Consider the following 109,579-nt stretch of genomic DNA (forward strand, 5'->3'; position numbering starts at 1 on the left):
GGATCGGCTGATCGCCCTCTCGGACGGGCGAATCGCCGTCGACGGCGCGCCCGCTGCCGTGCGCGAGGAGCTGACCGACCTCCCGATCCGCGTGCCCGGACCCCGCTGATGCTCCGGTACGCCCCCGGCGACACGCTCGCACACCGGCTCGACCCCCGCACGAAACTCACGGCCCAGGCGGCGTTCGTTACGGTCGCGTTCGCACACACCACCCCCGTCGGACTGCTCGCCCTGACGGCCGTTGCCCTCGGACTCCTCGCGCTCGCGGGGCTCGGTCCCCGGGTCGCGCTCGGCGAGGTCCGCGGCGTCGTGCCGTTCCTGCTCGTGGGACCCGTCGTCGAGGCCGCGCGCTTCGGCCCGCCCTGGCTCGTCCCCGCCGACGCCGTCGCGCCGGCGCTGGCGAGCTACCGGACCGTCCTCCTGCTGCTGCTCGCGGTCGCCTACGTCCGGACGACGCCGGTGCGGGACTCGGAGGCGGCGGTCGCCCGGCTCGTCCCCGGCCGGCCGGGTCGGCTGGCCGCCATCGGCGTCGGACTCGTCTTCCGGTTCCTGCCGCTGCTGCAGGCGGACGTCGCGAGGGCGCGGACGGCGATGCGCGCGCGCCTCGGGACCGAGCGGCCCGTCGCGGAGCGGGTCCGCCTCGTCGCGACCGCCGGCCTGGGGCACGCCCTCGGCCGAGCGGACGCGCTCGCGCTCGCGCTCCGGGCGCGGTGCGTCTCCTGGAACCCGACGCCGCCGCCCCTCGAGTTCGGCCGCGCCGACGCGGCGGGCCTGGCGTTCTCGGCCGGACTGCTCGCCTGGGGGCTGCTCCCGTGAGCGTGGCCGTTCCCCGCGTCGCCGGCGCAGGTCCCGTTCCCGGGTCGCGGTCCGAGGTCGGAGGGCGCCGAACTGCCGCCGGCATCGGTCGTCCGCGCTCGAACCCGGCCGACCGATGCCGACGTGCTTTTTATGGCCGCCGGGAGAACTCACGGACGACATGAGCGAACGCGGCATGGAGGACTGGCTGGTTCGGTATCTGGTGGTGCTGGTCGTCGGCTCGACGGCGCTGCTGGCGCTCCTGTACGGGCTCGTCTTCATGAACTCGATGGGGACGGCCGCGCTCTCGGTCGTCGTGCTCGCGCTGGTGAGCGTCCTCGTCGTCCGCGACCTCAGGGACTGGCGGACGGCTTAGGCGGCGTCCTCCAGCGTCGCGAGTTCGTCGTCGGACAGGTCGAGTTCGGCGGCGCCCACGTTCTCCTCCAGGTGGTCGACGCTCGAGGTTCCCGGAATCGGGAGCGTCACGTCCCAGCGCTCGAGCAACCACGCGAGCGCGACCTGCTGCTCCGTGGCGTCGTGTACGTCCGCCACCTCCCCGAGCGGGTTCGCCGCGTCCCCGAGGTCGCCCGCCTCGAGCGGGAAGTAGGGGATGAACCCGATGCCCGCGTCCTCGCAGGCCGAGAGCACGTCCTCGTGCTCGCGGTTCGCGACGCTGTAGCTGTTCTGGACGGTCGCCACGTCGACCTGCTCGCGCGCCTCGTCCAGTTGCTCGACCGAGACGTTCGACAGGCCGACGTGACGAACGTGCCCCGCGTCCTTCAGTTCCGCGAACGCTGCGACGCTGTCGGCGAACGGGGTGTCGGGGTCGGGTCGGTGGAACTGGTAGAGGTCGACGGTGTCGACGCCGAGTCTGTCCTTGCTCACGAGAACCTGGTTCCGGACGTAGTCGGGGTCGCCGTGGGGCTTCCACTCGCCGGCGTCGTCACGCAGGAGCCCGGCCTTCGTCGCGACGACCGCCTCCCCCGGGACCTCGGCCTCCCGGAGGAGACGCTCCGAGACGCCCGGGCCGTAGGAGTCCGCGGTGTCGACGAAGTCGACGCCCAGTTCGAGCGCCCGGCGGGCGACCGTTCGGGCCGCCCCTTCGTCGTCGGGCGGGCCGATGACGTCCTCCCCACAGAGCCGCATCGCGCCGAACCCGAGGCGATTCACCGTCGTCTCCCCGCCGATGTCGAACGTGCCGGCCGCGCCGGCGTCGGGCTGGTCGCTCATGCGGGAATCGGTTCGGCTCCCCGCCTGATAATCGATGCGGCGGGACGGTGGTGGGCTCCCCGCGGGCCGCTCCGGTCCGGTCGCGCGATCCGTCGGCCGGGTCCGGATGGCCCGCCAGTACGGACGGTGGAGCCGACGCTGGTCCGTTTCACGTTCCGCCCCGCATCGCCGACGCGAGCCCTCGGCTGGCCGGGATAGCGTTCGAAAGAATCGTTCGTTCGTGTCCGACGTCGCCGCGAGGCGACGGTGGAACCCTATCTACAGGCGCTCGACGTTCGTCGCGCGCGGGCCCTTGGGGGCCTGCTCGATGTCGAACTCGATCTCCTGTCCTTCTTCGAGATCCGGACCGCCGACGTCCTCCATGTGGAAGAACACGTCCTCGTCCGCGTCGTCGCTCTCGATGAAACCGTAGCCGCCAGTGTCGTTGAAGAAGTCAACCTTCCCTTTCGCCATTGCAACCTCCCGTAGCGGGGGCCGAGGGATAACCCTTCCGCGTGTCGCGGTACCACGGACCCCTATGGGTCTCCGGCACGAAACCGCACCGAGACGGGTCGACGACGACCGTCTCGAGCGAATCGCCGGTTCGACCGGTCACGCCGGCCCGAGGTAGCTCCAGGCGTGGAGCCTGTCCCCGTCGCCCTCGATCCAGCGCTCGCCGACGTCGTCGCGGTAGTACATGTTCGGCATCACGACGTCGCCGATGCGGTCGTAACACCGTTCGCGGGCCTCCTGCATCGTCTCGCCCTTCCCGGTCACGACGAGGGGCATGCCGTTGTCGCCCGCGACGCGCCACTGACCGTCGACCCGCTTCACGTCCTCGAGGTGGACCCCCTCGTGGCTGTCGGCGTCGAAGACGACGGCGGCGTTCCGCGAACACTCGTCGTACGTCCGCTCGTCGTCGAACGGGAACGGGGGCAGGACGATCCGCACCCCTACCTGATACCCGTCGTGAACCTCCAACTCGGGGTCGTCGCCGTGGGCGAGGTCGTGGAGGAACTCGCCGGTTCCGGACTCGAACGACTCCTCCTGGAGCGCGATGGTGGGGTACCCGAAGCGGGGCGTGAACTCCAGGGGGTGGATGCCGTCCCCGTTGACGATGCAGTTCAGGTCGATGCTCCCGACGTAGCCCTCCTCCGCCAGCCAGCCCTCCAGTTTGCCGAGTGTTTCCTCGAACAGCTTGTTGTGCCCCGCCCAGAACATCGACGTCCCCATCTCGCCCGTCGAGGGTCCGATGTTCCCCGGGAACAGTTTCTTGTGCTCGAAGTTGAAGTTGACCCGGTCGATGAACCCCTCGCCGTCGAAGAAGCCGCAGACGGCGATCTCGACGCCCTCGACCTTCCGCTGGAGCTGGAACCCCTTCATCCGGTACCCCCACGCCTTCTCGTAGGCGCCAAGCACGTCCACGACGTCGCTCCCGTCGTCCTCGTTCCCGACGTAGAGGAGCCTCTTGACGTTCTGGACCTCGCCGAGGGGCTTGATCACGTACGGGGCGGGGTTCTTACGGACGTGCCGGATGCCCTCGTCGAAGTCGTGGAACACGTGGTGTTCGATCGTGTTCACGCCGTGTTCCTCGAGGATCTGCATGGCGTAGCCGCGATCCTCCTCGAGGCTGTCCGTGTTCGGCGTGCCGCCGACGACTGCTTTGCCACGTTCACGGAGCTCCCGTGCGAGTTCGCCGGTGCCGACGTCCGAGCCGACCCAGACGTCGTCGAAGACGACGACGTCGGCCCATTCGACGTCCGCGCGCCAATCGTCCGTCTTCGGCACGAAGCCGTTCCCGATCTCCCCGTCGCTCTCGGCTTCGATGTAGTACCTCACGTCGTGTCCCTCCTCGTGGACCTGCCACGCGAGGTCGGCGATCAGTGCGGCGTCCAGCGAACAGAAGAGGAAGCGTTTCGGGTCCATGACGGGTGCCCGCAGGCAACGGATAAAATACCCGCCGCCCGCGGTCGGGGCCTCCCGCCGGGGACGCTTCGGGCCGCCCGCGGGCAGGCCTCGCCCCGACGGGGCCGCATCACGCTCGGACGAGGACGACCCGCGATGATTCGAATCGAAACCTTTGACTGACTGGCCAGTCAGTATTCGACAACGCCGGCCACGCGGCCGGACCCCCGTTCCACGATGAGTCAGGAGCACGACACCGAGACGGCGTTCATGGAGGCGACGTACCGGGCCCTCTGCAAGCACGGGTACGCCGACCTCACCATGCAGGACATCGCCGACGAGACGGACAAGAGCAAGGCCGCCCTCCACTACCACTTCGAGGGCAAGGAGGACCTGCTGTTGCGGTTCCTCACGTACCTCCACGAGCAGTTCCGGGAGCGCACCGCCGACCCGGCAGGGGACACCCCGGCCGAACGGCTGGTCGCGCTCGTCCGCACGGTGCTGGAGACGCCCGCCGACGGCGCCGACCAGCAGTTCAACACGGCGTACATGGAGATCAAGGCCCAGGCGCCGTTCCACGAGGGGTACCGCGAGCAGCTCCGCGCCATCGACGAGGGGCTACGCGTGACGGTTCGCGACCTCGTCGCCGACGGCGTCGAGGTCGGCCAGTTCCCCGCGGACGTCGACCCCGACGAGGTCGCTGCGTTCGTGACCACCTACGTCCACGGGACGTGGACCCGCTCGGCGGCCGTCGGCGCGGACGTCTCCGCCATGCGCGAGCGGCTGGTGAACTACGTCGACGACCTCCTCGCCGACGACGTCGCGGTCGCGGTCGACCCCGAGTGCGAGGCGTCCGACCCGGAGCGGGAGACGTCAAGTACGGACCCGGAGGGCTCCGAGTGAGCCTTCGTGACGGCCTCTCCTCCGTGTTCAAGGGCCGCGAGGAGTTCGACCTCACCTCCGGCGACATCGGGAAGCCGCTGTTCTACCTCTCGCTGCCCATCGTCATCACGAACCTCCTCCAGACGGCCTACAACCTCGCGGACACCTACTGGCTCGGCCGGTACAGCACGGAGGCGCTGGCGGCCATCTCCTTCGCGTTCCCGATGGTGTTCCTGCTCATCTCGCTCGGGATGGGCGTCTCGGTCGCCGGCAGCGTCCTCGTCGCCCAGCACACGGGCGCCGACGAGGAGCGGGAGGCGGAGTACGCCGCCTCACAGACCGTCACGTTCGCCGTCCTCGCGTCGATCGTCCTCGGCGGAATCGGCTACTTCCTCGTCGGCGACCTGCTCGCGCTGCTCGGCGCCTCGGACGAGGTGCTCCCGCTGGCGACCGACTACATGGAGGTCATCGCACAGGGGATGGTGTTCATGTTCGGCTTCTTCGTGTTCGTCGCGCTCATGCGGGGCTACGGGGACACCATCACCCCGATGCTGGTGATGTTCGGGACGGTCGTGCTCAACATCGTCATCGACCCGTTCCTCATCTTCGGATTCGAGAACAACCCCCTGTTCGGGATGGTCGGCGCGAGGGGTCTCGAGGCGAACCTGCTTGCGGCCACCGGCTACGCCGGGTCGGGCGTGGCGGGGGCGGCGTACGCCACCATCTTCTCGCGGGCGCTCGCGTTCGTGGTCGGACTCGCCATCATGTTCCGCGGGACGCGGGGGGTCAGGATCCGCCTCCGCGACCTGGCGCCGGACTTCACCTACGCCCGGCGCATCGTCAGGCTCGGCGTGCCCGCCTCGATCGAGGGGACCGGGCGCTCGCTCTCGGTGAACCTGATGCTCGTCATCGTCGCGCTCTTCCCCACCACGGTCGTCGCCGGGTACGGCATCGGCGTCAGGGTGTTCTCGGTCATCTTCCTCCCGGCAATCGCGGTCGCCCGCGGCGTCGAGACGATGACCGGACAGAACATCGGCGCCGGGAAGCCGGACCGGGCGGCGGAGGCCGCCCGCCTCGCCGCGAAGGTGATGTTCCTCGTCCTCACCGGCGTCGGGATCGTCACGTGGGTCGCCGCCGCCCCCATCGCGGCGGTGTTCACCGACGACCCGGCGGTCGTCACGGTCACCGAGGACTTCCTCCGGTGGGTCGCGCCCTCCTTCGGGTTCATCGGCGTGATGCGGGCCTACACGGGGAGTTTCCGCGGCGCGAGCAAGACGCTCACCGCGGCGGCCATCTCGATCCTCATGCTCGGGTTCATCCGGCTCCCGGTCGCCTTCGTCGCCGTCCGGCCGCCCGCGTTCCTCCCGGTCCCGTCGTTCGAGGAGCCCGGCATCTGGATGGCCTTCGCCGTCTCGAACACGCTCGGGGCGCTCATCGCCTACGCCTGGTACCAGCGGGGCACCTGGCGCGGGGGCGATCTCACCGACGAGACGGTCACGGCCGGCGACGACGGCGAGGCGAACGTGACGCCGGTCGACGACTGAGGTCGGTCCGTCGGTGCCGTTTTCGTCCGCGGCCCCGTCCCCCGACGTGTGAACACGGATCCGGACTCCCTGGCGGAGGAACGGCGCGTCTGGCTCGTGGAGCGCACCTACGGCGACGACGAACTGAACCTCGTCATCCTCGTCTACGCGACCCCCGACGGCGAGCGGTACCTCAGGAAGGAGCGGGCGCTGACGAGTTTCGACGACGAGCGGCCGACCCCCGTCTCCATGCTGGTCGCCCCCGAGGAACTGGGCGAGGTGGGCGACGCGGCAGAAAGCGAGCGGTACGCGGCGGAAGCCGACAGGATGCGGTCGAACCACGACCCCGAGGACACGATCTGACGCCGACCGGGTCCGGCGGGCGGCCCGCGGGAACCGGCAATCGCCCCAATGGGGGACACGGTTTTCACGCGGCGGGTGGACCGTCAGGTATGCTTCACGCGACTGGGCCGCTCCTGACCGTCGACGTCACGAAGCGCGCCGTAGAGGAGACCGACGTCTCGGACGTCCTCGAGGAGTTCATCGGCGGACGGGGCGCCGCGACCGCGCTCGCCCACGAGCGCATCCCGTTCGACGCCGACCCGTTCGGTCCCGAGAACCGGGCATATCTCGCCACGGGGCCGCTCCAGCTGAGTCGGATGAGCTTCACCGGCCGGATGAGCATGACCGGCCTCTCGCCGCTCACCGACGGTCTCGCCTCCACCAACGCGGGCGGCTACCTCTCGCGGAACTTCGCCGACACGGGCTACTCGGTCGTCGAGTTCGCCGGCCAGTCCGACGAGTTGCTCGCGATCCACGTCACCGACGGGGGCGTCGAGTTCGAGGAAGTGCCCGAACTCGAGGGTGCCACGGTTCCCGAGACGTCCGACTACGTCGAGGAGCGCCGCGATCTCGGCCCGGAGCACTGCATCGCCATCGGTCCAGCGGGGGAGAACCTCGTCCGGTTCGCCTCCGTGATGACGTTCGACTCGCGCGCGTTCGGCCGCGGCGGTCTGGGGGCCGTCCTCGGCTCGAAGGGGATCAAGTGCGTCTCCTTCGAGGGCGACTCCAGCCCGGACATCGAGGTGTCGAACCCGCCGGCGATGGACGTCCACCGCGAGGCCGCCACCAGCGACGACCGGATGAAACGACAGGGGACGACCGGCGGGACGGAGTTCAGGAACGACAACTTCGCGCTTCCCACGCGCTACTTCGACGAGTACGAGTTCGAGTCAGCGGCGGGGATCGGCGGGGACGCCGTCGAGGAGAAGAAGTACAAGAAGGGCGCCTGCTCGCAGTGCGCGTACGCCTGCAAGCTTCCCACCCGCGACGAGGCCGAAGGGGTGGAGACGGAGGGCCCCGAGTTCGAGACGGTGTACGCGTTCGGCTCCTGTCAGGGCGTCGGCGACATCGTCGACGTGATGAAGGCGAACGAACTGTGCGACACGCTCGGGATGGACACCATCTCCGCGGGCGTCACCGTCGCCGCCTTCCTCAAGAGCGAGGACGCCTTCGGCGACGCCGAACTGGCACAGGAGATCACCGAGAAGATCGCCCATCGGGAGGGGATCGGCGACCTGCTCGCCGAGGGCGTCGACCGCGCCCACGAGGAACTCGGCGTCGACAACTACTCGGTGAAGGGGATGGAGTTCGCCGCCCACGACGGCCGCGTGCTCCACGGCCAGGGGCTCTCGTACGCGGTGGCGAACCGCGGCGCCGACCACATGTACGGGGGAATGCTCAGGCTGGAGTACTCCGGCGAACTCGACCCGCAGGGGACGCTCGGAAAGGCCGAACGGCTGGTCCACGAGGAGAACCGGAACGTGATCCGCGACTCGGGCATCGTCTGTGCGTTCGCCGGCGACTACGTCACCGACGACCGCCTCGCGGCGCTGCTCGAGACCGACTACGAGCACCTGCTCGAGATCGGCGCCCGCGTCGTCGCACGCGAGCGCCACTTCAACAACGAGCGGGGGAGGGACGGCGCCGCCGACGAACTCCCCTACGCGGACGAGGTCCCGGACCTCGGGGCGTCGATCCGGGAGTACTACGGGGCGCGCGGCTGGAACGACGACGGGACGGTGCCCGCGGACGCGCTCGACGCCCCGACCGACACGGCGGTCGGCGCGGCGGTCGCCGACGACTGAGCCCGGTCGTTGGCCGGCTCACCCGCCGTACACGGACGGGACCAGCCGGATGACGTTCCCCTCCTCCAGGGGCGTCTCCAGGCCGTCGAGGTGCCGAACGTCGGTCTTCTCCTTCGTGACGACGGTCGACCCGGCGAGGCCGTCGCCGTCGACGAGGCGTCCGGCCAGCGGGGGGTAGTCGGCCTCCAGTTCCCGGAGCAACGCCCCGACGGTCGCGGCGTCGGTCCCGCGGCGCTCCCGCGTCTCACCGACGTCCTCGCGAAACGGCCCGAAGAAGCGACACTCGACCTGCACGGCCGACGGTACGCGTCGACCCGCTTTGTATCCGATGGTTCGAACGCGGGGACGGGGGGTACCCGTCCTTCGACGGGGCACACCCGACATCCACCCCCCGACGACTCACGTCCCGCGTGCGTCTCATCCCCATCCCGTACCCCGAACCCACGACGACGGTACGCGACGGGGCCCACCTATTGTCGTCGTAACATCATAAACGTTCCTGTCGTTTCGGCCGGCCGGTGCGGCTTTGGCGGGGGAACCGCTACGGGCGGGCATGACGGACGACGCGGACCCGCGCGCCGACGGCGACTCCGGCGCCGATCAGGGACCGGGAGACACGTTCGGCGTCGGCATCCAGGTGACCGCCGAGGAGTTCCGGTTCGTCGTGCACGTCCCCTCCGACATCGACGCCGGGTGGACCGACCCGGAGGCGTTCCAGCGTCGCATCGAGGCGACGACCTGGGAGGTCCTCGACCGCGAGGAGACGCTGCGCGCGGTGGGGGCGACCGCCGAGGAGGGCGAGACCGTGACGCTCGGGACGGTGACGATGCGACCCGACGGGACCGTCGTCTCGCACGGGCTTGCGGCGCCCGGGCGTGATTGAACGGAACTGACGTCACGCCGGGGGAACTACTCGAAGAACGAAACGGAACCGCTCGGGGACCGAAACGGAGGAACTAGTCGTCGAGCGAGTCGATCGCGTCGCCGATGGCGGCGACCCGCTCGGGGTCGTACGCCGTCAGGTCGTAGCGGTTCGCCGCGACGGTGTCGCCCCAGACGTCGAGCGCGCCGAGTTCGACCAGCCCGCCGAGCGCGGCCCCGAGCGTTCGCGGCGTCGTCTCGGGCTCCCGAAGCGCCGCGTGGACCTGTTTGGCCTGGGGATACGTCATCTCGACTGCCTCGAGGCCCGCCCTCGCCTCCTCCCAGTGGCGACGGAGGTAGCCGAAGTTCGTGGGGTCGGCCTCCCGGAGGTAGCTGAGCCCCTCGCTCGCCACGACCCTGGCCGTGGCGTCGTCGACCGGCGTGAAGTGTCGCGCGACCGTCGTCGCGGCCTCGGCGTCGTCGGGGAGCCCGACGTGCAGTTCGGCGCTCGCGTCGGTCGCGACCGTCTGAAGCCGCTCCAGCGCGGTCGCCGCGTCGTCGGCGTCCCGCAGCAGGACCGAGAGGTCGTCCACGACGAGCGATCCGCCCGACGTCCCCTCGAACGCGTCCGCGAGCACCGGCGAGGGGTCGGCGACCGGCCGTTCGAGCACCGAGACGTACATCCCGCCGCCGACGGCCCGTCCCGTCCCGTTCGTCGCCGTCGCCGACCGCACCGCGTCGTCCACGCTGACGAAGTGACAGGTGTCGGGGGCGGCCGGTCCCAGCGACCGGTGCCACTCGTCGACCGTCGAAGCATAGAGGAGCGCTACGTGTGTTCCCCCCGCGGCGACCGCCGCGCTCCGTAGCCCGTCGTCGTCCGCGTGTACGCACCCGGGGCGCGGCACGCGTTCGCTATCGCCCATTCACGTTCAGTTGACGGTTAGGCGGCATAAAATTATGGGTGGGATCGGTTCGACCGGCAGGCTCGTGACCGCCCGGGTGGGCCATCGTAACCACTCCGCGACCCCACCCTCGCAGTCCCGAGAGTGCGGGCGATCGCCGCGCCCCGTCGACCCCGTGAAGGCCGCCGGCAGCCCCGGCCGGACGGCCGGCCGAACTCGACCGGCAGGACGGGGCGGAGACACCCGGCTTTATAAACCAGCGGTTTATAAACCATGACGAGGAACGACGACGCATGACGGACCCGGCAGACTCAATCGAGATACAGAACGTGGTCGCATCGACGGGTATCGGGCAGGAACTCGACCTGGAGGCGCTGGCGGAGGACCTCCCCGGGGCCGACTTCAACCCGGACAACTTCCCGGGGCTCGTGTACCGGACCCAGGAACCGAAAGCCGCCGCACTCATCTTCCGATCGGGGAAGATCGTCTGCACCGGCGCGAAGAGCATCGCCGACGTCCACGACGCGCTCGGCATCATCTTCGAGAAACTGCGTGACCTCTCCATCCCCGTGGAGGACGACCCGAACATCACCGTCCAGAACATCGTCTCGTCGGCCGATCTCGGCCACCAGCTCAACCTCAACGCCCTCGCGATCGGACTGGGGCTCGAGGACGTCGAGTACGAGCCCGAACAGTTCCCCGGACTCGTCTATCGGATGGACGAACCGGACGTGGTCATCCTCCTCTTCGGCTCGGGGAAGATCGTGATCACGGGCGGCAAGCGGACCGACGACGCCGAGGGGGCCGTCGAGGAGATCGTCGAGCGCATCGAGTCGCTGGGCCTGCTCGGCTGAGCCACCCCCACATCGGGGCAAAGCGTTTATACGAAGACGGCTAACTGCGACTCAGTGGCATCCCGACAAGGGGGCTCCGGCACCGGCCGGGTTCCGGACCCCATATCGGACGACGTGTCGCTCCCGACCGCCCCCCACGGTCCCCACGGGTCCGCGCCCGCGACGGGTCCTCGTGACGTCTCCTCGCCGCCGTTGCGCGACCCGTCGGCGTACGCACAGACCGACCACTTCCGCGAGCGACTGCGCCAGCAGGGCCGGTACGTCACCCTCGCGTCCGCGAGCGAGGCCATCAGGCGCGGCCAGCTCCGCTGGAACTCGAGCGACGGCTGGCGGTTCGCGCTCGTCGAGGACGGGATCCGGTACGTCATCGTCGTCGGCGACACGGAGACGCCCTCGCCGGTGCTGGTCACCGGCTGGACCGAGATCGCCGACTGGGAGGCGGTGACCGGTTCGGACCGCTGGAGCGAGGTGGACGCCCACACCATCAGACTCCGCGAGGACCTCTCGGCCCACAGGGACCGCCAGATCCCCGGCCGCATCCGCCCGCGGGTCGTCACCCGCCCGTTCGCCGTCGGCGGCCACCGGGTCCGGACCGCCGCGGGCGAGGGGTACGTGGAGTGTGCCGACTGCGGCGGCCGCTTCCGCTCGAAGCGGGCGCTCTGCGAGCGGCACTGCGAGTAGACCGTCCCCCGAACGTCGTTTTCGCGGATGGGTGAGCCGGCAGGTGGCCGGCCGGACGACCCGGCCGTCCCGGGAGCGCGACCCATTTACCGGGCGAGGGCGTACCACCGGCGATGACAGGGGAGACGGAGGACGCCGGGGACGGGCGAGGCCCGTCGGAGCCGGTCACCGTCGACGAGTTCTACGACGCGGTCGAGACCGAGGAGCGCCCCGTACTCACCGCCTCGCAGGTGGCCCGACGCGCCGGACTGTCGCAGGCGGCGGCTCGCGACGCGCTCGACGGCCTCGCCGGCGAGGGTGACCTGGAGCGGGTCGACGTCGAGACGGACCCGGTGGTGTACTACCCGACCTCGTGGGGCGACCTCGCGGAGCGCGAGCGCGTCGTGCTGTTCCCAGACCGCCGCGAAGTGGTGGTCGACCGGCCGACCCAGTACACGCGGGCCCAGCTCTCGCAGTTCGCCCACCTCGTCGACTCGACGGGCACCGAGCCCGGGACGCGGGGGTACCTCTACGAGATCCGCCAGGAGGACGTGTGGGCCGCGCCGTTCGAGGATCTCCCGGAACTGCTCGCGCGGATGCGCTCGGTGTTCCCCCGTCGCTCGCCGCACCTCGAGGGCTGGGTCGAGGACCAGTGGAAGCGCGCCCGCCAGTTCGTCCTCCGGACCCACGAGGACGGCTACGTCGTGCTGGCGGCCGACCGCGAGGAGCTGATGGGCAACGTCGCCCGACAGAAGCTGGACGAGAATCACCTCCGAGCGGACCTCTCGGACGCCGAGTCCTGGGTCAACGAGCAGGAGATCGGCGCCGTCAAGCGGATCCTCTACGAGGCGGGCTACCCGGTCCGGGACGAGCGCGACCTGGACTCGGGCGACCCGCTCGACGTGTCGCTGTCCGCCGAACCGCGCGCGTACCAGGCCGACTGGCGGGACCGGTTCCTCGAGAAGCGGGCCGGCGTGTTCGTCGGGCCGCCGGGGAGCGGGAAGACCGTCGCGGCCATCTCGGTGCTCGCGGCGGTCGGCGGCGAGACGCTGGTCCTCGTCCCCTCGCGCGAACTCGCGGGGCAGTGGCGGGACGAACTCCTCCGGCACACCGACCTCTCGGAGGAGCAGGTCGGCGAGTACCACGGCGGGACGAAGGACGTCCGACCGGTCACGGTCGCCACGTACCAGACCGCCGGGATGGATCGACACCGATCGCTGTTCGACTCCCGCGAGTGGGGGCTCGTCGTCTACGACGAGGTCCAGCACGTCCCCGCGGACGTGTTCCGGCGGACGGCGGACCTCCAGACGAAGCATCGATTGGGGCTGTCCGCGACACCCGTCCGCGAGGACGACCGTGAGGAGGAGATCTTCACGCTCATCGGCCCGCCCATCGGCACCGACTGGGGCGCGCTGTTCGAGGCCGGCTTCGTGCAGGAGCCGGAGGTCGAGATCCGGTACGTTCCGTGGCGCGACGACGAGGCGAAAAACGGGTGGGCGAGCGCGGAACGCCGGGAGAAACACCGGATCGCGGCGCGCAATCCCGGGAAGATCGAGGAGGTTCGACGCCTCCGCGGGAAGCATCCGGACGCGAAGGCGCTCGTCTTCGCGGACTACCTCGAACAGGGCGGGGCGATCGCGGAGGCGCTCGGCGTCCCGTTCGTCTCGGGGGAGACGCGCCACGCCGAGCGGCGGCGGCTGTTCGAGGAGTTCAGGCAGGGCGAGCGACGGACGCTCGTCGTCTCGCGCATCGCCGACGAGGGGATCGACCTCCCGAACGCCGAACTCGCGGTCGTCGCCTCCGGGCTCGGCGGAAGCCGCCGGCAGGGCGCCCAGCGCGCCGGCCGGACGATGCGCCCGGCCGGGTCGGCGCTCGTGTACGTCCTCGCGACGCGCGGGACGAGCGAGGAGGACTTCGCCCAGCGGCGGATGAACCACCTCGCCGGGAAGGGAATCCGGGTGCGAGAGCGGACGGTCGACTGAGCCGCCGACCGCGTCCCGCCCGGCGGCGGCTCAGCCGTCGAACGTCGGCTCCTCCCACCGCCCGTCCGGGTCGACCGGGGCGAGCGCGTGCTCGAGTTCCTCCTCCGAGAACTCGTCGTCGCGGGCGAGCATGTTCAGCCGCTGCCAGTGCGCGCTCGGGCCTTCCTCGCCCTCCGGACCGACGCGCGCGCCGTGCACCTTGAAGAAGCGCCCGCCGCGCCCCATCCGGCTCCCCTCGCCGGTGTGTTTGTCGAACGCCACGTCGTACTCGCCGCCCGGTTCGAGGTCGCCGACCGGGAACTCCAGCGACGGCTCCTCGCCGCGCTCCCGCGCCTCGGCGCGCTCGGCCGCGGCGTTCCGGAAGTACTCGTCCGCGTTCGACGCCTCCCTGGTCGAGCGGGCGCGGGCGCACGCCAGCGCGGCGTGGACGGCACACAGGCGTCCCCGCCACTCCGCCGGTTCCCAGCGCTCCGTCGCCAGTTCCTCGTACCGCTCGACGAGCAGCGCGACGTCGTCGCCGGCGCGGAGGTCCTCCACGACGTAGAGGGTGAGCCGGTCCCAGAGGTTCCACGCGAACCCCGAGCGGGCCAGCTCCCAGGCGGCCCAGGCGGCGACCTCCTCGTCCGAGCGCCGGACGGCCTTCTGGAGCAGGCTGGAGACCGCGTAGCGGTTGTACCCGCCGTCCGTCTCGTCGGCGTCCTTCGGCTCGCCGAAGTCGTTCGTTCCGTCGGCGTCGGGAGCGCGCTCGGAGAGGTCGCCGTCCGCCCCGAACGTGGCCTGTCTGCTCTCGTCGTCCATGTCGGTCGGGTGTGGACGGGGCGCGATAAACCCCGCGACGGGAGCGCGGTTTCGGGGGTCGCCTTCGGGCCTGCACGGGCCTGCGCAGGCCGCGCCGGCCCGGCGACGCGGATGGGCGTCGACGTGTCGCGAGGACCCCCGTCGCGTCCGCGGGACGTCCCCGTACGAAACGCACCCGAGGGGCCCTCTTGCGGTGCTGGCGTACGCAGGCACGCCGACTATCCAGCGACGTTTGCAACGAACGGTAGTTGGGTCAATGAGGGGACGCGAGGAGGAACCGGACGCCATCGTCTCCGTCGAGGAGGTGCACAAGGTCTACCAGCTCGGCGAGCCGGTGCCGGTGCTCAACGGCGTCTCCGTCGCGCTCCCGAGGGGCTCGTACACCGCCATCATGGGTCCCAGCGGCTCCGGCAAGAGCACCCTGCTGAACCTCATCGGCTGTCTCGATCGGCCGAGCGCGGGGAGCGTCCGCATCGACGGCATCGACGTCTCGACGCTCGACGACGCCGATCGCACGACGATCCGGCGCGACAAGGTCGGCTTCGTCTTCCAGCAGTTCAACCTGATGCCGAAACTCACGGCGACCCAGAACGTGGCGCTGCCGCTCGTCTTCAAGGGCGTCCCGCGAGACCGTCGGCGGTCGCGGGCGAACGAACTCCTGGGCCGGATGGACATGGCCGACCGCGGCGACCACCGTCCGAACGAGCTCTCGGGCGGCCAGCGCCAGCGGGTCGCCATCGCCCGGGCGCTCGCAAACGACCCCGTGCTGCTGCTGGCCGACGAGCCCACGGGGAGCCTCGACTCCGAGACGGGTGCCCGCATCATGGACGTGTTCGAGACGCTCCACGAGGCGGGCAACACAATCGTCCTCGTGACCCACGAGCGGCCCATCGCGGAACACGCCGAGCGGATCGTCCACCTCCTCGACGGCGAACTGGAGCGCATCGAAGAACCCGCCGACGCCCCGCCCGACGAGGACGGACGGGAAACCGAGACGGACTACCGATGGACTTCGTAGAGACGTTCCGCATCAGCTGGCTGAACATCCGGAGCCACAAGCTCCGGTCGGTTCTGACCACCCTGGGCGTCGTCATCGGCGTGGCCGCCGTCATCACGTTCGTGACGCTGGGCGCGGGGCTGCAGGCGGACATCGTCCGGACGATCGCCGGCGACAACGCGGACATCCTCTACGTCTCGGCCGAGTCCGGGTCGGATAGCGGCCTCCCCAACGTCCGCGGCGGGGAGACCGTCTTCACCACCTACGACGTCGACCGAATACGGGGCATCGACGGCGTCGCGGGGGTCGCCCCGCAGGGCGGCATCGTCACGTCCTCGGTCACCCACGGGAACTCCTCGGTCTCCCGCCAGTGGGTCTCGGTCACGACGCCGAACTACTTCGGAATGAAGGGGCACAGGTTCGTGGAGGGCCGAACCTACAGGACCGGCGAGCGGGAGGTCGTCCTCAACCAACAAGCCGCCCTGATGTTCGAGGAGAACGTCTCCGTCGGCGACCGGATCACGTTCGTCAGGGCCGTGAACAACGAGCCCCTGAACGCGACCGTCGTCGGCATCGTCCAGGAGGAGTCGAACGAGGGCGGCGGCGCGGGGTCGTTCATCGGTCGGGAACCCCAGCCGGCCATCTACGCGCCGCCCGACCCGTACTACGCGAACACGAGGGTCAGTCCGACCCAGGACGCCCGCCAGCGGGTCTACAACCAGATCGTCGTCGAGGCGGAGAGCCCGGGTCAGGTGGAGGCAGTCCAGGGACGGATCCACGAATACCTCGGTGACCAGTCCGACGCCCGCGTCCTCAAACCGACCGACGCTCGGTTCGAGGTCACCACGTACGACCAGCTCGTCAACCAGATCCAGGACGTCAGCAGCACGTTCACCGCCTACATCACGGGGATCGCGCTCATCTCCCTCGTCGTCGGCGCCATCGGCATCGCCAACATCATGCTCGTGAGCGTCACCGAGCGGACCCGCGAGATCGGCATCATGAAGGCGCTCGGCGCCCAGAAGCGGGACATCCTGCAGCTGTTCCTCCTGGAGGCCATCCTGCTGGGGCTCATCGGGGCCATCACCGGCGCCGTCGCCGGTGCGCTCGGCGGGTACGTCGGAACTCGCCTCATCGAGCTCCCGCTCGCCTTCCGTCCGGAGTGGTTCGTCTTCTCGGTCGTCGTCGGCGTCGTCGTGGGCATACTCGCCGGTCTCTACCCCGCCTGGAACGCCGCCAGAACCGATCCGATCGACGCGCTCCGGTACGAATGACCCGACACGGCCCCGCCCGATCGACGAGTCGCTCCCGGCACGCCCGGGCTCCCAGTTCGGGGCTCGTCCGTCCCCAGCGTGCTTCCACGATCGAGGGTCGATGGCGACGATAGGGGATCTCCGGGCACCGACCAAGCGCGACGTCACCGTCACCGCCGTCGACGCCGTATACCTCTTCCCGGGGTTGGCCGCGAGTACGCTCGTGTACGCGGCCTACCTCTCGACGCACCCGTTGCCGTCCTACGGCGCCGGTCTCTTCTTCGCCATGGCCGAGGCCGTCAGCGGCAACGGCTACCTGCCGCCCGAGACGGTCCGGGGGTACACTGCCGATGGGGTTCCCTTCGCCTACCCGCCGCTGGCCATCTACGCGCTCGCGGTCGTCCGGGACGCGACGGGGGTCGACGCGCTGACCCAGGCGCGGTTCCTCCCCGGCCTCGTCTCGACGCTCGCGGTCGTCCCGACCTACTTTCTCTCGCGGGCGCTGCTCGACACCCGTCCGCGGGCCGCGCTCGCGACCGTGCTGACCGCCACGTCGCCGCCGGTGCTCCAGTGGCACCTGTCGGCCGGCGGCGTGGTTCGGGCGCCCGCGTACCTGCTCCTGCTGTCCGGCCTCTACGCCGCCGTCCGGCTGTTCGGGGACCGGAACCGGTCGTGGCTGTGGCCCGCCACGGGCCTGTTCGGGCTCACGGTGCTCACCCACCCCCTGTACGCGGCAGCGTTCGCCCTCAGCTGCCTCTGGCTGTACGTCGCCCTCGATGGGACGCGTCGAGGGCTCGGCGACGGGACGATCGTCGCGGGCGGCGGTCTCGTGCTCGCGTCCCCGTGGCTCGCGACCGTCGCGGCCAATCACGGCCTCGGGACGCTCGCCGCGGCGGCGGGGACACACGGCGGGATCGGCGGCAGGCTCGTGGACCTGCTCGCCGGACGCGACGTCGCCTCCATCCTCTTCAGCCCCCCCGGTTCGGGGACGGGGTCGCCGGCCGGCCAGTTGGTCCTCTGGGTCTGGCTGGCGCTCGTGATCGCGGCCTTCGCGTACACGCTCCGGGAACGTGGGCCGCTCCTTCCGGGCTGGTTCCTGGTGATCGGCGCGACGCTGTGGAAGGGACGGTTCGTGTTCCTCCTCGGCGCGATGGTGACCGCGTTCGCGACCGCCGACGGGTTCCCGCGACTGCTCGGCGGGTCGGACGGCGTACGCCGGGAGCGGGTGGCGGTCGCCGCGGCCGTCGTCCTCGCCGTCACCAGCGTCGCGGTCGGCGGCCTCTACGCCGCGGGCGCGGTTCAGACGCACCCGGGGAACCCGAGCCAGCCCCAGTACATCGACGAGGCGGACGTCGAGGCGATGGAGGCCGTCGCGGCGACCACCGACCCGGACGCCACGTTCGTCGTCCTCGGGGACGCCGCCGAGTGGTTCCCCTACCTGACGGACCGGACGATCCTGTCGAGCCACTGGGGCGTCGAGTGGCACGGCGCCGACGAGTTCACCCGCCAGTTCAGCCTCCAGCGACGGATCTCGCGCTGCCCGACCGGCGCGTGCATCACCGAACGGTTGCGGGAGAACCGGGTCGAGCCCGACTTCCTGTACGTTCCCACGGACGCCTACACGGTCAACGGCGTCGTGTACCGCCCGGAACCCGGCCGAGTCGCGGCCCTCGTCGCCGCCGACCGCTACCGCCTCGTGTACCGGAACGAGGGGGTTGCCGTCGTCGCGGTCGATCACGGGGGCGATCCGTCCGCGCCGGCGTCCGCGACGTCGACCCTCCCGTCACGCCCGCTCGAACCGTCCGGGAAGCGTCTCGCCCCGGAGGGGCCTCCGGACGAGCGTGCGACTCGCGGCGTCACGGACGGCGTCGGTTCCCGGACCCAGTCCCGTCCGGAAGGGATGGAGCCCGGCTCCCGTCACCTCCCGGCGCCCGTCGTCTCCGCCCCCGACAGGGCCTCGTCGACCCAGGAGGGACGGCCGACCGAGGAGACGTCGAGTTCCCTGAGGTCGAACGAGAGCGTGTGGGTCCGGTCCACGCCACTGATGGTGTAGTCGACGCTCGCGTCGAACTCGTGGACGCGTCCGTCCTCGTCCACGACGACGGTGGCCTCGAAGTTACGTGGGTCGGACGCGCCGTCGGGGAGCGCGTTCACCAGCCGGGTCGTGTCGCCGGGGCCGGTCGCGGTGAGCGTGTAGCGCCTCTCGCCGCCGACGGGGCCGCCGGAGTACCGTCCGACGCCGGCGTACCCGGCGTCGCTCACAACGTAGGTGGCCGAGCGGAGATACGGTCGCATGAGGGCGGCCGCCGAGAGCCGACCGTCGGTCTTCCCCTTCCGGACGTCGTAGCTCGTCCGGTCGTTCTCGACCGTCCGCCGGCCCTCGACGCTGTCGTTCCCCCAGAACTCCTCCTCCCGGGTCGTCGAGCCGACGGGCGCCTGCGCGACGGTTCGCTGCGACTGGCGGTAGCTGGCGGCGTCGACGCTCACGGTCCTGTCGGCGGTCCGTTCGACGTCGACCGGAACGCCCTGCCGCCGGATCGTCACGTCGACCGCCCCGTTCGCCGAGAAGCCGTCCGCGAGGAGCGCCGAGGTGTGGGCCCGGAGCAGCGACGACGGCGAGTCGAGTTCCCCGTCGACCACGCCCGGCGGTTCCGTGCCGTCTCCCTGTCCCTGGGCGGCGGTCAGCGATCCCGTCGCGGGCGCGACCGCCATCGCGATCGCCAGGGCGAGCACCCAGCGGCGGGACGCGCGTGCCATGGGTCAGTGTTCGCCGGTGAACCGGAAAAACGAGCGTTCCAGTTGCCGACCAGGTCGCGTTCAGCGGTGGCGGTGCCGTTTGCGAGTCCGGTCCCGCGCCACCCCGTCCGCGCCGGAGTCGATCCGCCCGGTCGTCCGTCTCGGTCGGACGTGGAGGGGAGGGGGGCGATAAACCCCGCGACGGGAGCGTGGTTTCGAGTCACGAAGGGGCGCCGAATGAGAATCCTTAAGTCCGACACCGGCCGAGTAGGTGACGGACCGCCCTTAGCTCAGCCTGGTAGAGCAGCCGACTGTAGATCGGCTTGTCCCCCGTTCAATTCGGGGAGGGCGGACTTTCTCCGGCGACGACGCGAACGAGCGGAGCGAGTGAGCCGGCGGCAGCCGTCGTGTAGGACCATCGATACGAGGTCTCCTCGACCGCGGACCCATCCGGGTACCGGAAGCCGTCGAGGACGCGTGAAATCCGCCGTCGACGGGGGCGACGGTCGCTCCCCCCGGATCGGTCGAGGAACCGTGCTCGCACCCCGGAAACCCCCGTATTTGCCGCCATGACTGTTTAGGCGATGGGCCGCCATCCATGGGCATGACACAGAGCGTACGGGCACTCCTTCGCGATCAGGGGCGTGGCGTGGTCGGTGCGCTCGTCGTCAGCGTCGAACTCCTGTTCACGATGGAGATGTGGTGGCACGGGTGGCAGTTGCCGGCGGAGTGGCTGGTCGTGTACGCGGTCGTCGGCCTCGCGATCGTGCTCGCGATCACCCGCTCGGTCGGGTTCCAGAAGCGGGAGAGCCAGCGACGATCGCCCGCGAAGAGGGCCGTGAAGGACTTCACGGAGCTGCTATTGCAGAGCTTCGTGACGGCCTACGCCGTCCTCCTGCTGTTCGGCATCGTCGACGTGGGCGACCCGCCCTTCCTGGTCGCGCGGCTCGGACTCCTCTTCGTCGTTCCGCTGGGCTTCGGCGCGGCGCTGGCGAACGCCCTGCTGAAGGAAACCGACGAGGAGCAGGGGACGGACTACCCGTTCTCCCGACACCTCGGCGTGTTCGCCATCGGCGCGGTGTTCGTCAGCATGACGATGGCTCCGACGGACGAGATGTCGCTGATGGCCGCGTACGCGAGCTGGTCCCGGCTCGGCCTGATCCTCGTCCTAAGCGTTCTGATGGCACACCTCGTCCTCTTCGAACTGGAGTTCCGGGGTCACGAGAGCCGCACCTCCCACAGTACCGCGATCGACCAGTGGGGGCACACGTTCGTCACGTACGCGGTCGGCGTCGTCGTCGCGGTCGGACTGCTGGCCGCGTTCGGTCAGTTCAAACAGGCGCCGGTCGCGGTCTGGGTGCAGATGGTGGTCGTGCTGGGGCTCCCCGCGTCGCTCGGCGCGAGCGGTGCCAGGGTGGTCCTCGGATGAGCGACGGATCGGGCGGAGCGGAGGGTCGGAACGATCGAGCGGGCGACGGCGGGAACGACGAGGGTGGGACCTGGGGCGAGCGCCTCCTGGTGGCGACGAGCGTCGTGTTCACGGTCGTGCTCCTGTCGTTCGTGATCTGGCAGGCGTCGACGACGCCCGCCATGGCCGAGCCGACGGCCTCCGTCACGGGGACGGAAACGCTCCCCGGCGGCGACGTCAAGGTCACCGTGAGATTCCGGAACGCCCAGGACGTCGGCCTCGTGATTGCCACGGTCGAGGTCGACTGTGACGCGCCGCCGCCGGAACTCACGTTCGAGCACGTCCCGGCGGACGACCGTCGGACCGGACACGTGATCTGCCCGCCCGGTTCCGGGGACTCGACCGCGACGGTCTCAACGTGGGTGGAAGCCTAGACGCGTCTCCCTCCCACTAATCAGGAGGCCCTCGCCGGGAGGTCCGGTCCGCCTCGACGGATCCACTGTACGGGAGGCGGATCGAGGTCGAACGTCGGAGCCGGACGTCCGTTCGACGGGCGGGGAGGTCCGACCCGACGGGACGCGCCTCGGGAACTCAGCGCCGTGCCGACTCCTCCATCTCGTCAGTCCCCTTCAGCTCCACCGCGTCGTCGGTGATCCGCGCGACCTGCTGGGCGTCCACAGGGTAGTCCTCGTCGCTGCTGCCCCAGTCGAGCGCGGCCTTGATCCGCTCGGCGATCCCCGGTTCGGGGTTGACGTACATCATCCCCCCGCCGTCGTCCACGTCCGTGATCATCCCGACCTCCTCGCCGGTCGAGTCGACGACCGACTTTCCGATCTCGTCGTCCGTGAGCATGACCGCGCCCGGTTCGGCGACGTCGGCCTCCACCTCGGCGTCGGTCGTCGCGGTCGTGTCCGTCCCGTCCGTCCCCGTCGCGGTCGGTTCGGCCTCCGTGGCACCCGTGGCGGCTCCCTCCTCCCGGGGCATCGTCTCCGCGACGTCCTCGCTGTGGACGGTCTCCATCCCGAGCAGTTCGCCCTCGACGACGTCCGCGCGGAGGCGCCGGCGGTCCACGACCTCGTCCTCGACCACGCGCTGGCGGTCGAAGTACGTGAGGATCGTCTCGCCCTCGTCCATCTCCGTCTCGACGTCGTACTCCGTCATGACCTCCTCGGCCGACATGTCCACGTCGAGGACGTCGCTCTCGACGATGGTCCGATGGAGCCCCTCGACGTCGATGTCCCGGTCCTCGATCGTGTCCGTCTCGGTGACGTCCTCCTCGACGACGCGGCTCTCGACCGTGAGTCGTTCCCCGATCTCGCGCGTGACCGCCCACGCCTCCTCCACGCCCAGTTCCACGTGGTACGGGAGTTCGTCTTCGGGGCCGAGGGCGCCCATCGGCTCGCCGGCGGCGTACTCCGTCGCGCCGACGCTCTCGAAGTACCGGTTCGTGTCGAACAGCTCGTCGGCCTCGACCCCGCGGTCCTCGACGAGTTCGCAGTCCGTGCATTCGCGCCGGAGGAGGTCGACGTCGACCACGTTCTGGTCGACGATCTCGGTGTCGACGAGTTCGCTCTCGACGGTCGCGTGCTCGACGATGACGCGCTCGACGACGGTGGTCTCCGTGATCTCGCTCCGCACCGTCTCGCCCGCGAGGAGTCGATCCTCGACCTCCTCGCGTTCCAGATCCATCCGGGTCAGGGCCTCCCGCCTGCCGGCCACCTCGAACGTCTCGTCGGCGCCTTCGCCGTGGTGGATCACGACGTAATCCCCCTCGTCGAGCTCCGAGAAGAACTCGTTCCAGTCGACGCGTTCGTGGGTCTCACCCGTCTCGGTCTCCCCGACGAAACGGTACTCCCCGGCGCCCTCCTCGTGACGGACCGGAACCGCACCGTGTTTCTCGGCCCACCCGCGGATCGTCTCCCTGTCCGTCGACATGCGTCTCTCTTCCGGTCGGTCAGAGCTGTCGGACATGGCGTGTTGGTCTTCCACGCTCGGGCGGATAAAAACGGACTATCGTTCAACGTCTCGTCGCCCGGTAGGCCGACCCAACGCCGACCGCTTGGATCGCTTGCCGATTCGCCGATTCGAACCCGGAGGACCCCCGGCTGTACGGAAGTGGCTTCCGATCGACCGGAGCCGTACGTCGGGATTTCCCCCACGTACACTACGGCTACTGCAGGCTTGCCGGACCGCTCCGGGGACGTTCCGACGAACGGCGGAATGTGGCAGTCGAGCAGCACCCCCGGCCGGCGGTCGCTCGGAGCCGATTCCGAATCCGGTCAGTAGGCCCGACGAAGCACCGGAAGGCTTCGGTTACGTCCTCCGTCGACGCGTCGGGAGAACCCCCGTATCCGCGTATCCCGACGATCCGGACGGCCGAGTTCGGACGGACGACGAGGGCGACCGAATGGGTGCACGGCCGAACTGGTAACAAAACACTCATTACCGGGTGTGAATCTGGTAGGTCATGTCCCGGGCTACCGTCCCGCTCGCGTCGGGGGTTGCGACGCTGGGGGCCGTTCTCGCGGTCGTTCTGGCGGCGGGGGTCGTGGGACCGCCGGCGGTCGCCGAGGGAACGGGCCTGCCGACGGTCGACCGACTCGCGAATCCGGCGGCGGCGGACAACCCTTGGGGAAAGCGAACGGTGACCGTCCACGTCGTTCACGAGGACACCGAGTCCGACCGCCTCGACCCGCTCGCCGAGCGGGAACTCGACCACTGGGAGGCCAACTCCCCACGGTACGCGGACAGCAACGTCTCGTTCGATGTGATCGGTGACCGCGGCCCGGCGGATCTGGCCATCGTCTTCCAGGCGGACGTCGGGTGTGGGCCGGAGCGAAACGCCGTCGGCTGTTCGAGGACCCGGACCGACGACCGAACCGGTCGGGTCACGAGCGCGACGGTGTGGGTCGAAACCGGGCACGAGGAGTCGTTCACGAGGGAGGTGCTTCGCCACGAACTCGGCCACGTCTTCGGACTGTCCCACGACGACGCGGACGAGTTCCCCTTCATGCACTACGCGATCCGGGGCGAACCCGAGGGGTTCGATTCCGACGAGACGGAGTAACTTCCGGCGAGCGACGTTCGACGGTGACCGTCGACGGTCCGGTTTTATTTTCCCGGCGCCCGAACCTCGAACCATGGCTCACGTAGCAGTGGTCGGCGGCGGCCCCGCCGGCCTCTCGGCGGCGCTGTTCGCCGCGAAGAACGGCCTCGACGTCACCGTCTTCGACACGGACGGGACGTGGATGCACAAGGCGCACCTCTTCAACTACCTCGGCGTCGACTCGATCGACGGCGACGCGTACGTGGAGATCGCGCGCGAACAGGCGACCCGCTTCGGCGCGGACCTCCGCCAGGGGGAGGAGGTCACGGCCGTGGGTGCCGACGGCGACCTCTCGGTCACGACCGACGACGGCGAGTACGACGCCGACTACGTCGTCCTGGCGACCGGCGCGAAGCGCGGCCTCGCGGAGGAACTCGGCTGTGCGTTCACCGAGGAGGGCGCCGTCGACGTGGACGTGACGATGGAGACGAGCGTCGACGGGGTGTACGCCACCGGCGCGATGGTTCGCACCGAGGAGTGGCAGGCCGTCATCTCCGCGGGCGACGGCGCCGCGGCGGCGCTCAACGTCCTCACCCGCGAGAAGGGCGAGCACTTCCACGACTTCGACACGCCCGCGGACGCCGACGCGGCGCTCGGGACGCTCGTCGACGAAGGTTGAAACGGGATGGGGCGACCAGTCGCACCGTGACCTGACCACCCGCCGACGGGGGACGAGCGGTCGTGCGGCGCATCCCCCGTCGAACCGGCCCGCCCGCCTGTCCGCAAACAGAAGCGATAACGCCCCTCCCCGAAAGCCGGAGGTGTGGCCTCACTCGCCGCCCTCGAGGAGCGCGTCCCGCCGCTCGCGGCGCTCGCGGTCGCCGTCGTCGCGGTCTCCACGAGCGCCATCCTCGTCGAGTGGAGCCGCGCGCCGAGCCTGGTGAAGGCGCTCTACCGCGTCGTCTTCACCCTCGCGATCCTCCTCCCCGTCGCGCTCGGTCGGCCGAGCGACCGCGCCGCGTTCCGTCGCCTCCGCCCGCTGGACGCGCTCGTCGCCGCGATCTCGGGGCTCGCGCTCGCGGTCCACTTCGCCTCCTGGTTCGAGAGTCTCCGGTGGACCTCCGTCGCCGCGAGCGTCACGCTCGTCCAGGCCCAGCCGCTGTTCGTCGTGCTCGGCGCCTGGGCGCTCCTCGACGAGCGGGTCACCCGACGGACCGTCGCCGGCATCCTCGTCGCGCTCGCGGGGATGGCCGTGATGAGCGGCGGCGACGTCGTGCTCGGCACGGCCGCGCTCGTCGGCGAGCGTCCGCTGTTCGGCAACGCGCTCGCCGTCGTCGGCGCCGTCACCGCCGCCGGCTACGTCCTCGCCGGCCGGTCGCTTCGCCAGCGGCTGCCGCTGCTCCCCTACGTGCTCGTCGTCTACGCGACCTGCGCGCTCGCGCTCCTCGCCGCGACGCTCGGCCGCGGTCACCCGCTGGCTGGCTACCCCCCCCGCGAGTGGCTCCTCTTCCTGGGGATGGCTGCGGGGCCGGGGCTGTTCGGTCACACGGTCATCAACTGGGCGCTCGCGCACGTGGAGTCGAGCGTCGTCTCCGTGTCGCTGCTGGGCGAACCGGTCGGGAGCACGCTGCTCGCGGTCGTCCTCCTCTCCGAGTTCCCGACCCCGGTCACGGTCGTCGGCGGGGCCGTGGTCCTCGCAGGCGTCTACGTCACGACGACCGCGCGGGCGAGCGTGCCCTGAACTGGCCGTCCGCCGCTCACTCGAGCAGTGCTCTCGTCCGTCGGTGTCGGTACCGGAACATCGGCTCGAACCCGACGACGGCGAACGGCCCGGCCGCCCTTCCGAGCACCCCTCCGGGAAGCCGGTAGTGCACGTCGTCGTGGACGACCGTCCCGTCGCCGTCGGCGCGGAGCCGGTGGGCGTGTCTCCACTCCGGGAAGGGCCCGTCCTCCATGACGTCCACGAAGTAGGCGTCGTGCGCTCCCGCCTCCAGTTCGACGATCCGCGACGTCCAGGACTGCCGGGGACCGACGCCGAACGGCCGCGCGACGAGTTCGATCCGCGAACCGACTTCCAGCGGTCCCGGGTCCTCCTCGCCGTCCGGGCCGACGACACGCTCCACGCGGAGGTTCACGAACCCGGGCGTCACCGCCTCGAGTCCGGATACCCGCCGGTGAAACGCCCACACCTCGTCGAACGGCGCGTTCACCCGTACCGTACGACGGTAACGGCTCATCGGTGAACCCAGGCGCCGGAAGCGGAAAGGAGTGGGTGCCCTTCCGCCCCGTCCCGGAGCCCGGAGCGGACTCGTAGGTCCAGTTCGGTCGGGGAATCGCGCCCGTATCGGTGGCTTTTACGACCGTAGCCGCGAGGGCTAGTCCATGAGCGAGGACGGAGACTACCGCATCGAACGGGACAGCCTCGGCGAGATGGAAGTGCCGGCCGACGCGTACTGGGGCGCCCAGACCCAGCGCGCGGTGGAGAACTTTCCCATCTCCGGGATCGGCTTCGGCCGACGGTTCGTCCGCGCGCTGGGGGTCGTGAAGAAGGCGGCCGCCCTGGCGAACCGCGATCTCGGTCACGTCGACGAGGACGTGGCGGCGGCCATCGCGGAGGCGGCCGGCGAGGTCGTCGCCGGCGAGCACGACGACCAGTTCCCGGTCGACGTGTTCCAGACCGGCTCGGGAACGTCCTCGAACATGAACGCGAACGAGGTGATCGCCAACCGCGCCGCGGAGATCATGGGCGAGGGCATCGGAGACCGCGTCGTCCACCCGAACGACCACGTCAACTTCGGCCAGTCGAGCAACGACGTGATTCCGACCGCGATGCACGTCGCGGCGCTGGAGGCAGTCGAGAAGGACCTGATGCCCGCGCTGGAGGAGCTACACGCGGCGCTCGAGGAGAAGGAGGCCGAGTTCGACGGCGTGGTCAAGACGGGCCGGACTCACCTGCAGGACGCGACGCCGGTCAGGCTCGGCCAGGAGTTCGGGGGGTATCGCGCGCAGGTCCAGAAGGGGATAAAGCGCGTCGCAGACACCCGGTACCACCTCCGCGAACTGGCGCTCGGGGGCACGGCGGTCGGGACCGGGCTGAACACCGACCCCGAGTTCCCCGAACTCGCGGCGGAGTACGTCTCCGAGGAGACGAACACGCAGTTCCGCGAGGCGGACAACCACTTCGAGGCGCAGGCGGCCCACGACGCGATGGCGGAGGCCCACGGCGCGCTCCGCACCGTCGCAGGGAGCCTGAACAAGATCGCGAACGACCTCCGACTGCTCGCCTCCGGCCCCCGTAACGGCCTCGGCGAGATCGAACAGCCGGAGAACCAGCCGGGGAGCAGCATCATGCCGGGGAAGATCAACCCCGTCGTCGCGGAGGCGGTGAACCAGGTCCACAAGCAGGTCGTCGGCAACGACGCCGCGGTCGCAGCCGGCGCCGCGGAGGGCCAGATCGATCTCAACCTCTACAAGCCGGTGCTCGCACACAACTTCCTCCAGTCGGCGAAACTGCTGGCGAACGTCTCGTCGGTCTTCGGCGAGCGGTTCGTCGCGAAGCTGGAGGCCAACGAGGAGCACTGCGCCGAACGCGTCGAGCAGTCGATGGCGCTCGCGACGGCGCTCAACCCCGCGATCGGCTACGACAAGGCGAGCGAGGTCGCCAAGACCGCACTGAAGGAGGGGAAGACCGTCCGCGAGGTCGTCCTGGAGAAGGGCTACCTGAGCGAGGCGGAGGCCGACGAGGTGCTCGACCCGGAGGCGATGACCCACACCGGGATCCTCGGCGAGGACTGAGCGGAATCGGGAGTCCACGACGGTCGGCGAGGGGTGCGTGGGATCGGGAACCGGCGACGGCGGGATCGGCCGGCGTCGTGCGTTCGTCGGGTCGGGCGTCCGATCTCACGCGAGGCGCGCGACACCTATCAGTTTTTGTCGCAGGCGTGTCAACCGTCCACGCATGACAGACGACATCGCACGCGGGCTCGAGGGAGTCACCGTTGCAGAAACGCGACTGAGCAGCATCGACGGCGAGGCCGGCGAACTGACCATCGGCGGGTTCCCGCTCCCGGAACTCGCCGGCAACGCGACGTTCGAGGAGACCGTGTTCCTCCTGCGGGAGGACCGGCTCCCCGACGCGGACGAGTTCGAGTCGATCCGGGCAGACCTCGCCTCGCGCCGCGACGTCGAACCCGAAACGCTGGAGACGCTCCGGGCGGCCGCCGAGGACGGTCTCCCCGCGATGGACGCGCTCCGGATGGGTGTCGCTGCGGCCACGCTCGGAGGCGAGGCGTCGACGGCCGGCGACCCCGCGGATGACGCGCTCACCGCCGTCGCCGTGATGCCGACCCTCGTCGCGGCCTACTGGCGGTACCACGAGGGCGACGAGCCGGTCGCCCCCCGCGAGGACCTCGGCCACGCCGCGAACTACCTCCACATGCTGAACGACGAGGAACCCGACGAAGCCCGGGTTCGCGGACTCGAGACGTACCTGAACTCGGTCGTCGACCACGGGCTGAACGCCTCGACGTTCACCGCGCGGTGTATCGCCTCCACCGAGTCCGACGTCGTTTCGGCGGTCACGGGCGCGGTCGGCGCCCTGAAGGGGCCGCTCCACGGCGGGGCGCCCGGTCCGGTCCTCGACATGCTCCTCGACGTCCACGAGTCCGGCGATCCGGAGGCGGCCGTCCGCGATCGTCTGGAAGCCGGCGAGCGTCTCATGGGGTTCGGCCACCGGGTGTACGAGGTACGCGACCCCCGCGCGGCGGTGCTCTCGGACGCCGCGGAGTCGTTCTACGGGGACGCGGGCGACGCCGACTTCTTCGAGTCCGCGCGCGAGGCCGAGCGGGTCGGCGTCGAGGCGCTGGCCGAGCACAAGCCGGGGCGGCGACTGGAGACGAACGTGGAGTTCTACACCGCGGTGCTCCTGCACGGCATCGGCGTCCCGAGGGAGCTGTTCACGGCGACGTTCGGCGTCGCCCGGGTCGGCGGCTGGACTGCCCACTGTCTGGAACAGCTGGCGGACAACAGGATCATCCGGCCACGTGCCCGCTACGTCGGCGAGACGAACCGGACCTGGGTACCGGTCTCCGAGCGGTGACCGGAGGGACGAACGGGACCCGGACGCTCAGGCCTCCTCCTCGATCCGCTCGTAGCGCTCGCGGAACTGCGACTCGCAGGTCGGACAGCAGAAGTGGTGGAGCGTGCCGCCGACGCGCGCGGTCGACCCCTCGTTCGTCACGGAGTTGCCGCACTCGGCGCACTCGAACGCGAACTCGGCGGCGCCGACGCTCGGCGTCCACTCGGCGTCCACGAGCGGTTCCGCCGCGAAGTCGGCCACGTGCTGGGGGCCGAGCGTCGCCTCGACCCACTCGTAGGTCGGCCGGTCCGGGACGCGGACGTGGGCGAGCACGTCGCCGTCGTCGGTGACGAACACGTGCTCGACCGCGCCGGCGTCCACGAGGGATTCGCGGACCGTCTCCCGGTCGCCGGCCGCCGGCGTCACGCGGACCAGCGTGGGGGCGCCGGCCCGGAGCGTCGAGCGGTCCACGTCGACCGTGAACCGCCGGATGACGCCGGTCTCCCGCAGGCGGGAGACGCGGTCCGAGACGGCCGGAGGGGAGAGGTCGACCGCCTCGGCGATGTCGCTGTAGGACCGGCGGCCGTCCTCTGTGAGCATGCGGAGGATGTCCAGGTCGGTGTCGTCGAGATCGCGCATGGTCGGGCACTGGGAACGCGCGGGGAAAGTTCCTGCCCAAACCGGCCGGTAACGGCGGATGAACTATCGGTACGTTCAACTTGCGTCCCCGCGAGAGTTCGGACATGCAGCGACTCATCTCCCGGAGCACCGGCCGGGACCTGCTCCGGTGTCGGCGGTGCGGTTCCGAGTTCCCGGAGGGGCGTGCGACGACCGACGGCTGGCACTACGCCTGTCCGACCGACGACTGCGACTCCACCGGGATCGGCGACGGCCTGAAGCGACTCGACTGACGCGGTTCGGCGGGACGGTTCGCTCGGACGGTTCGCCCGGCCAGACCCCGCCTACGTGGGCCGGCCCGAACGGACCGGCCCGGCCACGACCGCACGCGACTCACACCCTTTTTGGCGACGGACGCCCCAGTCCCGGCAATGACCGACCGCGACTACGACGACCTGGGCCTCGTCGCCGGGCTGGAGATCCACCAGCAGCTCGACACGGCGACGAAGCTGTTCTGCGGGTCGCCGACGACGCTGCGGGAGCCCGAGGAGTCCGACCGGACCGTCACCCGGTTCCTGCACCCGACGAAGTCCGAACTCGGCGAGATCGACGAGGCGGCCCTCGAGGAGTCACGGGTCGAGCGGGAGTTCGAGTACCTCGCGTACGACACGACCTGCCTCGTCGAGGAGGACGACGAACCGCCCGCCGAGATCGACGCCGAGGCGCTCTCGGTCGCGATGCAGATCGCGAACCTGCTCGACGCGACCGTCGTCGACCAGGCGCACGTCATGCGGAAGATCGTCATCGACGGCTCGAACACCTCCGGCTTCCAGCGCTCGACGCTGCTCGGCCAGGAGGGGGAGATCGAGACCCCGGACGGCGCCGTCGGCATCGAGGACCTGATGCTGGAGGAGGAGTCCGCGAAACGGGTCGCGGAGACGGAAGAGGGGGTCCGCTACTCGCTCGACCGGCTGGGCATCCCGCTCGTCGAGATCGGAACGAAGCCGGACGTCTCGACCCCGAAGCAGGCCCGGGACGCGGCCGAGCGCATCGGGATGCTTCTCCGCTCGACGGGCGCCGTGAAGCGCGGGCTCGGCACCATCCGGCAGGACGTGAACGTCTCCATCGCCGACGGCGCCCGCGTGGAGATCAAGGGCGTCCAGGCGCTCGACCAGATCGACGAGATCGTCGCCCTCGAGGTCGACCGACAGGCCGAACTCGTCGGGATCGCCGCGGAGCTCGACGAGCGCGACGCGAGCGTGGCCGAGCCGACGGACGTGACCGAGGTCTTCGAGGGCACCGACTCTGGCGTCATCGCCGGCGCGTTGGACGACGGCGGCGCGGTCCACGCGGTCCGGCTCGCGGGCTTCGACGGCGTCGTCGGCCGGGAACTCCAGCCCGACCGCCGGCTCGGGACCGAGCTCTCGGACCACGCGAAGCGACACGGCGCGGGCGGGGTGTTCCACACCGACGAACTGCCGGCCTACGGGGTCACGGAGTCGGAGGTCGCGGCGCTCCGCGAGGCCGTCGGTGCGGGGGCCGAGGACGCGGTCGCGCTGGTGGCCGACGACCCGGAGACGGCCGAACTGGCGATCGACGCCGTGGCCGAGCGCGCGGCCGTCGCGATCGAGGGCGTCCCCGAGGAGACCCGCGGCGCGAACGACGACGGGACGACCCGCTACATGCGCCCGCTGCCGGGCGCCGCGCGGCTCTACCCCGAGACGGACGTCCCGCCGGTCGAGCTCGACCCGGCCGACGTGGAGACGCCGGAACTGCTCACCGAGAAGGCCGATCGGTACGCCGCGGAGTACGGCCTCGATCCGGGGCTCGCGGAACAGGTCGCGTACGGCCGCCGGATGCCCCTGTTCGAGGAGGCGGTCGAGGCCGGGGTCGACCCGACGTTCGCCGCCACGACGCTGGAGTCCGTCGTCACGGAACTCCGTCGGGACGACGTCCCCGTCGAGGACCTGACCGACGGGGCGTTTCTCTCGACGTTCGAGCTCGTCGAGGACGGCGACCTCGCGAAGGAGGGCGTGAACGAGGTGCTCGCGACGCTCGCCCGGAACCCCGGCCTGACCGCCGAGGAGGCCGTCGAGGAGGCCGGACTCTCGGGCGTCGACGAGGACGAGGTGCGCGAGGCCGTCGCCGAGGTCGTCGAGCGCAACGCCGAGCAGGTCGAGACGGAGGGGATGGGCGCCTTCTCCGGCCTGATGGGCGAGGCGATGGGGGCGCTCCGCGGGAGGGCCGACGGCGAGGTCGTGAGCGACGCCCTCCGCGAGGAGATCCGGAAGCGAGCGTGAACTGAGATGCCCGTCCAGGAGGAGTTCGCGAACCCGTTCGGCATGGACGAGGAGTGCCGGAACTGCCCGGAACTCGCCGCGTGTCGCGAGCGCGTGGTCCACGGCTACGGCGACGCCGGCGCGGAGGTGCTCGTCATCGGCGAGTCGCCGACGGCCGGGGCCGAGCGGAACGGCGTGCCGTTCACGGGCGACGAGGCCGGCGAACGGCTGCAGCGGGTTCTCGGCGACCTGGGGCTCTCGAACTCGCCCCCAGACGCTGACGAACCCGAACTGCGGAACGCGTACCTCACCTATCTCGCGCGGTGCCGGCACCCCGATCGCCCCGCGACCGACGTGGAGGTCGCCAACTGCGAGCCGTTCCGGAACGCCGAACTGCGGATGATCAACCCCGAACTCATCGTCCCGGTCGGCCAGCGCGCGCTGGAGGAACTGGCCGTCGAGTACACCACGCGCGCGCCGGAGAGCTTCGACGCCGACGCGGAACATGCGACGACGGTCCGCGGCCGGGGGTTCGAACTGCTCCCGATGAAGGACCTCGAGGACCTGACGGACGCGGACGCGGACGCGTTCGTCGACCACGTGCTGGAGAACGTCTTCTCGCGCGACTACCGGCAGACGAAGGGACGGCGGAGCCGGTAGGTCCGGCCACGGCCGTCCGGTCTGATCGTCTCCCCCGCCGACTCACCAGTACCGCGTGCGCCACCGCCGCGGCGCGGTCCGCCAGCCCCAGAGGACGGCCGCGCCAACGGCCACGACCAGCAGCGCGAGCGTCACGCCGACGCCGGCCCGCGAGGGTCCGGCGAGGAGCAACGTGGCGAGCGCACCGGCCGTCAGCAGGGCGATGGCTAGCGTGCCGAGGACGCCGAATCGAGCGAGTCGCATACCTCCGCTGGAACGGGCGAGTGTATAAGGTTGAAGGACGCCCCGCGCGGAGGTCCCCCATGACCGTCGTCGTCGTCCTCGCCGACCCGCCCCGTCCCGGACTCGCGCTCCCCGACCTCGCGGGGACCTCCCCGCTCTCGGCCGAGGACGCCGCGGACCTGTACCGTGCGCTGCTCTCGGACACCGTTCGGGCCGTCGAGCGCTCGGGGGCCGACCTGCTCGTGAACTACCGCCCGGACGATCTGTTGCCCGACGAGTTCGTGACCGACACGTCGAGCGAGGCCGAGTTGCGCTCGCTCGCCGCCGGGGCGCTGGAGGACGTGACCGAGGCGCGCTTCGAGCCACAGGTCGGTTCGACCGTCTCCGCGCGGGTCGGCAACGCCGTGACCCACCTGCTCCGCGAGGAGGGGGCCACGTCGGTCGCCGCCGTCCGCGGGACTGCGCCGCTTCTCACCCGACCGGTCGTCGACTCGTCGGCGATGAAGCTCCGGACGAACGAGACGGTGCTCGGGCCGTCGACCCGCGGCCGGACGTACTTCGCCGGCTACACCGCGCCCGTGGACTTCGCGGACTCGTTCGGCGATGCGGAACTCGAGACGCTGACGAACAGGGCCAGGGACGCCGGCCACGACGTGGAGTTCCTCCCGATGCAGGTCGCGGTCGAGACGGAGGCGGACCTCCGGGACCTCCTCCCCGTGCTCTGGTCGCGCATCGCCGCCGAGCGGATCGTCCCGGACCACACCGCCTCGTTCGTCCACGAGCGCGGGCTCAGGGTGCGCGACGGCGAGGTCGTCCTCGACGGGTAGCGCGGGGGAAGACACTTACCGGCCGCCGCAGGACCCGTAGCCGATGCCCTCCACGCGCCGACGCGTACTCGGAGTCGCCGGCACCGCCCTCGCCGGGATGGCCGGCTGTGCCGCCCCGTCCGGCGGCGACGGAACCGGCTCGGAACCCCTGACCGACGAGCCGATCCGGTCCCCGGCATCGACCGGTTCGCCCGGGGGGTCGTCGTCCCCGGACGGGTCCGTCGCGATCGGCGAGGAACTCGCCGTCGACGGGGCGACGGTGTCGGTGACACGCGTCGCCGTCCGGGAGTCGTTCCAGTACCTCGACTCGCCGGACTCGATGGACGTGACCGCCGAGGACGGCGTCTGGTACGTGTTCGCCGCGGTCGAGGCCTCCCCCGAAGGGTCCGGCGATCTCCCGAGGTGGACGACTTCGGGCTGGTCGCGGACGGTGACGGTCACGAAACGACGACGTTCGTCGTCGACACCTACGGCGTCGACGGCTGGGGGGCGCCGTTCGATCCGGAGGCGGACGGCGAGGGGTGGATCGGGTTCGCCGTCCCCGCGGGCTCGTCGGGCGAGGACCCGCGGATCACGCTCGGGGAGGCGTCGTGGCGGCTCGACGACGAACACGCGACCCGGCTCGCGGGGCCGAAACCGACCTTCGAACTCGTCTCGTTCGACGTTCCCGAGACGGTCGAGGCGAGGGAGTCGTTCGGCGCCACGGTCACGGCCCGAAACGTGGGCGACGTCCCGGGAGCGTTCCGCGGCGTGCTCAACGTCGAGGGCGGCGTGGCGGCCTACGCCCCGTACTCGTTCGAACTCGAACTCGACGCCGACGAGGAGGCGTCCTGGACCAAGGAGTTCGGATCCGACGTGACCCGCCCCGCGGTCCTGATGCGCCACCACCTGAAGACACCGGCGGGGGACCGCGACGCCAAGACCGAGGTGTCGTCGACGCCGACGACCGACGGGGAGTGACGCCGGCCGTCGCCGGAGACGCGACGGGGGAAGCGACCGACGTCGAACGGAACGACTTTTGTCCAGCGTCGACGAGTTCCCGATGCGGTGGGATGGCAGAGCGGCCCATTGCGCCTGCCTTGAAAGCAGGTAGCCTCACGGCTTCCTGGGTTCGAATCCCAGTCCCACCGCTCGACCTTTTACGCTGCGGGCTGCCTTCCGCAGCCCTCGGTAAAAGCTCGACCGAAAGCGCTCCTCGCTCCCGTCGCTCGTGGGACGAAAGGCGCTTCGCGCCTTTCGAACGACTTCGCTCGCTCGGGTCGGTCGTCGGCCCGCTCGTTCGCTCACCGCGTTCGCCCCCTCCCGGAGGTGTGCGTTTGCGACCGCACCGCTGCTGCCGTGGCGCGCGGCGGCCGAACCCCGTGCGTGGCCGAACCGCGCAGGGGGCGAGCATCGCAGCGAGCGCGAGCGAGCGGGAAGCGCGGGCGGTTGGGTGAGTTCCGAGGAGTTCGCTCCGAGGTAGGTGAGGTGCGGTCGTGCGGGGCTGAAAGGGGTCGACCCTATCGAGTCGGGGGCCTCGCTGTGCTCCTCACGCTCACTCCGTTCGCGCTGTGGTGCTTGCTTCGTCCGCCTTCCCCGATAGGGTCGAGGGCTTTCTGAGCATGGGTGTTCCAGAAATGGGTGGAGCAAGTGGCCTACAGACGTATCGGACCCATCCCGCAACGCCCAAACGCCCACCCCAACTACCGAACACAACGAATGGACCCGAAACGCGAGATGACGTCGGTCGACCTGGCCGCGCTCGTCGGGGAACTCGGGCGCTACGAGGGCGCGAAGGTCGACAAGGTCTACCTCTACGGCGACGACCTCGTGCGGTTCAAGCTCCGGGACTTCGACCGCGGCCGGGTCGAACTCCTGGTCGAGACCGGCGACGTGAAGCGGTGTCACGTCGCGGACCCGGCCCGCGTCCCCGACGCGCCCGGGCGCCCCCCCGAGTTCGCGAAGACGCTCCGCGCGCGCATCGGCGGCGGCGAGTTCGCCGGCGTCGAGCAGTACGAGTTCGACCGCATCCTCACCTTCGAGTTCGACCGACCGGACGAGGACACCGTCGTCGTCGCGGAGCTGTTCGGTCAGGGGAACGTCGCCGTGCTCGACGAGACCCGCGAGGTGCTGCGCAGCCTCGAGACCGTCCGGCTGAAGTCGCGCACCATCGCGCCCGGCAGCCGGTACGAGTACCCCGAGTCGCGGATGCACCCGCTGAACGTCGACTACGAACCGTTCGCGGCGCGGATGCGCGAGTCCGACACCGACGTCGTGCGGACGCTCGCGACCCAGCTCAACCTCGGCGGCCTCTACGCCGAGGAGTTCTGCACCCGCGCGGGCGTCGAGAAGACGACCGACGTCGAGGGAGTGACCGACGGCCAGCTCCGGGCCGTCCACGACGCAATCGTCAGGTTCCGGGACCGACTACGCTCGGGTGATCTCGACCCGCGGGTCTACCTCGAGGACGGCGAGGTGGTCGACGTGACGCCGCTCCCGCTGGAGGAGCACGAGGGGCTCGAGAGCGAGGCGTACGACGACTTCAACGCCGCTCTTGACGCCTACTTCCACCGGCTGGACCTCACGGAGGACGAGGCGGTCGACGACTCGCCGGACTTCGAGGCCGAGATCGAGAAGAAGAAACGCATCATCCAGCAGCAGGAGGGCGCGATCGAGGACTTCGACGAGCAGGCCGACGCCGAGCGCGCCCGCGCGGAGCTCGTCTACGCCCACTACGACCTGGTGGACGACGTGCTCTCGACGGTCCAGGCGGCCCGCGAGGAGGGTCGCGCGTGGGAGGACATCGAGGAGACGTTCGCCGAAGGGGCCGAGCGCGGCATCGCCGAGGCCGAGGCCGTCGAGGACGTGAACGGCGCCGAGGGGACCGTTCGGCTCTCCCTCGGCGACACCTCGGTGACGCTGGACGCGCTAACCGGACCGGAGAAGAACGCCGACCGGTTGTACCAGGAAGCGAAGCGAATCGAGGGGAAGAAGGAGGGCGCACAGGAGGCGATCGAGAACACCCGGGAGGAACTGGCGGCCGTCCGGGAGCGCAAGGCGGAGTGGGAGCGAAGCGACTGGGACGCGGGGGAACCAGACTCCGACGGCGAGGACGGGGCGACCGAGGGGAACGAGGAACGCGAGGTCGACTGGCTCTCCCGTCCCTCCATCCCCGTCCGCCAGGGGGACCACTGGTACGAGCGCTTCCGGTGGTTCCACACGAGCGACGGCTTCCTCGTCATCGGCGGGCGCAACGCGGACCAGAACGAGGAACTGGTGAAGAAGTACATGGACGCCGACGACCTGTTCCTGCACGCGCAGGCCCACGGCGGTCCGGTGACGATCGTCAAGGCCACGGACCCCTCCGAGGCGGCGCGCGACGTGACCATCCCAGAGCGGTCCCGGGAGGAGGCCGCCCAGTTCGCCGTCTCCTACTCCTCCGTGTGGAAGGACGGCCGCGGCGCCGGCGACGCCTACCTCGTGGCGCCCGACCAGGTGTCGAAGACCCCCGAGTCGGGCGAGTACGTCGAGAAGGGCGGGTTCGTGATCCGGGGCGACCGGGAGTACTACCGGGACGTCCCCGCCGAGGTCGCCGTCGGCGTCCAGGTCGAACCCGAGACCCGGGTCGTCGGCGGTCCCCCCTCGGCCATCGAAGGGCAGGCCGAGACGGTCATCGGGCTCGAACCGGGCAAGTTCGCGCAGAACGACGCGGCGGTGAAGTGCTACCGCGAGTTCAAGCGCCGGTTCGCGGACGAGGCGTTCGTCCGCAAGGTGGCCTCGGCGGACCGCATCCAGGAGTTCCTCCCGCCGGGCGGCAGCGACCTGCTCGGGGTGTAGATGCTGCGGGAGGCGCTCCGGTTCCCCCTCCGGGGCGACCGGGGTGACGTCCTCGAGACGCTCGCGATCGGCGGGGGCCTCCACCTCCTCGCGGCGTATCTCCCTCTCGTCCCGCTGGTCCCCGTAGTCGGCTACCTCGTCGGCGTCCTTCGGGACGGTTCCGACGGCGACCCGCCGCTGTTCCGGGACCCACGGCGACTCCTCCGGGACGGCGTGCTCGGCTCCGTCGTCTGTGTCGCGTACCTGCTGCCGCCGCTGGCGTTGCTGCTCGTCACCGTCGGCCGGGCCGCGATCGAGGGGGTGCCGGCCGACGTCCCCTCCGGGGTGTTCGTCGTCGCGTCGACGCTCTCGCTGCTCTCGGCCGCGGCGGTCGCGTACCTGCTCCCGGCCGCGCTCGTCGGCCTCTCCCGGGAGGGACTGCGGGCGGCGTTCGCCCCGCGAGAACTGCTCTCCACGGCCGCGAACGGCCGGTACTTCTACGCGTGGGTCGTCGGCGGCGCGACCCTCGGGACGGCGGCCGCGCTCTCGCCGGGGCTGAACCGCGTGGCCCTGGGCTTTTTCGTCCTCTTCTACGCGGAGGTCGTCGCGGCCGCCGCGTGGGCCGCCGCCGTCGGGGGAAACCGTTTTACATCGGCTCCGTGACGCGACGAGCATGCTCGGAGACGCCCTGCGCTACCCCATCGAGAGCGACGACCGCGTCGCGACGCTCGTCATCGGCGGACTGCTCCTCGTCCTCGGCGTGCTCGTGCTGCCGGCGTTCGTCGTGCAGGGCTACCTCGTTCGGGTCCTCGACTCGTCGGCCAGGGGCGAGTCCGAGGCCCCGTCGTTCACCGACTGGGGCGGCCTCTTCGTGGACGGGCTGAAACTCACGGTCGTGGGCCTCGTCGTCGGCATCGTGATCGCAGTGCCGTTCGTCCTGGTCACCGCGCTGCTCACGGGCGGGCTAGTGGCGGTCGGCGACTCGGGCGGGAACGTCGCAGCGCTCGGAGTCGTCGTCGCGCTCGTCTACGTCCTCCTGAGCGTCCTCGCGCTCGTCGTCGCGTACTTCCTCCCGGCGATGTTCACGAACTTCGCGGTCGAGGGCCGACTCGGCGCCGCGTTCGACCTCTCGACGGTGACGTCCGTGGCGCTCACGACCGACTACCTCGTCGCGGTCCTCCTCGCGGTCGTCCTCGGGTCGGTCGTAAACGCCGTCGCCGCGCCGTTCGCGGTCCTCCTCGTCGGCATCCCGCTGCTGTTCTACGGGCAGGTCGTCACCTACTACCTGTTCGGGCGGGCGTACGCCGAGGGACGACGTGCGGCGGGACTGCCCGGCATCCGGGGCGGGGCCGCGGCGTCGTCACGTTCGGACCGCGTCTGAAGACCCGGGCGGGGCCCGGGCGGGGCCTCCGAGGACCTGACGTGTGGCGTCCGAGGGGTTCCCCGGCGCCGTCTGAGAAGGCCTTAGTAGCCGGGTCGCGCAGTTCCGGCCATGCGAATCGAAGGCCGCGGCCGCGGCGCGGAGGGCCGCGAGCGGCTCACGGTCGTCCCGGAGACGACCGACGACCTCTGGCATCTCTCGCACGTCCTCGAGCCCGGCGACCACGTCGAGGCGGACACGACCAGACGGGTCCAGCGCGACGACGACCGCCTCCGCGACACCGGCGGGGAACGCGAGCACATGCGCGTCACCCTAGAGGTGGAGGACGTGGAGTTCGCCCGCTTCGCCAACCGGCTCCGGGTCGGCGGCGTCATCGTCGGCTGCTCGCGCGAGGACGAACTCGGCCACCACCACACCATCAACGTCGAGGAGCGATCCGAACTCACCGTCGAGAAGCGGTTCAAGCCCGACCAGATGGAGCGCATCGAGGAGGCCGAGGAGGCGACCGACGCGCCCGACGTCGCCATCGCCACCGTGGAGGAGGGCGCGGCGTACGTCCACACGGTCCAGCAGTACGGCACCGAGGAGTACGCCAGTTTCACGAAGCCGACCGGGAAGGGCGAGTTCGCCCGGCCCCGCGAGGAACTGTTCGCGGAACTCGGCGACGCGCTCGCCCACCTCGACCCCGAGGCGATCATCCTCGCGGGTCCGGGGTTCACGAAGAACGACGCGCGCGACCACGTCGCCGAGGAGCACCGCGAGTTGGCCGACCGCATCACGGTCGTCGACACCTCGGCTGCCGGCGACCGCGGCGTCCACGAGGTGCTGAAGCGCGGCGCCGTGGCCGACGTCCAGCGCGAGACGCGCATCGCCCGCGAGGCCGAACTCATCGACGAACTCACCGAGCGGATCGCGGAGGGCGCGAAGGCGACCTACGGCGTCGAGGAGACGATGGAGGCCGCGGAGTTCGGCGCCGTCGAGACCCTGCTCGTCCTCGACGAGCGCCTCCGCTCCGAGCGCCAGGGCGAGGGCGACTGGTCGATCGACGCGAACGACCTCATCGAGGAGGTCGAACAGAAGGGCGGCGACGTCGTCGTCTTCTCCGAGGAGTTCGCCCCGGGTCAGCAACTCCGCAACCTCGGCGGCGTGGCGGCGCTGCTTCGCTACCGGTTGCAGTAGCCGGGGACGGCGAGTTCGGAGAGGGACGGGAACTCCGGCGACGAATCCCGCGCCGGCGACGTCGTCGCTCGGGGACCGGCCGACGTCCGACGAACCGGATCGTGTCACGTGATAACGACGAGCAAAAAATAAGCCGGAGGTTCCCCTAACGGGAGGCATGGAGACGATCGAACGGCCGACGTTCGAGTCGGAGGCGAGAAAGCGGATGTACGAGTACGTCGAGCGGCACGGGACGGCGAAACGACACGTCCTGCTCGACGTGCTGTCCGTGTCCTCCGAGGAGTTCCGGGCCGAACTGGACCTGCTGAAGTCGAAGGGCTACCTCGAGGAGGAGGGGGGGACCCTCAGGGTCGCGCTCGACGCGGGCAGCGTCGAGGAGTACGAGGCCGGCGACGTCGAGTTCACGATCAGGCCGGCCAGACAGGACGACTTCGAGGGTCTCGTCGACGCGATCCGGGACGTCACGGCCGAGGAGACGTACGTCGTCGCCGAGAGCATCGCGGAGCAACTGCTGTACGAGGACACCGTCACGCGCCACAACACCGTCGAGTCCCGCCTGTTCTTCGTCGCGACGGTCGACGGGGAGGTCACGGGGTGGACCCACCTCGACCTCCCGCAGGTCCGCCGGATCCGGGAGACGGCCCAGCAGACGGTCGGCGTCGAGTCGGCCCACCGCGGCTACGGGATCGGCGGCAAACTCCTGCAGCGCGGACTCGACTGGGCGGAGGCGAACGGCTACCGGAAGGTGTACAACAGCATCCCCGTGACCAACGAGCACGCCATCTCGTTCCTCTCCGCCCACGGCTGGAACACCGAGGCGATCCGGGAGGAGCACTACACCATCGACGGGGAGTACGTCGACGAGGTGATGATGGCCTACACGTTCTGATCGACCGTCCGCCACCGTCGACCCGCACGACGGTTCGATTCCACGCGGTCCCGCCCGGACGAGCGCCGGACGATGATCGACCCTACCCGACGGACCGTCCCGTCGGTGACGATTACCCACCAACTACTATTACAGACACGCCCGTCCTCTTCCACTGATGTCGAACGCATGGGCGAGGGACAGCGCCCCGGCGGCGGCGCTCCCGGACCCCGTCGAGGCCGAGGACGTCACGTACGACCCGTCGTTCGAACTACTCCGCGAACTCGCGGCCGACGAGGAGGTGACGACCGAGTTCGGCTCGCCCGCCTACGTGAGCGAGCACCGCTCGCGCAACGCGGACCGGACGAGAAACGCCGTCGACGACGAGTTCGACCGCGACGAGTACGCCCTCCTCGAGGAGGCGGCCGACGCCGTCGGCGAACGCGGGATGCTGTGTCTCGACCGCCGGCTGGGACGTCACCCCGACCTCTCGTTCGTCTGCCGGCTCTTCGTCCCCCGCGAGTACGCCCGCATCGCGCTCGCGTGGGCGAAACTGTGCGAGCCGGTCTCCCCCGGCGACGCGACCGGGGGGCCGCCCGAGCCGGACTTCGTGACCGTCCAGCTTCCCGACCGCGATGACGTCGCGATCAGGGTGCTGCCGGACGAGGGGTTCACGGCCGTCCTCGGCAGCGACTACACGGGCGAGGCGAAGAAGTCGTTCCTCAGGCTGTACATGTACCGCGCCAAGCGACGGGGCGGGCTCGGCCTCCACGCCGGCGGCAAGCGCGTGGTGGCGCGCTCGCCCGACGGCGACCTCGACGCGGTGGGACAGCTGTTCCTCGGCCTCTCGGCGACCGGGAAGTCGACGCTGACCGCCCACGGCTTCGGGCTCGAGGCGCCCGAGGAGGCGACAATGCTCCAAGACGACGTCTGCGCGCTGCTCCCCGACGGGACCGTCGCCGGCAGCGAGGGGAACGGCCTCTACGTCAAGACCATCGGACTCGACCCCGGGGAGCAGTCCGCGCTGTACGAGGCGACCACCCACGAGTCCGCCGTCCTCGAGAACGTGGCGGTCGACGGCGACGGCGTCGTCGACTTCGACAGCGACGAGTACACCTCGAACGGCCGGGCGACCGTCCTCAGGGAGCACCTCTCCTCGGCGGCCGCCGACGTCGACCTGGAGCGGGTCGACCAAGTGTTCTTCATCACGCGGAATCCGACGATGCCCCCGGTCGCGCGGCTCGACCACGACGAGGCGGCGGCGGCGTTCATGCTCGGCGAGTCCGTCGAGACGAGCGCGGGCGACCCCGACCGGGCCGGCGAGTCGATACGCGTCGTCGGCACCAACCCGTTCATAATCGGCCCGGAGGGCGAGGAGGGGAACCGCTTCCGCGACCTCGTCGAGCGGCTCGACGTGGACTGTTTCGTCCTCAACACCGGGTCGCTCGGCGACGGGAGCGTGGACGTCGGCGTCGAGGACACCGTGACGATCCTCCGGGAACTCGCCCGGGGGACCGTCGAGTGGCGCGAGGACCCCGAGACCGGCTTCACCGTGCCGAGTCGAGTGCCGGGACTGGACGTCGGGGCGTTCTCGGTCGCCGACGCCGTCGACGACCACGAGCGACGGCTGCGGGACCTCCGTGCCGACCGCCGGTCGTATCTCGACGGGTTCGAGGCGCTCGAGGACCGGATCCGGAACGCCGTCTACTGACCTCGTTCGCGGCGCGCCGCCGGGTCGCGTGATCGCGGGTGCCGTGTGGTCGGTCGGCGTGGGGTTCGCCGGGGACACCAACGCTAAGGGGCCCGTGAGTGACCCGCCCACATGGCAGCGCTCGACCGCCGGCACGTCATGTGGGCGACGCTGGCGTGCGGCTTCCTCTTCGTCAACTTCTTCCGGAACTCGACCGCGGTGCTCGCGGGCGACCTCGCGGCCGTCTACTCGGCGACCGCGGCCGAGCTCGGGCTCCTCCACTCCTCGTTCTTCTACATCTACGCCGCCGCCCAGCTCCCCGGGGGGCTCGTCGCCGACCGGTTCGGCCCGCGGCGGGTCGTCGCCGGCGGGCTGGTCGGGATGGCCGTCGGCGTCGCCGTGTTCGCGGCGAGCGGGTCGCTCGTCGTCGGGTTCCTCGGCCGGGCGCTCGCGGGGCTCGGGGCTAGCGTCATCTACGTCGCGGTCCTGCGGTTCTGTGCGAACTGGTACGCGCCCGAGGAGTTTGCGACGATGACCGGCTTCACCATCGCCGCGGCGGGGCTGGGCGGCATCCTCGCGACGACGCCGCTCGCGCTCGCGGCCGGCGCCGCGGGGTGGCGACCGGTGCTCCTTGGTTCGGCGGTCGCGATGGTCGTCGTCGCGGTGGCTGTCGTCTCTGTGGTTCGGGACCGCCCTGCGGACGCCCCCGTCGAGGCGGCGGCCGACGGCTCCGAGTCGCTCGGGGACGTGCTCGCCGGCGCCCGTCGGGTGCTGGCGGACCTCGACACCTGGCTGATGGGTCTGATGCTGTTTCTCGTCATCGGGCTGAACTTCACGGTCGTGGGCCTCTGGGGCGTGCCGTACATCGTACACCTCTACGACGTGTCGGTCGCCACCGCGGCCACGACGGTGCTGGTGGCGAACGTCGGGTTCGCGCTCGGCCCGCCCGTACTGGGCGCGCTCTCGGACCGACTGGGCCGCCGGACCGAAATCATCCTCGCCTCCTGTCTGGCGTTCACGGCCGCGTACGGGGTCGTGTTCCTCACGGTCACGCCGCCGCTGTTCGTCGTGGGCGCCGTCCTGTTCCTCGCGATGTTCATCACCGGCGGAACCGCGGTGTCGTACACGGTCGCGAAGGAGCGGCACGTCGAGGACAGCGGCGCGGCGACGGGGACCATCAACGGGCTCGGATACGCGGGAGCCGCGATCTTTCCGGCCGTCATGGGGCTCGCGCTCGACGCGTACTGGACGGGGGAGCTGATCGACGGCGCACGGGCGTACACCACGACCGGCTACCGCGTCGCGTTCGGCGTCGTCACGCTCGGCGGGGTCCTCGCGACGGCCTGTGCGCTCGCGCTCCACGTCCGCGACCATCGCCGGCCGGAGGACGAGGCCGTCACGGCCGCCGACTGATCGGGCGCGGTCGGCGTTTCACGCCCGTCCGTCCGCGTCGGCCCGCGCCGGGGGGGCCGCGTCACTCCCCGGTCGATCACTCCCCGGTGAGCGCCCGGCTCGCCGGGGAGAGGTCGATCGTCGTCCCGAGGTCCTCGCCGCTCGCCTTCTCGTAGAGCAGGTGCGCGGCGGCGGCGGTCTCGATGCCCGTCCCGCCCGAGTCGAACACCGTGATCTCGTCCCCGCCGGTCCGGCCCGGTTCGACGCCGGCGACGACCTCGCCGAGCTCCGCGTGGACGTGGTCCTCGTCGACGACGCCCGCCTCCAGCGCGGAGAGGAACGAGCCGGCGTCGCTCGTCGCCCGTGCCCGGAGGTCCGGGACGTAGGTCGCCCGTTCGATCGTCGTGTGGTCAAGCTCCCGCCTGCTCGGGTCGTACTGACCCATCGCGGTGACGTGCGTGCCCGGTTCGAGCAGGTCGCCGTCGAACACGGGCTCGGTCGCGTTCGTCGCCGTCACGACGACGTCGGCGTCCTCGATGGCCGCAGCCGAGGAGGCGACCGCGGCGACGGAGGCGTCTAGCTGCTTGTTCAGCTCCCCGGCGAACGTCTCCCTGCTCTCCTTGGTCGGCGAGTACACCCAGACCGTCTCGAGGTCGCGGACGGTCGCGGTCGCCTTCAGCTGGCCGCGGGCCTGCGCGCCGCTGCCGATCATCGCCAGCGAGGTGGCGTCCTCCCTGGCGAGCGCGTCGACGCCCACCGCACCCGCCGCGCCGGTCTTGAACGGGTTCATGGAGGCGCCGTCGAGCAGCGCGAGCGGTTCGCCGGACTCGGCGTCGAAAAGCGGCGTCACGAACCAGGCGTCACGCTCGCCGAAGCCGGAGCTGTACATGTACCCCCCCATCGCCCCCGTCTCCGGGAGGACGGCGGCGTAGGTGGTGAACATCCCCCGCGGATCGTCGTTCACGAGCTTCGTCCGCGGTTCGGCCGGCGCGCCCTCGCCCACCTGGCGGTAGGCCTCGCGGACGGCCGCGACGTACTCGGCCGGAGTGGCGAGGCCGGCGACCTCGTCGCTGGACAGGAACGGAATCTCGGTCATCGGTCGCGCTTCGAAGCGGGGGGAGAAAAGCTCTGTCGGTCGGCTCAGTCCGCGTTCGGCGCGGGGCCGGTCGCCGCCTCGGACGCGGTCGGGGTCGGTTCGGGGGCGTCGACCGGGCCGCGGACGAACATCGCGTGCGCGATGAGGAGCGCGGAGACACCACCACCGACGGGAACGGCCATCTGGAGGGACAACCCGCCCAGCGCGAGCAGTGCGGTGATTCCGACGAGTGCGGCTGGGATGAGGCCGAGAACGTAGTCATGGTATCCAGTCATAATCTATCACATACTACGATGACCGGTCATATAATTGTTTTGCATACGTACCCCATACCAGCCCAGTCATGATGGAAGATTTGACGCGTAACTTATGAAGACGTTAGCCTTTCAGTCCTGATAACGCGCCCCTCGCGTCCCCGAATTTTGGTATGTTTTAACTCGACATGCTGCTGCTGCTGCGGGTTACGACCCCTCCTGCCGAGTGATATGGAACGTCGCGTTCGTCCTTCGGTCCGATGCCGCCGACACGGCCGCCCGGTCGATCGGCTCGGCCGTTCGTCGATCGGCGCGGCCGCTCCGTCGGCGCGTGCGACGATCCCCGCGAACGCCAGCGCGACCGTCTTTTTGTCGCTGCCGCCCCTGGACGGGCCATGGACCGCGTCCGCGCGGCAGGGCGGCTTCGTCTCGCGGCTGTCGGAGCCGCCGCCTGCCTCGGCGGCGGCCTCGTGTACGTCCCCGAGCGGGTCGCCCCGGTGGCGGGACCACTCGCCCCCGTCGCGTTCCTGATCGCGGGGCTCGGGGTGGCCTGCGTCGCGGCGGCGTTCGCGGTGCTCGTCTCCGGACCGTTCGGGGGCGGAACCGGGCTCGCGTACCGCGCCGTCTCGCGGACCTGGGGGTCCAGGACCGCGGCGGTACTGGCGACCTGGCCCGCCGCGGGGGCGTACGTCGCGCTCGCCGCGCTGCTGGCGAACTGGCTCGGTCACCCGGGCACGCTCCCGCCCGACAGGGCTAGCTGGCTCTCGGCCGGCGGCGACGCCTCGGCCGTCTCCGTCGTCGGGGTCCCGTTCGGCCCGGTCCCCCACCTCCCCGTCGGGCCGCTCGCGGCGCTCGCCTGCGCGGCGGCGTTCGCCGTCCACCTCCTGGGCCCACGGCGTGCCGCGACCGCGATCGCGGTTCCCGTGTGGGCGACCCTCGCCGCGCTCGCCGCGGCGTTCGCGCTCGCGCTGGTCCCCGGCGTGGGCGAGTTCGTGGCGGGCAACTACGACCCCCTGTTCCCGACGGAGGAGTTGCGAGCGGCCCCGGTCTCCCGGTTCGTCGACGGGGCCGTCGTCGCGCTGTTCGCGTTCGTCGGCGTCGAGGCGGCTGCCAGCGCGAGCGCCGGCGAGTCGGACGCGGCGCCGGCCGGCACGGTCCTCGGCGCGCTCGCCGTCGTGGCGGCGACGACGGCCGCGGCGTTCGCCTCGCTCGGGGTCGTCGACTGGATCCGTCTCACCCACGCCGACGTCCCGGCGGCCGACGCGATGGCAGCGTACTTGCCGCTCGACCCGGGCGTGGTGACGGCCGCGGTGAGCCTCCTCTTCGGGTGGACCGCGCTCGTCGCGCTCGGGTTCCCCGCCTCGCGGACGCTGGCGGGATACGCGGAACTCCTGTGGGCCGGCGACGCCGGCGGTCGAGGCGAGGAGACGGGGGCTCGAAACGGGCCGGTCTCGGCCGAGACGGCGGCGCTGGCGCTCTGTTACGGCGCCGCAGCGGTCGTCTGTCTGGCCGGGGTCGTCGCCCCGGCGCTGTATCTCGCGGTCCCGGGCCTCGCCGCATCGTATCTCGCCGTGGTCGCCACCGTCCTCGCGCTCCCGTCCCGTCGCCCCGACCTGTGGGCGGCCTGCACGCTCCGCCCCGGCCCCGTACGCCGCTGGTCGCTCGGCCTCGGGGGCGTGCTCGCGGCCGGGTCGCTGCTCGTCGTCGCGCTCACGAGCGACCCCTCGACCGTCCTCGCGCGGTCGCTCCACCGTGTGGCCGTTCCGGTGCTCGGGTTCGACCTCGTCCGCGACCCGGCGGCGAGCGCGCTGCCGGCCCTGCTCGGCTGGGAACTGCTGGGGCTCGGACTGCTCGTCGTCCTGCGCGAATATCGGGAGTCGCGGGGCGTGCGACTCCCCTCGCTGGGCGGCGTCGAGGACGCAGCGGTGGCCCGGAGGGACGAGGGGGCGACGTCCGACGGGGACGAACCGTAACCCCCTACCGCGCCCGACGCCTCCGTCCCGACGATGGAGACGGGCGCGATCCAGTTACGCGACCTCGCCGGACCGTTCGACCTGCAGGCGACGGTCGAGAGCGGCCAGTCGTACCTGTGGAACCGCGCGGACGGGGGGATGTACGACGCGCTCTCGGTCCACGGCGGCGACTGCTGGTACGAGACGGTCGTCCCACCCGTCGACGGCGTGAGCGACCGGCGCGCGGTCCTCCGGGTACGTCAGGTGGAGGACCGGCTGGAGTGGGAGTCGAACGTGGACGCCGTCCCGCTTCTCACCCACCTGCTGCGGCTCGACGACGACCTCGACGCGGTGCTGGACGCGACCCCGGACCTGCCGCTGCTCTCGCGTGCGTACGACGCCCACGAGGGGATGCGGCTCGTGCGCGACCCGCCGTTCGCCTGCCTCGTCTCGTTCATCTGCTCGGCCCAGATGCGCGTCTCGCGCATCCACGGGATGCAGGTGGCGCTCGCCCGCTCGTACGGCGACGCCGTGGAGTTCGACGGCGAGACGTACCACGCCTTCCCGACCCCCGAACGGTTGGCCGCCCGGACCGAGGCGGAACTCCGGGAGCTCTCGCTGGGCTACCGGGCGCCGTACGTCCGGCGGACCGCCGAGATGGTCGCGGACGGCGAGGCCAGCCCCGAGGACGCGCTCGGATCGCCGTACCCCGAGGCGCGCGAGTCGCTCACCCGGTTCGTCGGCGTCGGCGACAAGGTGGCCGACTGCGTGCTGCTGTTCTCGCTCGGCTTCCTCGAGGCGGTCCCCATCGACACGTGGATCAGGACCGCAATCGCGGACCACTTCCCCGACTGCGACCGCGGGTCCTACGCGGACACCTCGCGGGCGATCCGTGAGCGGTTAGGAAGTGATTACGCGGGGTACGCCCAGACTTACCTGTTCTACTACCTCCGCGCGGGCGGGGAGTAACCCGATCCGCGAGGACCAACTGCCGGGGCTGGGACGTTCATCCGACGATGACCGTGGAGGACACTGATCGCTCGATGGGACGCTCGACGAACCCGGACACCGCGGCTGCCGTCGGTCCGGGCCACGGTCAGCGCGGCCGGACGTTCGAGGGGACCGCGTCGGGCGCGGCTCAGTCGTCGGCCGAGACCGGCGGCCGGCCGCCGAGTTCGACCGGCGAGGCGTCGACGCCGAACTCCTCGAGGGCCAGTTCCGCGGCGCGCTTGCCCGAGACGAGCATCGCGCCGAACGTCGGGCCCATGCGGGTGAGCCCGTGGGTCGTCGCGGTCGCGAGCCCGGTCGCCATGAGGCCGTCGTGGACGAAGCCGGTCTCCTCGACGACGCGGTCCTCGCTGTCGGAGACCCACATCGAGTCGTGGCCGGGCGAGTCGTGTCCGGGCGCGCCGTACTCGCCCTCGCCGCTCGTGTCCATCCCGACGTTGTGCTCGCTCGCGTGCTCGAGGCCGGGCGCGTCGATCACCCCCCGCTCGTGGAGCTTCGAGACGACGACGGCCTCGTGGCCGGTCGCGTCGACGACCAGGTCGGACTCGACGGCGACGGGGTCGACGCAGGTGAGCTCCCGGGGGAGCGAGTGGACCGGGGTCCAGTTCATCACGACGCCCGCGACGCGGTGGTTCTCCCGGACGACGACGTCGGTGAACTCGGTCATGTTCTGCATCCGCGCGCCGGCGGCGCAGGCCGCCTCGATGAGCGCGGACGAGGCGTGCGGGGCGTCAGCGACGTAGAGCCCCTCCGCCTCGTCGCTCTCCTCGTACGGGACGCCGAGTTCGTCCAGGACCCGGTGGGCCGGGTCCCTGACGGTCAGCTTGTTCATCAGGAAGCCGCCGAGCCAGAACCCCCCGCCGAGGTAGTTGTTCTTCTCGACGACGGTCACGTCGACGTCGCGCTCGGCGAGCTCCTTCGCCATCATCAGCCCCGAGGGGCCGCCGCCCACGACGATGACGTCCGCCTCCGTGCTGTCCACGAACTCGCCGTGCCAGCTGTCAGCGATCGCTCGGGTCACGGCCGCCTCCTCCGCGTGGCTGAACTGATCGAACTCCATGGTTAACCTAGTAATATTAGTTAGTAATAAACGTGGCGCCGCGCGCGAGGGGCGCCGAGGGGTTCGAGTACGGATGGCGGCGGTACGTCCGGAACCCGTCGCCGCGGTCCACGCCGGGACCGCCACGCGGGCCCGCGGTGTGCCGAACGGTCCCGCGAGCGACGGCCGAAGCTTCATGGCCGAAGCAGGGGTATGGTACTGTACCATGGACTGTAGGGTCGTCCTCGAGGCCGCAGTGCCCGTGTACGACGTGGAGACGGAGGACGAGGCGATCCGGATCGCCATCTCGAAGACCGGCGAGATGCTGAATCCGGACCTCAACTACGTCGAGATCTCCATGGGCAATCGACGGTCCCCGTCGGGCGAGGAGCTCCCGCCCGCGTTCGTCGCGGCCGACGAGGCGCTCGTCGCGCTCGAACTCGAGATGACCGTCTTCAACGTCGAGCGCGAGGAACACGCGTCCCGCATCGCCCGCAAGGAGATCGGTCAGCGGATGCGGAACATCCCCCTCTCGGTCCTGCGCGTGGACGAAATAGAGGGGGACGAGGGCGCGGCCGACGAGGGGGACGGCGACGAGGGGGACGGTCCCGACGAGGGGACCGACGGATCACGTGGGGCCGCCGACGGCGACGAGGGCTCGGAGGGGGACGAACTCCTCCCGGAGTTCGAGGAGATGGTCGAGGACGACCGCTGAACCGGGCCGTCGGAAACCGAACGGGTCGACGGGACGGATCGACGGGTTCGAGCGGGCGGACGGCTCCGAACGCGACGACCGAACGGGGGTGGGACGGTCCGCAACGGAACGGAACAGTTCCGACCGCTGACTCGATCGGCGTCGGGTCCGTGCGGTCGGCGGGGTTCGAACGGACCCCGAGCGTCGAACGGGACGACCGACGGCGTCGCCACTGGACGGCTCGGGTGGGTGTGAGTAAGGGACCGGCTCAGTCGGCGGTCGGTGCGACCTGCTCGGACTCGGCTTCGACGACGGAGGCGGTGATTCCGCCGGCCAGTTTGAACACCGCTGCTTTGTGGTCTGTCTTCGACTTGTGGATCGATGTGGGCTTCACGCCGAGTTCCTCGTACTCGGAGAGGTCGAGATCCGCGTCTCGTGCTTCACACTCGCTTCGTACCTCGGCGAGAAGGCCGTGCAGGTGAATGAGTTCCTGCTTCTTCATGGACGAACTTGAGTTGCGACCGGAGGGTTAAATGCTTATCTTGAGGCTCGTTAGCATGGTTCCCGTCCGATTAACGCGATACGCACGCGTTACGGGGGCGAAATCGGGAGTCGAACCCGTTCGGGAACGACGGGTTAGGCTCCGGCTTCCGCCCCACGAACGTTTTACCCCGTGGTCCACTACCGGGAAGTATGGAGTACGACGACATGCTGAACCGGGCGGTCGAGGAGGCGCCGGACGTCCACCGGCGCGAGTCACGGTTCGAGGTGCCCGACGTGGACGTCCGCCTGGAGGGGAACGTCACGGTGTTCGAGAACTTTCGGGCCGTGGCGGACACGCTCGGCCGAGAGCCGGCCGACCTGCTCCAGTTCCTCCAGGGCGAACTCGGGACCGCCGCGCACATCGACGAGCGCGGCCGTGCGCGGCTCACGGGCGAGTTCAAGTCGGACCGCGTCGCCGACGCCGTCGACGCGTACACCGAGTCGTACGTCGTCTGTCCGGAGTGTGGGCTCCCGGACACTCGGCGCGTGACCGAGAACGGCACCGAGATGCTGAAGTGTGACGCGTGCGGCGCGCTGTCGGCACCCGGAGCCTGACCGGGTCAGTGGAACTGTTTCAGCGTCTCGAGGTCACGTTCGGTTCGCATGAACTCGGCGAGGCGTCGGGTGGCGTGACAGGAGGGACACGAGAAGTTCTCGCGGTGTTCGGGCAGTTCGGTCGGGTTCTCCTCCCAGCCTTTCGTGCACTCGGGACACACCAGTCGGATGAACGCCTCGACCATACCTGTTAGGCTGGCACGGCCGTTCAATAAAGGTTTTCGGGCGGAAATCGTGGGACGCTAGGACGGCGATAATCGAGGGGCGACGGGTCGGCGATGCTCGAGGGTCGGTGGGACGAGCGACGACGGGACGACCGATCCGGGACGACGGATTCCGCGCGTACCGTGCGTGACGGCCTACGCCGGGAGGCCGTCCGCCGCCTCGAGCAGTTCCTTGTACCGGTTCCTGATGGTCACCTCGCTCACGCCCGCGACCTCGCTGACCTGGCTCTGGGTGATCGACTCGTTGGTGAGAAGCGCCGCGGCGTAGACCGCGGCGGCGGCGAGTCCGACCGGGGACTTCCCGCTGGTCACGCCCGCGCCCTCCGCGTCCTTGAGGAGTTCGCGCGCACGCCACTCGCCCTCGTCCGAGAGGCCGATGCCCGAGGCGAACCGTCCCACGTACTGGGCCGGGTCCGCCGGCGCGACCTCGAGTTTCAGCTCGCGGACGACGTAGCGGTACGTCCGCGTGAGCTCCATCCGGTCGACGCGGGACACCGCCGTCAGTTCGTCGAGCGAGCGGGGCGTGTTCGCCTGCCGCGCGGCCGCGTAGAGGCTCGCCGAGGCCACGCCCTCGATGGAGCGACCGGGCAGCAGGTCCTCCTCGAGCGCGCGGCGGTAGATGACCGAGGCGGTCTCGCGGACGCTCTTCGGGAGGCCGAGCGCGCTGGCCATGCGGTCGATCTCGCCGAGCGCCTGCTTCAGGTTCCGCTCCTTCGAGTCCCGCGTCCGGAACCGCTCGTGCCAGGTCCGGAGCCGCTGCATCTGCTGCCGGCGCTCCGAGGTGAGCGCCTTCCCGTAGGCGTCCTTGTTCTGCCAGCCGATGTTCGTCGAGAGCCCCTTGTCGTGCATCATCTTCGTGACCGGGGCGCCCACGCGTGAGCGGTCCGTCCGCTCGCCGTCGGCGAAGGACCGCCACTCCGGCCCGCGGTCGATGGCGTCCTCCTCGACGACGAGCCCACAGTCGCGACAGACGCTCTCGCCGTGCTCCTCGTCGACGACGACCGTCCCGCCGCACTCGGGGCAGGCCGTTCGCGTCCGTTGCTCGCGCGACTCGACCTTCGATTCGCGCTCGTAGTTGCTGATGGTCGTTCGTGTCTCCGTCATGGTGTACTCCCGGAGCGACCACGACCGGTGGAAGAAAGGGTCCCGACGGCAGTCGTCCTTACTACTGGTAAGTCGGGGAAGTACTTAACTGTATCTGCCGTGTGTTCATCGATGACGGGGGTCCTGAAGCCCGATATCGAACGAACGGGTGGCTTTCCACGGGATCGGGAGTGGACGAGTGAATCATATAAGGACTGCGGCTGCCGTCGTTCGACCCAGGTAAACGTGTCGGTGGCGCGCGGCGCGGTGGCGAGCGATGCGAAGACGCGGTCGCGGAGGCGATCCGCGAGCCCTCGATCGTCGACCGGCCGGCCCGTTCACGCGACGACCACACGACTTATCGGGCACCGTCGGGAAACGGCGCCCCATGCGACGCAGAGTGCTACTCGGGGGGACCGCACTGACGCTCGCGGCCGGGACGGCGGGCTGTCTCGGCTTCCTCACCGGCGAGGAGCCGCTCTCGTTCGAGGCGGAGCCGGCGGCCGCCGCCGACGGGACGGCGAGCGAGACGGGATACGAGACGGACGGACCGCGTGCGGAGACGGTCACGCGGGAGTTCACGGCGGCGGGGCAGACCCGGGAGGTGGAGGTGACGAACCGGATCACGACCTACGAGAAGACCGTCGAGGTGGGAACGTTGGGGGAGGCGAAGCTCGGCGTGTTCGCGGCGATCGCGAGCCCGAAGGTGGAGATCGCGGGGCGGACGCTCAACCCGATCGAGGACCACTCGAACGACGACCTCGTGGAACTGCTGGCGAGCCAGTACGAGGGGATCGAGGACCCGTCGGCGGTGGACGAGCGCACCGTCGAAACGCTCGGGTCCGAAACGACGTTCACCAAGTACGAGGCCGTGGCGACCTTCGACGGTCAGGAGGTCGACGTGTACGTCCACGTCGGCAGGGTCGAGAGCGGCGACGACTTCGTCGTCGCGATGGGGGTGTACCCGCGGGCGATGGAGGACCAGGAGGAGCCTAACGTCGTCTCGCTGGCCGGGAGCCTCGAACACCCGGCCTGAGGCCGGACCGCGGGAGTGGACCGTCGAACCGGGGTCCGAAACGTCCTCGAACGCCACGGGTGCGGGTACCGTGGGTATCCGACCCATAAATATATACGACACACTCCCCTTATCGGGAGCGAGGGTACTGCGAATGGCGAAAGGAACGGTTGCATTCTTCAACGACACGGGTGGTTACGGGTTCATCGAGAGCGACGACGCGGACGAGGACGTCTTCTTCCACATGGAGGACGTCGGCGGTCCGGACCTCGAGGAAGGACAGGAGGTGGAGTTCGACATCGAGCAGGCCGACAAGGGCCCACGCGCGACGAACGTCACGCGCCTGTAGCTCCCGACGCGGACGGCGGGAAACCGGGCGTCACCCGAGATACGATACCCGGACGGCGCTCACACCGTCCGGCGCGTCGAGTTCTACTTCGGTCCGGAGCGACTCCCGGACCGTCGAGCGCCAGCGCTCCGGGCCGCGACCCGGATATCGCGGGACCCCCTCCCGGACGAACACCCGCGGCTGGAGGTGGATCGGCGAGGGGCTCCCGTACTCGCCCTCGCCGCCCTCGACGTGCAGCCGTGCGCGCATCCGGGCGGAGAACGGCGGCGTCACCCGGAGCACGGCCCGCCGGCGCCCGCGGTCGCGTGCCTCGACCGCGGCCACCACGTCGTCGGTCGTCACCGCGAGCGACTCGACGGCGCGGACGTCGTCGCCGGTCACGTCACTCGGCCGTCTCCCCCGCCCGTTCCAGCGCACCGCCACAGTTCGGGCAACTCGCCCGGTATGAGAGCACGCTCACCGTCCGGCGACACGCGCGGCACACGAAGGGGTCGCCCACCATCGAACGCGTGTTGGCCGCTCCGAGTGTTAAATGTTACCACGGAGGAACCACCGCGACTTTTACCGACTCCCCTGGTGGGGCCGGTATGGCATACAGCTACGAACCCCACCACTTCGAGGACTTCGAGGAGGGCCAGACGTTCGAGAGCGTCGGCCGCACGGTCACCGAGTCGGACTTCGTGATGCACTCGGCGTTCACGGGCGACTGGACCGAGCTCCACACGAACGCCGACTACGCCGCGGACTCCCAGTTCGGCGAGCGCGTCGCACACGGGCCGATGACGTTCTCGCTCGCCACCGGGTTCGTCTATCGGTGCGGCTTCCTCGAACGCACGGTGATGGCGTTCCTCGGAATGAACTACATGGACATCCCCGCCCCGGTGTACGACGGCGACACGATCTCGCTCGACATGGAGGTCACGGGGACCAAGCCGTTCTCCTCGCGCGAGGACGCCGGCCTCGTCGTCCTCGACACGGAGATGACCAATCAAGATGACGTAGTTGTGTTCGAAGGCGACATGAAATTCATGATCAAGCGAAGGGACTACTCTCCGTGATCAGGGGACGCGAGTGAACACAGGAAGACGAAGGTGCGCGCGGAGAAAAGGTGCACATAATGGCCCAGCGGCATGCTGCTTTCACATGAAGCCGGTCATTATGGCTGGCCACGGGCGCGATCACGTATCGTGGTCCTCTCCGAGAACCATCAGCTCGTGACGTGGCCGATCCTCGAGATCCATCCCCCCACGTTCCTCTCTTCATCGCACTTTCACCGGGGCAGCTCCTCGTAGTCGGCCTGCTGAGTACGCTCATCGGGTTGAGCGCCATGCAAATCGCTCGTCAGTGGCGCATTGATGAACGAGCAGGATTTGCGGAGGGGACGACTGGGTCGGCCGCCGTTGTCGGCTCGGGTTCCTGTGGGTGCTGTGGCCCCCTTGTCGCGAAGATCGCGGTGCTAGCCGCCGGCCCCTCCGTAGCAGCGCCACTCTACTGGGTGTTCGTCGATTCCGCATCCCCTACCTCGCTCGCTCTTCATCGTTGCGAGTATCGTCCTGTTTACAGGGAGTTTGGTGTACTCGGTCGAATCGGCACGGAATCCCGATCAATCGACCCGATCGTTCCGGCTAATTGAGCAACGGCACCGGAAGAATGAGAATTCCGGTGATGAACGGGACTGAAGCCAGAGATGTTGCCGGGAGTCAGCCACTGAACTCGTCGTACGAGACTGCTTCCTGGTCGACGATCGTCTGACTATCCGGCACCTCGCCGTCGGGGGGCATACTCCCTTCGGCAGGGCCGCCGGGTTCGTCGACCACAATACGGCCGACCATCCCGAGCGACTTGTGGGGGATACAGAAGTAGTCGTACGTGCCCGCCGTCTCGAACGTGTGCTCGAACGTCGCGCCCTCCTCGCTCACCGTCCCGCTGTCCCACGCCTCCGCGCCCTCCGGGATGCGCGTCACCTCGGCCGGCCCGTTGCCCTCCTGATACGCCGTGGAGGAGTGGCTTCCACTCTCGATCCGGAAGGTGACCGTCGTCCCCGATTCGACGAAGAGGCCGATCGGATCGAAGTAGTATTCGCTCCCCCCCCGTCTCCATCGCGATCGTGTTCTCACCGCCGCCACCGCCGGTCTCAGTGGGGGTCCCGTCCTCGGTTCCCGTCGGTGTCTCCGTGAGCGTCTCCTCATCGGCTTCCGTGGGTGTCTCCCCGTTGGGTTCCGTCGGCGTGTCCTCGGCTGGTTCCTGGTCGTCCCCGTCGTTGCCGCCACAGCCCGCGAGGATGGTGATGCCTACTGTAGCGGTGGCGCTGCTGGCTTTGACGAATGTTCGTCTGAACATCCCCGTGGGCCTTCGTGAGCGAGAGGGTTACTGGTTCTGGTGCGATTCTCGAAGGGCATGTGGGCGGAAGATCGATTACTGGCGTTCGTCGGTGCCGACGTACTCGCCGCCGTATTTCGGAAAGAGGTCGTGAGCCCGAGGATGGGGGTCATCACGACGAATCCGGCAACGCCCAGCGCCTTTGCGCTCCCCGGCAGCGTCGGGGGGCCTCCCCCACCAGTATCGCCCCCGCCGTCCCCGTCGACGGTAACCGTGCCTACCATGCCCGCCCCCTCGTGCGGGATACAGAAGTAGCCGTATTCGCCCTCGACCTCGAACGTATGTTCGTACGTCTCGCCGCCGGCGATGCTTCCCTCCGGGTACGCATCCCGCGCCGCAGATTCTTGGCACGGAAACGAAAGATATCGGCTTGATCAGCCGGCATTACCGCGTCGAAACCAGAGCATGGACGACCGTTCGGAACCGGGGGACGACGCCGAGAGTCCACGAGTAGCATCCCCTATCTGAGGAATCCCCGTGTTAACGATCTCCCGCCTTTTTGGACGCTGAAGCCGTTTTACTCGCCACCCGAAAGGGTGAATTATGACCAGAGACACATTACTCGAGCAAGTAGTTGGCGGGGAATCGCGTCGGTCGTTCCTGAAGAAGGGCACGCTGGCGACTGTCGGCGCCGGCGCCGCGGTGTCGGGCGCCGTCCACGCACAGGAGGACGACGCCGGTGGCGGCGGCCTCGACGACGAGTGGCAAGGGCTCATCTTCGCCAACGATTTCCAGCCCAACGCGCGGTTCACGTTCGTCTCGGGAGTCGTCGAGTGGACGCCCAATTACGGCGACGTACAGGATAGCTTCTTCGCGGACTACAACACCCGCATGATCCGGTGGCTGAACACCGGCGAGAACGACACCCTGTTCGTCGCCGAGGACGCCAACGTCGGCCAGTACGACGAGGACGCCGGGTTCGTCACCGACGCCGACGACGACCCGAACCAGCCCCAGCTCTTCGAGATGAATCAGGACTGGACGCCGTTCGGCGACAACGAGCGGCTCATCAACGTCAACGTCTCCCCCGTCGACGAGGATGAGGAGGATGCCATCCTCGAGAACGAGGATTGGTGGCTGGACGACGGAGCCGACGACGGGACGGAAACCGGGACGCCCGGTACCGAGACGGACGGCGCCTGACTGACGGATCACGACCGCGGTCGCGGCTCCCAGTGGTCCCTTCTTTTCTCCTGCAGTTGATCAATCCCCGCTTTCGGAGCGAAGCCGCCGGCCGAGGAAGGCGACGAACCCGCCGACGTAGCACGTCCCCCACGCGGCCACGATCACCGCGCCGGCCGTGTTGAAGATCATGTCGGAGACGATGTCGTCGATCCCCATGACCGTGAGTGGGGCCTGTGTGCCGGTAATGCTGGCGAGCCCTCCGGAGGCGAACTCGAGGATCTCCCAGACGACGCCGGCCGCGAGGACGAACACAACGATGAAAACGGCTCTAAACTTCGACGGTACGTCGATATCGTCGGAGTGACGCTCAAACGCTCTGAGGGCGGCGTATCCCGTACCCGCAATGACCGTCGCGGAGATCGTGTGCGTGACGGAGTCGTACCACGGGAACCACGTATAGGGGCCGAGCGAGCCGACGCTATGAAGGAAGACAGCAACGGTGATCCAGAGTACAAGTCCGGCATCCATCGAGTAGCCGTACTCCCGACGCAACAGGGCGGGGAGGAGGGTCACGGCCAATGCGAGACCCCCATTCGCCGCCATCCCGAACTGGAGCGTCGCGAGGCCGTAGAGGAGGATGCCCAACAGGACGAGCTGGAGGATCCGTCCGAATACGCGTTCCTGGGGGTCGGAGAACCCCAGGACGTCGCCCAGCGTCATGGCTTCTCGGGCGGGATCATCGGCCGCCCGGCCGATCCGACGTGCTCGACCCGGTCGAAGTACCACACGAAGACCCCTCCCACGACGAGTCCGACGGCCGTGACGAGGACGAAATCCCACTGGAGTTCGGTCTGCGAGCGCAGGAACCCCGTGCCGAGCCACCGGTCCGAGTAGAACTGGGCGACGGTCCAGAGCCCCTGGATCGCCATCGTCGTCAGGACGGCGAACCCGACCGTGAAGCGCCGGCTCATGTCGACTGGGGTGAACGCGTCGAGCTCGACGACCGCAATGAGGGCGAGCGATGCGACGGCGACATACCCCGCAATCTCGGGGTATGAGCCGAGTGTGCGAACGAGTACGGCGATGGCCGTAACCAGCAGAAGTGGCCATGGGGGCAGCATCGTCCCCTCGCCGGTCGACAAGGCGGGTACTACGGTCACCGTGGCGATGACCAGCGCAAGCCCGCCCCAGAGGAGGGCACCCTTCCGGAAGCTCTCAACGACCGAAAGAGTCACGCTACCCGTGAGCACCCACCCGAGAACGGCGTTGATCCGCTTGCTGTGTGCGAGCCAAATGAACGATGCCATGGCGAGATTATGAGAAGAAGACGAATAAACTCGGAGGAGACATTGACGGTTTGCACACCCACCGAACGGATGTTTCACAATCAGGGACGCGAAACGAACAGCGACTGCCTACTGAATACAGCCTCTGTAGTCAGCACGCTGCTTTTGGCAGGAACACGGTAGGTTCCTAGATCTCTCCTGCATACAGAGCGCGTATTCGCACGACAGCAGTCCAGGTACGTTACTTTTGGAATTATTTGATAGTGTGAGCGTACTCACTGTATCCGAATGATGCAAAGATGGAGGCTGTCCGCGACCGGCACGGCTGCTGGGCTTGGCGACCTATGCCCACCCCTTTGGATGCTCGTCTACTGGGCTACCACTGCTGGCGCTTCCCGCTGTCCGGGCAGATGGTCGTCAGCTTCGCCGCCTTCATCCCCAGGTACCCACCGATGATAGCGCCAGGAACCGTCGCAGCAATCCCCGCACCTGCCGTAGCGATGCCGACTTACGCCCCAGCCCACGCGCCACCGGTGGCTCCGGCGAGAGTTGCACCGGCTACCCTGGAGTGATGTTTAGTCGGGTCGAATTCATGGCCACATTCCTGGCAGACCGTCGTTCGAGTCGTCTTCGGTTTTCGAGCCATGAGGTGTTTCTCAGGTAGAACTACGCTATCGCCGATTAACGTTATCAGCCCCCATCGATCGCCATCCGCATCGTAGGGTTCGTTTTGAACCGGAGGTACTCTCCGTGCTGAACTCACCCTTTGTGGTCAGCATTCGGATCGTCACAAGGACTGAGTAGGTTGAAACGCCCCTACAATGATACAGGGCGCGTATCGGGCACGAGGGCAGGCCGATGTGCCAAGTGAATGTATCGCTAAGTACAGATAATCCAGTTAACGAGACGTGCAGTCAAAACGGGTTCCAAACTAACCGTTGGCCAACCGTCATAGTCAGAGACCTATCGTATTGGAAGAGGAAGGGCAGTTCTATCGACTGGGTTACTCTCCTTGTTGTACTTGGTGGATTTCCTCGGCGACGAGGCCGTGTGCCTCGCTGTGAACTTTCTCACCCGTCTCTTTGTCAGGAGCTTCAAACAGGCAGAATACGGTACCTTCGTCCTCGTCGAACCAGTATTCCTTAAAGTTTGCATCGTACTGCTCCTGCGTTTCGAGGTCCTTCTGGTGGGCTTCAGCAACCTCTTCCGGGCTCGCATCAACGTTCTTATGGATGTCCATGAACAGTGGCATTGCCCACTAAAATAGCCCACAGCAAGGGAATAACGTTCGGCCCTCTTGGTATCCATATAGTTCCTACCACAATGCAAGGACGATGAGAATGCAGGCCCACTTAGCGGCTGTTTCATCGCTGACGGCCGGAAACGAACGACGACCGTCTACTGCATACATCCTCTGTAGTCAGCAGGCCAGGTCTGTCAACTGTTGCGGGTTTCGACACGGCCCTCCGACCTCATACTCGATAGTCGACGAGATCCGCATTTCGAGCGTCACTGTCGACTTCCATCGCAGCCAGTGCGGATCCATCGGTCGCAAGAGACGAAGATCAAAGCGGAAAAAGAATCCGTCACAAGGAAAGAGGAAAGAAAAGAAGAGGAATAGCGGGAGGAAGTCGGAACCGAAGTGATCCCCGGCGACGCCTAACCGGCCTTTCCTTCTCCCCCATTCCACTTCCTGTTCCCTACCCAGTGAGGGCTCACCTTCTCCGTTCTCCCGCTCAGACGAGAAGTATCGCGAACTCGCCCCCCACCAGGATTACCTCGACCGGATTCACGTCCGGAGCTGCCTGCTTGGCGCCATCTCCATGTCCCGCTAATTCCGTTTCCGGCCGATAGAAGCTGATACAGCCGGTTAGAAGGATGTAGCCACCGGAACGATGCAACTGCATCCGGGTGTTCGCCAGTTCTCAAACCCGGTGGAAAGGACAGTTTTTCCCATATCGATACTAATGAATTTCAATGTATCACTAGATTAAATTTTTAACACATCGGGTGTTAGCGACGGTCATGCCACATAATGGCACGATACCAAGGGGCACACCAATGTCCCGACGACGGTTCGTGGAGCTGAGTGGAGTGTCACTCGTCGGTTTCGGCGTTACGGCGAACCCAGTCAAGGGAGCAGTCTCGGAAGAACGGGCACAGACGGGGCAACTCGTCGAGAAGAGAGAAAACGTCGAGGTGGAGATGCGGGATGGTCGGATCTTGCGCGCCGACGTGTACCTCCCACCGCAGGCAAATCAGCGCGGGGGTATCGAGACGCTGGTAACGCGGACGCCTTATAATAAAGCCGGCTACGGCGGAACTGCGGAGTATTTCGCCCAGCGAGGGTATGCGGTGGTCGTGCAGGACGTCCGCGGGAAGTTTGAGTCCGACGGGGACTTTTATCCCTATCGGAGCGAGGGGAACGCCGAGGCGGCCGACGGCTACGACACGATTGAGTGGGCGGCTGAACAGGAATTCTCGAACGGCATCGTCGGAACCTTCGGTATTTCCTACCTCGCTGGTACGCAGTGGGCGATCGTTCACAACGACGAACTCCCGCCACACCTTGAGGCGATGGCCCCGGGGTACGCCGTGTCGAGTTACTACGGGCAGGGATCGTACGCAGGTGGTGCGTGCCTGCTCTCGCACAACATCGATTACTTGAACGGATTCGGAGTCGAGCGGTTCAATCGGGACAATCCGAACCAGGCTGACAACTTCACCGTCCTTGACGAGGCCCAGGAAGCGATGATGCAGGTCTACTGGGACCTCCCGGTCCATCCCTACGAGCCGTTCGAGGAGGTCGGGCTCGACTGGCTCACCGACTGGCACACGAACGAAACCTACAACGAGTACTGGGAAGCCCAGGATCATACTCTCCACTACGACAAGGTCGACATTCCAGTCCTCAACTACGGCGGCTGGTACGACATCTTCACGCAGGGTCCCGTCACGAACTACCAAGGGCTCGCCGAGGAAGGGGTTTCCGACGAGATGGAACTCGTAATGGGTCCCTACACCCACGGCGCGGAGAGCGTGCGTGCGCAGGGGCAGGTAACTGGCTCGGCGTACTACTTCCCCGAGAACGCGGCGTACGACGAACTTGCGACCGTCGTGGCGTTTTTCGACCGGCACTTGAAAGGGCGCGCGCAACAGGTCGAGTCACTGCCGAGCGTCCGGTTCTATGTCCCGGGGCTCGACGAGTGGGTCGGCGCGGAGGAGTTCCCCCTGCCGGAGACGGAGTTCACGAACTACTACCTGAACAGCGACGGCGATGCGAATGCAGACGCCGCGGCAACCGACGAGCCGACTTACAACGGCGAGCTATCGACGAACGATTCCAGGAGCGATCCGACGGACGAGTACACGTACGATCCGAGCGATCCGGTCGTCGCTCAGGGCGGCTACAATAGCCACTGGCACGGCGGTGTGACCGACCGCGCGACCGCTTATCACGGCCGCGAAGACATCCTAGTCTATCAGACGGATGTCCTCTCCGAGGACGTCGCCATCGTCGGCCCGATAACCGTCACGCTGTTCGCGGAAACGTCGGCGGTCGATACGGACTTCATCGTCCACCTCTCGGACGTGACCCCTGGGGCCCGCACGGGGGGGCTCTGGGTCGCAGAAGGTGCTCGGCGAGGACGCATCGGCGACGTGGAGGCCGATCCGCGTGCTCTCGAATCGTACAGCGACGTGAGTCTGCTGACCCCCGGGGAGGTCTACGAGTGGAAGATCGCCGTCTGGCCCACCGCACGGGTCTTCGAGGAAGGACACAGGATTCGAATCGACGTTACCAGTAGCGACTTCCCGCGGTACGACCGGAACCTGAACACGGGCGAAGGACTCGACGACGACGAGATGGAGACCGCAGAGCAGACGATCTACCACGACGACGTGTACCCCTCTCGCGTCGAACTCCCCATCGTTCCGATGGAAGGCCTCGAAGAGCGAACGATCGACTCACCCGTGCCCGGGCGCCAGGGACGCGGACGGTAGGCAGGCGTCACTACCTCCTCTTGGAGTCCTTTTTGTTCCAGTCGGCCAATGAATCCCCGAGGGGAAATTGATTCCGTGACCCAGTAGTGGCAGTCGTAACGGTGGATCGAACTGGTGGTCCCGTCGGGGTCCTCACTTTCCCCGCAGAGTGGCGCACGATGTTCGCCGACAGGGACGTGCCGGCCAACCAGCTTTTGGTGCAGCAGCGTGTCTCGAAGGACGTCGAGCGGTCCAGCCAGGAGACGCTTACGGTGTGTGCGCTGCGGCGGATGCAGTAGGGCACGCCGCTTGCGCCTGGCCAACGGGTCGAGTACGTCGTCGTCGACGCTGCCGGCCGCAGGAGTGTGCGAGTCCGACTCACCCACGAACACGTCGACGACTACGATGCTGGCTGGAACCGCGACCAGTGTATCCGGGCTGCGGTCAGTGTCCGCTCACCACGTGGGTATCGAGAGTCGGACATCAAGACGCATCTCGACGACTGTGAGATGCCGTCGCTCCGGTCCTACCAGTAGGAACCAGTGGCGGGAGGAGTGTTGGCAGACGCGTGACCTACCTTTTTCCACTGCCACCTTTTATCTGGACGTTCCCACGCCGGTGTACGTCGGCGACACGATCTCGCTCGACATGGAGGTCACGGGGACCAAGCCGTTCTCCTCGCGCGAGGACGCCGGCCTCGTCGTCCTCGACACGGAGATGACGAACGGGGACGGCGAGACGGTGTTCGCCGGCGACGTGAAGTTCATGATCGCCCGACGGGACTGATCACATCGAACGCAGGACGAGCACGGATCCCGGGGACGTGAGGGACTCGCGATCGCCGTGGCCCGTTCGGCGCGACCCCCCTGCGGCAGGTATTTACGGGCGGTCGATGAACCGACCGACCGTGAGTACCGACGAGCCCTCCGGCGGTGCCGCGGGCGCGCCGTCGACCGAGACGTACTGCATCTCCTGCGGGGAGTCGATCTCCGCCGACGCCGAGATCTGTCCCCACTGTGGCGTGAGCCAGCGGCGCCTCCCGGAGAGCGGCGGCCCCGGCCGGACGGCCGACGAGAAGTACTGCACGAACTGCGGGAGCGTCGTCAACCGCGACGCGGAGCTGTGCCCGGAGTGTGGCGCCGAACAGACGATCGGCGCGGGCGGCGAGGTGGACAAACTCGCGGCCGCGCTCATCGCCCTCTTCCTCGGCGGGCTGGGGATCCACAAGTTCTACCTCGGCGACAACAAGATGGGCGTCCTCTACCTCTGTTTCTTCTGGACGGGGATCCCCGCCGTGCTCGGGATCATCGAGGGGATCATCTACCTCACGAAGTCCGACGAGGAGTTCCAGCGCCGGTACGTGAAGCGCTGAGATGAGCCGCCTCACGGACCTCCCCGCGGAGGTCCGCGCGGGGTTGCGCGCGGCCGCGCCGTACCTCCTGTCCCACCACCCGCCCGCGGAGCGGCCGCGTCGCTGTCACTCGGTGCGGGTTCGCGGGCGACGATACCGCCTGTGTGCGCGCTGTGCCGGCGTCCATCCGGGCATCGCGATCGGTCTGCTCGCCGCGGCCGGCGGCGTACGGGCCCCCCTCGCCGCCGTCGCGGCGCTCCCCGCACCCGCGCTCCTCGAGTGGGTTCTCACCGGGTACGGCGACCGGCCGGGGAGAAACGACGTCCGGACGGCGACGGGACTGGCCCTCGGACTCGGATACGGGTTCGGCCTCGCGAGCCTCGTGACCGGCCGGGGTCGTCCCGGCGTCGTCGCCGTGGGGCTCGGATACGCGACGCTCGCGGCCGCGTTCCTGTACGCCGACTCGCGGTGACGGGTCGGCCCCGTGCCGGCCGCGACGCCTACCCGAACACCTGCTCGAACAGCGCCGCCTGCCCCCGACGGAGTCGCTCGAGGAACGCCGACTTGCTCACGCCGAGCTCCGCGGCCACCTCCCCGGCGGTCGCACCCTTCGGGACCGAGAAGTAGCCGGCTGCCAGCGCCGCCCGCAACGCCGCCTCCTGTGCCGGCGTCACGTCCCAGCGACCCGCCGCGTCGCCCGGCTCCGGGCCCAGCGGGTACACCCGTTCGAGGGTGACGCCGACCGCCTCCCCCGCCGCCTCCATCACGCCGCGGAGGACGTCCCGGCCGACGACGGCGCCCTCGAACCGTCCCTCGCCGCCGGCGTACGTCAGCGACTCGGCCATGAATCCCGCGTCGATGAGGTCGTGGACGACGCAGGGGTGCATCGACAGGCAGCGGTAGCTGTCGCGGCCGTCGGCCCGCGAGCGGTGGAGGTACCGGACTCGTTCGTCTGCGTCCAGCGCTTCGGCCAGGTCCTCCCCCGCGGGCGCCGAGAACCGGAGCAGAGCGTTGCCGTCACGGCGCAACAGCGGCGGTTCGGCCTCCACGCGCGTCCCGGACGAGCGCGTCGCCGCGGCGAGCGGACACGCGTCGCCGGTGACGCCCACCTCGACGACGAGACACTCCTCTATCACGGCGAACGGATGGTCTCCGGTACGGATAAACCCCGTCCATGGACGGGCGAATCGATAGGGCGGGCCGAACGTAACGATCCTTCATGGACATCGAGACGGTCAAGGAGCGGGCCGGCCCCCGCCAGTTCGGCCCCGGCGACGACATGCCGGAGGAGTACCGGCGGCGTGCGACCCGGATGATCCAGTTCCACGCGAACAGCGAGGTGATGGGCGGCTACCTCGACAGGGAGTTCACCCGCCACGCGCCGTCGCTGGACCGAAAGCTGGCGAACACGGCGAAGGTTCAAGACGAGATCGGACACGCCCAGTTGCTCTACCGGGCGGCGGAGACGCTCGGCGTCAAGACCCGCGACGAGATGCTGGAGGAGCTCCGAACCGGCGAGGGGAGGTTCCTCAACTGCTTTCACTACCCCGTCGACTCGTGGTACGAGGCGCCGATGATCGACTTCTTCGTCGACGGCGGCGCGATGCGCCGGCAGGCGACGCTGAAGAACACGTCGTGGACGCCGTACGCCCACGCGATGGACAAGGTCTGTTTCGAGGAGGGGTTCCACGTCAAGCACGGCGAGTCCATCCTCCGGGAACTGATGCGCGGGTCGAAGGCGACCCGGGAACGCATGCAGGAGACGTTCGACGAGTGGTGGCCACGGATCCTCCAGTTCTTCGGGCCGACGAACGACGAGTCGACCCACAACGACTTCGCCCAGGAGGTCGGGCTGAAGACGACGAGCAACGACGACCTCCGCAACTCGTTTCTGAACATGTACGTCCCGAAGGCCGAGAAGTACGGGCTCGAGATCCCGGAGTACCCGCGCATCTTCGAGCGCGAGGACGGCACGATGGCCGTCCGCGAGGACGACCTCGACTGGGACGAGTTCTGGACCATCGCGAAGAACGAGTACGTGGGGAGCCACGAACAGATCGGCTCACGCCGACGGCGACGGGACGCGGTCGAGTGGGTCCGCCGGTCGATGGACGCCTGGGAGTCGAGCGCGGGGGCGGCCACGGGGGCGGCGAACCCATGATCTACGAGGTGTTCCGCCAGGAGGAGCCGGGCGACTACCACCGGCACGCCGGCAACGTCCACGCCCCGGACCGCGAGATGGCGAAGCTGTTCGCGAGCATCCAGCACGGTCGCCGGATGCAGACGAACTCCCTCTGGGTCGTCCCGCGATCCGAGATCGGCGAGGTCGACGCCGACGACGTCGCGTTCGGCGGCTCGACCGACAAGGCGTACCGCTGGGCGATGACGTACAACGACATCGACGCCTCGTTCGCACGGGAGGTCGAGGACAGCGAGGCCGAACAGCGCGAGGCGGCACGCAAACGCCGCGAGGCGACGCGGGAGGGGGCCGACTGATGGCCGCGGACCTCGATCGCGACGACCTCACCGCCGAACAGCAGCTCGCGCTGGAGGGGCTCCTCTTCCGGCTCGCGGACGACGAGTTCGTCCACGCCGAGCGGCTCACCGAGTGGCAGATCTTCGCGCCGACCATCGAGTCGGATCTCGCGCTCGCCAACGTCGCACAGGACGAGTTCGGCCACGCCCGGCTCTGGTACGAACTCCTGCAGGAACTCGGCTACACCGAGGCCGAGTGCGTCTGGGAGCGCCCGCCCGGGGAGTGGACCCACGCGACGCTCGTGGAACGTCCGTTCGAGGAGGACGGCTGGGGCGACGCCGTCGTCCGGGGGTACCTCTACGACGTCGCCGAACGGCTCCGCCTCGATGCGCTCGTGGACACGAGCTACGCCCCCCTCGCGGACCGCGTCGGCAAGGCGCTCGCGGAGGAGGACTACCACCGCGACCACGCCGAGAGCTGGCTCGAACGGCTGTCCGCAGACCCGGCCTCGCACGAGCGCGTCCAGGCGGCCGTCGAGGAGCTGTTCCCGCCGGCGCTCACGCTGTTCGCCCCGGGACCGCGCGAGGAGGGGGTCGTCGACCACGGCTTCCGGACGGAATCGCTCCCGGACCTGCGCGCCGAGTGGCTGGACGTCGTCGTCCCGTTCCTCGAGTCGCTCGGCCTGGAGGTGCCCGAACCGGACGCCGTCGAGCGCCCCGCGGCGGTCGGGCGGGACGGGAGCCACACGGACGCCTGGTTCGACCTCCACGAGGAGTTCACCGCCACGTACCGCGAACTGGAGTTCGAGTCGCCCGCGCGCCTGCGCGGCGAGGGGCCGTAGATGACGACGAACGCGCCGCTCGACGCGGACGTCTGCTCGCACACCGACTACGGGTCGGGCGAGTCGTCGGACGAGTACCCGAAGACCGGGGAGGGTGCGACCGGGACCGAGGCCGACGTCTGGGACGCGCTGTACGGCGTCGAGGACCCGGAGATGCCCGTGAGCGTCGTCGACCTCGGACTCGTCTACGGCGTCGAGGTCGACGAGCCGACTGACCACTGCGTGGTCGAGTTGACGCTCACTTACTCGGGCTGTCCGGCGCGGGACCTGCTCATGAACGACGTCCGCTGCGCGGCGATGACGGCCGAGGGCGTCGCCGACGCGGAGGTCCGCCTGCGGTACTCGCCGCAGTGGAACGTGGAGATGGTGACCGAACGCGGACGGGAGCACCTCCGCGAGTTCGGGCTGAGCGTGTGATCCGACGATGAATCCGGACCCGAGCACCACGACGAGCGACGACGGGGAGGCCGCCGAGTGCCCGTACTGCGGGTCGACGGACACGATCCGGGACCATCCGAAGGGGCCGGGGCTGTGTCGCTCCATGCACTACTGCGAGGACTGTCGGCAGCCCTTCGAGCGGTTCGGGTAGCCCGTGACCGCCACGCTCGACGACGTTCTCGCCGCCCTGGAGGAGCTGGGCTACGGCTCGGTGACGCGGACGGAGGGGTACGACGAGGCGGGCGGAACCGTCCCGCTGCCCGAGGAGCACCGCGCCGAACCGCGGTCTGGCTGGCGGCGTCTCCTCCCACGGCTCTACGACGGCGGCGATCCGGCCCTGGTCCCCGACGACCTCCGGGCCGCGGTCGAGGAGCGCGGCTGGGTCGTACAGCCGATGGGGCGGTCCGCCGAGACGGCGACCGTCGTCGTCTCGCGCGACGGCGTGTGATCCGGTCCGATGGCGTTCGCGTCGGATCGTTCCCGGCTCTCGACTCGCGCGTCGCCGTACCCGCCCGGTAGCGGACCTCGGACGCACCGGGTGCCCGACTCGCGCGCCTCGGTGCGACCCACTCCTTCGGTCGCTGCGTCCTCGGTTGCGGCGCTTCCGTCGTCGGACTCCGCCGAGAACGCGGCCCGTTCGGTCCCACCCTCCGGACGGTCGGGTCCGTCGCGTCGGGGACGACCGCCGGCACGGGCTCGGGGGGTCGTGGTCCGGTCGGAGAAACGGGATCGTCGCGCGGTCGAAGGCCGGGTTCGTCTCCCGGCGGTCACTCCGCGCCGACGAAGTCCGGTTCGAGCCGCTTCTCCTCCCGCTCGGACTCGAGGTGGGCGCGGAACTCGCCCGGGTCGACGTCGTTCGCCTCGTTCTCGAAGCGGTCCCGAACCGAGACGGTCTCCGTCTCCTCCTCGTCGCCGCCGACGATGATCATGTACGGCACCCGGTCGTCGTGGGCGGCGCGGATCTTCCGGCCGATGGTCATGTCGCGGTCCTCGACCTCGGCGCGGAAGTCCCCGAGGTCGTTCCGCACCCGGTGGGCGTAGCCGAGGTTGTCGTCCGAGATGGGGAGCACGCGGACCTGCTCGGGCGCGAGCCACAGCGGGAAGTTGCCCTTGAAGTGCTCGATGATGACGCCCATGAAGCGCTCGAACGTGCCGAGCAGCGCGCGGTGGACCATCACCGGGTGGTGCTCCTCGTTGTCCTCGCCGACGTAGGTGAGGTCGAGTTTGCGCGGGATGTTGAAGTCGAGCTGGACCGTCCCGACCGTCCACTCCCGGCCGATGGCGTCGCGCGCGTCGATGCCGACCTTCGGGCCGTAGAAGGCCGCCTCCTCGGATTCGATCCGGTAGTCGAGCCCCTCGCCCTCGAGGGCGGCCTTCAGCGCGTCGGTCGCCTGGTCCCACACCTCGTCGGAGCCGACCGCGTTCTCGCCCTGGGTCTCGAGCTTGTAGATGACCTCGAGCCCGAAGTCGCCGTAGATCTCCTCGATGACCCCCAGCGTGCCGCGGATCTCCGACTCGATCTGGTCGGGGCGGACGAACGCGTGGCCGTCGTCCTGGGTGAACCCCCGCACCCGGAGCAGCCCCGAGAGCTCGCCCGACTGCTCGTTCCGGTAGCAGGTGCCGAACTCCGAGAGCCGGATCGGGAGGTCCCGGTACGAGTGGGTGCTCGTCGCGTACACGTGCGCGTGGTTCGCGCAGTTCATGGGCTTCAGGCCGTACTCGGTGTCGTCCTGGACCCAGTTGAACATCTCGCCGTTGGCCGTGAAGTTGTCGTAGTGGCCCGTCGGCTTCCACAGTTCGGCCTTGTTCAGTTCGGGCGTCCACACCTCGTCGTAGCCGAGGTCGTCGTTCTTTCCGCGGATGTACTCCTCCAGTTCCCGCCGGATCGTCATCCCGTTCGGGTGGAAGTGGACACAGCCCGGCGAGTGGTCGGGCACCGAGAAGAGGTCCATCTCCCGGCCGATCTTCCGGTGGTCCCGCTCCTTTGCCTCCTCGCGCATCTCGAGGAACTCCTCGAGGTCAGACTCGGACTCGAACGCCGTGCCGTACACCCGGGTGAGCTGGTCGTTCGCCTCGTCGCCGCGCCAGTACGCCGAGGAGATGCTCATCAGCTTCACGGCGCCGATCTCGCCCGTCGAGTCGACGTGGGGCCCCTTACAGAGGTCGCGCCAGTCGTCCTGCTCGTAGACGGAGACGGGGTCCTCGCCGGCGGCCTCCTCGTGGAGGATCTCCGTCTTGTACGGGTTGTCCTCGAACGCCGCGAGCGCCTCCTCGCGGGGGAGCTCCCGGCGGACGATGTCGTAGTCGGCCTCGATGACGTCGCGCATCTCCGCCTCCAGTTCCTCGAAGTCGGACTCGTCGAGGTCCACCCCCGTCACGTCGTAGTAGAAGCCGTCGTCGGTCGGCGGGCCGATGGCGAGCTTCGCGTCGGGGTGGAGCCGCTGGAGCGCCTGCGCGAAGACGTGGGCGGCCGAGTGGCGAAGGACGTCGAGGTACTCCTCGGACTGGTCGGTGACGATCTCGAGTCGGGCGCCGTCGTGGACCGGCGCGTGCTTGTCGACCAGTTCGCCGTCGACGACGCCGGCGATCGTGTCCTCGCCGAGCCCCGGCCCGATCTCGTAGGCCGCGTCCTCGACCGTGGCGTCCTCCGGGACGGACAGCTCCGATCCGTCCGGCAGGACGACTGCGATGTCGCTCATACGAAAGCGGAGTCGGAGGGCGTGAATAAGTCTTGTCGAAGCGCGCGGGTCGCGCCCGGGCGAGGTGGAACGCCGGAGCGAACGTCACACGCGAACGGCCGCCGCTACACCAACGAGAGCGCGATGACGACGGCCCCGCCGCCCCCGGCGAGGACGCCGACCCCGCGGGCCAGATGCTCGCCCCACGCGACCGTCCGCTCGAGCGAGAGCACGACCGCGATGAGCGCCACCCAGACGATGTTCATCGAGCCGACGGTCACCATGAACGCGAACAGCGCCCAGCAGCACCCGACGCAGAACACGCTGAACTCCCAGCTCGTGCGCACGGCACCGCCCACGCCCGGGCGGTGGTGGCCCACGAGGAACCCGAGCGGCGACCGGCAGTAGCGCAGACACCGGTACTTGTACGGGGAGAGTTGGTAGCCCGACAGGAGCAGCAGCGTCCCGCCCATCAGGAGTCCGCCGTGAGCGCTCGCGACGCCCGCGATCGGCACCAGGGCGTTGACGACGAGCGGCACGACCCCCGTCAGCGTCCAGACGAGCGCGTACGTTCCGACGAACGCGCCGACCCGCGCCGCCTTGCCGGCGGTCGTCGTCCCCTCGAGCGTCCCCGCGTACAGCCGGAACAGCGGGACCGACGACGGGTACATCATCGCGACCATCATCACCCCCCACATGACCAGGTAGAGGCCGACGCCGGTCGCCCCGTTCGAGAGCGCCGTCGCCTCCGGTACCCCGGGGTCGGACATCCGCATCCCCGAGCTCGTCGCTCCCCCGGGCATCGGGAGCCAGCGACCGACGACCGCGGCCCACGCGAGCAGCGCGATGGCGTAGGTGACGAGCGCGACGATCGGGACGCGTCGGCGTGCGATACGATCCCTGAGCGAGTCGTACGTGGCCATGGAAGCCTCGGCTCTCCGGGCGGCCTCAGGAGTTCGCCAGTTCGAAGTCGCCGAGATACGCGTTGTTGCCCGAGACGTCCCACGTGAACCGGTCGTCGTAGGAGACGGTGGCGGTCGTCGACCTGCCCGTCTGCACCTCGGTGCTGGTCGTCAGCGGGTGGGGCGAGATCGTGCCGACCTCGTCGTTGAACCCCACGGCGCCGCCGGCGTCCATCTCGAGGACGTCGCCGACCTCGACGGAGAACTCCGACCCGTCCCGCGAGAAACCGATCGGAACGGTCGCGACCTCCGCCGACCTGACGTGCGTGTCCGCGACGGGTTCCCAGATGCCGCCGGCGCGGCCGAAGTAGATGTCCTCGACGGCCTCGCGCTGGTCGTCGTCGGCCGCCTCGTCGACGAGCAGCACGACGTCCCACTCCGTCTCGGGGGCGAACATGACGCCCTCGTCGGTCGAGACGAGCATGGCGACGTTCACCCCGCCGAGGTCGACGTCGTCGTAGCTCCCCTCGTCGATGTGCCACGCCAACGAGACGGTACAGACGTCGTCGTCCGGCGCTTCCAGCCACACGCACTGGCAAGCGACGTCGCAGTTGCAGGCTTCGACGTAGTCTCCCTTGATCGTCCACTCCCGTGTCATCGGTGAATACCGTGTAGTTCGGCAACGCGGGGCACGATATAGTCACCCCGTGGAAACCGGTCACCCGCTGGAATCCTCGCAGGCGCCGTCCGATGGCGGAGGTGCGTCCACGGGTCGGAAATCCCTGCACCGGGGAAATCGGCCCGCCGCGTCGGAAAGGCAAAAGCCCCGGCCGTCACGAGGGGTGGTATGGACATCCCGGTCGACGAGGACCGACTGCGCGAGGACGTCGAGGCGAACGCCGCCTTCGGCGACGTCGACGCCGACGAGGGGCGGGGACGCACCGTGCTCTGTGGAACCGAGCCGAACCGACTCGCACGGGAGCGGTTCGTCGACCGACTGGCGGACGCCGGACTCGACGTGACCGTGGACGCCGTCGGAAACGTCGCGGGGACGTGGGCCCCCGACTCGGCGAACCCGGACGCCCCAGCCGTCGCCGCCGGGAGCCACCTCGACTCGGTCCCGGAAGGTGGCATCTTCGACGGGCCGCTCGGCGCCTACGGCGCGCTGGAGGCGGTGCGGGCGATGCGGGACGCCGACGTCGAACCGGACCGGCCGGTCGTCGTCGTCTCGTTCACCGAGGAGGAGGGCCAGCGCTTCGCGGACGGCCTGCTCGGCTCCTCGGTCGCGGTCGGGGAGCGCTCGGTCGAGGAGGCGCTCGCTCTGACCGACGACGAGGGCGTCACGCTGGAGTCGGCCCTCGAGGACGTCGGGTTCCGCGGCGAGGGCGTCCTCGACGCGAGCGACTGGGACGCCTGGTACGAACTCCACGTCGAGCAGGACACGACGCTGGAGGGGGCGGGCGTCCCCGCGGGGGTGGTGACCACCGTCACCGGAATCACCCACTGCGAGGTCGAGATCGAGGGCGAGGCGAACCACGCGGGCGCGACCGCTATGGGCGACCGGACGGACGCGCTCGCCGCGGCCGCGGAGTTCGTGCTGGACGTCGAATCCGCCGCGAGCGAGGTCGTCGGGTCGAGCAGCGAGTCGGCGGTCGGCACCGTCGGGTCGCTCTCCGTCTCGCCGAACGCGACGAACGTCGTCCCCGGCCGGGTCGAGGCGGGCGTCGACGTTCGCGACGTGGAGTACGAGTCGATGGAGACCGTCGTCGCTGCCGCACGCGACTCGCTCGAACGGCTGGAGGCCGAGCGCGGGGTCGACACCTCCGTCGAGCGGCCGTTCGACCTCGACCCGACCCCGATGAGCGAGCGCCTCCGCGCGGCCGCACACGAGGCCGGCGACGCGGTCGGAATCGACACTATCGATCTGCACTCGGGCGCGGCCCACGACACGATGCACGTCGCGGACGTGACCGACGCCGCGCTGCTGTTCGCGCCCTCCCGGGACGGCATCAGCCACAACCCTTGCGAGTGGACCGACTGGGACGACTGTGCAGCGGCGACCCGGGTGATGGCCGGCGCGATGGCGAGCGTGGCGACCGAGTAGCCACGACCGGAACCCGGCAGGCTGTGGCGCGCGGCTGGCGGACCTCCGTGTCCGCCACCGTCGCGCGAGGGACGAGTGGGAGAGGCGAGCGGAGCGAGCCGATCGAGCGAATCGGCTGGGAAGGCTCACGCGAACGGAGTCGTTCGAAAGGCGCAAAGCGCCTCTCGTGATGGTGCCAGATTCCTGTGGAATCCGGCCGCTGACGGAACCCGGTGGGTTCCCGTACTGACGAACATCTTCGATTTTCGAACCACGAGGGTGAGTTCCGAGGAGCCCGCTCCGAGGTAAGTGAGGTGCGGTCGGGTGGGACTGAAAGGGGCCGGCTTTCGCAGCGTTCTCACCGGGGGAGCAGCCGAATTCGTCGCCCTCCCATCCCGCTGCCCGGAGACGGATCAGTCCCGGCGACTCACGCGGCCAACGCCACGTCCAGGTACAACATCACCACCACCCCGAGCATCGTTCCCAGCGTCGCCAGCCGTTCGTGGCCCCGGGCGTGCGTCTCCGGGAGGATCTCGTCGGAGATGACGAACAGCATCCCGCCGGCGGCGAAGCCCATCGCGTAGGGCAGGATCGGCGCCGCGAGCGACACCGCGACCGCGCCGACGATGACCAGCGGAATCTCCACCAACCCCGACCTGATCCCGGTCAGCACCGCGTACGTCTTCCGGTCGAAGCCGGCGTTGATGGCGGCGACCGACACCGCCAGCCCCTCCGGGACGTTCTGGAGGCCGATTGCGAGCATGAGCGAGAGCGCGTTCGCGACGTCCCCCGAGCCGAAGCCGACGCCCACCGCCAGCCCCTCCGGCATGTTGTGGATGGTGATGGCGACGATGAAGAGGATGACCGAGGCCACGCCCGACTCGGTGACCGTCTGGTCGACCCGCTGTCGTCCCGTGATGAGGACGTGGACGTGGGGGACCCAGTGGTCCGCCTGGTCGAGCACGATCACGCCGATGAGGATGCCCGCGAGCACCGGAAACGGCGCGAGAAGCCCCGTCGCCGGCACGCCGGGGACGATGACCTCCGTCGCGTCGATGCCGGGGACGATGAGGCTCGTGAACGAGGCGGCGAGCATGACGCCCGCCGCGAAGCCGAGCGCGCCGTCGAGCACCCGCTCGGTCGGGTTGCGGTAGACGAGCACGAGCGACGCCCCGACCATGTTCATTCCGGCGATCACGAGTCCGCCGACGAGCGCCTGCACGAGCGGGTTCGTGCCGACGAGGTCGACGAACAACTGTTCGGCCATACCGGTGCCATGGAGGGGCCCATATCAAAGATACCGCTCCGGGGACGACGTCTCGGGATCGCCCCCGTCCGCCGGTCGTCGAACCCCGTCGGCCGACTACAGCCGCCGACTCACGAACGGCCCGTCCTGGTGGTAGCCGAGCTTGTCGCGGTAGTAGCCCCGGACGCCGAGCCCGGAGATGACCGAGAGCTTGTCGAAGCCGGCGTCGGCGGCCAGGTCCTCGGCCGTCCTGATCAGCCGCCGGCCGTAGCCGCGGTGCTGCCAGTCGCCGTCCTCGCCGCGGCCGTCGAACGTCGCCGGCGACCCGTACACGTGGAGTTCCCGGACCAGGGCGGCGTCGGCGAGTTCGCGCCGAACGGGGTCGTCCTCGGCCGTCGGCCCCGCGCCGGGCGCGGCGTGCGAGTACGAGGGGAACCGGAGCCGGCAGAAGCCGACGAGCAGGTCCCGTACGGGGTCCTCGAAGGAGACGAACTTCTCGATCCCGCCGCCCGACTCGTACTCCATCACGTCGAGTTCCACGTCGTCGGGGTCCGGATCGGCGTCGTTGTGCCCGACCTCGCGGGCGCGGACGTCGCGGAGCTCGTACCCCTTCTCGGCGGCGCGCTGCTCCGCTAGCTGTCGGAGGTTCGACTTCCAGACGCCCGCGTCGATGAAGTCGGCCGGGATGTCGCGCTGGACGCGCTGGAGCCGGCAGTACTTCGGGATCTCGTCCATCGCGTCGGCGACGAGGTCCGCGGCCGCCTCGTTGTCGAGCGGCTCGAACTCGTCGCGGCGCCACCGGTCGTACACGCGGGTGCCGCGAACGACGAGCGTCGGGTAGATCTTCAGGTAGTCGGGCCGCCACTCCGGGTTATCGAACAGCTCCCGGAAGTCCTGCCGACACATCTCGGCGGTCATGCCGGGCTGGCCGGGCATCATGTGGAAGCCGACCTTGAACGCCGCGTCCCGGAGCCGCCGGTTCGCGTCCACCGACGCGTCGACGCCGTGCCCGCGGTGCATCTCGCGGTTCACCCGCTCGTAGGTCGTCTGGACGCCGACCTCCACCTTCGTCCCGCCCAGATCGAGCATGCGGTCGATCTGCTCGGGGTCACACCAGTCCGGCTTGGTCTCGAACGTGATGCCGATACACCGCACGTCGGCGTCCTCGTTGCGGGCCTTCACGTCCTCCAGGTACTCGAACCCGTACTCGTCGGGCTCCTGCGCGAAGCTCCGACCCTCGGCCGGGTTCGGCTCCGCGTCCGTGTCGTACTCGTTCATCGCCCGCAGCGCGCGCTTCACGAACCACTCCTGGTAGTCGTGCGAGCGGGCGGTCATCGTCCCGCCCATCAGGATGAGCTCCGCCTTCTCGACCGGGTGGCCGATGTGCCTGAGCTGTTCGAGCCTGAGGGTGACCTGCCCGTACGGGTCGTAGTCGTTCTGTTTCCCCCGTGCGGCTGCCGGCTCGTGTCCGGTGTAGCTCTGGGAACTGGAGAACTCCGAGGCCGGCCCGCCGGGACAGTAGAGACACTTCCCGTGCGGGCACATGTGCGGGGAGGTCATGATCGCGACCGGGGAGACGCCCGAGGCCGTGCGGACCGGCTTTCGGCGGACGACCTCGGTCACCTCCTCGCGGCGGCCCTCGGGGGCGTGCCGGAGGAGGTCCGTGTTCTTTGGCACCTTCGGCGCGGAGAACTCCGAACAGGCCTCGAGCTTCGCGGATTCGAGGTCGTCGCGTCCCAAGTCGCCCTCGAGGATCCGCTCCACGAGCGTCTCACAGACCCGCACGAACGCCTCGGACTCCTCCGGAGGCCCCGCGGCGTCCGACTCGACGTCCCCGGGACCCGTCGCGCCGCTCATTGGGGAGGAGTCCGCGCGTTTCTCGGGTAAGGGTTTCGTTCCGGGGGGTTCCCGGCGTTGGTTTCTCCCCGGGCACGCCGCGGCGGGGCTCCGGTCCGGAGGTCACTCGGCGTCCGGGTCGACGACCTCGACCCCGCTGAACTCGAACCGCGCGCCGCCGCCGTCGGACTCGACCGCCCGCACGTCCCAGCCGTGTGCCTCAGCCACCCGCTCGACGATGGCGAGGCCGAGGCCGGTTCCGCCCGGGATCGAGGTGTACCCCGTCTCGAACACGTCCTCCCGACGGTCGCTTGGGATCCCGTCGCCGTCGTCGGCGACGTAGAACCCGTCCCCGTCGGGGAGCGGCCCGATTCGGACGGTCGGATCGGGCCTCGGGTCGCCGCGGGGGGCGTGTTCGGCCGCGTTCCGGAAGAGGTTCTCCAGCACCCGTCGAAACCGGCCGGGATCGGCACGGAGGGTCGTCGTGCCGACCACCTCGAGGGTCCCCGCGACCGAGACTGTGTCCCACGCACGCTCGGCGGCGGGGCGGAGTTCGACCGGGGCCGTGTCGGTCGGACCGCGCCCCTCCCGGGCGAGCGAGAGCAGGTCGTCGATGAGCGACTCCATGCGGTCGTGGGCCGTGGCCACCCGGTCGAGTCGGTCGTCGTCCACGTCCTCGGCGATGAGGTCGAGGAAGCCCGACGCGGTCGCGAGCGGGTTCCGGAGGTCGTGGCTCACGAACGAGGCGAACCGTTCGAGCCGCTCGTTCTGCCGTCTGAGGTCGCGTTCCCGCTCGTACCGCTCGGTGACGTCGCGTGCGACCAGGACCGCCGCGCGCGGATCGCCGTCCTCGCGCGGCAGCGGCGCGACCCGCCCCTCGACGCGGGTCACCGACCCATCGTCGCTCCGGGAGTACTCGACCCGCTGGGGCTCCCCGGTTCGAACCGCCGCCCGGATCGCAGCGACGATGCGGTCCGATCGCTCGTCGTTGTACACGTCGCGGACGTTCCGGCCGACGGGGTCCCCGGTCGCGTGGATGGGTCCCGACCCGATCCCCGGCAGCACGTCGAGGCAGGTGCCGTCGTCGTCGTAGACGAACGCGTAGTCGGGGCAGGCGTGCGAGAGCGCCTCGAGGAACTGGTCGTCCGGCACGTCCGGCCGCGTCTCGGCGGCGGCGCGGCGGACGGCCCCGCCCTCCACCCCGGCGAGTGCCGCCTCCGCGTGACCGACGAGCATCGAGAGCCCGGCACGCGTGGTGGGGCCGAACCCGTCCCGGTTCGACGTGAGCAGTAACACCGCGCCGTCGCCGTTCAGCGGGGTGACACAGTAGTCGGTGGCGTCGCCGGCGGACTCGTCGGGAACGGCCCCACAGCGTGTGTCGCCCGACCTCACCGCGTCCGCGAGCGGCGAGTCCGCGCCCGGGAGGACCGGCGGGACCGAGGTGGGGGGTTCCGGGGGCGCCTCGACGGCGGCGCGGTAGCGGTCACCCTCGCGGCGATAGACGCCGACGGCGTCCGGATCGAGTTCCTCGAGCGCGACGCGAGCGAGCCGCTCCCGGATCCCGCGAGCGCTCTCACGCGCGCGAATCGTCCCAGCCCGGGCCCGGAGCGCGTCGAAGTCGACTGCGGGGCTCTTCTCGTGTGCGCGCCGTTCGCCGGTTCGTTCTGTGTGTTCCATGCTCACGCGAGAGCCGTCGTGGACCGTGAAGTGTCACCAGAATAAATACGTTTCCAATGACATCTCTCGGCTGCGTGACGTCGGCGGGAGGAGAAGGCGGGAGTCGACTCAGGGGAACTGTTCCGCGGCGGCGTCGACGACGGCGTCGACGACGGCGTCGCGGCGGCCCGAGAGGAACTCGATGCGGCCCTCGCGGACGCCGACGGCCGTGACGCCGGCGTTCGGGACGGCCTCGGCCGCCTCGGCGGCGATGGCGCGGACGTCCAGGTCCGCGGTCGCGCGGAGGAACAGTTCGTCCGTGCCGTACACCAGCGTCACGTGCTCGTCCTCACCCCCCCGCTCGCGTCGGTGGAGTTCGTCGGCGAGCAGCGGGGTCGGCGGGAAGTCGTACCGGTGGGCGTACGCGTCCGCGTCGAGGACTGTGAACGGGACGCCCGCGGACTCGCGGGACTCGACGTTCGCGCGGGCGGTATCGATCTCCGTCCCGAGCTTCTCGCGGAACTGCCCGGAGATGTGACCCGCGAGGGCGCCGTCGTCCTCGCCGAAGAGGATGTCCGTGATGAGCTCCCGCTTGTCCTGATAGCTCTGGTAGAACGCCTCCAGCGCGACGGCCTCGCGGAGCTCCGCGACGCGCTCCGCGTCGAAGCCGGCCTCGTCGGCGAGGTCCGCGTACGCCTCGGGCACTCCCTCCCAGTAGCTGACCGCCGGGAGGTGTTCGAGGTCGTCGCGGACGTCGGCGTTGGCCGTCGCGGCCAGCGTGGCTGCGAGCGTCGCGGTCGAGAGCCCGCCGTTGTCCGCCCCCGCGAGGTCGGGGTTGGCGAGGATCTCGACCGAGTCGGCGATCTCGGGGTCGGCGGCCGCGGCGTCGACGACGATCCGCTCGGCGCCGTAGATGCCCAGGAGGTCGAGCCCGTCGGCGGACTCCGCGGTCGAGCCCGTGCCGAGCAGGAGCACGAGCGGGAGCTTCTCGTCGTGTCGGTCGCGGTCCTGGAGCATCCGGGTCGCGTCCTTCGTCGCCGCGTCCATGTCGTACACCGGCTCGTCGATCGGCCGCCGGGTGAAGTAGTGGTACTGGGCGTCGCTCGCGGCGTGTTCCTCGCGGATGAGCGGGAGCACGGCGCGTTCGACGGCCGCGCCGGCGACGTAGCCGTCGGCGGTCGCGGCGTGGCGGACGACGATCGGGCGCGATTCGAGCACCGCGCGGCGCAGCGCCTCCGCGATGTCGAGCAGTTCGCCCTCCATCGCGTCGAGCGAGTCGTGGGCGGCGAGCGCGTCGAGCGACTCCGGGCGGGCCTCGTCGGTCAGCGCGTCGGCGAGCCGACGCTGCACGGTCTCGGCCTCCTCGCCGGAGAGCGCGGCGAGCGCCTCCGTCTCGACCTGGATCTCGTTGCGGCGGCGTTCGATCTCGCCGTCGAGCCGGACAACGTCGCCGACCTCGATCGAGGGGTACGCGCGGACGCCGGCCTCGACGAAGGCCGCGCAGTCGACGACGCCCGTCTCGTCGCGCAGTTCGAAGACGGTCGGGCCGCCGGTCTGGCGGGCGCTGACGACCTCGCCCTCGATCCGGACGTCCCGGCCGACCCGGTCCTGGAGCGACCCGATCGGGACCCGTTCGCGGTCCGCGGTCGGCTCGGACCCGCGCTCGTCGGCGTCCGACCCGGCCGAGGGGGCGTCCGTCGTCGCCCCGCCCGAACCGGACGCGGACGGTTCCTCGTCCGACCGGGCGGCCGTGGTGCCGCCGTCGTTCGACGTCTCCGCGTTCCCGGATTCGCCGGACCGGCCGGAGCCGCCGGACTGGCCGGAGTCGTCGGACCGTCCTGATTCCTCGCCGCGGTCGCGGCCGCCGGACCGGTCGGCCGGCTTCGACGTGACCGAGACCGGCCCGACGTCGTCGTCATCGTCGTCGTCGTCCGGTTCGGCGTCGCGTTCCTCGGTGCCGTCCTGGACGAGCGCGCCGCGGAAGTCGCGGTCGGCCTGGCGGATGGACCACGTGAGGTCGACGTCGCCGTTGTCCCGGACGTTCTTCACCTGGACGTACACGGGGTCGCCCGGTTCGAGGTCGAGCGACTCCAGCCGCTGGTCCAGTTCCGATCGGTGTAACAGCCCGGTGACCTGGGGCGACAGGTCGACGAAGAGGCCGAAGTCCGCGTAGCCGTCGACCGTTCCGCTGTAGAAGCGGTTCGGGACGAGCTGGCTCGGCTTGTCTCCGCGGAACTCGAACACGACGTCCTCCTGGTGGGAATCACAGACACGCCCCTCGGTGGGCGTACCACAGATGATACAGGTACCCATTTGTGCGATGGGAAGGTCCCCGGCTTAAAACGGTTGTCGAAACGTGGACGCGAGACGTCGGAACGTCGGTCGCCCTCAGATCGCCGCCGATCGGGCCAGAAGCGCCCCGAACGCGTCGATTCCCCGGAATCCGACGCCGAACACGAGCGTCGCGGGGAGCGCCCCGGCCAGCACGGCCCTGAGGGCGGTCGTCCCGTGGACGGCCCTGAGGCCGACGACGAGGAGGACGGCGCCGTAGAGCGCGCAGGCGGCCCGCAGTTCCGGAACCGGCGGCCCCGCGAGCGCGCACGGAGCGGCCGCGTACGCGACGACCTGCACCGTCTCGCTCACGCCGCCGCGGTCGCGCACGAGGACGACGAGCAGCGCCGTCTGGAGCGCGGCGACGAGGTGGAGCAGCGCGGGCGCAACGAGCAGCGCCGCGACCGCCAGCGCGAGGAGCGCCGACGCGAGTGGGCCGCCGTACACCTCCGGGATCGTCGCGGGCGCCGCGGCGAACCCCCCGGCGAGGAACGCGACGGCGACGCAGACGCCGAACACGAGCCCCGGCGCCTGGTCGCCGGGCGAGACGCCGGTCCGGAAGAAGCGCCCCGGGCGGACGAGCACCTCCGCCCACGCGCGTACGACCCCCCGTGGCCCGCGCGCCCGTCCCCCGTGGGGGTTCTCTACCCAGGTGGTCACGGTCGCCGTTGGGCGGGGACTCGCAATGACGGTTCCGATGCCCGGTCCGTTCGCTCCCCCGGGTGCTCGGGGCTCTCAGTCCCGCCGTACGGCGTGGCAGTTCCGACAGCGGGCCTCGTAGCTCTCCTCGGCCCCGACGAGGATGGTCGGGTCGTCGGCGTGGGCCGGCTCCCCCCCGATGAGCCGCTGGTTCCGCGAGGCTGGTTCGCCACAGATCGAGCAGATCGCCTGGAGCTTGTCGACGTACTCGGCGACGGCCATCAGTTCGGGCAGGGGCGAGAACGGCTCGCCGCGGAACGTCTGGTCTGTGCCCGAGACGACGACGCGCCGGTCGTCCTCCGCGAGCGCCTGGCAGACGTCGACGAGTTCGCCCGAGAAGAAGTTTGCCTCGTCGACGGCGACGACCATCTCGCCGTTCAGCGCGTCGAGCATCTCCCAGGGCCCGTCACCCTCGCTCTCCACGACGGTCGCCTCCCAGGAGCGACCGTTGTGCGTCCCGACCGTCGTCTCCCCGTACCGCTCGTCGAGCGCCGGCGTGAACACGGCGACCTCCTGGCCCGCGATCTCGGCCCGACGGAGGCGACGGAGGAGCTCCTCGGTCTTCCCGGAGAACATCGACCCGGAGATGACCTCGATCCATCCCGACCCCGTGATGGCGTGCATGTTCACCCGGGCAGTAGCCGTGGTGAAAACGGTTGCTTTCCGGTCGGCACTCGTTCGATCGCGTCCCGGCTCTTACCCGAGAGCGCAAACCCGACCGTCGGATGGCGCGCGGCGGCCGCCCCCTGTGGGCGGCCGAATCGCGCGAGGGATGAGTGAGGGGAGACCGGAGGGAGCGAGCCGAGCGAATCGGCTGGGGAGGAGCGTGGCTGTAGGTGCGGTCGGGTGGAACTGAAAGGACCCGCGGGGGCTTTCGGGGTGTTCCGACTCCATGATGCAGATTGACGGCTGCAGATGTCTCTTCTAAGGAGTAGCGTCCGAAAGGATTGTGCGTGGGTGCTGTCTGTAGGGCGACCCCGAGGGGACGCACAGCACCCGCATCCGTGGTGGATGCGTGGGACCGGATTTGAACCGGCGGACCTCTACAGGACAGCGCCCTCAACGCTGCGCCGTTGGCCTGGCTTGGCTACCCACGCACCACGCGTCAGTGCGCAGTCGTTCGTTTCCCCGAGAGGGATAAAAGGTTGTCCATCTCGACCACCTTCGGGGGACGATCGCACCCCGGCGGGCCGGTCCGAGCCAAACGGCTTTCACTCCGCCGGCCCTCGTCCGAGCCATGAACGTCGACGTCGCCGGGCTCAGGTCCATCGCGCGCGAGCACGCGGTGGTCGTCGCGGCGCTGCTCTCGACGGTGGCGCTTGCGCTCGTCTTCGCCGTCGCGCTCGAACTGGTCCCCGGCGGGTCGCTCCCTCGCGCGTCCGATGCGGCGCTGGGGGCCATCCCCCACGTCAACGCCGTCGTCTCGCTGGCCGCCGTCGGCACGATCGCCGTGGGGGTCCGCTTCGCCCGCCGCGGCGAGTACGGCCGCCACCGGGTCGCGATGCTCGCCTCGACGGCGCTGTTCGGCACGTTCCTGGTTCTGTACCTCTACCGCGTCGCCATCATGGGGCCGAACGACTTCGCCGGCCCGGCGACGCTCGAACGGTTCCTCTACCTGCCCGTGCTCGCGGTCCACGTGACGCTCGCGGTCGTCTGCGTCCCGCTCGTCGTCTACGCGCTCACCCTCGCGGCCACCCGCCCGGTCCGGGACCTGTTCGATACCCGCCACGCGCGCGTCGGCCGGGTCGCGGCGTCGCTCTGGGTCGTCTCCTTCTCCCTCGGCGTCGTCGTCTACGCGCTGTTGTACCACCTGTACTGACGCGTCCAGTCCGCGGGGTGACGGCGGCGGTCTCAGTTTCGCGCCTCCGCCACGGGCTTCACGAGTCGCACGGCCCGGCTCAGGTTATCGGCCGGGACGACGAGGTCACGCTCCTGGTGGTACTCGAGCAACCCGGCGTCCTGCATCCGCGGGACGTGGTTGTGATAGAGGGTCATGTACACCCGGAGCCGGAGGTCCTCGAACTCCCCGTCGCGCACCCCGTCGTGTTCGAACGCGGCGATCTCCTCGGCGAGCACGGGGAGTTTCACGGAGGGGCCGAACTCCGAGAGGAGCGAGATCGCGATTCTGCGCCGGGGGTGTGAGAGGATTCGGAACAGCCCGTCGTCGGATAGCTTTCCGCTGTCGACGGGTTGGTTCCTCTCACTCATCCTCTGATACCTCCGGTCCGGTCCAAAAAAGCACGTCGGAGTACGCCGGACTGGCACCCCCGTTCGTGCGGTCGCGGGGCGGCGTCGGACACGTCAATCGTCGGCGGGTTCGCCCCCGGACGTCACGGGTCGGTCGATTTCCCTGTCCGTCTCCTCGCCGTCGACGTCGAACGGGTACGCGCCGGTGACACAGCCGAGACAGAGGTCCGCGCGCGACTGGCCGATGGCGTCCGCCACCGCGTCGATCGAGAGGTACGACAGGGAGTCGGCGCCGACCGCCGCGCGTACCTCCTCGGTCGACCGGTCGGCGGCGACGAGCTCCTCGCGGGTCGCCATGTCGATGCCCATGTAGCAGGGCGCGACGATGGGCGGCGCGCCGATGCGGAGGTGGACCTCCTCGGCGCCCGCGTCCCGGAGGAGGTCGACGAGCTGGGTCGAGGTCGTTCCCCGGACGATGGAGTCGTCGATGAGCGTCACCGTCCGCCCCTCGACGGTCGACCTGATCGGGTTCAGCTTCAGGCGGACCGCCCGCTCCCGTTCGTCCTGGGTCGGCATGATGAACGTCCGCCCGACGTAGCGGTTCTTCATCAGCCCCTCGGCGAACTCCACGTCGGCGTCCACCTCCCCGGCGGCGTCGGCGTAGCCGGACGCGAACGCCCGGCCGGAGTCGGGCACGGGCATCACGACGTCGGTGTCGATGCCGGACTCGTCCCACAGCGCGCGTCCGAGGTTCCGGCGGGCCTCGTACACAAGCCTGTCGTCGATCACCGAGTCCGGTCGCGCGAAGTAGACGTGCTCGAAGAAACAGTGGGCCGAGGTCTCCTCCTCGAACAGCCTGTAGGAGTCGTAGCCGGAGCCGTCCGACTCGAGGACGACCAGTTCGCCGGGGCGGACGTCCCGGATCAGCTCCCCGTCGAGGGTGTCGATGGCGGCCGACTCGGAGGCGAGCACGTAGCCGTCCTCCAGTTCGCCGAGACAAAGCGGCCGGTTCCCGCGCGGGTCGCGCACGCCGAGCACCGCGTCGTCATGCATCACCGTCAGCGCGTAGGAGCCGTGGATGCGCCCCATCGTCCGCTTGACGGCGCGGATGAGATCGGAGTCGAGGAGGTTCCGTGCGAGGTCGTGGGCGATGACCTCGGTGTCGCCGTCGGAGGTGAACGCGTGGCCGAGCGATTCGAGTTCGTCGCGGAGTTCGCCGGTGTTGACGAGGTTGCCGTTGTGGGCGAGCCCCAGCGCGCCCGACTTGAACGAGACGGAGAACGGCTGGGCGCAACTGGCGTTCACGCCGCCCTCGGTCGGGTAGCGCACGTGCCCGATGCCCGCCGAGCCCTTGAGGTCCTCCAGGTCCTCGGGGCCGAACGCGTCGCCGACGAGCCCCATCTCCACGTGGCCGTGCTGCTGGAAGCCGTCGTGGGTGACGATGCCCGCGGAGTCCTGCCCGCGGTGCTGGAGCGCGTACAGCGAGTAGTAGAGCGGTCGGGCGGCCTCGCGGTCCGCGAGCGCGACCCCGACCACGCCGCACTTCTCGGTCGGGCCCTCCCCGTGGTGCATGCCCGACGGTCCGCACGCCGTTCACAAAAACCCTCGTTATCGTGCCTATCGACCGGCGACGGAGTAAGCAGATATGCACAAATGTGGGTATGCGGGCGTCGGCTCGGGTCCAGTTCGTCGAGTCGCGAGTCCGGACCCGTCGGAATCAGCGCCCTGTAGGGCCGGTCTAGCGGCTCCCGGATCGGGGTGCCCGAACCGGAGGGTGGTGGTCGTCCGATCGAACGGGGGCGGATCGGCGACCCTCCGTCGGCGGCCATCGGTCCGGGGGACGGACCTGCCGCTACGGCGTGGAGAGCCGAGAGGAGAGGGACGTCAGTTGTCGCCGGACTTCGACTGCCACTCGTAGTCGCGCCGCTTGGCGGACTTGCCGAAGCCGCACGAGGAGCACTGCTTCTGCTTGACGTGGTAGGACTTCTCGCCGCAGCGGCGGCACTTCACGTGGGTCGTCTTGTTCTTCTTTCCCTGGGAGGGAGTTCCGGCGCCGGTCATGCGTTGATTCTGACGACGTTGTCGCCACGGATAATCGTTGTGTCTTCCACTTCGTCGTCCGTGGAACCGTCCACGTCGGTCGGTTCGAGCACGACGTTCATGTGCTGGTCGTAGCCGGCGAGGACGCCGAAGAGACCCGTCCCGTCCTTGAGGCGGACGGTCACCGGCGTGTCGAGTGCTTCCTCCAGCACGTCGAGGGGTCGGCCACTCATACAGCGGGCGTCGGTCAGGCGAGGTTTAAATATACCGGACGACGGGAGCGGGGTTCCGCCCGGGCCGTCCGTGCGGACCGTCTCGGGGACGCGGTTTCCCGACCCGAGACGCGCTCTCCGGTTCCAGCGGCCCCGGACGAAAACCGGATCGACGGGTTCCGTTGCGGGAAGCGGAATCGACGAATGCCGTAGCTAGAGGCGGACCGACGGGTTCCGGTATGGGAAGCGGAGAATCTCCGCCGAGGAGCGCTGTCGGCCCGCGTTCCGTGGCCGTCACACCTCCGGTAGGGACGGCTTACGCGCGAACGATCACCCTTCCCGCTTCGGAATAGGCAACACTCTTGGCCCCCAAACCGAAACCAGTTCGAAGCCACGATGAACCGGCGCACGCGCGAGTACCTCTCGGGACGCTTCGGCGACTACTACCGGAGCGTCGACGTCTCCCCCCCGCCCGACGCCGACCGGCGCGAGTGGGGACACATCCCGTTCACCTCGGGCGACGGGACCACGATGGTCCGCCACCAGTCGCTGCTCGACCTGGGCGAGATCGGCGAGTTCCTCGCGCGCGAGTCGCCGCGGCACGCCTACTTCTCGGCGGCGCGCTACGACGACCCCGGCAACCGGGAGATGAGCGAGAAGGGGTGGCGCTCGGCGGACCTCGTGTTCGACATCGACGCCGACCACCTCCCCGCCGTCGATCCCGAGGCCGACCCGTATCCGGAGATGCTCGCGGCCGCGAAGGAGGCGCTCGTGAAGTTGCTCGACCTCCTCGAACGGGACTTCGGATTCGCCGACGAGGACATGACGGTCGTCTTCTCGGGCGGACGCGGCTACCACGTCCACGTCCGCGACCCGACGGTGGTCGGCCTCGACTCGACGGCCCGACGCGAGGTGGTCGACTACGTCCGCGCCGTCGACCTGAACCTCGACGGCCTCGTCGAGAGGCGGCCGAACGAACGCGGGACGCTCCAGAAGACCCTTCGCGCGGAGGGTGGCTGGGGCGGACGCGTCCACGACAGGCTCGTCGCGTACGCGGAGGACCTCCGCGCGATGGAGGAGGAGGCGGCCCTCGCGAAACTCCGGGAGCTCAACGGCGTCGGCGAGAAGACCGCCCGCACCATCCACGGGGTGCTCCGGCGGAACCCCGAGGGCGTGAAGGCGGGCAACGTCGAGCTCGGACCGGGCGCGAGCACGCTCGTCCGGGCGCTCGCCCGGGAGGTGATCGCGGAGGAGACGTCGCCCATCGACGAGCCGGTGACCACCGACGTGAGGCGGCTGATCCGGCTCCCGCGCAGCATCCACGGCGGGAGCGGGCTGGTGGTGACGCCGCTCGACCGCGACGCGGTGGACGGCTTCGACCCGCTCCGGGACGCGATCCCCGAGCGGTTCACCGGCCGGGACATCCTCGTGAAGGTGACCGAACCGGGACCGGTCCCGGTCGGCGGCGACAGGACTAAGGTGGATGCGGGAGTCCAGTCAGTCAGCGAATACGTCGGCGTGTTCCTGATGGCGCGCGGGCGGGCGGAGAAAGCGACGGAGTGACCCATGGATCTCGACGAACTACGCGGCGTCCAGTCGACCGAACGGGGGCGCGACAGCCTCCAGCACCTCCGCGACTCGTTCTACGAGGACGTCGCCGCCTACATCGCCGGCCGGAAGCGACGCCGCGACGAGCGGGCCGCGTCCGTGGACAACCCCTTCTCCGACGAACGGGTCCGGAAGCTCTCCGACGAGATCGAGACGGCCGAGGAGGTCGCCGAGTCCCTCTACGAGCGCCGGGTCGGCAAGGTCGTGAAACTCGCCTCCTTCGCGGCCGCCGACGCCCCGGTCGAGACCGAGGGGATGACCGCCGAGGAGGCGGACCTGTTCGACGACCTGGTCGAACGCATCGAGGCGAACAAGGGGAACGTCCTCGAGGTGCTCGGCGGGGGCGCCGACGTCGAACTCGACGCGCCCGCGGACGGGAGCGACGACGGTCCCGGGTCGAGGACCGCGGACGAGCGTGACGCGACGGCGGGTGGCGGGGCCGAACCCGAGGCCAGCACGCCCGACTCGGACGCCGGCGACGTCCTCGCGGACGCCATGGGCGGTGCCGAGGACCGCGCCGAAACGACCGGCGCCGCGGACGAGGGGGCCCCGCACCCGTCGGGCGGGCCCGAACCGACGGAAGCCCCGTCCGACGAACCCGACCCGAGCGCCGCCACGCGGGGCGACCCGGCCGCGGCCGACGCCGGCCCGGAACCGGCCGAGGACCGCACGACGGTCCGCATCACCCGCGACGTCGGCGAGATCCTCGGCGTCGACGACCGCGAGTACGACCTCGAATCCGAGGACGTCGTGACGCTCCCGGCCGCGAACGCCGACCCGCTCGTCGACCGCGACGCGGCGGAACCGCTGGAGTAGCGCCCTCGGTCCGTCGTCCGGACCCGTCGGAACCGGAACCGGTTTTTGCCGTCCGCTCACACGACCACCCATGCTCGAGCAAGGCGAGGAGGCGCCGGCGTTCGAACTGCCGGACCAGAACGGCGAGACCGTCTCGCTCTCGGCGTACGAGGGCGAACGCGTCGTGGTGTACTTCTATCCCCGCGCGGACACCCCCGGCTGTACGACCGAGGCGTGCGGCTTCCGCGACGCGTGGACGGAGTTCGAGGCCCGGAACGTCGCCGTCCTCGGCGTCAGCGACGACCCCGTCGAGGACCTCGCGGCGTTCGCCGACGAGTACGAGCTCCCGTTCCGCCTGCTCTCGGACGAGGACGGCGCGGTCTCGACTGCGTACGACTCCTACGGCGAGAAGAACGTCTTCGGCAACGAGGTGACCGGCGTGTTCCGGAACACGTACGTCGTCGGGCCCGGCGGGACCGTCGAGCGGGCCTACGAGGGCGTCTCGCCCGACGGCCACGCGGAGGAGATCCTGGCGGATCTCGACGAACTCGCCGCGTAGCCGACGCCGACCGGGCAGCCCACCCACCTAGCGGACGACCCCGGCTTCCCATCCGAGCAGGCGGGCGAGCGCGTGCCGTTTCAGCAGCCCGAAGCCGACGACGACCAGCAGGAACCCCGAGACCGTGAAGGGCGTCACCGGTTCCGTGAGGAGCACTGCCCCGAGCACGGTCGCCACGACCGGGACCACGTACGACACGAGGTTCGTCTCGAAGGCGCCGACCCGGTCGAGGAGCGTGAAGTAGATCGCGTACCCGACGGCGCTCGCGAACACGCCCATGAATGCGAGCGCGAGGACGATCTCGGGCGTGACCGCGTGGGGGGAGGGAATCGGTTCCCCCAGCGCGAGCGAGACGAGGTGCAACTGGACCGCGCCGAACGCCATCGCCCACGCGGTCCGTGTGAGCGCCGGCGCCGGCGGTTCGAGCGCTCTCGTGAGCACGCCCCCGAGCGACACGGAGACGGCGGCGACGAACACGAGCGCGACGCCGAGCGTCGTCTCGCCGGCGAGGGTCGCCGCCGTCGGGTTCGAGACGAGCGCCACGCCGAGGACGCCCAACAGGACGCCCAGGTATCCGCGGGCGTCGAGGCTCCCCTCCGAGAGCAGCAGCGCGGCGAACGCGGTCGTCAGGATCGGGTTGAGGCTGTAGACGACGGAGGCGATCCCCCCGGTGGTGAACTGCTGGCCGAGGAAGAGGAAGACGACGTTGACGGTCACGAGCAGCGTCGACCCGACGACGACCGACCACCGGTCGGCCGCGGTCCGCGGAAACGGGTCGTCGGTCGCGAGGAGGACGTACCCGAGCGCGATCGCCGCCCCGACGTCGAACCGGAACGCGCCGAGCAGGACGGGCGCGACGGCCGTCAGGCCGACCTCGACGGCCGGGAACGTCCCGCCCCAGCAGAGCGCGAGCGAGAGAAACAGGGCCGCGTTCCGGGTACGTGTCACGTCGAGGGGTCGTCCCGGTCCGCCTTCGCCGTTTCCGTTCCGGCCAGCCCTACGGGTTCGGGACCGCGTGAGGTCCCCCACGAACTCCGTGGTCGTGGGAGGTCAGTAGCCGCGGGAGATGAGGTAGTCCGCGAGCTCCCGGAGGAGCGTCCGCGCCTCGTTGTCGGGGAGCACGGCGAGCCGCCGCTTGCTCCGTTCGGTCAGTTCGGTCGCCATCTCCCGCGCGTAGGCGATGCTCCCGGACTCCTCGAGGCGGGCGACCGCCTCGTCGACGGCCGACTCGGTGACCTCGGCGGGCGTGTCCGCGGAGACGAGCCCGTCCACGTCGACGCCCTGCTGGCGCGCGTGGAGCGTGATGAGCGTCTCCTTCCCCTCGACGAGGTCCGAGCCGCGCTGCTTGCCCAGCCGCTCCGACGGGACCGTGAGGTCGAGGACGTCGTCCTGGATCTGGAACGCGCGGCCGGATTCGACGCCGTACTGGTAGAGCGCGTCGACGACCTCGTCGTCCGCGCCCATCAGCACCGCCGGGATGGCGGCCGACGCGCCGTAGAGGACGGCCGTCTTCAGCTCCACCATCTCGAGGTACTCCTCGGGGGTCACGTCGTCTCGGCCCTCGAAGTCGACGTCGAGCGCCTGCCCCTCGCAGATGCGCGTGCACGTGGACGCGAGGAGGTTCACCGCCTCCAGCCCGTTCGCGGGGTCGGCGCCGGTGTCCGAGAGCAGTTCGAACGCCTTCGCGTACAGCGTGTCGCCCGCGAGGATGGCCGTCTCGGTGTCGTACTCGCGGTGGACCGAGGGGACGCCCCGGCGCAGGTCGTCCTCGTCCATGATGTCGTCGTGGATGAGCGTGAACGACTGGATCACCTCGACGCTGACGGCCGACCGCATGAGGTCGAACGAGCCGCCCGAGAGCGTCGGGAACGACCGGTAGTCGGCCGATCGGGGGTCCACGTCGGCGAGCGCCTCGGCCGCCAGGAGCGCCGCAGTCGGGCGGAGCCGCTTGCCGCCCGCCTCGAGGATGTACCGGGTCGCCTCGTAGAGACGTTCGGGCTCGGCCATCGGGAGCTCCTCCTCGATCGCGTCGTTGACGAGTTCGCGTCGCTCCCGGACCGCGGCGAGCACTCGGTCCTCCGTCGCGTCCTGGGTCATCCGACTTACTCCGTCAGCTGGATCATGTTCCCGTTCTGCGTCACGTGGATGTCACGCCCGAGCGTGTAGCCCATGCCGTTCGCGAGGTCCACGTAGGGGGCGAACCCCTTCAGGTCCTGGTGGGCCGGGATGACGTGTCGGGGCTGGAGCGCGTCGAGCATCTGGTAGTGTCCCTCCTCGCGGAGGTGGCCCGAGACGTGGATCTCGTCGTAGATGCGGGCGCCCTGCATCCGCAGGAGCTGTTCGGACTGGTAGCGCTGCCCCTCGTTGGTCGGCTCCGGGATGACCCGGGCGCTGAAGATGACCTTGTCGCCGTCGTCCAGTTCGTACGGCGTCTCGCCGCGGCCCATCCGCGTGAGCATCGCGCGCGGCTCGCCCTGGTGGCCGGTGACGACGGGGAGGTACTTCTCCTTGCCCTCCTTCATGATGCGCTTGAACGTGCGGTCGACGGACTTGCGGTGGCCGTACATCCCGAGGTCGTCCGGGAAGTCGACGTAGTCGAGCCGTTCGGCGGTGCCGCTGTACTTCTCCATCGACCGGCCGAGCAGCACGGGCTGGCGGCCGATCTCCTGGGCGAACTCGACGAGCGAGGAGACGCGCGAGATGTGCGAGGAGAACGTGGTGGCGACGATGCCGCCGTCGTAGTCCTCGATCGACTCCATCACGTCCTGGAGGTGGCGACGCGCGACGGACTCGGAGGGCGTCCGGCCCTTCCGGCCGGCGTTCGTACAGTCCTCGATGTAACAGAGGACGCCGTTGCCCTCGCGGCCGATCTCGCGGAACCGCTGCATGTCGATCGGGTCCTCGAGCACCGGGTTCTGGTCCATGCGCTTGTCGAGGCCGTACACGACCGCTCCCTCGGGCGTGTGGAGGACCGGGTTGATCGCGTCGATGATGGAGTGGGTGACGTGGACGAACTCGAGTTCGACCTGCCCTGAGTCGCCGATGGACATCGTCTCGCCGGCCTCCATCTTGACGAGGTCGTTGTTGACGTTGAACTTGTTCTCGCCCTTGATCTGCTGTTTCACCAGTTCGATGGTGAACGGGCTGGCGACGACCGGCGCGTCGTATCGGTGTGCCAGCTTCGAGATGGCGCCGATGTGGTCGAGGTGGCCGTGGGTCGGCACGATGGCCTTCACGTCGCCCTCGAGGTCGGACATGACGCGGTCGTCCGGGATGGCCCCCATGTCGATGAGGTCCAGGCTGTGCATCTTCTCCGTCTCGACGTTGTCGTGGATGAGGACCTTGCTCAGGTTGAGCCCCATGTCGAACACGACGATGTCGTTCCCTGCGCGAACTGCCGTCATCTGGCGGCCGACTTCCTCGTAGCCGCCGATTGTTGCGATTTCGACTTCCATTGTCTTCTGTTGGTGTTGCGAGCGTTGAACGTCCGCCCCGCCGCGGATCGGCTGGCGGACAGGCTCGTACGGAAAGCCCCGGTAACACGGGTGACTGTGACCCCGGCGTCTTGCAGCGCGTCGGTCCGCAACCCCGCTATACGGGCGGATCGTCCTCCGCCCGTACTTGCCCGCGGGCTCTGGTACGTGGACGTAGTTCGTCCCCTGTTAAAACTGTGCGGGTTCGACGATACGCGTCGCCGCGTGCAGAGGCGGGTCGTCGTCGACGGTGCGAACGGGTCGCGGAAGACGAGGGACGGTTCGTGGACGGTACGGACGAGCCGCGGAAGGGGGCATCGAAAGCTCCGGACGCTGGAGACGGTACGGTCGCCGTCGTTCGAGTGAGCTTCGCTCTCTCGTGATGCTGCCGGATTCCTGCGGAATCTGGCCGCTGACGGGAAATCAAAGATTTCCCGTACTGACGAAAGGCGCGAAGCGCCTTTCGAACCACGCTCCTCAGCCGGCTCGCTTCGCTCGCCTCCTTGCGGTGCATACGTCGTCCGGGCTCAGCGAGAGCCGCGGGGGCTTCCAGGATCGATAGCGTCGATGTGAGCGCGCTGCGGTCGCCGGCCGTACCGATCGGCCCGGTCCCGAATCAGCGCTCCCGGAACACCTTTCCCCGAAACACGCGACTCAACAGGCATGATAGACGAGACGGTCGAGGAGATCCGCGAGATGCAGACCCACTCCTCGTCGGTCGTCGCCGTGAAAGCCACCCGGGCGCTCGGGGAGCTCTCGACACGGGAGCACGCCGCGCTCGACGAGTTCGAGCGCGACCTCGAGTACAACGCCGGGGCGCTCCGCCGCGCGAACCCCTCCCACGCCTCCCTCCATCGGGCGATGACCGAGGTCTCGGACGCCGTCATCGGGAACGCCGAGTCCGTCGAGGGCGCGATCGAACTGCTGAAGACGGCCGTCGAGCAGACGATCAGCCGCATCGAGACGGGCAAGCACGAGGCGGCCGAGAACGCCGCCATGACGTTCGAGGACGGCGAGACGTTCCTCACGCACGACTACTCCTCGACCGTGCTGGAGGCCGTCGAGTCGGCCGCGGCCGCCGGGAACCACATGACCGCCCACGTCACCGAGGCGCGGCCGCGCTACCTCGGCCGGAAGACGGCCCGCGCGCTCGCCGCGATGGACCGCGTCGAACCGCGCCTCTCGGTCGACAGCGCCGCGGGCTACTGTCTCGACCGCTGCGACCGGATCGTCATCGGGATGGACTGCATCGTGGGCGACACCCTCTACAACCGCGTCGGCACCTTCCCGATCGCCGCCGCCGCCGCCGAGGTCGGCGTCCCGGTCGTCGTCGTCGGCTCCGGGACGAAGGTCATCGAGGACGGCTTCGTCTTCGAGAACGAGTTCCGGCCGCCGAGCGAGGTGATGCTCGAACCCGTCGAGGGCATCGAGATCGAGAACCCCGCCTACGACGCGACGCCGATGAGCCTCGTCGACCGTGTCGTCACGGACGAGGGCGTCCGGGAGTTCTGAGGCCGGCTCCGAGGCGGAACCTACACCTCGACCCACTCGCCCGACTCGTCGCTCCGCTGGACCGCGTCGAGCAGTCGCTGGACCTCGTACGCCTCGCCGAAGGAGGGGGAGAACTCCCCACCCTCGGCCACGGCGGTCAGGAACTCGTAGTTCTCGTGGACGAACGTGTGCTCCCAGCCGAGGACGTGACCCGGCGGCCACCACGCCTCGACGTAGGGGTCCGACTCGTCGGTCACGAGCACGGTCTCGTACCCCCGAGCGTCGCCGGCCATCACCTCCAGTTCGTTCATGCGCTCGAGCGAGAACCGGATCGACCCGTCGGTCCCATGGATTCCGATGGAGTGATCGTTCTTGTGCCCCTCGGCGACGCGGGAGGCCTCGAAGGTGCCCATCGCGCCGTTCTCGAACTCGGCCTGGGCCGAGTAGGCGTCGTCGACGGTGACCGGGCGACGCTCGTCCCCGCCAGGCACCGGGCGCTCCTCCGTGAACGTCGTGAGGTGGCCGGAGAGTCGCTCGATTCCGCCGGTGTGGTCGTTCACCAGGAAGCCGATGAGGTCGAGAGTGTGGGCGCCGACGTCCCCGAGCGCGCCCGACCCGGCGAGTTCCTCGTCCATCCGCCAGGCCCAGGGCGCCTCGGGGTCCGACAGCCAGTCCTGGTAGTACCGACCCGAGACGTGGCGGATCTCGCCGAGGGACCCGTCGTCGATCAGCCGCTTCGCGTACCGGATCGCGGGGACGAACCGGTAGTTGAACGCACAGCCCGCGACCGCGTCGCTCGCGGCGGCGGCGTCCCGGAGCTCCCCGGCGCCCTCGAGCGTCGGCGCGAGCGGCTTCTCACAGAGGACGTGCGTGCCGGCCTCCAGGGCCGCCTTCGAGGGTTCGACGTGGAGGTGGTTCGGGCCGAGGTTGTAGAAGGCGTCCACCTCGTCGACGACCTCCCGCCAGTCGGTCGAGGTGCGCTCGAACCCGAACCGGTCGGCGGCCTCAGCGAGCGCATCCTCGTCCCGGCCGATCAGCGTGTGCCGGCGCACCTCCGGGGCGTCGGGGAAGAACATCGGCAGTCGGGCGAGCGCGTTCGAGTGGGCCTTCCCCATGAAGCGGTAGCCGAGCATGCCGACGTCGAGCGGTTCGTCCGCATCGATCGTAGTTTCGTCTCCGTGGCTCATATCGGTCACTCCGCCCAGTAGGCGTCGCCGGGGGTCGTCTCGAACACCGCGCGGTCGAGCAGGTCGACGGCCTTCTCCAGCCCTTCGCGCGAGGAGGTGAGCGAGTCCTCGTGCTCGATCGAGAGCGCGCCGTCGTAGCCGACCATCCGGAGCGTGGAGACCACGTCCTTCCAGTGCTCCTCGCCGTGGCCGTATCCGACCGAGCGGAACAGCCACGAGCGGTCGGCCTCCTCCGTGTAGTCGGTCGTGTCCAGCACGCCCTTCTCCCGGGCCTGCGCCCCGTAGATTCGCGTGTCCTTCGCGTGGACGTGGTGGACGGCGTCGGCGTCGCCGAGCAGGCGGATCGCCTCGGTCACGTCGATCCCCTGCCAGTAGAGGTGCGAGGGGTCGAAGTTGGCGCCGACGCGCTCGTTCGTCAGGTCGCGCAGTTTCAGCATGCCGTGTGGTTCGTACACCAGCATGTTCGGGTGCATCTCGACCGCGACGTCGACGCCGTGGTCCGCGGCGTGGTCCGCGAGGTCGGTCCAGTACTCCTCGGCCCGTTCCCACTGGTACTCGTGGGCGTCCCGGTGCTCGGTCGGCCATGGCGCCGTGATCCAGTTCGGCACCTCGTCGTTCGGGCCGCCGGCGGGCAGCCCCGAGAAGCAGGTGACCGTCCCCACGTCGAGTTCGTCGGCGAGTTCGATCGCCTCCCGGAGTTCGGCGTCGGCCTTCTCGGCGGTCGCCCCGTCCGGGTGCAGGGGGTTGTTGTGGGTGGCGAGCGCGCTGACGTACAGGTCGTGCTCGTCGAGGTCCGCGCGGAGGTCCGCGCGGGCGTCCCCGCTCGCGAGCAGTTCCGCGCGGTCGATGTGCCCCTGTCCAGGGTGGCCCCCGACGCCGAGTTCGACGGCGTCGACGCCGATTCCCGAGAGGTACTCGAACGCATCCGGCCGCGGCTGTCCGCCCAGCGGGACGGTCAGTACGCCGATGTCCATGGGTGCCGTTGTACTACGGGTCGAATAAACCTTCAGGGAGCGGACCGGCCGGACCGTTCGGGAGGTGACGGCCGTCGACTCGTTCGGGGGCGGATCGGTTCCGACCGTCGACGACGCCGGGTCCGAACGGAGTCGATGGGTTCCGGGACGTGACGGACGGTCGGCGGTTCCGAACGGACTCGTCAGTCGACCTGTGCCGCCTCGGCCGGTTCGCCGACGTGGGCGACCGGCTCGGAGCCGAGCTGGACGGCCCGGCCCGTCTCGTCGGACCGGTAGATGCCGTCGACGACGCGCTGGACGGTGAGCGCCTGATCGACCGTGTTTCGCGCGGGCGGCTCGCCGGTCGCGACCGCCTCGAGGAACGCCGCCTGCTCGGCCTCGTGGGTGTCGAGTTCCCGCGTCGAGACCGAGGTCTCGCTCAGGTGGTTGGTCCCGCCGGTGCCCGACTCGTACAGCGTGAGTTCGCCGGTGCCCCGGTCGAAGTGCGCGCCGCCCTCGGTGCCGCGGACGTAGAAGTCGTTGCACGCGGGTCGGTTGGTCGCCCACGCCGCCTCCAGCGAGAGCGTGTGGCCTTCGGTGCTCCGGACGAACGCCGAGACGGAGTCGTCCACGTCGAACCCGGCGGGCCCTTCGTCGTCGCCCCACATCTCGACGTACGCGTAGTCGTCGCGGCCGCCGAACTGCGAGCGCGCGACGCCGGAGACCTCCGCGATCTCCGGGAAGTCCATGAAGTGAAGCCCGAGGTCGATCGCGTGGACGCCGATGTCGACGAGCGCGCCGCCTCCGGACACCTCGTCCGTCGTGAACCACGACCCCCGTCCGGGGATCCCCCGCTGACGGATGAAGTTCGCCTCGACGTGGCGGATCTCGCCGAAGCGCCCCTCCTCCCGGTAGTGGGTGAGCACCTCCGCCGCCGCGGAGAATCGGTTGTTGAAGCCGACCATGCAGAACCCGGGCGCGGTCCGGGCGGTCCGGGCGATGATCTCGGCCGACTCGAGGCTGTGTGCGAGGGGTTTCTCGAGGAGGACGTCGAGGCCGGCTTCCAGCGCGGAGACGGCGTACTTCTCGTGGAAGCTGTTCGGCGTGGTCACGAGGACGGCGTCGGCCACCTCGTACAGGCCCTCCGCGTCGTCGAACGTCTCGACTCCGTGGGCGTCGGCGAAGCGGCGCCGGGCCTCCGGGTCGACGTCCATCCCGCCGACGAGGTTCCCCCCCTGCCGGATCAGCCGCTCCGCGTGGTAGTTTCCGATCCCGCCTAGGCCGATGATACCGACGGGGACGTCCGTCACGTTCGTCATAGGAGCGTCTTACCGGTCCGGCGTCCATAAACCCGCCGAATGTATTTTGGGGGTCGCGTCCGTACCCCCACGGTCTGAACCGACTACGCCAGGATCGGGGGGCGACTCGGCCCGGTAACGGCCGACTCTGTCCCCGAAAGGCCACCCCTGCTCCCTCGACGGGGCGCGCAACTCCGGTTAGCATCGGGTTTCGCGCCGATGGGACCGTATAACGCTCCCCGGTCTCGCCGACTCGTGGAAACCTGTTGAGGTCGCGAATGGCTCGTCCGCTCCTGCCTCCACCTTCGTCCCCGCCTCCACCTTCGTCCTCGCCTACACCTTCGGATACCGGGCCACCTTCGGCGCGCCGATGCGGGCGACCTGCTCCTCGGAGAGCGACACCTCGAGCGCGCCGAGGTCGTCCCGAAGCTGTTCGATCGTCTTCGGCCCGACGATGGGTGCGGTGACCACGTCCCGCTCGAGGAGCCACGCGAGCGCGACCTGCGCCGGGGTCGCGTCCTCCTCGTCGGCGACCGCGCGTACCGCCTCGAGGACGGCCCAGTTCTCGTCCGTGAAGTACGCCCGGACCGACTCGGAGGCCGCCCCGCGGGTCCCCTCGTCGGGGTCGGCGGCTCGCTCGTACTTCCCCGTGAGGAACCCGCCGGCCAGCGGCGACCACGGGATGACGCCGAGCCCTTCTCCCTCGGCGACCGTGAGGAGGTTCGCCTCCTCGTGTCGCGCCACCGCCGAGTACTCCGGCTGGACGCACGCGAACCGGCCGTAGTCCTCGAGGTCGCTCGTGTACAGCGCCTTCGTCAGTCGGTAGGCCGTCGTCGTCGACGCGCCGACGTACCGGACGCGACCCGACTCGATCAGGGCGTCCAGCGCGGCGAGCGTCTCCTCGATGGGGGTGGTCTCGTCCCACCGGTGGATCTGGTACAGGTCGACGTAGTCGACGCCGAGGCGGTCGAGGCTCGCCTCGCACTGGTCGAGGACGTGCTTGCGGGAGAGCCCCCCGCCGTTCGGGCCGTCGCGCATGTCGCCGTACACCTTCGTCGCCAGCACGAGTTCGTCGCGGTTCGCCGAGGCGACGGCGTCGCCGACGATCTCCTCGCTCTCGCCGCTCGAGTAGACGTTCGCCGTGTCGAGGAAGTTGACGCCGGCGTCGAGCGCCTCGTGGATCAGGTCGACGCTGGCGTCGCGGTCGTTCATCATCCACGGCTGCTCGGAGCCGAAGTTCATGCAGCCGAGACAGAACCGGGAGACCTCGAGCCCCGTGCGCCCGAGCGTCGTGTACCGCATCTCGGTCATGGCAGCAAGTTTTGCCGCGCCGCGAATAAGCCTGCGGAACGCCGCCGACGGCACGTGCGCGAACGGTTCACACGCGAACGCGACGGGCAAAGACAACCCTTAAACGCCGCGCGGAGGATTCTCGGGACATGGCTGGAACCATCGAAGTGCTCGTCCCCGGTGGCCAGGCCAACCCCGGCCCGCCGCTCGGGCCGGAGCTTGGCCCGACCCCGGTGGACGTGCAGGCGGTCGTGCAGGAGATCAACGACCAGACGACCGCGTTCGACGGCATGGAAGTGCCCGTCACCGTGGAGTACGAGGACGACGGCTCGTTCACCATCGACGTGGGGGTCCCGCCGACCTCCGAACTCGTCAAGGACGAGGCCGGCTTCGAGACCGGTTCGGGCGAGCCCCACGAGAACTTCGTCGCGGACATCTCGGTCGAACAGCTGAAGAAGATCGCCGAGCAGAAGCAGTCGGACCTGCTCTCGTACGACGTGAAGAACGCGGCCAAGGAGGTCGCGGGCACCTGCGTCACCCTCGGGGTCACCATCGAGGGCGAGGACGCGCGCACCTTCAAGGAGCGCGTCGACTCGGGCGAGTACGACGACGTCCTCGCGGAAGAAGCGGCGGCCTAGTTCTCCCCTCCGTTTCCGTCGTTTCCGCCCCGGGAGCTGCCGCACCGTCGGACCATGGGTCCTCCGTCGAGGAGCGGGACGACCTCGGGGTCCGAGGGTTCGAGGACGAGCACACGGTCCAGGGTAGACGAATTCCGGGTCCGTGCGGCCGCGAGCCCTCGTGCGGGGGCACCACACGCGCTTCAACGCTTCGACGGTCTTAAGTGGCGCATGACCGTCCGTTCCGGTGAGACAGGCGTACGCCTGTTTCACTGACCCGTAGGAGCATTCCTGCGTACTACGGAGGTGAAAGATGGCAGATTCAATAGAGGACGCAGTGATCCAGGCGCTGGAGAACGCCCCACCTCGCAACTTCCGCGAGACCGTGGACTTGGCGATCAACCTCCGCGACCTGGACCTCAACGACCCGTCGAATCGAGTCGACGACGAGGTCGTCCTTCCGGGCGGAACCGGACAGGACACCCAGATCGTCGTCATCGCGGAGGGCGAGACCGCCCTCCGTGCGGAAGACGTCGCCGACGACGTCCTGTCGGGCAGCGACCTGCAGGACCTCGCCGACGAGGAGAACGAGGCCAAGGACCTCGCGGACGACACCGACTTCTTCATCGCCGAGGCCGACATGATGCAGAACGTCGCGTCCACCCTCGGACGCATCCTGGGGCCGCGCGGCAAGATGCCGACGCCGCTCCAGCCCGACGACGACGTCGTCGAGACCGTCAACCGCATGAAAAACACCGTCCAGCTTCGGTCCCGCGACCGGCGCACGTTCCACACGCGCGTCGGCGCACAGGACATGTCCGCCGAGGAGATCGCGGGCAACATCGACGTCATCGTCCGCCGGCTGGAGGCGGACCTCGAGAAGGGGCCGCTCAACATCGACGGCATCTACGTCAAGACGACGATGGGGCCGTCCGTGGAGGTGCCCGTCTGATGAGTTCGAGCGACGTCCGCAAGACCGAGACGATCCCCCAGTGGAAGCGCGAGGAGGTCGAGGAGCTCAGCGAGTTCCTCGAGCGGTACTCCTCGGTCGGCGTCGTCGGCGTGACCGGCATCCCGAGCCGGCAGCTGCAGGCGATGCGCCGCGACCTCCACGGGAAGGCGGAGCTCCGGATGAGCCGGAACACGCTGTCGACGCGCGCGCTCGAGGAGGTCGACGACGGCCTCGAGGAGCTCGCGGACTACGTCGCCGGCGAGGTCGGGCTCATCGGGACGAACGACAACCCGTTCGGGCTGTACAAGCAGCTCGAGGCGTCGAAGACGCCCGCGCCGATCAACGCCGGCGAGGTCACCCCCAACGACATCGTCATCCCGGAGGGGGACACCGGCGTGGACCCCGGCCCGTTCGTCGGGGAACTCCAGCAGGCCGGCGCGGACGCGCGCATCCAGGAGGGCTCCATCCAGGTGCTCTCCGACTCGACCGTGCTCGAGGCGGGCGAGGTCGTCGACGACACCCTCGCGAACGTCCTCTCGGAACTCGGCATCGAGCCGAAGGAGGTCGGCCTCGACCTGAAGGCCGTCTACTCCGAGGGCGTGCTGTTCGAGCCGGACGAGCTGGCCATCGACGTGGACGAGTACCGCGCGGACGTCCAGTCCGCCGCCGCCGCCGCACGGAACCTCTCCGTCAACGCGGCGTACCCGACCGACCGCACGGCCGGCGCGCTGCTCGGCAAGGCCGCCGGCGAGGCGAAGGCGGTCGGGCTCCACGCGGCCATCGAGGACGAGGAGCTCATGCCCGACCTCGTCGCCCGCGCCGACGCGCAGCTGCGCGCGCTCGCCGCGACCGTCGACGACGAGGAGGCGCTCCCCGAGGAGCTCCAGGGTGTCGAGGCGCCGAGCGCCCCGGCCACCGAGGACGAGGAACAGACCGACGACGAGGACACGGAAGCCGAGGCCGACGCCGAGGAGCCCGACGACGATGACGACGACGAGGGCGACGCCGGCGAGGGCCTGGGCCAGATGTTCGGATAACGACGGAGATTCACAACAATGGAATACGTTTACGCTGCACTCATCCTGAACGAGACGGACGAAGAGATCAACGAGGACAACGTCACGGCGGTGCTTGAGGCCGCCGGCGTCGACGTCGAGGAGTCCCGCGTCAAGGCGCTCGTCGCCGCGCTGGAGGACGTCGACATCGAGGAGGCCATCGAGACGGCCGCCGCCGCGCCCGCCGCGGGCGCCGCGGGCGGCGCCGCCGGTGGCGCCGAGGAGGCCGAGGCCGACGAGGAGGACGAGGCCGAGGAGGAAGCAGAGGCCGAGGAAGCGGCCGACGAGGACGAGGAAGAGGAGGCCAGCGGCGAGGGCCTCGGCGACCTGTTCGGCTGAAGCGGCACTCCACACGCAGTTCCGATTTTCTTTCGCGCCCGGACCCGTAGCGGCCGGTCTTTCGGACGGACTGGACCGAACCATGGTACCGGCACCGCCGACTGTGACCCGAGCGACGGCGAACCTTTACGACCGATAACGGGACCACTCCGGCGCGATGCTCCCCGCCCTCCCGGAGGCGACGCTCCTCCCGCTGGCCTACACGGTCGCTGACTGCGCGCTCGGCACCGCGAGTGGTCTGCTCCCGGGACTCCACGCGAACAACTTCGCGCTCCTCCTCGCCGCGACGGCGCCAGCGATCGACGCGCCGCCGCTCGCGCTCGGCTGCGCGATGCTCGCGGCCGGGATGGTCCACACGTTCCTCGACGTGGTCCCGGCGCTGGCGCTCGGGGTCCCCGACGCCGCGATGGCAGCGAGCGCGCTCCCTGGGCACAGGCTGGTCATCGAGGGGAGGGGCCGCGAGGCGCTCCGGCTCTCCGCGCTCGGCAGCGGCGCCGCCGTCGCGCTCGCGGTTCCGGCCGCCGTGCCGCTCACGGCCGCGATGGAGGTGGCGTATCCGACGCTCCGGGCGTGGCTCCCGCTCGTCCTCCTCGGGGTCGTGCTCGCGCTGCTCCTGACGGAGCCGACCCGGGTGGCTCGCGCGGGGGGACTGCTCTCGGCGACGCTCGCCACCGCGCTCGGGGCGGTCGCGCTCGACGCCGTCCCGGGGGGACCGCTTCCGTCGGGAGGAGTCCTCGCTCCGCTGTTCGCGGGGCTGTTCGGCGCGCCCGTCCTCGTCGACGCGCTGCACGGCGAGGGCGTCCCGCCGCAGGCCGACGCGCGCATCGCGCTCGCCCGGCGGTCGACAGGGGCCGCGGCGCTGGCCGGGACGGGCGCCGGAGCGGCGGTCGGCTACCTCCCCGGCGTCTCCGCGGGCGTCGCCTCGACGCTCGCGCTGCCGGCGACCGCCGGCGAGGACCCGGCGCGGGAGTACCTCGTCGCCACCAGCGGCGCCAACACGGCGACGGCCGTCTTCGTCCTACTGGCAACACTGCGAAGTAACACCTAAGCACACTGCCGGTGACACCCACGCGAGATACCCTCCCATGGCCACCACCCCCCGCGAAGACCTCGCCCGCGAAAAGAAGACCATCGAAACGCTCGCCGCTGACGGTACGATCACCGACGAGTACCGCGACGCCCTCCTCGAATGGGCCGACGCCCTCGACGACAAGACCGTCCGGCACAAGTACCGCGACGACGATGGGAACGTAACGACGTTCAGCCTCGGCACCATCGAAACCTATCTGGCGGACATCCGCCGCTACTGTGCCGAGCGGGACCTGGACCTGACCACCAGCACCGCCGACGAGTTCAACGACTGGATGGACACCATCCACGACGCCGAAGGATCGCCGGGAGCAGTCACCCTGAGTAAGTGTCAGAGTGCCGTGAAGACCTTCTACCGCTACCACGATCTCGGCGTGGACCCTGCCGACATCCACGTCTACAACGCGAAGTCCGAACCCCGGCACGACGAGACGGACCTGTTCACCGAGGAGGAGGTGGACGCACTCCGTCGCGCCTGCGGTGCCAGCGGCTCGTCCGTCCGCAACCGCGCCTTTCTGGAATTGCTCATCTTCACCAGCCAGCGCATCGGCGCCCTGCTGACCCTCCGCATCAAAGATGTGGACCTGAACCCGTCGAACGGCGGCAGTGCCTCCATCTACCTCAACGCCGACTACGACAAGGAGTATGGCGGGTTGAAAGGGGCGCGCTGCCGTGGTCGAAGGCGGCCCATCTTCGGCGCCCGGAAGTACGTTCGCGACTGGTTGCTGTACCACCCCGAGGGGGACGACCCTAACGCGTGGCTGTTCATCGGTGATCCGTCCCACTGGAAGACCGATCCCGACGACCACTGGGCCGAATCGTCCGCCCAACAGGCCCTCCAGCGGATTGCCGAGCAGGCCGGCGTCACGAAGCCGGTGGACCCCACCAACTTCCGGAACTACTGCGCGACGGTGCTGAACCGAGACTGCAACCTCGACAACGACACGATCCGGATGCTGATGGGCCACAGCGAAACCAGCACCACCCTCGAACAGACGTACCAGCACTTGGTCAACGACGACTACATCCGGAAGGCCGAGGAGAAGACGGGCTACCGGGACGCCGAGGAACCAAAATCGTTCACGCCCGACACCTGCCCAACCTGCGGCGAACTCCTCGACAGCCACTGGCGGCAGTGCCCGAGTTGCCAGGAAGTGTTCGGCCCGAGCGACGACTTCGAGGAACAGCTTGCTGCTCGGCGGGACGAGGCCGCCGACGTTGGCCTCGCCGCCTACGCCGACGGCGACGAGTTCGGTGCTCGGGTCGCCGCAGCCTTCCGGGAGGCCGGCGCCGACCCCGAGGCGTGGCTCGACGCATTTTACGCGGCGGGCAACCCCTAACGCGGCAGCGGCCATCACACCGGTCCTCCGTCCGGCCCGGGACCGCCGCACCGCGGCGGCAGCGGGAACCCCGCTACGGCCGCGTCTACCGCGTCGGGACACTCGCCGCACGATACGGCCGTCACGTAGCGAATAGCGGCCGCAATCTCGTCCTCGCCGTCGTCCTCCCACTCGGCAGTCTTCGCCAGCACCGCCTCCGGGTCCTCGCGGAAGAACAGCAGTGGGTCCGCCGCGTCCGCCGCGTTCAGGTGTCCGCTCCCGTTTCGAACTTCATTCGTATTTCCGCTCATTTGTGGCCGAAACGACCAGTCTAACGGCCGAAACCCGGACATCGACCCAACCGGAAAGGCTTAGAGACTCGGCTCCGTTGATGAAACTGAGTCACCTCAAGGCTGGCTCGTCGTCGTGCGTCCGAGGTCAGTTTCCCCCGTGTGGACGAGGGACCTCGGACGGCGTTTTCCGTGCGCTCGCGTTCTGAGTCGCTTCATCCGAACCTCCCACGGCACCCGTAATAACCGTTATCGGACCTGGAAACTCAACTTGTGTTGTAATACAACCTGGATTGCCCTGTGGTGAGGAGAAGAGTGGGGACCGTCCCCGCGCGGGGGTAGACGGGGGAGTGGGAGTGGAAGCGAGGGGAGAAAAGCAGCGCCGCTGCGGCCTCCACGCGAGGACTATCCCCGAGGGACGTGGCGGACTGTGATACCCGCCACGCCTGCCACTACGTCAATGAGCAAACGACGTATGGGGGATCACATGACGTGCGATGAGCACGTCACGCGACCACACCGTGGGGGAACATGACGCCGGTTAGTCCGCGGTACACTTACCTGTTCAGCAAGTGGTATGACCGCCCGCGCTTTGCTCGCCCCACACACGTGGGGGTCATCGCATGGCAGGCGGGTGGGCGACGCATCTCCCCCCACTCCACGCTTACTCGGCGCGCACCTCGTCTTGGGCGGCCTCGGGGGGGACCGACCACCGCGTGACCGGCTCGCGAGCAACCTCCTCCTCGGCCGCCAGCACGTCCGCGTAGCTGGACACGGGGATGTCGCCGGGAGCACGCGGCACGTCCTCCTCGCGGTCGAGCAACGCCGTGAGCACGTCCTCACGCTCGGCGAGGAACGCGTCGGCGTCAAACCGCCGGTCGTACCGCTTGACCGCGGCCGCGTCGTACAGCAGCCCCCGGATGTCGGCGCTCGTGAGCGGCCCGCGCTCGCGAACGTCGCGAACGAGGTCAACGAACGCCTGCCGCGGCGCGCGGCCGTCACGCCCACGGAGGGGAACGCGGTGCTCATCCAGCACGCGCTCCACGCGAGGGCGGAGCCGGTCACGAATCTCAGACAGGGGAACCACGTGCTCGGGGTCGAACGCGTCCGGGTCGACGCCATCGGCAGCGAAGCGGTAGCCGACGGACTCGTCGGCCTCGACGCCCGGAAGCGTACGGAGCGCCGGGTCGCCCACGTCGGACCACCACTGCCGAGCCTCGACGTACTGCCCCTGCTGCGGCGCGCTCACGCCGTGGGATGTGAAGAAGGTTCGGAGCTCGCCGCCCGTCGCCTCGCCGCGCTCCTGGAGGTAGTCGATCGCGCGGCAGATCGAGTGCTCGGTCTTCGTCGACGCGGGTGGCCGCCCGGGAACGTCCGCGCGCTCCGCGACCGCCGCGCGGGCGGCCTCGGCCGTGAGGCCCCACGTGTCAGCGTCCGCCGGGCGCCCGTCCGTGCTCATTCGCGACGGGCCTCGCTGAGCGCCTCGCGCAAGGCGTCGGCGTCGCCGTTGAAGTCCGCGGGGTCAAGATCGAACTCGACCTCGAGATACTCCGTCGGGGAGTAGCCGCGCTCCTCGAGGGCGCGCAGATCGCGGACGGTCAGCACCGACTCGGCGAGCCGGTCCGGGGCGGGCGCGGCGAGCGGGTCCGGATCGAGCTCATTCAGGAGGCGCGTGATGGTCGCGCCGAGCGTTTCTCCCGGACGGCGGTGGTGAGCGAGCTGTTCGAGCGTCGAATTGGGAACAGTGATGTTCTTGGTCATGGTCGGGTGGGGGCCAGAGTGGTCCGACCGTCTCGTCTCGTCGTTCGCAGCGGCAACGCCAACGGCGCGACTCGTGGCTTGGAAACTCCTACGTCGCACACGACCATAAGTACCATTATACGGATAGTACCCACATGGCAGACAGACGTAGACCGGACACTATTCCTGTCTTACGACCGATACAACCACACCCCCCACCACCGGCGCCGGCGTCGGCATCAGCGTCCCACGTTGTCGCCGCCGCCGGCCCCGTCTCGTCGCCTGTGGGCGGCCCCCACCCCGGCGGGCGTGAGTACCATCCTCGGACAGCTCGACGGCAGTGGTGGGGCGCACCGGGGCTCCAGCAGCGCCCGAGGACGAGGACGTATTCCGAGGCGAATACGGTCGTATTCGCACCCGCCGACTTGTCACGACGGCCGCATGTCGCTCAAAATTGGAAGGGGTCGGGCTCGGAGTCCGCCTCCTCCTCGTCGCGCGCAAGCAGGCGCCACGTCGACGCCGCGTTGCACGTCGCCTTCACCCACGAGATCCTGACACGTTCATTCGCCGGCGACCTGACGCGACCCGACTCGACCTTCCGCGCGGACTCGCGCAGCGCTAACTCCACAAGCGCCAGCACCTCGTCCCGATCCATCCGCTCGACCTCGTCACCGCCCGGCACCCCGTCCGAAGACACAGACTCTGACTCTGAAGATGAAGATGAGGAATCTACCATTGCTAACTACCGCCTATGTGTACCATCGATTTGGGCGAATATAACCGCTGTGGGACGCTCCATGCCCGAATCCGGCAGCAGGACATCCCCAGGGGGGATGGCTCGCCACACCTTCCGACCGGCGCGCATAGAACGCAGTGGGCTCGGTGTCGAGGCCGTCCTCGCGCTCTCTCGCACCCAGGTACACCACCAGCGCAGTATGGGCGGGTGGATGCCCGCTAGCATGGCCGTGCCACTGCTCCAACTCCCCACCGATACCACGCCTATCGAGACGGGCACCCGCCTGACCGGCCTCGAATTATGAACGACCATGAACGCCTACACCCCAACACCCCATATCCGTGAGCGGTCCGCGTGAACGAAACCGTCACCGCTGGACTACGCCGGGGTGATTCGCCGCTGCTCCAGTTCCCCATGGCCACCTCGCCCGATCGGGCATCAGGATACCCTCGGGGCCTCGCTCAACCTGTTCAATTGTATGGGTGCCCCCGTGAGGCATCACCGTCGAAATTCTGAATCGCTCTGGTTCCAGAACGTGGTTGATAGGATTTGTCGGAAATTATATCACGTTCGTCTACAACACGAGTACCGAATGGATTACTCGCCGATAATCGTACTCCTCGGTATCCCATTTGCGGTTCATCTCTTTGGCCGCCTCGCTACGTTTACTGGCATCCTTCTTTATTTCACTATCATCTTCTTCGGGTATTGGCCAATAATAGTAGTAATAGGTTTGATCTCAGTTCCCATACTGGGGATGTTCTACAAACTTCGCAAATCTCCTACAGGAGCCATGACCGTGTACCTTTCACTTTGGTTTGTTGGGGTCAACTGGGTTCTCTCTCGACTCTCTGAAGTCGCATATTTGAGTGGGAGGCTAATCCCGATCTCACAGATTTTTGAGTGGTTTCTTCATTTATATCTCAGCCGAGATTTTATCGAAAATACCCGCGAGAACGTCGTGCAACGTGGGGCCGACTACATTGAGCGAGGGGAAGTTGATGTAGAAATGGACCGATCAGGTAAAGAACTTGTTCAGGAGGCTCAAGCGCACGCAGATCGAGCCGGAATCCCCCTATCGAATGGAGAGATGATCATTGGCGTAGCTTTTGCTATGATTAGTATTCGTACCCCCCCATTCGCATGGGCTAATCCTCCTACGTGGGTTGGAGTTGTTCTTTCCGTAACATTAGTGGTTGTTGTAATGTTGCGGTCCACGGCCGTTGATGCGCTCTTGTACCGTTCCCCGAGTGTGGACGAAGGTGTTGCTCGGTTATACGCGATACGTGCCTGGAATAGCCAGGTTGCTTCGGGGCTCTCTGCTTGGTACAAATTAACTCAAATCCGGGGGATGACGGAGATCAGCGAGGAAGCGTATTACTTCTACCTCGATTGGGTACTTCGAGAAAGGATAATGGGTAGCGGTGTGACCAAATATTCAGTTTTGCGACTCAGGAAACCAATTATCTCATTTATCATTGCCGAAGTAGACGATATTACACCTTCCGAGGCCAGTCTACAACTCTTCGACCAGGACGTGTTCACCTCTCCCGAGTTCGCAGCCCTGGGGTATGCAGACAAAACATCCAACGACACTGAAGATACTGCCGAACTCCGATCAGGGGTGGCCGATCTGAATTAAGCGCGATCACCCCCAGCCCGACAGGAGTCACGGTACGTGTCTTGTCCGAGCGAATGGACCGGCGCGCACAGGGCGTCTGTGGGGCGAGGTGGCACCGCGGGATGGATTACCCTCGTCCCCCTATAACTGTCAGAGGTTCGGCCGAAACCGAGGCTGACCAACAGGCGGTAAGGACGGAGGGTCGTGCTCAGCCAGCTCCCCCACGGTCACCTCGACCAAGCCGGCATCAGGACCCCCCGCCTCCCGGAGGCGGCTTACTCGACCCCGGCGCACCACGCCGACGCGGAATCACCACCGCGTCCCGGAGTACGTAACCCGGCATCTCCCCCAGCTTCGCCACCCCCACGAACTCGTAGCACGGTACGTGCGGCAGCTCATCCTCCGCGGACTCGTCCTCCCGCGCCAACGACGGCGACCGCGTAAACCACTTCATCCCCGTCGCCCAGTACAACGCCAGCTTCCACCACCGCCGCCCACGCGCCAGGGCGCCGTCAGCGTCCCTATCGGCGCCGTGCGCGCCCTCAACCCCCGCCCCCGCCCCATCACCCACACCCGGCTCCGGGCTGCCCACGGCGCCCCTCGCCCCGCTGCGGCGGAGCGCCCTTGAGGCCGCACGCACCTCCGACGGGGAGGCCCGCGCGAACTCGTCCGCCGCCGTCAGCATCTTCCCGAAGTACGCCCGGGGACCCCGCCCACGCGCGTCCTCCGGCCGCTCGTCCGAGCTCGCCCACCTCCACGGCGCGCCCGGCCCCCGCGACCGCAGCCGACACGCGTCCACCACCACCCCCCGATCTCGACGTGCAGACCAGTAGTGCGACAACTCCGACTCCGACACCGCCCAGTTCACCCCGAACAGGATGATGTGCGGATGGGGAAGCGCACGATCCGCCCACTCGTACACTACCACCGACTCCGGCCGGTCACCCAGCCGTGACGGACTCGCCAGCCACGACTTCAACCGATTCACGTCCGCCGACAGCGAGCTCGCCGCCTCCGCCAGCGACTCGAACCACCACGGACACGTCGTCGGCGTCAACACCACCGCCGAGTCGTACCGCTCCCCCGCTACGTCCCACGCCTCCTCGTACCGCGACCGCGCCGCACCCACTCGCTCGGGGGCGTTGAACCGTGTCGCGTACGGCGCCAACACGTGCTCCGGCCCCGACCCACGCACCCGGTCGAACCGTAGGTACCTGTCCTCGGTTGTCTCACGATACGTCGCCAGCGTCCCCAGCAGGTGCCCCCGCTCCGCGTCCGTCTCCACCACCCGCCGCCGACCCAGCGCCGCTCGAGCGTTCGCCTTCGGCTCGTCTCCACGTGGCTCGCCGACCTCGGTCCTGTCTGCGTGTTTTGGGCTGTGCTTGTTCGCGGTCAAGTAAAGCGCCGAGCGCGGGTACACCCAGCACAAATCCGGCGCCGTCTCTCGAATCTCCTCCCCGTCCGGCGTCCCGACGAGCACGCGCCCCGTCGGCTCCTCCGAGTGGAGCAGGTCGCCCGCGTCCGCCAGCACCCCCCGCCCGAGCTCGTGGTCCGCGCCGTCCGGCTCGCCGAAGGTGAGCGCCAGCCACCGGGAGAACGGCAGTCCCTCCGGGTGGTTTCGCGCCGTCTCGACCAGCGCCCACTTGTCCGCCTCGCGCCCGT

112 protein-coding genes, 3 tRNA genes and 2 pseudogenes (2 of these 117 running past the window's edge) are annotated in these 109,579 nt (G+C 69.3%); 66 read left to right on the forward strand and 51 right to left on the reverse strand.

The annotated features are described in order from the left end of the window. The 3 genes from HUG12_RS12710 to HUG12_RS12720 form a co-directional block, all read left to right on the forward strand. On the forward strand, positions 1 to 109 hold the 3' portion of the coding sequence (locus HUG12_RS12710) for an energy-coupling factor ABC transporter ATP-binding protein (RefSeq protein WP_179269124.1). 599 nt of this gene lie to the left of the window's left edge; only the last 109 of its 708 coding nucleotides appear in the window; the start codon falls outside the window, past its left edge; its stop codon occupies positions 107 to 109. After that, complete coding sequence (locus HUG12_RS12715) at positions 109 to 816, forward strand: CbiQ family ECF transporter T component (RefSeq protein ID WP_179269125.1); 708 nt, start codon at positions 109 to 111, stop codon at positions 814 to 816. The genes HUG12_RS12710 and HUG12_RS12715 overlap by 1 nt, the downstream gene beginning before the upstream one ends. A gap of 160 nt (positions 817 to 976) precedes the next feature. Next, positions 977 to 1,171: a hypothetical protein gene (locus tag HUG12_RS12720; protein ID WP_179269126.1), complete on the forward strand. Its 195-nt coding sequence runs from the start codon at positions 977 to 979 to the stop codon at positions 1,169 to 1,171. On the opposite strand, the gene HUG12_RS12725 is transcribed toward HUG12_RS12720, so the two are convergent. The 3 genes from HUG12_RS12725 to HUG12_RS12735 form a co-directional block, all read right to left on the reverse strand. Further along, positions 1,168 to 2,025: an aldo/keto reductase gene (locus HUG12_RS12725; RefSeq protein WP_179269127.1), complete on the reverse strand. Its 858-nt coding sequence runs from the start codon at positions 2,023 to 2,025 to the stop codon at positions 1,168 to 1,170. The two genes, HUG12_RS12720 and HUG12_RS12725, sit on opposite strands and share 4 nt — an antisense overlap. 258 nt (positions 2,026 to 2,283) lie before the next feature. Continuing rightward, on the reverse strand, positions 2,284 to 2,478 hold the full coding sequence (locus tag HUG12_RS12730) for a cold-shock protein (protein ID WP_179269128.1): 195 nt from the start codon (positions 2,476 to 2,478) through the stop codon (positions 2,284 to 2,286). Between the two features lie 138 nt (positions 2,479 to 2,616). Beyond that, positions 2,617 to 3,930 (reverse strand): phosphoribosylamine--glycine ligase, encoded by a 1,314-nt coding sequence (locus HUG12_RS12735; protein ID WP_179269129.1) that lies wholly within the window; start codon positions 3,928 to 3,930, stop codon positions 2,617 to 2,619. Positions 3,931 to 4,146: 216 nt separating this feature from the next. On the opposite strand from HUG12_RS12735, the gene HUG12_RS12740 reads away from it, so the two are divergent. The 4 genes from HUG12_RS12740 to HUG12_RS12755 all read left to right on the forward strand — a co-directional run bounded on the left by HUG12_RS12740 (position 4,147) and on the right by HUG12_RS12755 (position 8,461). After that, positions 4,147 to 4,812 (forward strand): TetR/AcrR family transcriptional regulator, encoded by a 666-nt coding sequence (locus HUG12_RS12740; RefSeq protein ID WP_218836315.1) that lies wholly within the window; start codon positions 4,147 to 4,149, stop codon positions 4,810 to 4,812. Next, a complete protein-coding gene (locus HUG12_RS12745) occupies positions 4,809 to 6,335 on the forward strand; it encodes an MATE family efflux transporter (protein ID WP_179269130.1) in 1,527 nt (508 codons plus the stop codon). Before HUG12_RS12740 ends, HUG12_RS12745 begins: the two co-directional genes overlap by 4 nt. Positions 6,336 to 6,383: 48 nt before the next feature. Continuing rightward, positions 6,384 to 6,677: a hypothetical protein gene (locus HUG12_RS12750; RefSeq protein ID WP_179269131.1), complete on the forward strand. Its 294-nt coding sequence runs from the start codon at positions 6,384 to 6,386 to the stop codon at positions 6,675 to 6,677. A gap of 89 nt (positions 6,678 to 6,766) precedes the next feature. Next, the gene (locus HUG12_RS12755; protein WP_179269132.1) at positions 6,767 to 8,461 is read left to right on the forward strand and encodes an aldehyde ferredoxin oxidoreductase C-terminal domain-containing protein; all 1,695 of its coding nucleotides are present in this window, start codon (positions 6,767 to 6,769) and stop codon (positions 8,459 to 8,461) included. 18 nt (positions 8,462 to 8,479) lie between these two features. On the opposite strand, the gene HUG12_RS12760 is transcribed toward HUG12_RS12755, so the two are convergent. Next, positions 8,480 to 8,755 carry a MoaD/ThiS family protein gene (locus HUG12_RS12760; RefSeq protein ID WP_179269133.1) on the reverse strand — a complete coding sequence of 92 codons (276 nt, stop codon included), beginning with the start codon at positions 8,753 to 8,755 and terminating at the stop codon, positions 8,480 to 8,482. A 259-nt stretch (positions 8,756 to 9,014) separates the two neighbouring features. On the opposite strand from HUG12_RS12760, the gene HUG12_RS12765 reads away from it, so the two are divergent. Continuing rightward, complete coding sequence (locus tag HUG12_RS12765; RefSeq protein WP_179269134.1) at positions 9,015 to 9,344, forward strand: hypothetical protein; 330 nt, start codon at positions 9,015 to 9,017, stop codon at positions 9,342 to 9,344. 73 nt (positions 9,345 to 9,417) lie between these two features. Here HUG12_RS12765 and HUG12_RS12770 read toward each other — a convergent pair whose 3' ends face one another. Then, positions 9,418 to 10,245, reverse strand: a complete 828-nt coding sequence (locus HUG12_RS12770) for a hypothetical protein (protein ID WP_179269135.1) — start codon at positions 10,243 to 10,245, stop codon at positions 9,418 to 9,420. A gap of 272 nt (positions 10,246 to 10,517) precedes the next feature. Here HUG12_RS12770 and HUG12_RS12775 point away from each other — a divergent pair, with 272 nt between their 5' ends. The 3 genes from HUG12_RS12775 to HUG12_RS12785 all read left to right on the forward strand — a co-directional run bounded on the left by HUG12_RS12775 (position 10,518) and on the right by HUG12_RS12785 (position 13,720). Then, a complete protein-coding gene (locus HUG12_RS12775) occupies positions 10,518 to 11,078 on the forward strand; it encodes a TATA-box-binding protein (RefSeq protein ID WP_179269136.1) in 561 nt (186 codons plus the stop codon). Positions 11,079 to 11,132: 54 nt separating this feature from the next. Further along, a complete protein-coding gene (locus HUG12_RS12780) occupies positions 11,133 to 11,759 on the forward strand; it encodes a hypothetical protein (protein WP_246308048.1) in 627 nt (208 codons plus the stop codon). A gap of 113 nt (positions 11,760 to 11,872) precedes the next feature. Beyond that, the gene (locus tag HUG12_RS12785) at positions 11,873 to 13,720 is read left to right on the forward strand and encodes a DEAD/DEAH box helicase (RefSeq protein ID WP_179269137.1); all 1,848 of its coding nucleotides are present in this window, start codon (positions 11,873 to 11,875) and stop codon (positions 13,718 to 13,720) included. 30 nt (positions 13,721 to 13,750) lie between these two features. On the opposite strand, the gene HUG12_RS12790 is transcribed toward HUG12_RS12785, so the two are convergent. Beyond that, on the reverse strand, positions 13,751 to 14,518 hold the full coding sequence (locus HUG12_RS12790; RefSeq protein WP_179269138.1) for a hypothetical protein: 768 nt from the start codon (positions 14,516 to 14,518) through the stop codon (positions 13,751 to 13,753). 256 nt (positions 14,519 to 14,774) lie between these two features. Here HUG12_RS12790 and HUG12_RS12795 point away from each other — a divergent pair, with 256 nt between their 5' ends. Next, positions 14,775 to 15,536 (forward strand): ABC transporter ATP-binding protein, encoded by a 762-nt coding sequence (locus HUG12_RS12795; RefSeq protein WP_246308049.1) that lies wholly within the window; start codon positions 14,775 to 14,777, stop codon positions 15,534 to 15,536. Further along, entirely contained in the window at positions 15,524 to 16,789 is a 1,266-nt protein-coding gene (locus HUG12_RS12800; RefSeq protein ID WP_179269139.1) for an ABC transporter permease, read from the forward strand. The genes HUG12_RS12795 and HUG12_RS12800 overlap by 13 nt, the downstream gene beginning before the upstream one ends. A gap of 1,896 nt (positions 16,790 to 18,685) precedes the next feature. Here the strand turns inward: HUG12_RS12800 and HUG12_RS22205 are convergent. Beyond that, positions 18,686 to 19,525 carry a DUF7537 family lipoprotein gene (locus HUG12_RS22205; protein WP_449405249.1) on the reverse strand — a complete coding sequence of 280 codons (840 nt, stop codon included), beginning with the start codon at positions 19,523 to 19,525 and terminating at the stop codon, positions 18,686 to 18,688. 258 nt (positions 19,526 to 19,783) lie between these two features. Between HUG12_RS22205 and HUG12_RS12810 the strand changes: the two genes are divergently transcribed. From HUG12_RS12810 to HUG12_RS12820, 3 genes are all read left to right on the forward strand, one after another. Continuing rightward, positions 19,784 to 19,857: transfer RNA gene (locus HUG12_RS12810), tRNA-Tyr, on the forward strand. A gap of 251 nt (positions 19,858 to 20,108) precedes the next feature. Further along, positions 20,109 to 20,933, forward strand: a complete 825-nt coding sequence (locus HUG12_RS12815) for a DUF2391 family protein (protein WP_179269141.1) — start codon at positions 20,109 to 20,111, stop codon at positions 20,931 to 20,933. Continuing rightward, positions 20,930 to 21,346 carry a hypothetical protein gene (locus tag HUG12_RS12820; protein ID WP_179269142.1) on the forward strand — a complete coding sequence of 139 codons (417 nt, stop codon included), beginning with the start codon at positions 20,930 to 20,932 and terminating at the stop codon, positions 21,344 to 21,346. The genes HUG12_RS12815 and HUG12_RS12820 overlap by 4 nt, the downstream gene beginning before the upstream one ends. Before the next feature lie 157 nt (positions 21,347 to 21,503). On the opposite strand, the gene HUG12_RS12825 is transcribed toward HUG12_RS12820, so the two are convergent. Further along, positions 21,504 to 22,847, reverse strand: coding sequence for a hypothetical protein (locus HUG12_RS12825; protein WP_218836316.1), 1,344 nt, complete (start codon positions 22,845 to 22,847; stop codon positions 21,504 to 21,506). 532 nt (positions 22,848 to 23,379) lie between these two features. Between HUG12_RS12825 and HUG12_RS12830 the strand changes: the two genes are divergently transcribed. From HUG12_RS12830 to HUG12_RS12840, 3 genes are all read left to right on the forward strand, one after another. Continuing rightward, positions 23,380 to 23,979 (forward strand): zinc-dependent metalloprotease family protein, encoded by a 600-nt coding sequence (locus tag HUG12_RS12830; RefSeq protein WP_179269144.1) that lies wholly within the window; start codon positions 23,380 to 23,382, stop codon positions 23,977 to 23,979. 73 nt (positions 23,980 to 24,052) lie between these two features. Further along, positions 24,053 to 24,637: an NAD(P)/FAD-dependent oxidoreductase gene (locus HUG12_RS12835; protein ID WP_179269145.1), complete on the forward strand. Its 585-nt coding sequence runs from the start codon at positions 24,053 to 24,055 to the stop codon at positions 24,635 to 24,637. A 144-nt stretch (positions 24,638 to 24,781) separates the two neighbouring features. After that, entirely contained in the window at positions 24,782 to 25,699 is a 918-nt protein-coding gene (locus tag HUG12_RS12840) for a DMT family transporter (protein ID WP_179269146.1), read from the forward strand. Between the two features lie 16 nt (positions 25,700 to 25,715). Here HUG12_RS12840 and HUG12_RS12845 read toward each other — a convergent pair whose 3' ends face one another. Further along, the gene (locus HUG12_RS12845; RefSeq protein ID WP_179269147.1) at positions 25,716 to 26,195 is read right to left on the reverse strand and encodes an SRPBCC family protein; all 480 of its coding nucleotides are present in this window, start codon (positions 26,193 to 26,195) and stop codon (positions 25,716 to 25,718) included. Between the two features lie 145 nt (positions 26,196 to 26,340). Here HUG12_RS12845 and HUG12_RS12850 point away from each other — a divergent pair, with 145 nt between their 5' ends. Continuing rightward, complete coding sequence (locus HUG12_RS12850; RefSeq protein ID WP_179269148.1) at positions 26,341 to 27,753, forward strand: class II fumarate hydratase; 1,413 nt, start codon at positions 26,341 to 26,343, stop codon at positions 27,751 to 27,753. 163 nt (positions 27,754 to 27,916) lie between these two features. Beyond that, positions 27,917 to 29,056 (forward strand): citrate synthase/methylcitrate synthase, encoded by a 1,140-nt coding sequence (locus HUG12_RS12855; protein ID WP_179269149.1) that lies wholly within the window; start codon positions 27,917 to 27,919, stop codon positions 29,054 to 29,056. 27 nt (positions 29,057 to 29,083) lie between these two features. Here HUG12_RS12855 and HUG12_RS12860 read toward each other — a convergent pair whose 3' ends face one another. Beyond that, complete coding sequence (locus tag HUG12_RS12860; RefSeq protein ID WP_179269150.1) at positions 29,084 to 29,674, reverse strand: winged helix-turn-helix transcriptional regulator; 591 nt, start codon at positions 29,672 to 29,674, stop codon at positions 29,084 to 29,086. 104 nt (positions 29,675 to 29,778) lie between these two features. Between HUG12_RS12860 and HUG12_RS12865 the strand changes: the two genes are divergently transcribed. From HUG12_RS12865 to HUG12_RS12875, 3 genes are all read left to right on the forward strand, one after another. Continuing rightward, a complete protein-coding gene (locus HUG12_RS12865) occupies positions 29,779 to 29,946 on the forward strand; it encodes an HVO_2901 family zinc finger protein (RefSeq protein ID WP_179269151.1) in 168 nt (55 codons plus the stop codon). Between the two features lie 138 nt (positions 29,947 to 30,084). Then, positions 30,085 to 31,953, forward strand: a complete 1,869-nt coding sequence (gene gatE / locus HUG12_RS12870; protein WP_179269152.1) for a Glu-tRNA(Gln) amidotransferase subunit GatE — start codon at positions 30,085 to 30,087, stop codon at positions 31,951 to 31,953. A 6-nt stretch (positions 31,954 to 31,959) separates the two neighbouring features. Continuing rightward, positions 31,960 to 32,592 carry a uracil-DNA glycosylase gene (locus tag HUG12_RS12875; RefSeq protein ID WP_179269153.1) on the forward strand — a complete coding sequence of 211 codons (633 nt, stop codon included), beginning with the start codon at positions 31,960 to 31,962 and terminating at the stop codon, positions 32,590 to 32,592. Positions 32,593 to 32,634: 42 nt separating this feature from the next. On the opposite strand, the gene HUG12_RS12880 is transcribed toward HUG12_RS12875, so the two are convergent. Beyond that, positions 32,635 to 32,835 carry a hypothetical protein gene (locus tag HUG12_RS12880; RefSeq protein ID WP_179269154.1) on the reverse strand — a complete coding sequence of 67 codons (201 nt, stop codon included), beginning with the start codon at positions 32,833 to 32,835 and terminating at the stop codon, positions 32,635 to 32,637. A 59-nt stretch (positions 32,836 to 32,894) separates the two neighbouring features. Here HUG12_RS12880 and HUG12_RS12885 point away from each other — a divergent pair, with 59 nt between their 5' ends. Continuing rightward, complete coding sequence (locus tag HUG12_RS12885; RefSeq protein ID WP_179269155.1) at positions 32,895 to 33,641, forward strand: TIGR04282 family arsenosugar biosynthesis glycosyltransferase; 747 nt, start codon at positions 32,895 to 32,897, stop codon at positions 33,639 to 33,641. Between the two features lie 15 nt (positions 33,642 to 33,656). Here HUG12_RS12885 and HUG12_RS12890 read toward each other — a convergent pair whose 3' ends face one another. Beyond that, a complete protein-coding gene (locus HUG12_RS12890; protein WP_179269156.1) occupies positions 33,657 to 34,082 on the reverse strand; it encodes a hypothetical protein in 426 nt (141 codons plus the stop codon). On the opposite strand from HUG12_RS12890, the gene HUG12_RS12895 reads away from it, so the two are divergent. The 9 genes from HUG12_RS12895 to HUG12_RS12935 all read left to right on the forward strand — a co-directional run bounded on the left by HUG12_RS12895 (position 34,044) and on the right by HUG12_RS12935 (position 43,967). Continuing rightward, entirely contained in the window at positions 34,044 to 34,601 is a 558-nt protein-coding gene (locus HUG12_RS12895; protein WP_179269157.1) for a hypothetical protein, read from the forward strand. The two genes, HUG12_RS12890 and HUG12_RS12895, sit on opposite strands and share 39 nt — an antisense overlap. A gap of 86 nt (positions 34,602 to 34,687) precedes the next feature. Beyond that, positions 34,688 to 34,771 (forward strand) — tRNA-Ser (locus HUG12_RS12900). Positions 34,772 to 35,339: 568 nt separating this feature from the next. After that, positions 35,340 to 37,457 carry a ribosome rescue protein RqcH gene (rqcH, locus tag HUG12_RS12905; RefSeq protein WP_179269158.1) on the forward strand — a complete coding sequence of 706 codons (2,118 nt, stop codon included), beginning with the start codon at positions 35,340 to 35,342 and terminating at the stop codon, positions 37,455 to 37,457. Further along, the gene (locus tag HUG12_RS12910) at positions 37,458 to 38,099 is read left to right on the forward strand and encodes a DUF4013 domain-containing protein (protein WP_179269159.1); all 642 of its coding nucleotides are present in this window, start codon (positions 37,458 to 37,460) and stop codon (positions 38,097 to 38,099) included. 10 nt (positions 38,100 to 38,109) lie between these two features. Beyond that, complete coding sequence (locus tag HUG12_RS12915) at positions 38,110 to 38,817, forward strand: DUF4013 domain-containing protein (RefSeq protein WP_179269160.1); 708 nt, start codon at positions 38,110 to 38,112, stop codon at positions 38,815 to 38,817. Between the two features lie 111 nt (positions 38,818 to 38,928). After that, positions 38,929 to 39,996, forward strand: coding sequence for an mRNA surveillance protein pelota (locus HUG12_RS12920; protein ID WP_179269161.1), 1,068 nt, complete (start codon positions 38,929 to 38,931; stop codon positions 39,994 to 39,996). A gap of 157 nt (positions 39,997 to 40,153) precedes the next feature. Then, complete coding sequence (locus HUG12_RS12925; protein ID WP_179269162.1) at positions 40,154 to 40,885, forward strand: GNAT family N-acetyltransferase; 732 nt, start codon at positions 40,154 to 40,156, stop codon at positions 40,883 to 40,885. A 157-nt stretch (positions 40,886 to 41,042) separates the two neighbouring features. Beyond that, positions 41,043 to 42,575 (forward strand): phosphoenolpyruvate carboxykinase (ATP), encoded by a 1,533-nt coding sequence (locus HUG12_RS12930; protein WP_179269163.1) that lies wholly within the window; start codon positions 41,043 to 41,045, stop codon positions 42,573 to 42,575. Positions 42,576 to 42,686: 111 nt separating this feature from the next. Further along, entirely contained in the window at positions 42,687 to 43,967 is a 1,281-nt protein-coding gene (locus HUG12_RS12935; RefSeq protein WP_179269164.1) for an MFS transporter, read from the forward strand. Between the two features lie 76 nt (positions 43,968 to 44,043). Here HUG12_RS12935 and HUG12_RS12940 read toward each other — a convergent pair whose 3' ends face one another. Then, positions 44,044 to 45,042 (reverse strand): ornithine cyclodeaminase family protein, encoded by a 999-nt coding sequence (locus HUG12_RS12940; protein WP_179269165.1) that lies wholly within the window; start codon positions 45,040 to 45,042, stop codon positions 44,044 to 44,046. Between the two features lie 44 nt (positions 45,043 to 45,086). Then, positions 45,087 to 45,317 carry a hypothetical protein gene (locus tag HUG12_RS12945; protein WP_179269166.1) on the reverse strand — a complete coding sequence of 77 codons (231 nt, stop codon included), beginning with the start codon at positions 45,315 to 45,317 and terminating at the stop codon, positions 45,087 to 45,089. A gap of 374 nt (positions 45,318 to 45,691) precedes the next feature. Here HUG12_RS12945 and HUG12_RS12950 point away from each other — a divergent pair, with 374 nt between their 5' ends. Further along, complete coding sequence (locus HUG12_RS12950; protein WP_179269167.1) at positions 45,692 to 47,269, forward strand: hypothetical protein; 1,578 nt, start codon at positions 45,692 to 45,694, stop codon at positions 47,267 to 47,269. Between the two features lie 33 nt (positions 47,270 to 47,302). Continuing rightward, on the forward strand, positions 47,303 to 48,217 hold the full coding sequence (locus tag HUG12_RS12955) for a DNA-3-methyladenine glycosylase family protein (RefSeq protein WP_179269168.1): 915 nt from the start codon (positions 47,303 to 47,305) through the stop codon (positions 48,215 to 48,217). Between the two features lie 169 nt (positions 48,218 to 48,386). Here the strand turns inward: HUG12_RS12955 and HUG12_RS12960 are convergent, their stop codons facing one another. Then, a complete protein-coding gene (locus tag HUG12_RS12960) occupies positions 48,387 to 49,316 on the reverse strand; it encodes a sulfide-dependent adenosine diphosphate thiazole synthase (protein ID WP_179269169.1) in 930 nt (309 codons plus the stop codon). A 205-nt stretch (positions 49,317 to 49,521) separates the two neighbouring features. On the opposite strand from HUG12_RS12960, the gene HUG12_RS12965 reads away from it, so the two are divergent. Further along, positions 49,522 to 50,010 carry a DUF555 domain-containing protein gene (locus tag HUG12_RS12965; protein ID WP_179269170.1) on the forward strand — a complete coding sequence of 163 codons (489 nt, stop codon included), beginning with the start codon at positions 49,522 to 49,524 and terminating at the stop codon, positions 50,008 to 50,010. A 247-nt stretch (positions 50,011 to 50,257) separates the two neighbouring features. Here HUG12_RS12965 and HUG12_RS12970 read toward each other — a convergent pair whose 3' ends face one another. Further along, complete coding sequence (locus HUG12_RS12970; RefSeq protein ID WP_179269171.1) at positions 50,258 to 50,491, reverse strand: UPF0058 family protein; 234 nt, start codon at positions 50,489 to 50,491, stop codon at positions 50,258 to 50,260. Between the two features lie 191 nt (positions 50,492 to 50,682). Between HUG12_RS12970 and HUG12_RS12975 the strand changes: the two genes are divergently transcribed. Continuing rightward, the gene (locus HUG12_RS12975) at positions 50,683 to 51,087 is read left to right on the forward strand and encodes a translation initiation factor IF-2 subunit beta (protein WP_179269172.1); all 405 of its coding nucleotides are present in this window, start codon (positions 50,683 to 50,685) and stop codon (positions 51,085 to 51,087) included. A 5-nt stretch (positions 51,088 to 51,092) separates the two neighbouring features. Here the strand turns inward: HUG12_RS12975 and HUG12_RS12980 are convergent, their stop codons facing one another. Together HUG12_RS12980 and HUG12_RS12985 are read right to left on the reverse strand one after the other, a co-directional pair. Beyond that, positions 51,093 to 51,272 (reverse strand): DUF7836 family putative zinc-binding protein, encoded by a 180-nt coding sequence (locus tag HUG12_RS12980; RefSeq protein ID WP_179269173.1) that lies wholly within the window; start codon positions 51,270 to 51,272, stop codon positions 51,093 to 51,095. Between the two features lie 174 nt (positions 51,273 to 51,446). Next, positions 51,447 to 52,415: a transcription initiation factor IIB gene (locus HUG12_RS12985; RefSeq protein ID WP_179269174.1), complete on the reverse strand. Its 969-nt coding sequence runs from the start codon at positions 52,413 to 52,415 to the stop codon at positions 51,447 to 51,449. 367 nt (positions 52,416 to 52,782) lie between these two features. Here HUG12_RS12985 and HUG12_RS12990 point away from each other — a divergent pair, with 367 nt between their 5' ends. Together HUG12_RS12990 and HUG12_RS12995 are read left to right on the forward strand one after the other, a co-directional pair. Next, the gene (locus HUG12_RS12990) at positions 52,783 to 53,430 is read left to right on the forward strand and encodes a DUF6517 family protein (RefSeq protein WP_179269175.1); all 648 of its coding nucleotides are present in this window, start codon (positions 52,783 to 52,785) and stop codon (positions 53,428 to 53,430) included. A 133-nt stretch (positions 53,431 to 53,563) separates the two neighbouring features. Then, positions 53,564 to 53,758, forward strand: a complete 195-nt coding sequence (locus HUG12_RS12995) for a cold-shock protein (RefSeq protein ID WP_179269176.1) — start codon at positions 53,564 to 53,566, stop codon at positions 53,756 to 53,758. A 30-nt stretch (positions 53,759 to 53,788) separates the two neighbouring features. On the opposite strand, the gene HUG12_RS13000 is transcribed toward HUG12_RS12995, so the two are convergent. Further along, the gene (locus tag HUG12_RS13000) at positions 53,789 to 54,139 is read right to left on the reverse strand and encodes an FHA domain-containing protein (protein ID WP_179269177.1); all 351 of its coding nucleotides are present in this window, start codon (positions 54,137 to 54,139) and stop codon (positions 53,789 to 53,791) included. Between the two features lie 206 nt (positions 54,140 to 54,345). On the opposite strand from HUG12_RS13000, the gene HUG12_RS13005 reads away from it, so the two are divergent. After that, complete coding sequence (locus HUG12_RS13005; protein ID WP_179269178.1) at positions 54,346 to 54,816, forward strand: MaoC/PaaZ C-terminal domain-containing protein; 471 nt, start codon at positions 54,346 to 54,348, stop codon at positions 54,814 to 54,816. A gap of 642 nt (positions 54,817 to 55,458) precedes the next feature. Here the strand turns inward: HUG12_RS13005 and HUG12_RS13010 are convergent. Both HUG12_RS13010 and HUG12_RS13015 read right to left on the reverse strand, forming a co-directional pair. After that, positions 55,459 to 55,875, reverse strand: coding sequence for a plastocyanin/azurin family copper-binding protein (locus tag HUG12_RS13010; protein ID WP_246308050.1), 417 nt, complete (start codon positions 55,873 to 55,875; stop codon positions 55,459 to 55,461). Positions 55,876 to 56,049: 174 nt separating this feature from the next. Further along, entirely contained in the window at positions 56,050 to 56,445 is a 396-nt protein-coding gene (locus HUG12_RS13015) for a plastocyanin/azurin family copper-binding protein (protein ID WP_179270645.1), read from the reverse strand. Between the two features lie 235 nt (positions 56,446 to 56,680). Between HUG12_RS13015 and HUG12_RS21505 the strand changes: the two genes are divergently transcribed. Next, on the forward strand, positions 56,681 to 57,280 hold the full coding sequence (locus tag HUG12_RS21505) for a twin-arginine translocation signal domain-containing protein (RefSeq protein ID WP_218836317.1): 600 nt from the start codon (positions 56,681 to 56,683) through the stop codon (positions 57,278 to 57,280). Positions 57,281 to 57,340: 60 nt separating this feature from the next. Here HUG12_RS21505 and HUG12_RS13025 read toward each other — a convergent pair whose 3' ends face one another. The 3 genes from HUG12_RS13025 to HUG12_RS13035 form a co-directional block, all read right to left on the reverse strand. Then, positions 57,341 to 57,982, reverse strand: a complete 642-nt coding sequence (locus HUG12_RS13025) for a hypothetical protein (RefSeq protein ID WP_179269179.1) — start codon at positions 57,980 to 57,982, stop codon at positions 57,341 to 57,343. After that, positions 57,979 to 58,569 (reverse strand): hypothetical protein, encoded by a 591-nt coding sequence (locus HUG12_RS13030; protein ID WP_179269180.1) that lies wholly within the window; start codon positions 58,567 to 58,569, stop codon positions 57,979 to 57,981. Before HUG12_RS13030 ends, HUG12_RS13025 begins: the two co-directional genes overlap by 4 nt. A gap of 982 nt (positions 58,570 to 59,551) precedes the next feature. Next, a complete protein-coding gene (locus HUG12_RS13035) occupies positions 59,552 to 59,800 on the reverse strand; it encodes a DUF4242 domain-containing protein (protein ID WP_179269181.1) in 249 nt (82 codons plus the stop codon). Between the two features lie 773 nt (positions 59,801 to 60,573). On the opposite strand from HUG12_RS13035, the gene HUG12_RS13040 reads away from it, so the two are divergent. The 5 genes and pseudogenes from HUG12_RS13040 (at position 60,574) to HUG12_RS13060 (ending at position 64,352) form a co-directional block, all read left to right on the forward strand. After that, positions 60,574 to 62,550, forward strand: coding sequence for a CocE/NonD family hydrolase (locus HUG12_RS13040; RefSeq protein ID WP_218836318.1), 1,977 nt, complete (start codon positions 60,574 to 60,576; stop codon positions 62,548 to 62,550). 86 nt (positions 62,551 to 62,636) lie between these two features. Next, positions 62,637 to 62,828, forward strand: coding sequence for a hypothetical protein (locus HUG12_RS13045; RefSeq protein WP_179269183.1), 192 nt, complete (start codon positions 62,637 to 62,639; stop codon positions 62,826 to 62,828). A 298-nt stretch (positions 62,829 to 63,126) separates the two neighbouring features. Next, positions 63,127 to 63,315, forward strand: a pseudogene (locus HUG12_RS13050) (MaoC family dehydratase); the annotation flags it as partial. Positions 63,316 to 63,436: 121 nt separating this feature from the next. After that, positions 63,437 to 63,901 carry a TM2 domain-containing protein gene (locus HUG12_RS13055; protein WP_218836319.1) on the forward strand — a complete coding sequence of 155 codons (465 nt, stop codon included), beginning with the start codon at positions 63,437 to 63,439 and terminating at the stop codon, positions 63,899 to 63,901. Between the two features lies 1 nt (position 63,902). Further along, on the forward strand, positions 63,903 to 64,352 hold the full coding sequence (locus HUG12_RS13060) for a DUF2085 domain-containing protein (RefSeq protein ID WP_179269186.1): 450 nt from the start codon (positions 63,903 to 63,905) through the stop codon (positions 64,350 to 64,352). Positions 64,353 to 64,380: 28 nt separating this feature from the next. On the opposite strand, the gene HUG12_RS13065 is transcribed toward HUG12_RS13060, so the two are convergent. Then, positions 64,381 to 65,016 (reverse strand): helix-turn-helix domain-containing protein, encoded by a 636-nt coding sequence (locus tag HUG12_RS13065; protein ID WP_179269187.1) that lies wholly within the window; start codon positions 65,014 to 65,016, stop codon positions 64,381 to 64,383. An 83-nt stretch (positions 65,017 to 65,099) separates the two neighbouring features. On the opposite strand from HUG12_RS13065, the gene HUG12_RS13070 reads away from it, so the two are divergent. Genes HUG12_RS13070 through HUG12_RS13095 form a run of 6 tightly spaced genes read left to right on the forward strand, consistent with a single transcriptional unit; the run spans position 65,100 to position 68,083 of the window. Beyond that, complete coding sequence (locus tag HUG12_RS13070; RefSeq protein ID WP_179269188.1) at positions 65,100 to 66,041, forward strand: Phenylacetic acid catabolic protein; 942 nt, start codon at positions 65,100 to 65,102, stop codon at positions 66,039 to 66,041. Next, positions 66,038 to 66,376, forward strand: coding sequence for a 1,2-phenylacetyl-CoA epoxidase subunit PaaB (gene paaB / locus HUG12_RS13075; protein ID WP_179269189.1), 339 nt, complete (start codon positions 66,038 to 66,040; stop codon positions 66,374 to 66,376). The genes HUG12_RS13070 and paaB overlap by 4 nt, the downstream gene beginning before the upstream one ends. Next, the gene (gene paaC / locus HUG12_RS13080; RefSeq protein WP_179269190.1) at positions 66,376 to 67,197 is read left to right on the forward strand and encodes a 1,2-phenylacetyl-CoA epoxidase subunit PaaC; all 822 of its coding nucleotides are present in this window, start codon (positions 66,376 to 66,378) and stop codon (positions 67,195 to 67,197) included. The genes paaB and paaC overlap by 1 nt, the downstream gene beginning before the upstream one ends. Further along, entirely contained in the window at positions 67,198 to 67,614 is a 417-nt protein-coding gene (paaD, locus tag HUG12_RS13085) for a 1,2-phenylacetyl-CoA epoxidase subunit PaaD (RefSeq protein WP_179269191.1), read from the forward strand. Between the two features lie 7 nt (positions 67,615 to 67,621). Further along, positions 67,622 to 67,786: a 1,2-phenylacetyl-CoA epoxidase subunit PaaE gene (gene paaE / locus HUG12_RS13090; protein ID WP_179269192.1), complete on the forward strand. Its 165-nt coding sequence runs from the start codon at positions 67,622 to 67,624 to the stop codon at positions 67,784 to 67,786. Between the two features lie 3 nt (positions 67,787 to 67,789). Then, complete coding sequence (locus tag HUG12_RS13095) at positions 67,790 to 68,083, forward strand: hypothetical protein (RefSeq protein WP_179269193.1); 294 nt, start codon at positions 67,790 to 67,792, stop codon at positions 68,081 to 68,083. Positions 68,084 to 68,402: 319 nt separating this feature from the next. Here the strand turns inward: HUG12_RS13095 and thrS are convergent, their stop codons facing one another. From thrS to HUG12_RS13110, 3 genes are all read right to left on the reverse strand, one after another. Next, on the reverse strand, positions 68,403 to 70,334 hold the full coding sequence (gene thrS, locus HUG12_RS13100) for a threonine--tRNA ligase (protein WP_179269194.1): 1,932 nt from the start codon (positions 70,332 to 70,334) through the stop codon (positions 68,403 to 68,405). A 104-nt stretch (positions 70,335 to 70,438) separates the two neighbouring features. Then, complete coding sequence (locus HUG12_RS13105) at positions 70,439 to 71,236, reverse strand: DUF2182 domain-containing protein (RefSeq protein WP_179269195.1); 798 nt, start codon at positions 71,234 to 71,236, stop codon at positions 70,439 to 70,441. 25 nt (positions 71,237 to 71,261) lie between these two features. After that, positions 71,262 to 71,798, reverse strand: a complete 537-nt coding sequence (locus HUG12_RS13110; RefSeq protein ID WP_345777009.1) for a DUF1326 domain-containing protein — start codon at positions 71,796 to 71,798, stop codon at positions 71,262 to 71,264. Between the two features lie 264 nt (positions 71,799 to 72,062). On the opposite strand from HUG12_RS13110, the gene HUG12_RS13115 reads away from it, so the two are divergent. Next, positions 72,063 to 73,319, forward strand: coding sequence for a Zn-dependent hydrolase (locus HUG12_RS13115; protein WP_179269197.1), 1,257 nt, complete (start codon positions 72,063 to 72,065; stop codon positions 73,317 to 73,319). Positions 73,320 to 73,725: 406 nt separating this feature from the next. Here HUG12_RS13115 and HUG12_RS13120 read toward each other — a convergent pair whose 3' ends face one another. The 7 genes from HUG12_RS13120 to HUG12_RS13150 all read right to left on the reverse strand — a co-directional run bounded on the left by HUG12_RS13120 (position 73,726) and on the right by HUG12_RS13150 (position 82,163). Then, entirely contained in the window at positions 73,726 to 74,565 is an 840-nt protein-coding gene (locus HUG12_RS13120; RefSeq protein WP_179269198.1) for a ZIP family metal transporter, read from the reverse strand. A gap of 96 nt (positions 74,566 to 74,661) precedes the next feature. Next, a complete protein-coding gene (locus HUG12_RS13125; RefSeq protein ID WP_179269199.1) occupies positions 74,662 to 76,401 on the reverse strand; it encodes a tRNA uridine(34) 5-carboxymethylaminomethyl modification radical SAM/GNAT enzyme Elp3 in 1,740 nt (579 codons plus the stop codon). A 102-nt stretch (positions 76,402 to 76,503) separates the two neighbouring features. After that, positions 76,504 to 78,057, reverse strand: coding sequence for a sensor histidine kinase (locus HUG12_RS13130; protein WP_179269200.1), 1,554 nt, complete (start codon positions 78,055 to 78,057; stop codon positions 76,504 to 76,506). A gap of 108 nt (positions 78,058 to 78,165) precedes the next feature. Continuing rightward, entirely contained in the window at positions 78,166 to 80,349 is a 2,184-nt protein-coding gene (locus HUG12_RS13135; RefSeq protein WP_179269201.1) for a DHH family phosphoesterase, read from the reverse strand. 75 nt (positions 80,350 to 80,424) lie between these two features. Beyond that, positions 80,425 to 81,027 (reverse strand): YIP1 family protein, encoded by a 603-nt coding sequence (locus tag HUG12_RS13140; protein ID WP_179269202.1) that lies wholly within the window; start codon positions 81,025 to 81,027, stop codon positions 80,425 to 80,427. Between the two features lie 75 nt (positions 81,028 to 81,102). Beyond that, entirely contained in the window at positions 81,103 to 81,690 is a 588-nt protein-coding gene (locus tag HUG12_RS13145; RefSeq protein WP_179269203.1) for a thymidine kinase, read from the reverse strand. A 388-nt stretch (positions 81,691 to 82,078) separates the two neighbouring features. Next, a tRNA-Leu gene (locus HUG12_RS13150) sits at positions 82,079 to 82,163 on the reverse strand. Between the two features lie 140 nt (positions 82,164 to 82,303). Between HUG12_RS13150 and HUG12_RS13155 the strand changes: the two genes are divergently transcribed. Next, positions 82,304 to 82,885, forward strand: coding sequence for a DUF420 domain-containing protein (locus tag HUG12_RS13155; protein ID WP_179269204.1), 582 nt, complete (start codon positions 82,304 to 82,306; stop codon positions 82,883 to 82,885). Positions 82,886 to 82,917: 32 nt separating this feature from the next. On the opposite strand, the gene HUG12_RS13160 is transcribed toward HUG12_RS13155, so the two are convergent. From HUG12_RS13160 to HUG12_RS13175, 4 genes are all read right to left on the reverse strand, one after another. Next, a complete protein-coding gene (locus HUG12_RS13160) occupies positions 82,918 to 83,274 on the reverse strand; it encodes a DUF7344 domain-containing protein (RefSeq protein ID WP_179269205.1) in 357 nt (118 codons plus the stop codon). A 93-nt stretch (positions 83,275 to 83,367) separates the two neighbouring features. After that, entirely contained in the window at positions 83,368 to 84,825 is a 1,458-nt protein-coding gene (purF, locus tag HUG12_RS13165; RefSeq protein ID WP_179269206.1) for an amidophosphoribosyltransferase, read from the reverse strand. Between the two features lie 312 nt (positions 84,826 to 85,137). Continuing rightward, positions 85,138 to 85,314: a 50S ribosomal protein L37e gene (locus tag HUG12_RS13170; protein WP_179269207.1), complete on the reverse strand. Its 177-nt coding sequence runs from the start codon at positions 85,312 to 85,314 to the stop codon at positions 85,138 to 85,140. Further along, positions 85,311 to 85,526 carry an LSM domain-containing protein gene (locus tag HUG12_RS13175; RefSeq protein ID WP_179269208.1) on the reverse strand — a complete coding sequence of 72 codons (216 nt, stop codon included), beginning with the start codon at positions 85,524 to 85,526 and terminating at the stop codon, positions 85,311 to 85,313. The genes HUG12_RS13170 and HUG12_RS13175 overlap by 4 nt, the downstream gene beginning before the upstream one ends. A gap of 375 nt (positions 85,527 to 85,901) precedes the next feature. Here HUG12_RS13175 and priS point away from each other — a divergent pair, with 375 nt between their 5' ends. The 3 genes from priS to bcp all read left to right on the forward strand — a co-directional run bounded on the left by priS (position 85,902) and on the right by bcp (position 88,467). Then, the gene (priS, locus tag HUG12_RS13180; protein WP_179269209.1) at positions 85,902 to 87,068 is read left to right on the forward strand and encodes a DNA primase small subunit PriS; all 1,167 of its coding nucleotides are present in this window, start codon (positions 85,902 to 85,904) and stop codon (positions 87,066 to 87,068) included. Between the two features lie 3 nt (positions 87,069 to 87,071). Then, on the forward strand, positions 87,072 to 87,929 hold the full coding sequence (locus tag HUG12_RS13185) for a DNA replication complex subunit Gins51 (RefSeq protein WP_179269210.1): 858 nt from the start codon (positions 87,072 to 87,074) through the stop codon (positions 87,927 to 87,929). Between the two features lie 70 nt (positions 87,930 to 87,999). Beyond that, positions 88,000 to 88,467: a thioredoxin-dependent thiol peroxidase gene (bcp, locus tag HUG12_RS13190; protein ID WP_179269211.1), complete on the forward strand. Its 468-nt coding sequence runs from the start codon at positions 88,000 to 88,002 to the stop codon at positions 88,465 to 88,467. A gap of 27 nt (positions 88,468 to 88,494) precedes the next feature. On the opposite strand, the gene HUG12_RS13195 is transcribed toward bcp, so the two are convergent. From HUG12_RS13195 to HUG12_RS13205, 3 genes are all read right to left on the reverse strand, one after another. After that, complete coding sequence (locus tag HUG12_RS13195; RefSeq protein WP_179269212.1) at positions 88,495 to 89,415, reverse strand: DMT family transporter; 921 nt, start codon at positions 89,413 to 89,415, stop codon at positions 88,495 to 88,497. 102 nt (positions 89,416 to 89,517) lie between these two features. Continuing rightward, positions 89,518 to 90,564: a geranylfarnesyl diphosphate synthase gene (gene idsA3, locus HUG12_RS13200; protein ID WP_179269213.1), complete on the reverse strand. Its 1,047-nt coding sequence runs from the start codon at positions 90,562 to 90,564 to the stop codon at positions 89,518 to 89,520. 5 nt (positions 90,565 to 90,569) lie between these two features. Next, a complete protein-coding gene (locus HUG12_RS13205; protein WP_179269214.1) occupies positions 90,570 to 91,922 on the reverse strand; it encodes a ribonuclease J in 1,353 nt (450 codons plus the stop codon). Between the two features lie 681 nt (positions 91,923 to 92,603). On the opposite strand from HUG12_RS13205, the gene HUG12_RS13210 reads away from it, so the two are divergent. After that, the gene (locus tag HUG12_RS13210; RefSeq protein WP_179269215.1) at positions 92,604 to 93,452 is read left to right on the forward strand and encodes a translation initiation factor eIF-2B; all 849 of its coding nucleotides are present in this window, start codon (positions 92,604 to 92,606) and stop codon (positions 93,450 to 93,452) included. Between the two features lie 20 nt (positions 93,453 to 93,472). On the opposite strand, the gene HUG12_RS13215 is transcribed toward HUG12_RS13210, so the two are convergent. From HUG12_RS13215 to HUG12_RS13230, 4 genes are all read right to left on the reverse strand, one after another. Further along, the gene (locus HUG12_RS13215; RefSeq protein WP_179269216.1) at positions 93,473 to 94,618 is read right to left on the reverse strand and encodes a Gfo/Idh/MocA family protein; all 1,146 of its coding nucleotides are present in this window, start codon (positions 94,616 to 94,618) and stop codon (positions 93,473 to 93,475) included. 5 nt (positions 94,619 to 94,623) lie between these two features. Next, positions 94,624 to 95,592, reverse strand: coding sequence for a sugar phosphate isomerase/epimerase family protein (locus HUG12_RS13220; RefSeq protein ID WP_179269217.1), 969 nt, complete (start codon positions 95,590 to 95,592; stop codon positions 94,624 to 94,626). Between the two features lie 182 nt (positions 95,593 to 95,774). Next, positions 95,775 to 96,890, reverse strand: a complete 1,116-nt coding sequence (locus HUG12_RS13225; protein WP_179269218.1) for a Gfo/Idh/MocA family protein — start codon at positions 96,888 to 96,890, stop codon at positions 95,775 to 95,777. A 312-nt stretch (positions 96,891 to 97,202) separates the two neighbouring features. After that, the gene (locus HUG12_RS13230; protein WP_246308051.1) at positions 97,203 to 98,180 is read right to left on the reverse strand and encodes an aldo/keto reductase; all 978 of its coding nucleotides are present in this window, start codon (positions 98,178 to 98,180) and stop codon (positions 97,203 to 97,205) included. A 128-nt stretch (positions 98,181 to 98,308) separates the two neighbouring features. Between HUG12_RS13230 and HUG12_RS13235 the strand changes: the two genes are divergently transcribed. The 6 genes and pseudogenes from HUG12_RS13235 (at position 98,309) to HUG12_RS13260 (ending at position 103,551) form a co-directional block, all read left to right on the forward strand. Continuing rightward, the gene (locus HUG12_RS13235; RefSeq protein ID WP_179269219.1) at positions 98,309 to 98,797 is read left to right on the forward strand and encodes a 50S ribosomal protein L11; all 489 of its coding nucleotides are present in this window, start codon (positions 98,309 to 98,311) and stop codon (positions 98,795 to 98,797) included. A 292-nt stretch (positions 98,798 to 99,089) separates the two neighbouring features. Next, positions 99,090 to 99,728, forward strand: coding sequence for a 50S ribosomal protein L1 (locus tag HUG12_RS13240; protein WP_179269220.1), 639 nt, complete (start codon positions 99,090 to 99,092; stop codon positions 99,726 to 99,728). Continuing rightward, positions 99,728 to 100,765, forward strand: coding sequence for a 50S ribosomal protein L10 (locus HUG12_RS13245; protein WP_179269221.1), 1,038 nt, complete (start codon positions 99,728 to 99,730; stop codon positions 100,763 to 100,765). The genes HUG12_RS13240 and HUG12_RS13245 overlap by 1 nt, the downstream gene beginning before the upstream one ends. 18 nt (positions 100,766 to 100,783) lie before the next feature. Continuing rightward, on the forward strand, positions 100,784 to 101,122 hold the full coding sequence (rpl12p, locus tag HUG12_RS13250; protein ID WP_179269222.1) for a 50S ribosomal protein P1: 339 nt from the start codon (positions 100,784 to 100,786) through the stop codon (positions 101,120 to 101,122). Positions 101,123 to 101,279: 157 nt separating this feature from the next. Continuing rightward, a pseudogene (locus HUG12_RS13255) lies at positions 101,280 to 102,167 on the forward strand (tripartite tricarboxylate transporter permease); the annotation flags it as partial. 40 nt (positions 102,168 to 102,207) lie between these two features. Further along, positions 102,208 to 103,551 (forward strand): tyrosine-type recombinase/integrase, encoded by a 1,344-nt coding sequence (locus tag HUG12_RS13260; RefSeq protein WP_179269224.1) that lies wholly within the window; start codon positions 102,208 to 102,210, stop codon positions 103,549 to 103,551. Positions 103,552 to 103,565: 14 nt separating this feature from the next. Here HUG12_RS13260 and HUG12_RS13265 read toward each other — a convergent pair whose 3' ends face one another. The 4 genes from HUG12_RS13265 to HUG12_RS13280 form a co-directional block, all read right to left on the reverse strand. Next, on the reverse strand, positions 103,566 to 103,841 hold the full coding sequence (locus HUG12_RS13265; RefSeq protein WP_179269225.1) for a hypothetical protein: 276 nt from the start codon (positions 103,839 to 103,841) through the stop codon (positions 103,566 to 103,568). A gap of 643 nt (positions 103,842 to 104,484) precedes the next feature. Next, positions 104,485 to 105,279, reverse strand: a complete 795-nt coding sequence (locus tag HUG12_RS13270; RefSeq protein ID WP_179269226.1) for a hypothetical protein — start codon at positions 105,277 to 105,279, stop codon at positions 104,485 to 104,487. Next, positions 105,276 to 105,581: a hypothetical protein gene (locus tag HUG12_RS13275; RefSeq protein ID WP_179269227.1), complete on the reverse strand. Its 306-nt coding sequence runs from the start codon at positions 105,579 to 105,581 to the stop codon at positions 105,276 to 105,278. The genes HUG12_RS13270 and HUG12_RS13275 overlap by 4 nt, the downstream gene beginning before the upstream one ends. Before the next feature lie 427 nt (positions 105,582 to 106,008). Beyond that, positions 106,009 to 106,215, reverse strand: coding sequence for a hypothetical protein (locus tag HUG12_RS13280; protein ID WP_179269228.1), 207 nt, complete (start codon positions 106,213 to 106,215; stop codon positions 106,009 to 106,011). 673 nt (positions 106,216 to 106,888) lie between these two features. Between HUG12_RS13280 and HUG12_RS13285 the strand changes: the two genes are divergently transcribed. After that, positions 106,889 to 107,938 (forward strand): hypothetical protein, encoded by a 1,050-nt coding sequence (locus HUG12_RS13285; RefSeq protein ID WP_179269229.1) that lies wholly within the window; start codon positions 106,889 to 106,891, stop codon positions 107,936 to 107,938. A 226-nt stretch (positions 107,939 to 108,164) separates the two neighbouring features. Here the strand turns inward: HUG12_RS13285 and HUG12_RS13290 are convergent, their stop codons facing one another. After that, positions 108,165 to 109,579, reverse strand: the 3' portion of a protein-coding gene (locus tag HUG12_RS13290) for a hypothetical protein (RefSeq protein ID WP_179269230.1). 46 nt of this gene lie beyond the right edge of the window; the window shows 1,415 of its 1,461 coding nt (coding positions 47–1,461); its start codon lies off the right edge, out of view; the stop codon is at positions 108,165 to 108,167.

Origin of the sequence: Halorarum salinum, assembly GCF_013402875.1 — an archaeon.
GTDB lineage: Archaea > Halobacteriota > Halobacteria > Halobacteriales > Haloferacaceae > Halorarum > Halorarum salinum.

Excerpts from the sequence above, each read along its gene's own strand:
- HUG12_RS12715 (WP_179269125.1), top strand. The coding sequence starts at position 109 with ATGCTCCGGTACGCCCCCGGCGACACGCTCGCACACCGGCTCGACCCC.
- HUG12_RS12720 (WP_179269126.1), top strand. The coding sequence starts at position 977 with ATGAGCGAACGCGGCATGGAGGACTGGCTGGTTCGGTATCTGGTGGTG.
- HUG12_RS12725 (WP_179269127.1), bottom strand. The coding sequence starts at position 2,025 with ATGAGCGACCAGCCCGACGCCGGCGCGGCCGGCACGTTCGACATCGGC.
- HUG12_RS12730 (WP_179269128.1), bottom strand. The coding sequence starts at position 2,478 with ATGGCGAAAGGGAAGGTTGACTTCTTCAACGACACTGGCGGCTACGGT.
- HUG12_RS12735 (WP_179269129.1), bottom strand. The coding sequence starts at position 3,930 with ATGGACCCGAAACGCTTCCTCTTCTGTTCGCTGGACGCCGCACTGATC.
- HUG12_RS12740 (WP_218836315.1), top strand. The coding sequence starts at position 4,147 with ATGAGTCAGGAGCACGACACCGAGACGGCGTTCATGGAGGCGACGTAC.
- HUG12_RS12755 (WP_179269132.1), top strand. The coding sequence starts at position 6,767 with ATGCTTCACGCGACTGGGCCGCTCCTGACCGTCGACGTCACGAAGCGC.
- HUG12_RS12765 (WP_179269134.1), top strand. The coding sequence starts at position 9,015 with ATGACGGACGACGCGGACCCGCGCGCCGACGGCGACTCCGGCGCCGAT.
- HUG12_RS12770 (WP_179269135.1), bottom strand. The coding sequence starts at position 10,245 with ATGGGCGATAGCGAACGCGTGCCGCGCCCCGGGTGCGTACACGCGGAC.
- HUG12_RS12775 (WP_179269136.1), top strand. The coding sequence starts at position 10,518 with ATGACGGACCCGGCAGACTCAATCGAGATACAGAACGTGGTCGCATCG.
- HUG12_RS12785 (WP_179269137.1), top strand. The coding sequence starts at position 11,873 with ATGACAGGGGAGACGGAGGACGCCGGGGACGGGCGAGGCCCGTCGGAG.
- HUG12_RS12790 (WP_179269138.1), bottom strand. The coding sequence starts at position 14,518 with ATGGACGACGAGAGCAGACAGGCCACGTTCGGGGCGGACGGCGACCTC.
- HUG12_RS12795 (WP_246308049.1), top strand. The coding sequence starts at position 14,775 with ATGAGGGGACGCGAGGAGGAACCGGACGCCATCGTCTCCGTCGAGGAG.
- HUG12_RS12800 (WP_179269139.1), top strand. The coding sequence starts at position 15,524 with ATGGACTTCGTAGAGACGTTCCGCATCAGCTGGCTGAACATCCGGAGC.
- HUG12_RS22205 (WP_449405249.1), bottom strand. The coding sequence starts at position 19,525 with ATGGCACGCGCGTCCCGCCGCTGGGTGCTCGCCCTGGCGATCGCGATG.
- HUG12_RS12815 (WP_179269141.1), top strand. The coding sequence starts at position 20,109 with ATGACACAGAGCGTACGGGCACTCCTTCGCGATCAGGGGCGTGGCGTG.
- HUG12_RS12820 (WP_179269142.1), top strand. The coding sequence starts at position 20,930 with ATGAGCGACGGATCGGGCGGAGCGGAGGGTCGGAACGATCGAGCGGGC.
- HUG12_RS12825 (WP_218836316.1), bottom strand. The coding sequence starts at position 22,847 with ATGTCGACGGACAGGGAGACGATCCGCGGGTGGGCCGAGAAACACGGT.
- HUG12_RS12830 (WP_179269144.1), top strand. The coding sequence starts at position 23,380 with ATGTCCCGGGCTACCGTCCCGCTCGCGTCGGGGGTTGCGACGCTGGGG.
- HUG12_RS12835 (WP_179269145.1), top strand. The coding sequence starts at position 24,053 with ATGGCTCACGTAGCAGTGGTCGGCGGCGGCCCCGCCGGCCTCTCGGCG.
- HUG12_RS12845 (WP_179269147.1), bottom strand. The coding sequence starts at position 26,195 with ATGAGCCGTTACCGTCGTACGGTACGGGTGAACGCGCCGTTCGACGAG.
- HUG12_RS12850 (WP_179269148.1), top strand. The coding sequence starts at position 26,341 with ATGAGCGAGGACGGAGACTACCGCATCGAACGGGACAGCCTCGGCGAG.
- HUG12_RS12855 (WP_179269149.1), top strand. The coding sequence starts at position 27,917 with ATGACAGACGACATCGCACGCGGGCTCGAGGGAGTCACCGTTGCAGAA.
- HUG12_RS12860 (WP_179269150.1), bottom strand. The coding sequence starts at position 29,674 with ATGCGCGATCTCGACGACACCGACCTGGACATCCTCCGCATGCTCACA.
- HUG12_RS12865 (WP_179269151.1), top strand. The coding sequence starts at position 29,779 with ATGCAGCGACTCATCTCCCGGAGCACCGGCCGGGACCTGCTCCGGTGT.
- gatE (WP_179269152.1), top strand. The coding sequence starts at position 30,085 with ATGACCGACCGCGACTACGACGACCTGGGCCTCGTCGCCGGGCTGGAG.
- HUG12_RS12875 (WP_179269153.1), top strand. The coding sequence starts at position 31,960 with ATGCCCGTCCAGGAGGAGTTCGCGAACCCGTTCGGCATGGACGAGGAG.
- HUG12_RS12880 (WP_179269154.1), bottom strand. The coding sequence starts at position 32,835 with ATGCGACTCGCTCGATTCGGCGTCCTCGGCACGCTAGCCATCGCCCTG.
- HUG12_RS12885 (WP_179269155.1), top strand. The coding sequence starts at position 32,895 with ATGACCGTCGTCGTCGTCCTCGCCGACCCGCCCCGTCCCGGACTCGCG.
- rqcH (WP_179269158.1), top strand. The coding sequence starts at position 35,340 with ATGGACCCGAAACGCGAGATGACGTCGGTCGACCTGGCCGCGCTCGTC.
- HUG12_RS12910 (WP_179269159.1), top strand. The coding sequence starts at position 37,458 with ATGCTGCGGGAGGCGCTCCGGTTCCCCCTCCGGGGCGACCGGGGTGAC.
- HUG12_RS12915 (WP_179269160.1), top strand. The coding sequence starts at position 38,110 with ATGCTCGGAGACGCCCTGCGCTACCCCATCGAGAGCGACGACCGCGTC.
- HUG12_RS12920 (WP_179269161.1), top strand. The coding sequence starts at position 38,929 with ATGCGAATCGAAGGCCGCGGCCGCGGCGCGGAGGGCCGCGAGCGGCTC.
- HUG12_RS12925 (WP_179269162.1), top strand. The coding sequence starts at position 40,154 with ATGGAGACGATCGAACGGCCGACGTTCGAGTCGGAGGCGAGAAAGCGG.
- HUG12_RS12930 (WP_179269163.1), top strand. The coding sequence starts at position 41,043 with ATGTCGAACGCATGGGCGAGGGACAGCGCCCCGGCGGCGGCGCTCCCG.
- HUG12_RS12935 (WP_179269164.1), top strand. The coding sequence starts at position 42,687 with ATGGCAGCGCTCGACCGCCGGCACGTCATGTGGGCGACGCTGGCGTGC.
- HUG12_RS12940 (WP_179269165.1), bottom strand. The coding sequence starts at position 45,042 with ATGACCGAGATTCCGTTCCTGTCCAGCGACGAGGTCGCCGGCCTCGCC.
- HUG12_RS12945 (WP_179269166.1), bottom strand. The coding sequence starts at position 45,317 with ATGACTGGATACCATGACTACGTTCTCGGCCTCATCCCAGCCGCACTC.
- HUG12_RS12950 (WP_179269167.1), top strand. The coding sequence starts at position 45,692 with ATGGACCGCGTCCGCGCGGCAGGGCGGCTTCGTCTCGCGGCTGTCGGA.
- HUG12_RS12955 (WP_179269168.1), top strand. The coding sequence starts at position 47,303 with ATGGAGACGGGCGCGATCCAGTTACGCGACCTCGCCGGACCGTTCGAC.
- HUG12_RS12960 (WP_179269169.1), bottom strand. The coding sequence starts at position 49,316 with ATGGAGTTCGATCAGTTCAGCCACGCGGAGGAGGCGGCCGTGACCCGA.
- HUG12_RS12965 (WP_179269170.1), top strand. The coding sequence starts at position 49,522 with ATGGACTGTAGGGTCGTCCTCGAGGCCGCAGTGCCCGTGTACGACGTG.
- HUG12_RS12970 (WP_179269171.1), bottom strand. The coding sequence starts at position 50,491 with ATGAAGAAGCAGGAACTCATTCACCTGCACGGCCTTCTCGCCGAGGTA.
- HUG12_RS12975 (WP_179269172.1), top strand. The coding sequence starts at position 50,683 with ATGGAGTACGACGACATGCTGAACCGGGCGGTCGAGGAGGCGCCGGAC.
- HUG12_RS12980 (WP_179269173.1), bottom strand. The coding sequence starts at position 51,272 with ATGGTCGAGGCGTTCATCCGACTGGTGTGTCCCGAGTGCACGAAAGGC.
- HUG12_RS12985 (WP_179269174.1), bottom strand. The coding sequence starts at position 52,415 with ATGACGGAGACACGAACGACCATCAGCAACTACGAGCGCGAATCGAAG.
- HUG12_RS12990 (WP_179269175.1), top strand. The coding sequence starts at position 52,783 with ATGCGACGCAGAGTGCTACTCGGGGGGACCGCACTGACGCTCGCGGCC.
- HUG12_RS12995 (WP_179269176.1), top strand. The coding sequence starts at position 53,564 with ATGGCGAAAGGAACGGTTGCATTCTTCAACGACACGGGTGGTTACGGG.
- HUG12_RS13005 (WP_179269178.1), top strand. The coding sequence starts at position 54,346 with ATGGCATACAGCTACGAACCCCACCACTTCGAGGACTTCGAGGAGGGC.
- HUG12_RS21505 (WP_218836317.1), top strand. The coding sequence starts at position 56,681 with ATGACCAGAGACACATTACTCGAGCAAGTAGTTGGCGGGGAATCGCGT.
- HUG12_RS13025 (WP_179269179.1), bottom strand. The coding sequence starts at position 57,982 with ATGACGCTGGGCGACGTCCTGGGGTTCTCCGACCCCCAGGAACGCGTA.
- HUG12_RS13030 (WP_179269180.1), bottom strand. The coding sequence starts at position 58,569 with ATGGCATCGTTCATTTGGCTCGCACACAGCAAGCGGATCAACGCCGTT.
- HUG12_RS13035 (WP_179269181.1), bottom strand. The coding sequence starts at position 59,800 with ATGCCACTGTTCATGGACATCCATAAGAACGTTGATGCGAGCCCGGAA.
- HUG12_RS13040 (WP_218836318.1), top strand. The coding sequence starts at position 60,574 with ATGCCACATAATGGCACGATACCAAGGGGCACACCAATGTCCCGACGA.
- HUG12_RS13060 (WP_179269186.1), top strand. The coding sequence starts at position 63,903 with ATGAGCCGCCTCACGGACCTCCCCGCGGAGGTCCGCGCGGGGTTGCGC.
- HUG12_RS13070 (WP_179269188.1), top strand. The coding sequence starts at position 65,100 with ATGGACATCGAGACGGTCAAGGAGCGGGCCGGCCCCCGCCAGTTCGGC.
- paaB (WP_179269189.1), top strand. The coding sequence starts at position 66,038 with ATGATCTACGAGGTGTTCCGCCAGGAGGAGCCGGGCGACTACCACCGG.
- paaC (WP_179269190.1), top strand. The coding sequence starts at position 66,376 with ATGGCCGCGGACCTCGATCGCGACGACCTCACCGCCGAACAGCAGCTC.
- paaD (WP_179269191.1), top strand. The coding sequence starts at position 67,198 with ATGACGACGAACGCGCCGCTCGACGCGGACGTCTGCTCGCACACCGAC.
- paaE (WP_179269192.1), top strand. The coding sequence starts at position 67,622 with ATGAATCCGGACCCGAGCACCACGACGAGCGACGACGGGGAGGCCGCC.
- thrS (WP_179269194.1), bottom strand. The coding sequence starts at position 70,334 with ATGAGCGACATCGCAGTCGTCCTGCCGGACGGATCGGAGCTGTCCGTC.
- HUG12_RS13105 (WP_179269195.1), bottom strand. The coding sequence starts at position 71,236 with ATGGCCACGTACGACTCGCTCAGGGATCGTATCGCACGCCGACGCGTC.
- HUG12_RS13115 (WP_179269197.1), top strand. The coding sequence starts at position 72,063 with ATGGACATCCCGGTCGACGAGGACCGACTGCGCGAGGACGTCGAGGCG.
- HUG12_RS13120 (WP_179269198.1), bottom strand. The coding sequence starts at position 74,565 with ATGGCCGAACAGTTGTTCGTCGACCTCGTCGGCACGAACCCGCTCGTG.
- HUG12_RS13125 (WP_179269199.1), bottom strand. The coding sequence starts at position 76,401 with ATGAGCGGCGCGACGGGTCCCGGGGACGTCGAGTCGGACGCCGCGGGG.
- HUG12_RS13130 (WP_179269200.1), bottom strand. The coding sequence starts at position 78,057 with ATGGAACACACAGAACGAACCGGCGAACGGCGCGCACACGAGAAGAGC.
- HUG12_RS13135 (WP_179269201.1), bottom strand. The coding sequence starts at position 80,349 with ATGGGTACCTGTATCATCTGTGGTACGCCCACCGAGGGGCGTGTCTGT.
- HUG12_RS13145 (WP_179269203.1), bottom strand. The coding sequence starts at position 81,690 with ATGCACGCCATCACGGGGTCGGGATGGATCGAGGTCATCTCCGGGTCG.
- HUG12_RS13155 (WP_179269204.1), top strand. The coding sequence starts at position 82,304 with ATGAACGTCGACGTCGCCGGGCTCAGGTCCATCGCGCGCGAGCACGCG.
- HUG12_RS13160 (WP_179269205.1), bottom strand. The coding sequence starts at position 83,274 with ATGAGTGAGAGGAACCAACCCGTCGACAGCGGAAAGCTATCCGACGAC.
- purF (WP_179269206.1), bottom strand. The coding sequence starts at position 84,825 with ATGCACCACGGGGAGGGCCCGACCGAGAAGTGCGGCGTGGTCGGGGTC.
- HUG12_RS13170 (WP_179269207.1), bottom strand. The coding sequence starts at position 85,314 with ATGACCGGCGCCGGAACTCCCTCCCAGGGAAAGAAGAACAAGACGACC.
- HUG12_RS13175 (WP_179269208.1), bottom strand. The coding sequence starts at position 85,526 with ATGAGTGGCCGACCCCTCGACGTGCTGGAGGAAGCACTCGACACGCCG.
- priS (WP_179269209.1), top strand. The coding sequence starts at position 85,902 with ATGAACCGGCGCACGCGCGAGTACCTCTCGGGACGCTTCGGCGACTAC.
- HUG12_RS13185 (WP_179269210.1), top strand. The coding sequence starts at position 87,072 with ATGGATCTCGACGAACTACGCGGCGTCCAGTCGACCGAACGGGGGCGC.
- bcp (WP_179269211.1), top strand. The coding sequence starts at position 88,000 with ATGCTCGAGCAAGGCGAGGAGGCGCCGGCGTTCGAACTGCCGGACCAG.
- idsA3 (WP_179269213.1), bottom strand. The coding sequence starts at position 90,564 with ATGACCCAGGACGCGACGGAGGACCGAGTGCTCGCCGCGGTCCGGGAG.
- HUG12_RS13205 (WP_179269214.1), bottom strand. The coding sequence starts at position 91,922 with ATGGAAGTCGAAATCGCAACAATCGGCGGCTACGAGGAAGTCGGCCGC.
- HUG12_RS13210 (WP_179269215.1), top strand. The coding sequence starts at position 92,604 with ATGATAGACGAGACGGTCGAGGAGATCCGCGAGATGCAGACCCACTCC.
- HUG12_RS13215 (WP_179269216.1), bottom strand. The coding sequence starts at position 94,618 with ATGAGCCACGGAGACGAAACTACGATCGATGCGGACGAACCGCTCGAC.
- HUG12_RS13220 (WP_179269217.1), bottom strand. The coding sequence starts at position 95,592 with ATGGACATCGGCGTACTGACCGTCCCGCTGGGCGGACAGCCGCGGCCG.
- HUG12_RS13225 (WP_179269218.1), bottom strand. The coding sequence starts at position 96,890 with ATGACGAACGTGACGGACGTCCCCGTCGGTATCATCGGCCTAGGCGGG.
- HUG12_RS13230 (WP_246308051.1), bottom strand. The coding sequence starts at position 98,180 with ATGACCGAGATGCGGTACACGACGCTCGGGCGCACGGGGCTCGAGGTC.
- HUG12_RS13235 (WP_179269219.1), top strand. The coding sequence starts at position 98,309 with ATGGCTGGAACCATCGAAGTGCTCGTCCCCGGTGGCCAGGCCAACCCC.
- HUG12_RS13240 (WP_179269220.1), top strand. The coding sequence starts at position 99,090 with ATGGCAGATTCAATAGAGGACGCAGTGATCCAGGCGCTGGAGAACGCC.
- HUG12_RS13245 (WP_179269221.1), top strand. The coding sequence starts at position 99,728 with ATGAGTTCGAGCGACGTCCGCAAGACCGAGACGATCCCCCAGTGGAAG.
- rpl12p (WP_179269222.1), top strand. The coding sequence starts at position 100,784 with ATGGAATACGTTTACGCTGCACTCATCCTGAACGAGACGGACGAAGAG.
- HUG12_RS13260 (WP_179269224.1), top strand. The coding sequence starts at position 102,208 with ATGGCCACCACCCCCCGCGAAGACCTCGCCCGCGAAAAGAAGACCATC.
- HUG12_RS13265 (WP_179269225.1), bottom strand. The coding sequence starts at position 103,841 with ATGAGCGGAAATACGAATGAAGTTCGAAACGGGAGCGGACACCTGAAC.
- HUG12_RS13270 (WP_179269226.1), bottom strand. The coding sequence starts at position 105,279 with ATGAGCACGGACGGGCGCCCGGCGGACGCTGACACGTGGGGCCTCACG.
- HUG12_RS13275 (WP_179269227.1), bottom strand. The coding sequence starts at position 105,581 with ATGACCAAGAACATCACTGTTCCCAATTCGACGCTCGAACAGCTCGCT.
- HUG12_RS13280 (WP_179269228.1), bottom strand. The coding sequence starts at position 106,215 with ATGGATCGGGACGAGGTGCTGGCGCTTGTGGAGTTAGCGCTGCGCGAG.
- HUG12_RS13285 (WP_179269229.1), top strand. The coding sequence starts at position 106,889 with ATGGATTACTCGCCGATAATCGTACTCCTCGGTATCCCATTTGCGGTT.